General features: G+C 71.0%; 99 protein-coding genes and 4 pseudogenes (1 of these 103 running past the window's edge). 46 read left to right on the top strand and 57 right to left on the bottom strand.

The features are described from left to right. Positions 1 to 556 precede the first annotated feature (556 nt). Positions 557 to 2,965, top strand: a complete 2,409-nt coding sequence (locus AB0I82_RS00005) for a Helicase associated domain protein (RefSeq protein WP_363256018.1) — start codon at positions 557 to 559, stop codon at positions 2,963 to 2,965. Positions 2,966 to 3,070: 105 nt separating this feature from the next. On the opposite strand, the gene AB0I82_RS00010 is transcribed toward AB0I82_RS00005, so the two are convergent. The 3 genes from AB0I82_RS00010 to AB0I82_RS00020 all read right to left on the bottom strand — a co-directional run bounded on the left by AB0I82_RS00010 (position 3,071) and on the right by AB0I82_RS00020 (position 4,345). After that, complete coding sequence (locus AB0I82_RS00010; RefSeq protein WP_363254706.1) at positions 3,071 to 3,364, bottom strand: hypothetical protein; 294 nt, start codon at positions 3,362 to 3,364, stop codon at positions 3,071 to 3,073. 272 nt (positions 3,365 to 3,636) lie between these two features. Next, entirely contained in the window at positions 3,637 to 4,074 is a 438-nt protein-coding gene (locus tag AB0I82_RS00015) for a phage tail protein (RefSeq protein WP_363254707.1), read from the bottom strand. A 136-nt stretch (positions 4,075 to 4,210) separates the two neighbouring features. After that, positions 4,211 to 4,345: a hypothetical protein gene (locus tag AB0I82_RS00020; RefSeq protein ID WP_363254708.1), complete on the bottom strand. Its 135-nt coding sequence runs from the start codon at positions 4,343 to 4,345 to the stop codon at positions 4,211 to 4,213. A gap of 465 nt (positions 4,346 to 4,810) precedes the next feature. On the opposite strand from AB0I82_RS00020, the pseudogene AB0I82_RS00025 reads away from it, so the two are divergent. Together AB0I82_RS00025 and AB0I82_RS00030 are read left to right on the top strand one after the other, a co-directional pair. Continuing rightward, a pseudogene (locus tag AB0I82_RS00025) lies at positions 4,811 to 5,059 on the top strand (hypothetical protein); the annotation flags it as partial. Positions 5,060 to 5,260: 201 nt separating this feature from the next. Continuing rightward, the gene (locus tag AB0I82_RS00030; RefSeq protein WP_363256105.1) at positions 5,261 to 5,464 is read left to right on the top strand and encodes a terminal protein Tpg-like protein; all 204 of its coding nucleotides are present in this window, start codon (positions 5,261 to 5,263) and stop codon (positions 5,462 to 5,464) included. 32 nt (positions 5,465 to 5,496) lie between these two features. Here the strand turns inward: AB0I82_RS00030 and AB0I82_RS00035 are convergent, their stop codons facing one another. From AB0I82_RS00035 to AB0I82_RS00060, 6 genes and pseudogenes are all read right to left on the bottom strand, one after another. Continuing rightward, positions 5,497 to 6,609: a hypothetical protein gene (locus tag AB0I82_RS00035; protein ID WP_363254709.1), complete on the bottom strand. Its 1,113-nt coding sequence runs from the start codon at positions 6,607 to 6,609 to the stop codon at positions 5,497 to 5,499. Between the two features lie 14 nt (positions 6,610 to 6,623). Next, complete coding sequence (locus tag AB0I82_RS00040; RefSeq protein ID WP_363254710.1) at positions 6,624 to 7,367, bottom strand: ATP-binding protein; 744 nt, start codon at positions 7,365 to 7,367, stop codon at positions 6,624 to 6,626. After that, a complete protein-coding gene (locus tag AB0I82_RS00045) occupies positions 7,364 to 8,977 on the bottom strand; it encodes a Mu transposase C-terminal domain-containing protein (RefSeq protein ID WP_363254711.1) in 1,614 nt (537 codons plus the stop codon). The genes AB0I82_RS00040 and AB0I82_RS00045 overlap by 4 nt, the downstream gene beginning before the upstream one ends. Positions 8,978 to 9,287: 310 nt before the next feature. Further along, positions 9,288 to 9,809: pseudogene (locus tag AB0I82_RS00050) on the bottom strand (aminoglycoside phosphotransferase family protein); the annotation flags it as partial. A gap of 415 nt (positions 9,810 to 10,224) precedes the next feature. Continuing rightward, a pseudogene (locus AB0I82_RS00055) lies at positions 10,225 to 10,371 on the bottom strand (DUF4235 domain-containing protein); the annotation flags it as partial. Between the two features lie 184 nt (positions 10,372 to 10,555). Continuing rightward, complete coding sequence (locus tag AB0I82_RS00060; protein WP_363254712.1) at positions 10,556 to 11,113, bottom strand: DM13 domain-containing protein; 558 nt, start codon at positions 11,111 to 11,113, stop codon at positions 10,556 to 10,558. 230 nt (positions 11,114 to 11,343) lie between these two features. Here AB0I82_RS00060 and AB0I82_RS00065 point away from each other — a divergent pair, with 230 nt between their 5' ends. After that, positions 11,344 to 12,345: an NAD-dependent epimerase/dehydratase family protein gene (locus AB0I82_RS00065; protein ID WP_363254713.1), complete on the top strand. Its 1,002-nt coding sequence runs from the start codon at positions 11,344 to 11,346 to the stop codon at positions 12,343 to 12,345. 18 nt (positions 12,346 to 12,363) lie between these two features. Here AB0I82_RS00065 and AB0I82_RS00070 read toward each other — a convergent pair whose 3' ends face one another. Together AB0I82_RS00070 and AB0I82_RS00075 are read right to left on the bottom strand one after the other, a co-directional pair. Next, a complete protein-coding gene (locus tag AB0I82_RS00070; RefSeq protein ID WP_363254714.1) occupies positions 12,364 to 13,476 on the bottom strand; it encodes a HAMP domain-containing sensor histidine kinase in 1,113 nt (370 codons plus the stop codon). After that, the gene (locus AB0I82_RS00075; RefSeq protein WP_363254715.1) at positions 13,458 to 14,231 is read right to left on the bottom strand and encodes a response regulator transcription factor; all 774 of its coding nucleotides are present in this window, start codon (positions 14,229 to 14,231) and stop codon (positions 13,458 to 13,460) included. The genes AB0I82_RS00070 and AB0I82_RS00075 overlap by 19 nt, the downstream gene beginning before the upstream one ends. A 114-nt stretch (positions 14,232 to 14,345) precedes the next feature. Here AB0I82_RS00075 and AB0I82_RS00080 point away from each other — a divergent pair, with 114 nt between their 5' ends. The 3 genes and pseudogenes from AB0I82_RS00080 to AB0I82_RS00090 all read left to right on the top strand — a co-directional run. Beyond that, complete coding sequence (locus AB0I82_RS00080) at positions 14,346 to 15,065, top strand: glycosyltransferase family 2 protein (protein ID WP_363254716.1); 720 nt, start codon at positions 14,346 to 14,348, stop codon at positions 15,063 to 15,065. After that, positions 15,062 to 15,679 carry a DUF2064 domain-containing protein gene (locus AB0I82_RS00085; RefSeq protein WP_363254717.1) on the top strand — a complete coding sequence of 206 codons (618 nt, stop codon included), beginning with the start codon at positions 15,062 to 15,064 and terminating at the stop codon, positions 15,677 to 15,679. The genes AB0I82_RS00080 and AB0I82_RS00085 overlap by 4 nt, the downstream gene beginning before the upstream one ends. Continuing rightward, positions 15,676 to 16,430: pseudogene (locus AB0I82_RS00090) on the top strand (class I SAM-dependent methyltransferase); the annotation flags it as partial. The gene AB0I82_RS00085 and the pseudogene AB0I82_RS00090, both read left to right, overlap by 4 nt. Here AB0I82_RS00090 and AB0I82_RS00095 read toward each other — a convergent pair. Together AB0I82_RS00095 and AB0I82_RS00100 are read right to left on the bottom strand one after the other, a co-directional pair. Then, on the bottom strand, positions 16,316 to 16,777 hold the full coding sequence (locus AB0I82_RS00095) for a hypothetical protein (RefSeq protein WP_363254718.1): 462 nt from the start codon (positions 16,775 to 16,777) through the stop codon (positions 16,316 to 16,318). The pseudogene AB0I82_RS00090 and the gene AB0I82_RS00095 overlap by 115 nt on opposite strands. Next, complete coding sequence (locus AB0I82_RS00100) at positions 16,777 to 18,054, bottom strand: molybdopterin-dependent oxidoreductase (RefSeq protein ID WP_363254719.1); 1,278 nt, start codon at positions 18,052 to 18,054, stop codon at positions 16,777 to 16,779. Before AB0I82_RS00100 ends, AB0I82_RS00095 begins: the two co-directional genes overlap by 1 nt. 115 nt (positions 18,055 to 18,169) lie before the next feature. Here AB0I82_RS00100 and AB0I82_RS00105 point away from each other — a divergent pair, with 115 nt between their 5' ends. Together AB0I82_RS00105 and AB0I82_RS00110 are read left to right on the top strand one after the other, a co-directional pair. Next, positions 18,170 to 19,492 carry a hypothetical protein gene (locus AB0I82_RS00105; protein WP_363254720.1) on the top strand — a complete coding sequence of 441 codons (1,323 nt, stop codon included), beginning with the start codon at positions 18,170 to 18,172 and terminating at the stop codon, positions 19,490 to 19,492. 438 nt (positions 19,493 to 19,930) lie between these two features. Beyond that, positions 19,931 to 20,248, top strand: a complete 318-nt coding sequence (locus AB0I82_RS00110) for a hypothetical protein (protein WP_363254721.1) — start codon at positions 19,931 to 19,933, stop codon at positions 20,246 to 20,248. 509 nt (positions 20,249 to 20,757) lie between these two features. Here the strand turns inward: AB0I82_RS00110 and AB0I82_RS00115 are convergent. Together AB0I82_RS00115 and AB0I82_RS00120 are read right to left on the bottom strand one after the other, a co-directional pair. After that, positions 20,758 to 22,389, bottom strand: a complete 1,632-nt coding sequence (locus AB0I82_RS00115; RefSeq protein WP_363254722.1) for an MFS transporter — start codon at positions 22,387 to 22,389, stop codon at positions 20,758 to 20,760. Positions 22,390 to 22,483: 94 nt separating this feature from the next. Then, positions 22,484 to 23,500, bottom strand: a complete 1,017-nt coding sequence (locus AB0I82_RS00120; protein ID WP_363256019.1) for an NAD(P)/FAD-dependent oxidoreductase — start codon at positions 23,498 to 23,500, stop codon at positions 22,484 to 22,486. A gap of 418 nt (positions 23,501 to 23,918) precedes the next feature. Between AB0I82_RS00120 and AB0I82_RS00125 the strand changes: the two genes are divergently transcribed. After that, positions 23,919 to 24,542, top strand: a complete 624-nt coding sequence (locus tag AB0I82_RS00125) for a TetR/AcrR family transcriptional regulator (RefSeq protein WP_363254723.1) — start codon at positions 23,919 to 23,921, stop codon at positions 24,540 to 24,542. Positions 24,543 to 24,585: 43 nt separating this feature from the next. Beyond that, positions 24,586 to 24,852 (top strand): hypothetical protein, encoded by a 267-nt coding sequence (locus AB0I82_RS00130; RefSeq protein ID WP_363254724.1) that lies wholly within the window; start codon positions 24,586 to 24,588, stop codon positions 24,850 to 24,852. A gap of 166 nt (positions 24,853 to 25,018) precedes the next feature. On the opposite strand, the gene AB0I82_RS00135 is transcribed toward AB0I82_RS00130, so the two are convergent. The 3 genes from AB0I82_RS00135 to AB0I82_RS00145 form a co-directional block, all read right to left on the bottom strand. Further along, the gene (locus tag AB0I82_RS00135) at positions 25,019 to 25,366 is read right to left on the bottom strand and encodes a hypothetical protein (protein WP_363254725.1); all 348 of its coding nucleotides are present in this window, start codon (positions 25,364 to 25,366) and stop codon (positions 25,019 to 25,021) included. Between the two features lie 119 nt (positions 25,367 to 25,485). Continuing rightward, on the bottom strand, positions 25,486 to 26,130 hold the full coding sequence (locus tag AB0I82_RS00140) for a LysE family translocator (RefSeq protein ID WP_363254726.1): 645 nt from the start codon (positions 26,128 to 26,130) through the stop codon (positions 25,486 to 25,488). Between the two features lie 624 nt (positions 26,131 to 26,754). Further along, positions 26,755 to 27,510: a DeoR/GlpR family DNA-binding transcription regulator gene (locus AB0I82_RS00145; RefSeq protein WP_363254727.1), complete on the bottom strand. Its 756-nt coding sequence runs from the start codon at positions 27,508 to 27,510 to the stop codon at positions 26,755 to 26,757. Between the two features lie 295 nt (positions 27,511 to 27,805). On the opposite strand from AB0I82_RS00145, the gene AB0I82_RS00150 reads away from it, so the two are divergent. From AB0I82_RS00150 to AB0I82_RS00165, 4 genes are all read left to right on the top strand, one after another. After that, positions 27,806 to 28,963 carry a 2-keto-3-deoxygluconate permease gene (locus AB0I82_RS00150; protein WP_363254728.1) on the top strand — a complete coding sequence of 386 codons (1,158 nt, stop codon included), beginning with the start codon at positions 27,806 to 27,808 and terminating at the stop codon, positions 28,961 to 28,963. 65 nt (positions 28,964 to 29,028) lie between these two features. Continuing rightward, positions 29,029 to 30,294 (top strand): RuBisCO large subunit C-terminal-like domain-containing protein, encoded by a 1,266-nt coding sequence (locus tag AB0I82_RS00155; protein ID WP_363254729.1) that lies wholly within the window; start codon positions 29,029 to 29,031, stop codon positions 30,292 to 30,294. A gap of 1 nt (position 30,295) precedes the next feature. Continuing rightward, positions 30,296 to 31,600, top strand: a complete 1,305-nt coding sequence (locus AB0I82_RS00160) for a four-carbon acid sugar kinase family protein (RefSeq protein ID WP_363254730.1) — start codon at positions 30,296 to 30,298, stop codon at positions 31,598 to 31,600. A gap of 71 nt (positions 31,601 to 31,671) precedes the next feature. Beyond that, positions 31,672 to 32,715, top strand: coding sequence for an alcohol dehydrogenase catalytic domain-containing protein (locus AB0I82_RS00165; protein ID WP_363254731.1), 1,044 nt, complete (start codon positions 31,672 to 31,674; stop codon positions 32,713 to 32,715). An 80-nt stretch (positions 32,716 to 32,795) separates the two neighbouring features. On the opposite strand, the gene AB0I82_RS00170 is transcribed toward AB0I82_RS00165, so the two are convergent. The 5 genes from AB0I82_RS00170 to AB0I82_RS00190 form a co-directional block, all read right to left on the bottom strand. Further along, on the bottom strand, positions 32,796 to 33,242 hold the full coding sequence (locus AB0I82_RS00170; RefSeq protein WP_363254733.1) for a DUF6223 family protein: 447 nt from the start codon (positions 33,240 to 33,242) through the stop codon (positions 32,796 to 32,798). 94 nt (positions 33,243 to 33,336) lie between these two features. Next, a complete protein-coding gene (locus AB0I82_RS00175; protein ID WP_363256020.1) occupies positions 33,337 to 33,732 on the bottom strand; it encodes a hypothetical protein in 396 nt (131 codons plus the stop codon). A gap of 76 nt (positions 33,733 to 33,808) precedes the next feature. After that, positions 33,809 to 34,759 (bottom strand): RNA polymerase sigma-70 factor, encoded by a 951-nt coding sequence (locus AB0I82_RS00180; protein ID WP_363254734.1) that lies wholly within the window; start codon positions 34,757 to 34,759, stop codon positions 33,809 to 33,811. A gap of 22 nt (positions 34,760 to 34,781) precedes the next feature. Next, on the bottom strand, positions 34,782 to 36,011 hold the full coding sequence (locus tag AB0I82_RS00185; protein ID WP_363254735.1) for an FAD-dependent oxidoreductase: 1,230 nt from the start codon (positions 36,009 to 36,011) through the stop codon (positions 34,782 to 34,784). Between the two features lie 649 nt (positions 36,012 to 36,660). Beyond that, on the bottom strand, positions 36,661 to 37,428 hold the full coding sequence (locus AB0I82_RS00190) for a DeoR/GlpR family DNA-binding transcription regulator (RefSeq protein ID WP_363254736.1): 768 nt from the start codon (positions 37,426 to 37,428) through the stop codon (positions 36,661 to 36,663). A gap of 72 nt (positions 37,429 to 37,500) precedes the next feature. Between AB0I82_RS00190 and AB0I82_RS00195 the strand changes: the two genes are divergently transcribed. Further along, complete coding sequence (locus tag AB0I82_RS00195; protein ID WP_363254737.1) at positions 37,501 to 38,703, top strand: MFS transporter; 1,203 nt, start codon at positions 37,501 to 37,503, stop codon at positions 38,701 to 38,703. A 136-nt stretch (positions 38,704 to 38,839) separates the two neighbouring features. Here the strand turns inward: AB0I82_RS00195 and AB0I82_RS00200 are convergent, their stop codons facing one another. Then, positions 38,840 to 39,247: a DUF5997 family protein gene (locus AB0I82_RS00200; RefSeq protein WP_223731412.1), complete on the bottom strand. Its 408-nt coding sequence runs from the start codon at positions 39,245 to 39,247 to the stop codon at positions 38,840 to 38,842. Positions 39,248 to 39,331: 84 nt separating this feature from the next. Between AB0I82_RS00200 and AB0I82_RS00205 the strand changes: the two genes are divergently transcribed. After that, positions 39,332 to 40,153 carry a LysR family transcriptional regulator substrate-binding protein gene (locus AB0I82_RS00205; protein WP_363254738.1) on the top strand — a complete coding sequence of 274 codons (822 nt, stop codon included), beginning with the start codon at positions 39,332 to 39,334 and terminating at the stop codon, positions 40,151 to 40,153. 32 nt (positions 40,154 to 40,185) lie between these two features. Here AB0I82_RS00205 and AB0I82_RS00210 read toward each other — a convergent pair whose 3' ends face one another. Beyond that, on the bottom strand, positions 40,186 to 40,773 hold the full coding sequence (locus AB0I82_RS00210) for a dihydrofolate reductase family protein (RefSeq protein WP_363254739.1): 588 nt from the start codon (positions 40,771 to 40,773) through the stop codon (positions 40,186 to 40,188). A 209-nt stretch (positions 40,774 to 40,982) separates the two neighbouring features. Further along, positions 40,983 to 42,020, bottom strand: coding sequence for a SigB/SigF/SigG family RNA polymerase sigma factor (locus tag AB0I82_RS00215; RefSeq protein ID WP_363254740.1), 1,038 nt, complete (start codon positions 42,018 to 42,020; stop codon positions 40,983 to 40,985). Between the two features lie 384 nt (positions 42,021 to 42,404). Here AB0I82_RS00215 and AB0I82_RS00220 point away from each other — a divergent pair, with 384 nt between their 5' ends. Further along, positions 42,405 to 43,124 carry a L,D-transpeptidase family protein gene (locus tag AB0I82_RS00220; RefSeq protein WP_363254741.1) on the top strand — a complete coding sequence of 240 codons (720 nt, stop codon included), beginning with the start codon at positions 42,405 to 42,407 and terminating at the stop codon, positions 43,122 to 43,124. A 106-nt stretch (positions 43,125 to 43,230) separates the two neighbouring features. Here the strand turns inward: AB0I82_RS00220 and AB0I82_RS00225 are convergent, their stop codons facing one another. Next, complete coding sequence (locus AB0I82_RS00225; protein ID WP_363256021.1) at positions 43,231 to 44,184, bottom strand: MerR family transcriptional regulator; 954 nt, start codon at positions 44,182 to 44,184, stop codon at positions 43,231 to 43,233. Between the two features lie 135 nt (positions 44,185 to 44,319). On the opposite strand from AB0I82_RS00225, the gene AB0I82_RS00230 reads away from it, so the two are divergent. From AB0I82_RS00230 to AB0I82_RS00245, 4 genes are all read left to right on the top strand, one after another. Then, entirely contained in the window at positions 44,320 to 44,982 is a 663-nt protein-coding gene (locus AB0I82_RS00230; protein WP_363254742.1) for a sigma-70 family RNA polymerase sigma factor, read from the top strand. A 147-nt stretch (positions 44,983 to 45,129) separates the two neighbouring features. Further along, positions 45,130 to 45,792: a DUF1524 domain-containing protein gene (locus AB0I82_RS00235; RefSeq protein ID WP_363254743.1), complete on the top strand. Its 663-nt coding sequence runs from the start codon at positions 45,130 to 45,132 to the stop codon at positions 45,790 to 45,792. Between the two features lie 93 nt (positions 45,793 to 45,885). Beyond that, on the top strand, positions 45,886 to 46,230 hold the full coding sequence (locus AB0I82_RS00240) for an MmcQ/YjbR family DNA-binding protein (RefSeq protein WP_363254744.1): 345 nt from the start codon (positions 45,886 to 45,888) through the stop codon (positions 46,228 to 46,230). 133 nt (positions 46,231 to 46,363) lie between these two features. Then, positions 46,364 to 47,368, top strand: a complete 1,005-nt coding sequence (locus AB0I82_RS00245) for an alpha/beta hydrolase (RefSeq protein ID WP_363254745.1) — start codon at positions 46,364 to 46,366, stop codon at positions 47,366 to 47,368. A gap of 103 nt (positions 47,369 to 47,471) precedes the next feature. Here the strand turns inward: AB0I82_RS00245 and sbnA are convergent, their stop codons facing one another. From sbnA to AB0I82_RS00270, 5 genes are all read right to left on the bottom strand, one after another. Then, positions 47,472 to 48,461 carry a 2,3-diaminopropionate biosynthesis protein SbnA gene (sbnA, locus tag AB0I82_RS00250; protein ID WP_363254746.1) on the bottom strand — a complete coding sequence of 330 codons (990 nt, stop codon included), beginning with the start codon at positions 48,459 to 48,461 and terminating at the stop codon, positions 47,472 to 47,474. A gap of 52 nt (positions 48,462 to 48,513) precedes the next feature. Then, a complete protein-coding gene (gene sbnB, locus AB0I82_RS00255; RefSeq protein WP_363254747.1) occupies positions 48,514 to 49,584 on the bottom strand; it encodes a 2,3-diaminopropionate biosynthesis protein SbnB in 1,071 nt (356 codons plus the stop codon). Then, the gene (locus AB0I82_RS00260; RefSeq protein ID WP_363254748.1) at positions 49,581 to 50,585 is read right to left on the bottom strand and encodes a TauD/TfdA family dioxygenase; all 1,005 of its coding nucleotides are present in this window, start codon (positions 50,583 to 50,585) and stop codon (positions 49,581 to 49,583) included. The genes sbnB and AB0I82_RS00260 overlap by 4 nt, the downstream gene beginning before the upstream one ends. A 23-nt stretch (positions 50,586 to 50,608) precedes the next feature. Beyond that, on the bottom strand, positions 50,609 to 53,866 hold the full coding sequence (locus AB0I82_RS00265; RefSeq protein ID WP_363254749.1) for an amino acid adenylation domain-containing protein: 3,258 nt from the start codon (positions 53,864 to 53,866) through the stop codon (positions 50,609 to 50,611). 143 nt (positions 53,867 to 54,009) lie between these two features. Beyond that, entirely contained in the window at positions 54,010 to 56,472 is a 2,463-nt protein-coding gene (locus AB0I82_RS00270; RefSeq protein WP_363256022.1) for a Pls/PosA family non-ribosomal peptide synthetase, read from the bottom strand. Positions 56,473 to 57,924: 1,452 nt separating this feature from the next. Between AB0I82_RS00270 and AB0I82_RS00275 the strand changes: the two genes are divergently transcribed. The 6 genes from AB0I82_RS00275 to AB0I82_RS00300 all read left to right on the top strand — a co-directional run bounded on the left by AB0I82_RS00275 (position 57,925) and on the right by AB0I82_RS00300 (position 66,785). Continuing rightward, positions 57,925 to 59,322 (top strand): tetratricopeptide repeat protein, encoded by a 1,398-nt coding sequence (locus AB0I82_RS00275; protein ID WP_363254750.1) that lies wholly within the window; start codon positions 57,925 to 57,927, stop codon positions 59,320 to 59,322. 750 nt (positions 59,323 to 60,072) lie between these two features. After that, positions 60,073 to 60,969, top strand: a complete 897-nt coding sequence (locus AB0I82_RS00280; RefSeq protein ID WP_363254751.1) for a hypothetical protein — start codon at positions 60,073 to 60,075, stop codon at positions 60,967 to 60,969. Between the two features lie 79 nt (positions 60,970 to 61,048). After that, positions 61,049 to 62,281, top strand: coding sequence for a glycosyltransferase (locus tag AB0I82_RS00285; protein WP_363254752.1), 1,233 nt, complete (start codon positions 61,049 to 61,051; stop codon positions 62,279 to 62,281). After that, entirely contained in the window at positions 62,278 to 64,086 is a 1,809-nt protein-coding gene (locus AB0I82_RS00290) for a right-handed parallel beta-helix repeat-containing protein (RefSeq protein WP_363254753.1), read from the top strand. The genes AB0I82_RS00285 and AB0I82_RS00290 overlap by 4 nt, the downstream gene beginning before the upstream one ends. A gap of 78 nt (positions 64,087 to 64,164) precedes the next feature. Next, positions 64,165 to 65,850: a right-handed parallel beta-helix repeat-containing protein gene (locus tag AB0I82_RS00295; RefSeq protein WP_363254754.1), complete on the top strand. Its 1,686-nt coding sequence runs from the start codon at positions 64,165 to 64,167 to the stop codon at positions 65,848 to 65,850. A gap of 71 nt (positions 65,851 to 65,921) precedes the next feature. Beyond that, a complete protein-coding gene (locus AB0I82_RS00300; RefSeq protein ID WP_363254755.1) occupies positions 65,922 to 66,785 on the top strand; it encodes a polysaccharide lyase in 864 nt (287 codons plus the stop codon). A 7-nt stretch (positions 66,786 to 66,792) separates the two neighbouring features. On the opposite strand, the gene AB0I82_RS00305 is transcribed toward AB0I82_RS00300, so the two are convergent. Then, complete coding sequence (locus AB0I82_RS00305; RefSeq protein WP_363254756.1) at positions 66,793 to 67,809, bottom strand: LacI family DNA-binding transcriptional regulator; 1,017 nt, start codon at positions 67,807 to 67,809, stop codon at positions 66,793 to 66,795. A gap of 265 nt (positions 67,810 to 68,074) precedes the next feature. On the opposite strand from AB0I82_RS00305, the gene AB0I82_RS00310 reads away from it, so the two are divergent. Genes AB0I82_RS00310 through AB0I82_RS00325 form a run of 4 tightly spaced genes read left to right on the top strand, consistent with a single transcriptional unit; the run spans position 68,075 to position 72,698 of the window. Then, on the top strand, positions 68,075 to 69,367 hold the full coding sequence (locus AB0I82_RS00310; protein ID WP_363254757.1) for an extracellular solute-binding protein: 1,293 nt from the start codon (positions 68,075 to 68,077) through the stop codon (positions 69,365 to 69,367). Positions 69,368 to 69,401: 34 nt separating this feature from the next. Next, positions 69,402 to 70,364: a sugar ABC transporter permease gene (locus AB0I82_RS00315; RefSeq protein WP_363254758.1), complete on the top strand. Its 963-nt coding sequence runs from the start codon at positions 69,402 to 69,404 to the stop codon at positions 70,362 to 70,364. Next, entirely contained in the window at positions 70,361 to 71,227 is an 867-nt protein-coding gene (locus AB0I82_RS00320; RefSeq protein ID WP_363254759.1) for a carbohydrate ABC transporter permease, read from the top strand. Before AB0I82_RS00315 ends, AB0I82_RS00320 begins: the two co-directional genes overlap by 4 nt. A 37-nt stretch (positions 71,228 to 71,264) precedes the next feature. Continuing rightward, positions 71,265 to 72,698: a GH1 family beta-glucosidase gene (locus AB0I82_RS00325; RefSeq protein ID WP_363254760.1), complete on the top strand. Its 1,434-nt coding sequence runs from the start codon at positions 71,265 to 71,267 to the stop codon at positions 72,696 to 72,698. On the opposite strand, the gene AB0I82_RS00330 is transcribed toward AB0I82_RS00325, so the two are convergent. From AB0I82_RS00330 to AB0I82_RS00345, 4 genes are all read right to left on the bottom strand, one after another. Beyond that, positions 72,691 to 72,924 (bottom strand): hypothetical protein, encoded by a 234-nt coding sequence (locus AB0I82_RS00330; RefSeq protein ID WP_363254761.1) that lies wholly within the window; start codon positions 72,922 to 72,924, stop codon positions 72,691 to 72,693. The two genes, AB0I82_RS00325 and AB0I82_RS00330, sit on opposite strands and share 8 nt — an antisense overlap. A 20-nt stretch (positions 72,925 to 72,944) precedes the next feature. After that, a complete protein-coding gene (locus tag AB0I82_RS00335; RefSeq protein ID WP_363254762.1) occupies positions 72,945 to 73,628 on the bottom strand; it encodes a TNT domain-containing protein in 684 nt (227 codons plus the stop codon). Between the two features lie 219 nt (positions 73,629 to 73,847). Next, entirely contained in the window at positions 73,848 to 74,174 is a 327-nt protein-coding gene (locus tag AB0I82_RS00340) for a hypothetical protein (protein WP_363254763.1), read from the bottom strand. A 512-nt stretch (positions 74,175 to 74,686) separates the two neighbouring features. Next, complete coding sequence (locus AB0I82_RS00345; protein WP_363254764.1) at positions 74,687 to 75,094, bottom strand: DUF3224 domain-containing protein; 408 nt, start codon at positions 75,092 to 75,094, stop codon at positions 74,687 to 74,689. 110 nt (positions 75,095 to 75,204) lie between these two features. On the opposite strand from AB0I82_RS00345, the gene AB0I82_RS00350 reads away from it, so the two are divergent. Beyond that, entirely contained in the window at positions 75,205 to 76,173 is a 969-nt protein-coding gene (locus AB0I82_RS00350; protein ID WP_363254765.1) for a WYL domain-containing protein, read from the top strand. Between the two features lie 100 nt (positions 76,174 to 76,273). Here AB0I82_RS00350 and AB0I82_RS00355 read toward each other — a convergent pair whose 3' ends face one another. Both AB0I82_RS00355 and AB0I82_RS00360 read right to left on the bottom strand, forming a co-directional pair. Further along, positions 76,274 to 76,504 (bottom strand): hypothetical protein, encoded by a 231-nt coding sequence (locus tag AB0I82_RS00355; protein ID WP_363254767.1) that lies wholly within the window; start codon positions 76,502 to 76,504, stop codon positions 76,274 to 76,276. A 114-nt stretch (positions 76,505 to 76,618) separates the two neighbouring features. Next, positions 76,619 to 77,521 carry an AraC family transcriptional regulator gene (locus tag AB0I82_RS00360; RefSeq protein ID WP_363254768.1) on the bottom strand — a complete coding sequence of 301 codons (903 nt, stop codon included), beginning with the start codon at positions 77,519 to 77,521 and terminating at the stop codon, positions 76,619 to 76,621. 98 nt (positions 77,522 to 77,619) lie between these two features. Here AB0I82_RS00360 and AB0I82_RS00365 point away from each other — a divergent pair, with 98 nt between their 5' ends. Genes AB0I82_RS00365 through AB0I82_RS00375 form a run of 3 tightly spaced genes read left to right on the top strand, consistent with a single transcriptional unit; the run spans position 77,620 to position 79,909 of the window. Next, the gene (locus AB0I82_RS00365) at positions 77,620 to 78,252 is read left to right on the top strand and encodes a non-oxidative hydroxyarylic acid decarboxylases subunit B (protein ID WP_363254769.1); all 633 of its coding nucleotides are present in this window, start codon (positions 77,620 to 77,622) and stop codon (positions 78,250 to 78,252) included. After that, positions 78,222 to 79,646 carry a non-oxidative hydroxyarylic acid decarboxylases subunit C gene (locus AB0I82_RS00370; RefSeq protein ID WP_363254770.1) on the top strand — a complete coding sequence of 475 codons (1,425 nt, stop codon included), beginning with the start codon at positions 78,222 to 78,224 and terminating at the stop codon, positions 79,644 to 79,646. The genes AB0I82_RS00365 and AB0I82_RS00370 overlap by 31 nt, the downstream gene beginning before the upstream one ends. A gap of 35 nt (positions 79,647 to 79,681) precedes the next feature. After that, on the top strand, positions 79,682 to 79,909 hold the full coding sequence (locus AB0I82_RS00375) for a non-oxidative hydroxyarylic acid decarboxylases subunit D (protein ID WP_363254771.1): 228 nt from the start codon (positions 79,682 to 79,684) through the stop codon (positions 79,907 to 79,909). 28 nt (positions 79,910 to 79,937) lie between these two features. On the opposite strand, the gene AB0I82_RS00380 is transcribed toward AB0I82_RS00375, so the two are convergent. Then, positions 79,938 to 80,186 (bottom strand): hypothetical protein, encoded by a 249-nt coding sequence (locus AB0I82_RS00380; RefSeq protein ID WP_363254772.1) that lies wholly within the window; start codon positions 80,184 to 80,186, stop codon positions 79,938 to 79,940. A gap of 339 nt (positions 80,187 to 80,525) precedes the next feature. On the opposite strand from AB0I82_RS00380, the gene AB0I82_RS00385 reads away from it, so the two are divergent. From AB0I82_RS00385 to AB0I82_RS00395, 3 genes are all read left to right on the top strand, one after another. Beyond that, positions 80,526 to 81,335, top strand: coding sequence for an SDR family NAD(P)-dependent oxidoreductase (locus tag AB0I82_RS00385; protein ID WP_363254773.1), 810 nt, complete (start codon positions 80,526 to 80,528; stop codon positions 81,333 to 81,335). Between the two features lie 129 nt (positions 81,336 to 81,464). Next, a complete protein-coding gene (locus tag AB0I82_RS00390; protein WP_363254774.1) occupies positions 81,465 to 81,869 on the top strand; it encodes a nitroreductase family deazaflavin-dependent oxidoreductase in 405 nt (134 codons plus the stop codon). 102 nt (positions 81,870 to 81,971) lie between these two features. Then, positions 81,972 to 82,304, top strand: coding sequence for a DUF3140 domain-containing protein (locus AB0I82_RS00395; protein WP_363254775.1), 333 nt, complete (start codon positions 81,972 to 81,974; stop codon positions 82,302 to 82,304). An 8-nt stretch (positions 82,305 to 82,312) separates the two neighbouring features. On the opposite strand, the gene AB0I82_RS00400 is transcribed toward AB0I82_RS00395, so the two are convergent. Next, a complete protein-coding gene (locus AB0I82_RS00400) occupies positions 82,313 to 83,260 on the bottom strand; it encodes a LysR family transcriptional regulator (RefSeq protein WP_363254776.1) in 948 nt (315 codons plus the stop codon). A gap of 175 nt (positions 83,261 to 83,435) precedes the next feature. Between AB0I82_RS00400 and AB0I82_RS00405 the strand changes: the two genes are divergently transcribed. From AB0I82_RS00405 to AB0I82_RS00415, 3 genes are all read left to right on the top strand, one after another. Further along, a complete protein-coding gene (locus tag AB0I82_RS00405) occupies positions 83,436 to 84,152 on the top strand; it encodes a CatB-related O-acetyltransferase (RefSeq protein WP_363254777.1) in 717 nt (238 codons plus the stop codon). 227 nt (positions 84,153 to 84,379) lie between these two features. Continuing rightward, a complete protein-coding gene (locus AB0I82_RS00410) occupies positions 84,380 to 85,804 on the top strand; it encodes an amino acid permease (RefSeq protein WP_363254778.1) in 1,425 nt (474 codons plus the stop codon). Between the two features lie 66 nt (positions 85,805 to 85,870). Further along, the gene (locus AB0I82_RS00415) at positions 85,871 to 87,583 is read left to right on the top strand and encodes a DUF885 domain-containing protein (protein WP_363254779.1); all 1,713 of its coding nucleotides are present in this window, start codon (positions 85,871 to 85,873) and stop codon (positions 87,581 to 87,583) included. A 61-nt stretch (positions 87,584 to 87,644) separates the two neighbouring features. Here the strand turns inward: AB0I82_RS00415 and AB0I82_RS00420 are convergent, their stop codons facing one another. The 4 genes from AB0I82_RS00420 to AB0I82_RS00435 all read right to left on the bottom strand — a co-directional run bounded on the left by AB0I82_RS00420 (position 87,645) and on the right by AB0I82_RS00435 (position 91,464). After that, the gene (locus AB0I82_RS00420) at positions 87,645 to 88,502 is read right to left on the bottom strand and encodes a geranyl diphosphate 2-C-methyltransferase (RefSeq protein WP_363254780.1); all 858 of its coding nucleotides are present in this window, start codon (positions 88,500 to 88,502) and stop codon (positions 87,645 to 87,647) included. A gap of 63 nt (positions 88,503 to 88,565) precedes the next feature. Further along, positions 88,566 to 89,723 carry a family 2 encapsulin nanocompartment cargo protein terpene cyclase gene (locus AB0I82_RS00425; RefSeq protein ID WP_363254781.1) on the bottom strand — a complete coding sequence of 386 codons (1,158 nt, stop codon included), beginning with the start codon at positions 89,721 to 89,723 and terminating at the stop codon, positions 88,566 to 88,568. Between the two features lie 248 nt (positions 89,724 to 89,971). Next, a complete protein-coding gene (locus tag AB0I82_RS00430; RefSeq protein WP_363254782.1) occupies positions 89,972 to 90,886 on the bottom strand; it encodes an SDR family oxidoreductase in 915 nt (304 codons plus the stop codon). A gap of 68 nt (positions 90,887 to 90,954) precedes the next feature. Beyond that, complete coding sequence (locus AB0I82_RS00435; protein WP_363254783.1) at positions 90,955 to 91,464, bottom strand: rhodanese-like domain-containing protein; 510 nt, start codon at positions 91,462 to 91,464, stop codon at positions 90,955 to 90,957. Between the two features lie 93 nt (positions 91,465 to 91,557). Between AB0I82_RS00435 and AB0I82_RS00440 the strand changes: the two genes are divergently transcribed. After that, a complete protein-coding gene (locus AB0I82_RS00440) occupies positions 91,558 to 92,013 on the top strand; it encodes an Lrp/AsnC family transcriptional regulator (protein ID WP_363254784.1) in 456 nt (151 codons plus the stop codon). A 30-nt stretch (positions 92,014 to 92,043) separates the two neighbouring features. Here the strand turns inward: AB0I82_RS00440 and AB0I82_RS00445 are convergent, their stop codons facing one another. From AB0I82_RS00445 to AB0I82_RS00470, 6 genes are all read right to left on the bottom strand, one after another. After that, positions 92,044 to 95,184: an SMC family ATPase gene (locus AB0I82_RS00445; protein WP_363254785.1), complete on the bottom strand. Its 3,141-nt coding sequence runs from the start codon at positions 95,182 to 95,184 to the stop codon at positions 92,044 to 92,046. After that, on the bottom strand, positions 95,181 to 96,344 hold the full coding sequence (locus AB0I82_RS00450; protein ID WP_363254786.1) for an exonuclease SbcCD subunit D: 1,164 nt from the start codon (positions 96,342 to 96,344) through the stop codon (positions 95,181 to 95,183). The genes AB0I82_RS00445 and AB0I82_RS00450 overlap by 4 nt, the downstream gene beginning before the upstream one ends. 135 nt (positions 96,345 to 96,479) lie before the next feature. After that, positions 96,480 to 97,853 (bottom strand): FAD-linked oxidase C-terminal domain-containing protein, encoded by a 1,374-nt coding sequence (locus tag AB0I82_RS00455; protein WP_363256023.1) that lies wholly within the window; start codon positions 97,851 to 97,853, stop codon positions 96,480 to 96,482. Between the two features lie 70 nt (positions 97,854 to 97,923). Then, positions 97,924 to 98,496, bottom strand: coding sequence for a GNAT family protein (locus AB0I82_RS00460; RefSeq protein WP_363254787.1), 573 nt, complete (start codon positions 98,494 to 98,496; stop codon positions 97,924 to 97,926). A 25-nt stretch (positions 98,497 to 98,521) separates the two neighbouring features. Next, complete coding sequence (locus tag AB0I82_RS00465; RefSeq protein ID WP_363254788.1) at positions 98,522 to 99,664, bottom strand: acyl-CoA dehydrogenase family protein; 1,143 nt, start codon at positions 99,662 to 99,664, stop codon at positions 98,522 to 98,524. Next, complete coding sequence (locus AB0I82_RS00470) at positions 99,661 to 103,167, bottom strand: indolepyruvate ferredoxin oxidoreductase family protein (RefSeq protein WP_363254789.1); 3,507 nt, start codon at positions 103,165 to 103,167, stop codon at positions 99,661 to 99,663. Before AB0I82_RS00470 ends, AB0I82_RS00465 begins: the two co-directional genes overlap by 4 nt. Positions 103,168 to 103,339: 172 nt before the next feature. Between AB0I82_RS00470 and AB0I82_RS00475 the strand changes: the two genes are divergently transcribed. Continuing rightward, a complete protein-coding gene (locus AB0I82_RS00475; protein ID WP_030255899.1) occupies positions 103,340 to 103,777 on the top strand; it encodes an Lrp/AsnC family transcriptional regulator in 438 nt (145 codons plus the stop codon). A 7-nt stretch (positions 103,778 to 103,784) separates the two neighbouring features. On the opposite strand, the gene AB0I82_RS00480 is transcribed toward AB0I82_RS00475, so the two are convergent. Next, entirely contained in the window at positions 103,785 to 104,282 is a 498-nt protein-coding gene (locus AB0I82_RS00480) for a hypothetical protein (protein WP_363254790.1), read from the bottom strand. 127 nt (positions 104,283 to 104,409) lie between these two features. On the opposite strand from AB0I82_RS00480, the gene AB0I82_RS00485 reads away from it, so the two are divergent. Beyond that, positions 104,410 to 105,891 carry an ornithine decarboxylase gene (locus tag AB0I82_RS00485; protein WP_363254791.1) on the top strand — a complete coding sequence of 494 codons (1,482 nt, stop codon included), beginning with the start codon at positions 104,410 to 104,412 and terminating at the stop codon, positions 105,889 to 105,891. A gap of 48 nt (positions 105,892 to 105,939) precedes the next feature. On the opposite strand, the gene AB0I82_RS00490 is transcribed toward AB0I82_RS00485, so the two are convergent. The 5 genes from AB0I82_RS00490 to AB0I82_RS00510 all read right to left on the bottom strand — a co-directional run bounded on the left by AB0I82_RS00490 (position 105,940) and on the right by AB0I82_RS00510 (position 112,655). Further along, on the bottom strand, positions 105,940 to 106,716 hold the full coding sequence (locus AB0I82_RS00490; RefSeq protein ID WP_363254792.1) for a VOC family protein: 777 nt from the start codon (positions 106,714 to 106,716) through the stop codon (positions 105,940 to 105,942). Positions 106,717 to 106,930: 214 nt separating this feature from the next. Beyond that, the gene (locus AB0I82_RS00495; RefSeq protein WP_363254793.1) at positions 106,931 to 108,994 is read right to left on the bottom strand and encodes an ABC transporter ATP-binding protein; all 2,064 of its coding nucleotides are present in this window, start codon (positions 108,992 to 108,994) and stop codon (positions 106,931 to 106,933) included. Between the two features lie 9 nt (positions 108,995 to 109,003). Continuing rightward, the gene (locus AB0I82_RS00500) at positions 109,004 to 109,906 is read right to left on the bottom strand and encodes an ABC transporter permease (RefSeq protein ID WP_363254794.1); all 903 of its coding nucleotides are present in this window, start codon (positions 109,904 to 109,906) and stop codon (positions 109,004 to 109,006) included. Further along, positions 109,903 to 110,853 carry an ABC transporter permease gene (locus AB0I82_RS00505; protein ID WP_363254795.1) on the bottom strand — a complete coding sequence of 317 codons (951 nt, stop codon included), beginning with the start codon at positions 110,851 to 110,853 and terminating at the stop codon, positions 109,903 to 109,905. Before AB0I82_RS00505 ends, AB0I82_RS00500 begins: the two co-directional genes overlap by 4 nt. Continuing rightward, on the bottom strand, positions 110,850 to 112,655 hold the full coding sequence (locus tag AB0I82_RS00510; protein ID WP_363254796.1) for a peptide ABC transporter substrate-binding protein: 1,806 nt from the start codon (positions 112,653 to 112,655) through the stop codon (positions 110,850 to 110,852). Before AB0I82_RS00510 ends, AB0I82_RS00505 begins: the two co-directional genes overlap by 4 nt. Before the next feature lie 171 nt (positions 112,656 to 112,826). Here AB0I82_RS00510 and AB0I82_RS00515 point away from each other — a divergent pair, with 171 nt between their 5' ends. Then, a protein-coding gene (locus tag AB0I82_RS00515) for an ROK family transcriptional regulator (protein WP_363254797.1) crosses the window boundary here: on the top strand, positions 112,827 to 113,216 show its beginning. The gene runs 762 nt beyond the window's last position; the window shows 390 of its 1,152 coding nt (coding positions 1-390); the start codon lies at positions 112,827 to 112,829; its stop codon lies off the right edge, out of view.

The following is a 113,216-nucleotide window of genomic DNA, read 5'->3' on the forward strand; positions in this document are numbered from 1 at the left end:
GGGGTACCCGCTCCGCGGGTACCCCAGCGCTGACGCGCTGGGCAGAGAAACGACTCCGCTAGCGCTCCGTCAAATTCCCGCGCAAGCGCGGGAATTGAATTCCGCAAGCGGAATTCTGAAAGCGAATTAATTCGCGCAAGCGCGAATTGCAGAACCCCCGCTTCGCGGGGGTTCAAAGCTGGCTACGAGGGGAGGTGCATCGCGCCCGGGTCCGTGTAAAGCCTGGAATCCTGGACCATACCCCTACCGTGGACCGAGCCCCGGACCGATGCCGGCACCACCGAAGAGAACGGGCTCCGCTGCGCTCCACCCGAACCACCACCCCCCGAGCCAAGCCACGAAGGCACCCCACAGCGTACACCACAACACCCCGTTACCAGACTCGAGCTGACCAACCATCACACTCGCAGTGCCGACATGCTCAACACGGATGCACCATTATGATGCAGTGTGTAGAGTCTGGTACTGCACCGCACCACCACCCTGCGTTCCGCTTCGCTCCGGTTCCTCTCACCTTCACTGCGTGCCGCATTCCATGAAAAGGAGAGCACGGGGAATGTCCATCAAGCTGCGTGACCATCAAATTGAGGCCGTGGATGCCATTGTGCGCGGCCTCGATATCCCGCCCGGCGGGATCCCCGCGGATGGTTTGCGCGGGCAGGTCCATGCCGCGTGCGGGACGGGGAAGACCATCATGGCCGCCGCGGCTGCGCGCCGGCTCGTGCCGCATGGGCGTGTACTGGTGTTGGTGCCGACGCTGGATCTGCTCACGCAGACGGTGAGGGCGTGGCACGCCGCCGGGCACACGGGGTCGGCGGTGGCGGTGTGTTCCCTTGAGGATGATCCGGAGCTGTGGAATCTGCGGGTGCGGTGCACCACGAACCCCATGCGGCTGGCGCTGTGGCACGGCCAGGGGCCGGTGACGATCTATGCGACGTACGCCAGCCTCGGTGTGCTCGCTGAGGCCTTTGAGGGGGCGTACGGGCAGCAGCTTGCGCCGTTGGACCTGGCCGTGGTCGATGAGGCGCACCGGACAAGTGGATCTTTGGGGAAGGCGTGGGCGGACATCCACGAGCAGAGCATCATCCCGGCGGCACGTCGGCTGTACATGACCGCGACGCCGCGGATCTGGCAGGAGCGGCCGCCGGCATGGAAGGAGCGGGAAGGGCTGCGGGATCGGCTGCCAGCGGAGATGGCAGCGTCCATGGATGACGAGCGGCTGTTCGGGCCGGTCCTGTACAAGCTCTCCCTCGCCTCCGCAGTGTCCCGCGGCCTGCTCGCCCGGTACCAGATCATCGTGGTCGAGCTGCGGGACCAGGAGATCACCCCCGAGCGGCTCTACGGCCCTGAGCGGCGCGAGGAGGAGGTGCGCGGACAGCGGCTCGGCGCACTGCACGCGGCCCTTCTGCGCACCATGGCCGAGCACGACCTGCAGACCACGATCACCTTCCACCACCGGACGATAGAGGCGCAGGCGTTTGCGGAGGGCCTGCAGCAGGTGGCGGCGAAGCTGCACGCCGACCAGCCCGAGAAATACCCGGCCAAGGTGTGGGCGAATTGGCTGTGCGGGGAGCACGCTCCTGAACGTCGGCAGGAGGTCCTCGCGGGCTTTGCGACGACGGCGCGGCGCGCGGTGCTCTCCAACTGCCGCATCCTGGGCGAAGGCGTCGACATTCGCGCGGTGGACTCGGTGGCGCTCCTGGACCCCAAGGGTGCGCCGCACGACATCGTGCAGGCGATCGGCCGGGCGCTGCGGCAGAAGCCGGGCGAGGGGAAGCTGGCGTCGCTGATCGTGCCGGTTTTCCTCAAGCCGGGTGAGCAGCCGGAGGACATGTTCACCTCCGGGAGTTACAAGCCGTTGATCAAGGTTCTTCAGGGGCTGCGGGCTCACGATGAGGAAGCCGTGGAACTGCTTGCCATTCCGCAGGAGCCGCAGAAGAACGTTGTGGAACCTTCGCGGAATATCGGTGCCGAGCCGGAGGAGGGGGAGGAGGAATCGCGGCTGCTGCTGCGGTTTGCTGCTCCGCGGGATCCGGTGATGGTCGCGGAATGGGTGTCCTTCAATGTCATCGACACCGAGCGGCAGGACTGGGGGCGCGGATATGCGGCCGCGCGCCGGTACCGCGAGCGGGAGGCGCACCTGCGGGTGCCGTACGACCACCGTGAGGGCGCGTACCCGCTGGGGCAGTGGATCGCCGAGCAGCGCCGGGCGTATGGGGCCGGGCAGATGCCGGGCAAGCGCGCCGAGCGGCTGGAGGGCCTGGGCATGGTCTGGGACGCCGCCGATGCGGCGTTCGAGGAGAATCTCGCCGCCGCGCGGGCGTATTTCGAGCAGCACCGCACGCTCGCTGCCCCCCGGCCGGCCACCGCCCTGGACAAGCCGGTGGGGCAATGGCTGTCCAACCTGCGCCGGCCCGGCGCGCTGGACGGGCACCCCGAGCGGGCGGAGGCATTGGCGGCGATCGACCCGGACTGGAACCCGGACTGGCCGATCGACTGGCAGCGGCACTACGCCGCGGTGCGGGCGTGCCTGACCGGCGGGGCCGCGGTCGCCGATCTGCTGCCCGGGGTCACGGTCGACGGAGCCGACATCGGGCGGTGGCTGGCCCGGCAGCGCGAACACACCGCCTGGACCAAGCTGTCGGCCGGGCAGCGCGAGCGCCTGGAGCAGCTCGGCATCGAACCGCTCCCCGCCCCCAAGACAGCCGCCAAGGGCCTCAGCGGCGGTTCTGGGGCATTCGAGCGGGGCGTAGCGGCCCTGCGACAGTACAAGGCCCGAACCGGCTCCGTGAGCCCCATCAGCCGCTCCCATGTTGAGGTTTTGGAGGAAGGCTGGGACGGCGCCGGCGGGGCGACCGCCGAGATCCGGCTCGGCGTATTTATCTCCAACACCAAATCGAGGCTCGCCAAGCTCACCGACGACCAGCTCGCCCAGCTCGCCGAGCTCGGGCTGGACTGGGCGTAGGCGAAGCCGAGAACCGTGACACATGTGTCACGGTTCTCGGACCACGGGGGGAAGCGCAGCAGTGGCCGGGCAGAGGATGCTGCCCGGCCACTGCTGTCTCTGTGGTCAGTTGGGCGGCCGCCAACGCGCGATGAAGTCTGTCAGTTGGCGGCGTTGCCGTCGTTCGTCATCGAGGACGGCCGCGAGCGCCTGGCGGTCGAGGTACGGGTCGATGGCTTCGAGGACCAGGCGCTGGAGTTCGTTCAGATCCAGGGCTTCGACTTCCCACTGGACGGGTCGGTCGACGTCGAAGCCGTGCTCGCGGGCGAAGCCGGGCCAGCGCGGATCGTTTTTCTTGCCTTCCGCTGCCGGCAGCCCGTACGCGAGGACCTGCTCGCCGGTCAGCGCGATCCGCTCCACGCGTGCCCAGAGCATCCGGTGCGCTGCACCCAGTCCCGTTCGTTGTCGGCCCCGGAGCAGTCGAAGTCGCCGGCGTTTCTCCGGGGCATCGCGAGTGTGCGGCTGGAGTTTCCGCAGTTCAGAAGCTGTCTGCAGGACTCTAGCTCATGCAACACGTGTGGCGCATGAGTCCTAGCGCGTCCCCGCCCCTGGGGCCCAGCGAAGTCGCTAAGAACGGTCCGGCCGATCACGCATTGCGTGTCGGCCGGACCGATGGACGTGGTTCTCCGGAGTCAGATCGGCTCAGTGGTGACGTATTTGACTTCGAGCGTCTCGTCGACCTGGCCGGTTTCACCTGCAGCCAGATCCGCCGCGGACCCGGAAGTAGGACACGCGTCGGTGACGTGAAACTTCTTCACCGCGTTGTTCTGTGCGTTCACGTACACCAGCACGAGGTCTTGGGCACTCTCTTCGATCTTGGTCGGATCGCGGGAGTCCAGGATCCACTGGGTGAACGCGTCGCTCTTGTCCATGCCACGCGTGAGAGTCATGGTCCCGAAGAACGCTGGCGCCCCCTCGACCAGGTCGGGCACCGGCTTCCCGTCCGGCGAGGTCTGCGACAGCTCGACGTACTCCTCTTCGATCGTCGCGCCGGAAACGCTCTTCAGCGTCTCCACCCGGCGCCCATCCAGCTCGACCTGCCACTGATGCTTGACGGCCTTGTCTTCCACGCGCGCTCCATCTCGCTCTAGGTAGCCCGATAGCACTGCGATTATGACTTGTCACGATCGGTAATGCTGGCAATCTTCTCGGCGCATCCCCCCGTCCGGTGTCCTGCCGTGTAGTGGCCGGGCGCCGGGTACCCGGTCAGTCGGCGTGACGATTCAGCTGGGCCATCAGTTCGCGGTTGGCGCCTCGGGCGGCGGCAAGCTCGTCGCCCTGCTCGCGTGCGGTGCGCTGGAGTTCGCGGGCGCGCTGCTGCTCAGTAGTGCGTTGGGTCATGGACGGGTCCTCTCGGCACCGGGTCCTCGCCCCCACACGGCAACCCCGGCTCGATGGATCCTCAAGGTGCTCGTCAAACTGTCCGTTGATCCCGGAAGACCTTCCACCAGTGTTCCGGGCAGTGTGGGTGTCCGGGTGCGGTGTGGGCGTCGGCGAAGCCCAGGGCGTCAGCCCTGCGGGCAGGATACCGGCTCGGCCGTCGGCTCTCCCCTTCGTCAGCGAAGGCGGTGGCGTTGTCCTCGTACGGGTCGTTCGGCTCATGTGCGTGCCGGACGGCGTCGCGGACGAGGCGTAGTCGAAGGGCCATGCCAGTTCCGGCGCTCTCCCGCCTCACCTTTTTGGGGGCTCGATATCAGAAGGACAACACCGGGATGCCGGCGACGTCCGTCGTGACCCGCGCCGCCAGTTTGTCGCTGGTGCTCGCCCAAGGGCTCGTAGCCTGCGTCAGCCAGCGCTGTCCCGAGAATGCAGAAACTGGCAGGCGGGGGCAGATGCCGTGGCAGAACTGACGCTACGGACTGCTGGGGTGCTGGCCCTGCCGGCTGGCCGCTTGGAGAGACGGACGTGGGACAGATCGAGCAGGGACTGGGGCGCGCGTTGCGCACCCGACCCATTCCTTCGAGCACCGAGGCACGCCTGCGATTTTTGCTAGCAGCGCACCGGGGTTCAACCCGGAGGGTAGCCGCCGTGCTGGGGGTGTCGCAGCGCACTGTGCAGCGGTGGGTGACGAAGAAGCCCGGAGCGCGTCGTCCGCCGGGTCCGATGCAGGTCCGGGCGATCGAGGAAGCGGTCCTGGCTCGGTGGCAGCCCCGGATACGGGCCCGTCGGCGTGCTCAGGCCGAAGCTAACGGGTTCGTCTTCCACACGACACGATTCGGGTTCGCCGCGTCAGCGGGGTCTTCTGACGATCCGCGGGTGCGACGGATCACCCAGAACCTGCCGGGAGAGGTGGCCCGGGAGCTGTTCGCCGCTCGGGATGCCGGCGCGGGCGAGCAGCAGCAGACGGTGATACTCGCCCGTGCGCTGGGGCATGCCTACTTTCGCGAATGGGGCCGCCGGGCTCACGGTCTGCATATCTCTTTCAGCGACGTCGAGTTCGCCGACTTCTCGATCGTTTGAGTCTGCCCTGTCGAGCGAACGCGTCAGGGTGTTCAGCGTCGCGAGGGCCTGACGCGACTGGCCGGCATCGCTTTGTACCTCTCAGCTTCCTGCCGCTCGCGCCAGTCCCACTCCACACGGCCGACCGCGCCTTGGCGGCGGGCCGCGGGCGGCTGGGGCGGGCGCAGTCTGGCCGTCTCCGCAACACGCAGCAAGTGCCCACGGTCACCTGACGCGACGAGCAGTTCCTGGTCCTCGCCGGAGATGAGCCGGGTGAAGCAGGCTGCGGCCCGCAGAAAGATGCCCGCCCAGGGTGGTACGGGGTGGGCGGCGCAGCCGTCGGTGTAGCGGGCGCGGTCGTGCAGGGCGAGCGTGGCCGCGGCGTCGTCATAGTCGCGGGGGCGGGCGGTGGCGAGTTGCTGGAGGGAGGCGCCGGTGAAGAGCGCGGTGGCGACGGCCGCGGCTAAGCGAGGGTGTGCGGTCGCCGCGTGCAGCCGGTGGGCGATGCGCTGCGCGGTGGGCGCGGTGAGAGGCGCGGGCGGTGGGCGGTGCCGCCAGGCGATCGGCGGTGGCGTGCACGGGACGGCGCAGGGGCGGGGGCTGTCGTAGGAGACGAGGCGGTCCAGTGCGGGCAGGGTGAGCCACCGGCTGGCCGGCCAGGCGGGCTCGTCTGCGGCCGGGGATTCGGTGATAGGCGTGCCGTGGTAGTGGCGACGGGCAACCTCGAAGTCGGCGGTGAGGGAGTAGTCGGCCGTCCGCAGGGCCTGGTGCAGAGCGGCGGGAAGGTGCGGGCGGTGGCAGACCAGGGTCAGGTGGATACCGGTGAGGGCATGGAGCTGCAGGAGGCGCATCGCGCGACGGGCAGTGAGGCGGTGGGCGCGCAAGACGGTCAGCCGGGTCACGGGCAGGGCGGTCATCCAGGCGGCAGCGGCTTCCCAGGCGGGCTGACGGCCGGCAGGGAAGCGGCCCGGAAGCAGGGGCGGTTTCCCCAGAGCGGCGAGAAGGTCGTGGGCAAGGCCGGTCTCGCTGGTGGTGCCCGGGCCAGGGTGCAGGGTGATCCGGCCGGACGGTGGATGGTGGGCGGCCAGGGCGGTGTGCGTGTGCAGCGCGTCGTCGTGACGGTCGAAAACCACGGTGACGGGCGGCAGCGGCGGGGCGGGAGGCATGGGTAGTGGGGTGGTCAGGCGAGGCGGCTGAAGGCCCAGCGCAGCAGCTCTTGGTCGATGCGGGGGCGGCCGGTGCGGGCCAGGGCGGTGCGGGTGTGGGCGGTCAGCTGGGCCCAGGCGCGGAAGTTGCCGTGGGCGGCGTGGCTGTCGGCGAAGGTGATGTCGTCGGGGTCGGCGTCGGCCCAGACGGGGTGGAACAGGGGGATGACGTCGAGGACCTCGTCGGGGTTGAGGCGGGTGAAGTGCTGCCAGATGAAGATGCGGGAGGAGAGCATCGGTTCGCGGCGCAGCACGGTGTGGCAGCCCTCGCCGCCGACGAAGATGATGGCGAGCTGGGTGGAGGGTTCGTCCCATAGGTAGCGGAAGTATTCGAAGGCCTCTCCGTTGAGCCACTGGGCCTCGTCGACGAGGAAGGTGCGGGGGCGTTCGGCCAGGGCGGTCTTCAGCAGGCGGTCGAATTCGCTGGGGTGGCGCGGTGGTTCACCGGCCAGGTCGAGGGCGGTGAACAGTTCGTAGCGCACCGCGCGGGCGGTGGGCCGGGCCCGGAAGGTGATCTTGCGGACGTCCTCGCCGGGTTCGAGTGCGCGCAGGCAGGTGTTGACCGCGAGGGTCTTGCCGTGGCCGGCGCCGCCGTGGATGCACATCATGGCGCGTGCGGCGACGGTGTCGGTGATGTTGTCCCGGGCGGTGAGCAGGGCCCGGGTGGTGACGACGGCTGCGTCGGGCAGGTCGACGTACTGGTAGGTGGCCGCGGTCACGAGGGGTCTCCGTCTTCGTCGGTGGTGGGACGTGCGGCTCGCCCGTCCGGGCCGTCCGGGGCTGCGGGGGCGGAGTCACGGCCGGACGGGAGCGGGGCGGGGCGGCCTGGCGTGGTGAGCGCGGCCAGGGAAGCTGGGGTGCGCCAGTCGGCCGGGGGTGCGGCGGGCGGGATGACGTCCGGCAGCGCGAGCTGCGACAGGCCGGTGCCGGCACTATGGGCGAGTTCGGCGTCGGCCTGCGCACCGGTCAGCGCGCCGAGCCGCCGAGGGGGCTCGGCCCGGGTGGCGGCGGCGTAGCGCTCCCGCTGGCCAGCTTCGAGGTCCTTCTTCAGACGGCGGCTGCGGGCGGCCCGTGCCCGCCGTACGGCGCTGACCTGTTCCTCGGTGGCCTGATCGGCCAGATCCGCCGACCCCAGGTAGCGGCCGGTGGCCGCGTGGTAGACCTCGATCCGGTGATCGTGGTGAGGCATGAAACGGATACGGACCCGGATCCCGGCCTGACCGGTCATCCACGCACCCACATAGTCACGTCTACGGAAGCGGACTCCGCGAGTGGTCAGCGTGCGGGTACCGGCGTCCTCCAGGGTGAACGTCCACAGATCCGCGGCCGGCACGTCCCGCAGCGGGGTGGGATCGTCCTGCCACGCCTGAAGCGGGGTCCGGCCCCGCAGCGGTACGGGATGGTGCTCGGTGTTCCACCACCGTGTCCAGTCCAGCAGCCGGGCAGTGAAGTCCTCGAAGCTGAGCAGCACTTCGTCTTTCGGCCGGGAAGGGCGTTTGCCGGGGCGCGGCTGGCGGGCGTAGCCGGGCAGCGCGGCCAGCAGCATCGGCTCCACCGCCCGGTTCAGGCCCTCAACCGTGCCCTTGAGGTGCGGGGTGTAGGCGGGCAGGTCCTCCACCCTCACGTCCAGAATGTCGAACGCGGCGGTCACCGTCCGGGACAGGAAGTCCTTGCCGCGGTCCACCCGTACCTTTTCCGGCAGGCCGCCGAACGGGCCGTAAGGCTCCTCGCGCAGGACCGCGGAGCGCAACGCGGCCAGCACCGACTCCCGCGACGGATGCACCGGCGTGACCGCAACACCCGTGATCGCATTGGTGGCGCAGTCCGTGAACCAGGTGATCCACGGCCTGCGGGGCCTGCCGTCGACATCGACCAGCACCGGAACCTGCATGTGGTCGGTCTCCCATGCCTGGTTGCGCCAGCCCCGCGGCCGGGCCAGGAACACATCATGCTTGCGCGCCGCCCGCTCGCCACCCGCGAGCCCGGCCCGCTCCCCCGGCGTCAGATCCCGCTGGATCGCCCGGTGCAGCGTCGGGATCGACGGAGGCGGCTGCCCCTCGCCCCTGGCCGCACGAGCGGTCAGCTCACGATGTACCGCCGCGACGTTCCCCTTCCACAGCCCCAGCAGAGCCCGGACCTCATCAGTAACCGTGAACCGCCCGGGATACGCGGCCCGCTCCCCCGGTGCCCGGGCCGCAGCCTCGTCCCGCTCGGCGGCCGCCAGCCACCGCCACACCGCACGCTCCCGCACCCCCAGCACATCCGCCGCCGACCTCACCTGCCCAGTGGTGAGCTTTCCCTCCCGCCGCAGGGCCAGCAGACGGCGCACCGCCGGTCCCCGCAACGCCCGAACCGACACAGCCGGCAAAGCCCCACTCGAATCACCACCCGCCCCTTCCGGGGCCCGGTCCTGCTCTCCCTGATCCACACCTCCGAGCACACCAACACCCACCGGCCAGCGGATCAGAACTCACGAAACTGAGACAGCGTCATCCCTCATGCAATAACACCCCGAACAGCGACACCCCCACGGAAATCTCGCGTCCAGAACAGTGACCCCAACCCCCTGAACCACCACTGACCAGCAGCAACACACTCAGGCCCACTGTCACTCACCCACTGTCCCGAAACCGAGAGATCGCACTGACTGCGGCGCTCACGCCACTGAGTGTGTTGCTGAGGAATTCCCGGTCAGAATCGGGCAGCTCAGGGGACTGCTCGCGGTCGTTCACCTCGCTCAGCGCTCCAGCGACTCGATCGGTGAAATGCGGTGCGTCCAGATCGCTCTGGCGCAGAGCGGCGTGGTGCTGCATGAGTACGTCTGCGTAGTCGGCCGGCGCGATCTGTGATCTCACAGGCTCGTAGTAGGTCCAGAGCGAGATGACGAAGGCATCACGCACATGGACTCGGGGCTCGACCCGAGGCTCAAGCTCAGCCACCGGAGCGTCGACGTCGGCGAGGCGGCGAGCGACCTCTGCTTCGAACTCAGAAGCAGCCAGATGCTCCGAAGGTGCGACCCGAGCCAGAACACCGCACGGGACCAGGCGCAGCACGACGCGGTCCGAGTTATGAATGACGATCACATCGTCGACCTGGAAGCCCAGCTCCGAAGCGGTTGCCCGACCTGCCTCAACTGCGCGACGGAGTTCCAATGGCTCCATACCGTCCTCCCTCATTCCCAGGCCCGTGAAGGGCCCGGGTCGAGGGTAGTTGAGCGCATCATCGGTCATAACCGGGCTTCGTAAGGGCCAGGGATGGCGCCGAGACCGGGTTCAGCGCCTCGGCACTGGCATCCAGGGTCTGGGGATGCCGTTGGGTTGCGCCGTTGAACCGGTCGGCGGCTGAGACGGGTCGGGGCCGGGGCGATGCGACGGCAGGGTCAGCGAGCGGATGCGAGGGCTGAACCGCTCGCGGGGGGGGGCGACCACCAGCGCGCCGCCAGAACGACGACCGTGACGACGGCCGCGGTCGTGGCAAGAGGGGGGTGCGCGGTCACCATGTGTCCTTCCTCCAGGACGGCTCAACCGGCCGTCGACGTCCGTCCAGGTCGGGGTGGGGCGCACGTCGGCGGGTCGGTCAGCCGGGCCAGGTGCCGGTCGGCTGGCGGGTGGCAGTGGTGCCGCCGCGGTCGGTGGCGGCCTTGGCGCCGGCGGAGATCGCTCCCTGCGGGACGGCCGCCGACAGGGCCTCGCGCCAGGTGTGCTATTCGTCGGTGGCGTCAGGCACCGCCCCTCGCACGGTCCGTTTCGCCGAGCTCTGGTGCACCGGGCGTGAACGCATCGCCCGCGGCGGCCGGCGTGCCTTCGGCGCTGGCTGCTTCGGTCGGCGTGCTGGGCGGTGGGTGTCGAAGGGGTACGGGTCGTGGGAGGAAGGTGGTACTGCGATGACGGTCGGATGTGGCGTTCGGTCAGGCGCGGGCGAGTTGGGCGGCGCCGAAGGAGACGTCGAAGCGGTCGCACCAGATGCTGACGCTGGTGTACCGGGAGGGGTCGGCGTCCTCGGGCAGGGTGTAGTTCTGACTTCCCTTGTTGCCCTTGAGCTTGCCGAGGCTGAGGTACTTTCCGTCGTCAAAGACATGCCAGCCCGCCTTCCCCTCCTTCACCGGTGCGTCGGTCAGCCAGACACGCAGGTCCGGTCCGTTGCTGGTGTCGAGTTGCTCCAGCCGGAGCACGTGGGAGCCGTCGGCGAGCCGTAGGAGTTTCACCGTGCCCGTTGTCGTGTGTTCGTGGCTGATCAGCTCGCCGCTCGCCACTGTCACAGGTCCGGTCGGCACCGATGGGGAGGAGGACGTCCCGGGCTCCGCATCTGGGGTCCTGGAGGGCTCCACGACGCCGGGCAGGGCCTGCGTCACCGTGTCGTCCTGCCAGAGCTTCCACGGCTGGAACCAGTACAGCCCGCCGCCCACCCCTGCGACCACCGCCACCAGCATCCCGATGATCAACGGCCTCACCCATGCGCGCCTCATGCCCACCCTCTTCTCGTTCCACGAGTTTGCGTCGCCCCCATTCAACGGAAGAGACGGCCGTCTTGGCAGCGGCGGCCGATGACGAAATCCTTACGTCGCGGCGCCGATGTCCGCGTCCGGACTCGGGGACGGCCCGGCCGGCGGGTCGGCTGCCTCGTTCCCCTTACGGAGTCGTGACGGCCGGGCGCGGCCCCGGGGTGCGGGAGGTTCGCGGCCTTAGCGTGGGCCGTATGCGTGTACTGGTCACCGGCGGTGCCGGGTTCATCGGGTCCCATGTCGTTAAGGCGCTGGCGGAGCACGGGCACGAGCCTGTCGTGTTCGACGTGGCGGCGGACGTGGGCGCGGAGGTGCGGGATCGGGAGGCGGTTGCTGGCGCGTTGGCCGGTGTGGACGCCGTGTGTCATCAGGCGGCGATGGTCGGCCTCGGTGCGGGCTTCTCGGACGCGCCGGAGTACGTCTCCCGCAACGACCTGGGGACGGCGGTGCTGCTGGCCGCCATGGCGGAGGCGGGCGTGCGGCGGCTGGTGCTGGCGGGGTCGATGGTCGTGTACGGGGAGGGGCGGTACGCGTGCGGAAGGCACGGGGTGGTGCGGCCGGGGCCACGGGAGGTCGCCGATCTCGCGGCGGGCCGCTTCGAGCCGCTGTGCCCGGCGTGCGGCGCGGAGCTGTCGCCGGGGCTGGTGGGCGAGGACGCCCCGGTCGATCCGCGCAATGTGTATGCGACGACCAAGCTCGCTCAGGAGCATCTGGCGGCGGCGTGGGCACGGGCGACGGGCGGGGCGGCGGTGTCGCTGCGGTACCACAACGTGTACGGGCCGCGGATGCCCAAAGACACCCCGTACGCCGGGGTGGCCTCCTTCTTCCGTTCGGCGCTCGCGCGCGGGCAGGCCCCTCGGGTGTTCGAGGACGGCCGTCAGCGGCGGGATTTCGTGCACGTCCGGGATGTGGCGGCGGCCAACGTGGCGGCGTTGGAGGCGGGTTCGGCGGGGGGCGCGTTGCGCGCGTACAACACGGGCAGCGGTGAGCCGCACACGGTCGGACAGATGGCGCGGGCGCTGGCCGCCGCGTTCGGCGGGCCCGAGCCCCGGGTCACCGGGGAGTACCGGCTGGGGGACGTCCGGCACATCACGGCGGACTCCTCACGGCTGCGGGCCGAGCTGGGCTGGAAGCCGGAGGTCGCCTTCGCAGAGGGGATGCGGGAGTTCGCGCGGGCCCGGTTGCGCGGGGAGTGAGCCCGCACCATACGACGGTCACACCTGGACTGCGGGGAGGGTGACCTCGAAGCGGCAGCCGCCGGGGATGTTGCGTACGGTGGCACAGCCCTGGTGAGCTTCCACGATTCCCCGGACGATGGCCAGGCCCAGGCCTGCGCCGGCCGGGGGTGTGCGGGCGTGGGTGCCGCGCCAGCCGGTGTCGAAGACGCGTGGCAGGTCCTCCTCGGGGATGCCGCCGCAGCCGTCGGTGACGGACAGGACCACGCCGCCCGGGGACCGTTCGGCCGCCACGGCGACCGTGCCGTCGGCCGGCGTCCTGCGGATCGCGTTGACGAGCAGGTTGCCGAGGACCCGGCTCATCTCCTTGCCGTCCACCTCGACCGGCACGGGTTCGACGCGGTCGCCCACCAGCCGTACCCCGTGTTCGCGGGCGAGCGGGTCGGCGCCTGCCAGAGCGTCGCCGACCAGGTCGTACAGGGACATGCGGGAGGGCGTGAGGGCGAGGGCGCCCGCGTGGATGCGGGAGAGCTCGAACAGGTCGCCGACCATACCGTTGAGGCGTTCGACCTCGGTGCGGATCTGGCGGAGGTAGCGGTCGGGGTCGGCGGCCACCTTGTCCTCCAGTGCCTCGGCCATCGCGCGGAGGCCGGCGAGCGGGGTGCGCAGGTCGTGGGAGATCCAGGCGAGGAGTTCGCGGCGGGAAGATTCCAGCGCGCGTTCGCGTTCCCGTGATGCGGCGAGTTTCGCGCTCGTGGTGGCCAACTCGGCGCTGAGCGCGGTCAGTTCGGCGGTGGCCGGGCCGTCGGGCGCCGCGAAGTCGCCGCCGTCGCCGAGGGAACGGGCGGCGAGCTGGAGGGCGCGGCTGCGGGCGACGACCCAGCGGCCGAGCAGCAGCGCGGTGGCCAGCGAGACGACAGCGGCCATCGCGACGACCATGGTGATGACACTCAGGTCGTGCGGGGACAGGAACATCGCCCACGCCACGGCGAGGGTGCCCGCGAGCATCGCGGTCACCGCGACGGCGGCCACGACGGTCAGCGACGCGGTGAGCGAGCGGCGGCGCAGCAGCCACAGCGCGGCCGCGCCGAGCAGGCCGGCCGCGCCGGCGCCGAGGAAGGCGAACAGGGCTATCAGCAGGGTGTCGCGCACTGTCCGTCCTCCTTGCCGTCGGCATCGGTGGGAGTGGGGGTGGGGTCGAAGCGGTAGCCGACGCCCCACACCGTCTGGATCAGCTGCGGCCGGGCCGGGTCGTCCTCGACCTTGCCGCGCAGCCGGCGGATGTGGACGGTGATCGTGGACAGGTCGCCGAAGTCCCAGCCCCACACCTCACGCATCAGGTCCTCGCGGCTGCAGGCGCGGCCCGGGTGGCGCAGGAAGAAGGCCAGGAGGTCGAACTCGCGCAGGGTGAGGGAGAGTTCGGCACCGTTCCTGGTGGCGCGGCGGGCGGCCGGGTCGAGGGTGAGGTGGGCCGAACGCAGGGGGCTCGTACCCGCGCGGGGCCGTGCGCGGCGCAGGACGGACTCCACGCGCAGCACCAGTTCGCGGGGGCTGAACGGCTTGGTGACGTAGTCGTCGGCGCCGACCTCCAGTCCCAGGATGCGGTCGTCCTCATCACCGCGGGCGGTGAGCATGATGACCGGCACCGGCCCGTGTTGGCGCATCCGGCGGCAGACCTCCAGGCCGTCCATGCCCGGCAGCATCAGGTCCAGCACCACCAGGTCCGGCCAGTGCGCGGCGGCCCGGGCGAGCGCGCCCGGGCCGTCCCCGGCGCGGTCCACGGTGTATCCGGCCCGGTCGAGGTAGCCGGCGACGACCTCGGCGACCGTGGGGTCGTCGTCGACGACGAGGACCCGGGCCGCCCCGGCGCCACCGGCCGCCCTGGGTTCATCTGGCTGCTGTTCCATGCCGCCAGCCTCGCACCGCACCGCCGCTTGTGACGTCCCACCGGCGCGTACCGCCTCCGACGTCCGCGTTTCGTAAGGAGCCGGAGCCCGATATGCCCTTTTCGCGCTCGTAGGGTGAGAGCCGTGACGACCTCTCCCCCCTCGCCTGACGTCGATGTCGTGCTGCCCTGTCTCGACGAGGCCGGGGCACTGCCCTGGGTGCTGGCCCGTATCCCGCCCGGCTGGCGCGCCCTGGTCGTGGACAACGGCTCCACCGACGGCTCGGCCAACCTCGCCCGCGCACTGGGGGCGACCGTGGTCCACGAGCCGCGCCGGGGCTTCGGCGCCGCCTGCCACGCGGGCCTGATTGCCGCCACGGCCGACATCGTGTGCTTCTGCGACTGCGACGCCTCCCTTAACCCCTCGCTCCTTCTCCCCTTCGTCCGCGAAGTGGCCGACGGGCACGCCGACCTGGTGCTCGGCAGGCGCCGCCCGCAGGGCCGGGGCGCCTGGCCCGCACACGCCCGGGCCGGCAACCTGGCGCTCGCCCGGATGCTGCGCCGCCGCACCAAAGTGCGCCTGCACGACCTCGGCCCGCTGCGCGCCGCCCGCCGTGAGCCGCTCCTCACCCTCGCTCTCACCGACCGGCGCAGCGGCTATCCCCTGCAGATGGTCGTGCGCGCCGCCGACGCGGGCTGGCGGATCACCGAGCACGACGTGCCGTACCTGCCGCGCACCGGCGCCTCCAAGGTGACCGGCACCTGGCGGGGCACCTGGCAGGCGGTACGGGACATGAGCCGCGTGCTGAACGAACCGCCCGCCGCCACCGCCGCGGCACAAGGATCCCGCCGATGACCACGCTCCTGGTCATCGCCAAGGAGCCGCGCCCGGGCCGGGTCAAGACCCGGCTCAGCCCGCCCTTCACCCCCGCTCAGGCGGCGGCGCTCGCCGAGGCGGCCCTATTCGACACCCTGCACGCCGTCGCCGCGACGCCCGCACGCCGTCGCGTCCTGGTGCTGGCCGGAGAGCCCGGCCCCTGGCTGCCGCCCGGCTTCGACGTCGTACCGCAGTGCGCGGGCGGACTGGACGAACGGCTCGCCGCCGCCTTCGCCGGCTGCGACGGCCCGGCCCTGCTCATCGGCATGGACACCCCGCAGGTCACGCCGGACCTGCTGACCGTGGACTTCGCCGGATGCGACGCGTACTTCGGCCAGGCCGAGGACGGCGGCTTCTGGGCCCTGGGGCTGGCCGAGCCCAACCCCGCACTCCTGCGCGGGATCCCCATGTCAACGCCCGCCACCGGCGCCGTACAGCGCGGCCGGCTCGTCACCGCCGGCCTGCGGGTGCGCGATCTGCCGTTGCTGCGGGACGTGGATACGGCCGCCGACGCCAAGGCGGTCGCCGCGCAGGCACCGTACGGCGCCTTCGCCGCGGAACTGGCCCGGCTGACGGCGGCCGGCCGCCGATGAGCACCGCAAGGCAGTGGACCCAGGAACACCCCTGGTCCGCGGGCCCGTACGCCGACGCCCTGCGCACCGGCCGCGGGCCGCTCTTCCTGCGCCGCGGCGACGGCTGGCTGCTGCCCCTGCCAGGTGGAGCGGTGGTGCGCCCGCGCCGACACCGTGGACCAGGAGGTCCTGGGGCGGTGCGAGGGAGCCGTGCTGGACGTGGGATGCGGGCCGGGGCGGCTGGTCGCCGCACTCGCCGCACAGGCTCGCCCCGCCCTCAGCATCGACCGTCCTCGGCATCGACGTCAGCGAGGCCGCCGTCGCCCACACCGCAGGGCTCGGCGGGCAGGCGCTGCGGCGCTCGGTCTTCGCACCGCTGCCCGGCGAGGGCCGCTGGACCACCGCCCTGCTCCTGGACGGGAACCTCGGCATCGGCGGCGACCCACATGCCCTGCTCCGCCGGCTCGAGGAACTGCTCCGCCCGGGCGGTGGTGTTGCTCGCCGAGACGGTCCCGGCAGACGTGAACGAGCGCGTCGAGGTCCGCCTCGTGGGGCCGCCGAGCGCTGTGGTGCCGGCGACGCCCCGTTCCCCTGGGCCCGGCTCGGGACACCGGCGCTGCTGCGGTGCGCCCGCCCGCTGGGCCGGCGCGCCGCCGGTCAGTGGACGGCGGGCGGCCGGTCCTTCGTCGCCCTGCGCAGCCGCAGGGCCAGCAGCAGCGCCGAGCCGCCGAACAGCAGGGCCGTCATCAGCAGCCAGCGGGCGAGGAAACCGCCCAGCGACAGGCCGGTGGCCACCTCGTAGTGGTCCGCCACCTTCCCGCTGATCAGCGGGAACCACACCAGCAGGAGCAGCCCGGACAGGGCAGCGGGCACCCGCACGTACACGGCCCACGCACGGTGGCCGGCCGCGCCAAACGCCGCTGCGACCGCACGATCCGCGCTCGCGTACAACGGCAGCAGGACCAGATCGTGCACCACCGCCGCACCCACGAACCACAGCGCGACCCGGAACCAGTCATCCGCCAACAGCCTCACCCCCGCATACCCGGCCAGTGCCAACGAGCAGGCCAAAAGCAGCAGATGGAACGGGCTGCCCAGCGGTAGGCGAAACTTCCCCATCACAGGTCTCCGAACGTCATCCGGGCCACCCACTTGGTGTTGAGCACACCGGGCGCGGCGGGCACGATGATCCGCGCCGGGTAGCCGTGGTCGGGCGTCAGCGGCTCGCCGTTGACATCGAGCGCGAGCAAGGAACGGGCATCGCGCACCTGATTGGCACGCAGGGCAGAGTTGCGGAAGGCGCCGCGCCGCTGGAGGGACTCCACCAGGACATCGGGCGCGGCCCCCGCCTCGTACCCGACAAGAGCCGCAAGATCACGCAACCGTACGCCACGCCACCACTGGTCGGAGGTCGACCACCCCTCCACACACGCGATGGGCAACGCGGCGCTGTGCAGGGGCAGCCGGAGCAGCTCCCCCCGGCCGAGCCGGACAATTCCGCCTGGCCCGGCCACGGTCAGCCGCCACGCCTCCTCGTCCGTCTCCGCCGCGCCGATCCCCCGGGACGTGGCCGTCTTGTTGATCTGGAAGCCGCCGGGGCCGCTGCCCGGCTCGGCACCGCCGTGCGGGGCGAGGACGGCCGTGGCCCGCAGCGGCCCGTCCACGTTCTGCCCCGCCGTGGTGGCCAACAGCAGCAGCGAGCCGCCCCCGACCAGCCCCAGCGCCCCGCGCCGGGAAACGGTGGGCTCGGCCGGGGCCGGGGACACCAGCGACGGCTCGGCGGCGGACACCGGTGGCAAAACCGGCGCGGGAACCGCGTCCTGGCCGCCCTCCTCCCGCAGCCGACGCAGGTTGCGTACGGCCGCCGGCGCCCTCAGCACCACGTGCGCGACGAACGCGGCGAAGAACACCCAGGCGCCGTAGAAGTGCAGCGGGTAGAAGGAGCCGGGAAAGACGTAGTCGAGCTGGACGTTGAGCACACCGGTGACGAACTCCAAGAGGGCACCGCCGACCAGCAGGAGCAGCGAAAGACGCTCCAGCGCGTGGGCGAGCGACCGGGCCGGCGGCAACTGGAACAATCTCGGCACCACCGACCACAGCTTGGCCAGCAGGACGGGGATAAGGGTGATGCCGAGCGTGACGTGGACGCCCTGGCTCAGGCGGTACAGCCAGGGCGGGTCGGTCGGCCAGGCGAAGAGGTAGAAACCGAGGACGCCCTTGTCGGGGGTCTTGTCGTTGACCGGCGACAGCCCCGGGTTGTACGCCGCGTACGACAGCAGCCCCGTCACGAACAGCACCGTGATCCCGGCGAGCAGCACCACCCCGAGCACGGACGTGAACCAGGGACCGCGCAGCGGACTGCGCCACAACGCAAGGGAAGAAGGAGACCGTGCCATGCCCCGACGTTAGATCCACAACACCCTGTGAGAGAGCGTGCGACTCATGACAAAAGGCTGACGTCCGCGCCTGTCGACGGTCCGCCGGCCACCGTCCGGCCTAACGTGGCCGAGCGTGAACCGTGATCTTCGCCGTGACCTCTACACCGTCGGGGCCGCCGTCCTGCTCGTGGTGGCGGCCGCGCTGGCCGGCACCGCCATCAAGCGTGCCAAGGACGTCCTGCACGTCGGCTGGCCGCCCCTGTACGCCACCTGGCTGCCCCACACCGGCCCCGGCACCCCCGCCGCGATCACCCTCGCCCTCGCCGTCGTGGCGCATGGCCCCACGCTGGCCACCCGGCTGCCCTGGCGCCCACTGCTGTGGGCCTCCTGGGCCACCGCCACGGCCTGGACCTTCTCCCTGGCCCTCGTCGACGGCCCGCACCGCGGGATCACCCGCCGACTGACGACCAAGTACGAGTACCTCCAGGCCATCGACCGCTTCCACGACATCCCCGGCACCGTGCGGGACTTCACCCGCCACATCCTGCTCGACTCCCCCGCCCACTGGCCCCCGCACGTCGCCGGACACCCCCCGGGTGCCACCCTCACCTTCGTCCTCCTGGACCGGATCGGCCTGGGCGGCGGAGCCTGGGCGGGCACTTTTGTCATCACCGTCGGGGCGACCACAGCAATCGCAGTCCTCATCACCGTACGGGCACTCGCGGGCGAGACCCTCGCCCGGCACGCCGCGCCCTTCCTCATCCTGGCCCCGGCAGCGGTATGGGCGGGCACGTCGGCGGACGGGTACTTCGCGGCGGTCGCCGCCTGGGCAGTGGCCTTCCTCGCTCTCGCGGTGACCGACCGCCACCCACAAGCGACCGGCTTCGCCGCCGGGCTCCTCCTCGGCCTCACCGCCTACCTCTCCTACGGCCTCACACTCTTCGCCGCAATAGCCGCCACCACCTGGCTGCTCGGCTCCCGCCGGCTGCAGATCCTCCCCTACGCGATCGCCGGACTCACCGTCGTCCCGGCAGCATTCACCGCGGCGGGCTTCAACTGGTGGGAGGCATACCACCTGCTGATCGAGCGCTACCACCAGGGCGCCGGCGGCTTCCGCCCCTACAGCTACTGGGTATGGGCCAACCTCGCCTGCACAGCGCTCGTAGTGGGCCCGGCCACCGTGGCCGGCCTCCGCCGCACCGCCGCCCTCCTCACCCAGCGGCACGCGTCGCCCCCCGCCGACCGCCGCATGGGGCTACTGCTGTGCACGGCCCTGCTCATACTGCTCACCGCCAACCTGTCCGGAATGAGCAAAGCAGAAACAGAACGAATCTGGCTGCCCTTCACCATATGGCTGCTCGCCGCCGGAACACTCCTTCCCCACCCCCGCATCTGGCTCACCGCCCAGGCAACCCTGAGCCTGCTCCTCAACCACCTACTACTCACCGGCTGGTAAGCGGCTGGTGAGCGGTCCCTACCACCCCGCCCAGTTGCCGACACCGACCGGACCCAGCACCTCCCGGTACCGGTCAAGGACATCGAGCAGGCGGCACAGGGACCTCACGCCAGGTACCCAAGCGACCCCTGCAGGAGAGCCGCCTGACTCCGCACACCTCAAACCCGGACAAAGGCAACAGAACCCGCGGACGCGTGAGCCCGCACACGCGGACGATGCTTACCGCCAGCTCCAGCTCCGAGCCAACATCGACGTCGAGGACCGCTCCACAGCGCGCGGCGAGCCAGAGGAACTTTCGGATCCATGGGCCACTCGCCATGATCCGCACTCCCGCAAACCCGAACCCGCACGCGTGCCGCAGCCCACACAGCGACGCGGCATCGAGCGGGCCGCGCCCGGCATGGTCAACCGACGCACGAGGCGCTGGAACGGTTCGCCTTGCGCGAGGCCGGCGTCCCCCGCAACGCACTCACCCAACGCCACCTGGATTTGAAAAACCACTTCTACGAAGCGGTACGCGCCCGGGGCCAGCTGCCCGACAGCGAGCGGCGACTACGTCAGCAGATCACCAGACTCAAGGAACTACGGGCACGCGACGCCGAGGAGATCGCCCAGCTACGCACCGATGTCGAACACCTCGTCCACGCCCTTGACCAACTCACCACGGAGAACCACCTCCTGCGCAGCGAGGCAAGCGCCCCGCGCGCCCACGTTCTCGCGCTCCCCAACCCACGTCCATCTCATGCCGGGACCTGAACAACCCGCACAGACCAGCCGACCGAAGTACTGACTTGGGCAGCTGAGGGTGACGGCGGCAAAGGGGTGCCGGCGCGAGTGGCGCCGTGGGGCGCGAGACTCAGAGGGCGAGGGCGCGAGCAGGGCCGCAGGACGGTGGCACGACGCCGCCGCGTGGGTGCGCAGCGGCAGGTGCGGCATAGCGCAGTGCGGCGTAGCGGCGGTCGCCTGTCGGCGCAGGGTGGCGTCTGCAGCGACCGCCGCTGTCACCTCACGGCCCTCGGGCTCCGGGCCGCTCCGGAGGAGAGCCCCGGGGCGGCCCGGAGGCCAAGGACGGCGAGGTGTTCCGGCAGAGGATCCGCGTGGCCGTAGACCGTGGACCGCTGGACCACGCCCGCGCCCTGCGCGTCTCGCGCCGACGGGCTCCTGCCCGGCGCTCCGGCGGGCGCGTCCCCGGCGATCCAGCGGATGCCCCGCCGGCGATCCAGCGGATGCCCCGCCGGCGATCCAGCGGATGCCCCGCCGGCGATCTAGCAGGTGGCCCCGGTGTGCTCCCGCACAGTCGCCGCCTCGCTCGCCGTCGTCCCGGCCCCCGGCTCGGCGCTCTGCTTCGCGAAGCCGCGCCGGCCCGGCAGGACCGCGAGGACGATCAGTGTTCCGGCGGCCATGATGATCCCGCCGATGAGGCTGGTCTGGGCGACGCCGTGGGCGAAGGCCTGGTGGACGGCGTCCACGGCGGCCTGGGCCTGCTGGGGCCCGGCGGAGGGATCCTGCGCGACCCGCTCCGCGACGGCCAGGCCGGCGCCGACCGAGTCCTTGGCGGTCTCCATCGCCTTCGCCGGGAGGCGGTTGCCCACCAGGTCGGTCAGCTCGTCCCGGTAGGCCGTGCCCAGCAGCGAGCCCAGCACCGCGATGCCCAGCGCCCCGCCCAGCTCCAGCGCGGTGTCGTTGACACCGCCGCCGACGCCCAGCTCGGACTCGGGGAAGGAGCCCATGATCGTGTCGGTCGCCGGGGAGATGCTCAGTCCGAGCGCGAGGCCCAGCATCATCAGCGGCGCCAGGAAGTCCCCGTACGTCGACCCCTTGTCGATCTGGGTGAGCAGGAACATGCCCGCCGTGCCGACGGCCATGCCGGTCACGGCCATGACCCTCACCCCCAGCTTCGGGGCGAGCACCCCGGTCACCGCGGACCCGAGGAACACCGCACCGCCCAGCGGCAGCAGCCGTACACCCGTGTCCAGGGCGCCGTAGCCGAGGACGAACTGCAGGAACTGCGTCGCGTAGTAGATCACGGCGAACATGCCGAAGAAGAAGAACATCACCGCGAGCATCGAGCCGCTGAAGGGCCGCAGCGCGAACTTTCGGACGTCCAGCATCGGGTGCGGGTGCCGCAGCTCCCAGGCGACGAAGGTGACCAGACCGACACCGGCGACCACGGCGGCGGTGACGGGGCCGACGCCCCAGCCGGAGTGCGGGCCCTCGATGGCGGCGTAGATCAGGGAGCCGACGGTGACGATCGACAGCAGACCACCGACGTAGTCGATCCGGCCCATGCCCTCCGCTTTGGACGGCGGTACCAGGGCGAGCGCGCCGAACACGGCGAGGACGGCGATCGGCACGTTGATCAGGAAGGTCGAGCCCCAGGCGTGGTCCTCAAGCAGCCAGCCGGACACCAGCGGGCCGACGGCTACCGCCACCCCGGAGGTCGCGGCCCAAGCGGTGATGGCCTTGCCCCGCTCGCTCCTGGGGAAGGTCGCGACCACCAGGGACAGCGTGGCCGGCATCACGACCGCGGCACCCACACCCATGATCGCGCGGGCCACGATGACCAGCGAGGTCTCGTCGACCATGCTCCCCATCACCGAACCGCCGGCGAAGATCAGCAGACCCAGCACGAGCGCGCCGCGCCGGCTGTACTTGTCGCCGATCGCGCCCAGCACCAGCATCAGCGCCGCGTACGGAACGGTGTAGCTGTCGACGACCCACTGCAGATCACTGCTGGTCAGGCCCAGGTCGGTGGTCATGTCGGGGGCGGCGACGATCAGCGACGTATTCGCCATCACCGTGATCAGCAGGCTCAGGCACAGCACGAGGAGCACCCACCAGCGCCGCGCGTACGGCCCGGCTATTTTCTCCACGGGGGTGTTCGCAAGGAAGGGCATCAGTAGCTCCTGAGGGGGGCGGGGCGGACGAGCGGAATCACTTGATTGCTCGTGAGGGGAGCGGGCGACGGGCTGAGATCTCAGGGCTTCGAGATCATCCTGTGGCCCCTTTTGGGCTTCCCTCGGCGATCCTCTGGAGGGCCGCGTCGGTGTCCGCGGTGGCCAGCGTGCTGTTGATGTCGGCGCCGGCCAGTGCGCCGGCCGCTGCGGAGGCCCCGACCTGGGCGACCAGATCGGTGGCGTTGCCGGCCACCCACACACCCGGCACCTCGGTGGTGCCGGCCGTGCCGGAGGCGAAACCGCGGCCCTTCGGCAGGTCCTGCACCGGCAGGCCCAGACCTTCCAGGCCCTGGGTGCGGGTCTGCATCGGCGCGGCGACCGCGACGACGCGGCGGGCCACGACCTGGCCGTCGGCCAGGCGCACCCCGGCGAGGGCACCGTCCTCGTCGTTGACGACCTCGGTGACCGGGGTGTCGATGACGCGGATGCCGCGGGCGGCGAAGCGGGCGCGGCTGTCCTCGTCCAGGTCGGTGCCGTGGGTGAAGTAGGTCAGGTCCTCGGTCAGCTGACGGAACAAAAACGCGTGGCCGATGGAGGCCGGGCCGGTGGCGAGGACGCCGATGGGCTCATCGCGCACCTCCCAGCCGTGGCAGTAGGGGCAGTGCACCACACTGTGTCCCCAGTGCTCGGCGAGCCCGGGCACCTGTGGCAGCACATCCGTGAGGCCGGTGGCCACCAGGATGCGGCGAGCGGTGATGCCGCGGCCGTCGGCCAGGGTGACGGTGAACCGCAGGTCCCCGTCCGCCGACGGGGCGGCGGACTCGGCCGAGACCACCTCGCCGGACACGACGCGTCCGCCGTACTGGCGCACCTGCTCCCGGCCCCGTCGAAGGATCTCGGATGGCGGGGTGCCGTCCAGGACGATGAAGCCGTGCATGGCCTCCGCGGGCGCGTTGCGCGGGGAGCCGCTGTCGATCACGACGACCGAGCGGCGGGAGCGGGCGAGCATCAGCGCACCGTTCAGCCCCGCGGCGCCCCCGCCGATCACCACCGCGTCGACGGTCCCCTCGGCCAGTGCGTCGCTCTCGTACGGAGGAGTCGCCACAGCCATGGCCTCCTGCCTTTCCTTGTCAGTCATGGTTCGGTCAACCCTTCGAGTTCTGGGTGGTTGGAGGGGGCAGCTGTTCAAGAAGCCGAGGATGTGGTCGGCGACCGTCTTGGGCTGTTGTGGAGAGTCCGGCCCCGGTTTGCTTGGGACGTTGGTGATGTACAGATCCAGTTCGGCGATGAAACTCGCCGTCGCCAGGACCGCCAGGACCGCCAGGATCAGACCGTGCCCTGCCGGCCTGGAAGGCGTCGCAACGCCGGGCGGCGCGGAGGAGTTCAAAGGCATGGGTTGCCCTCGATCGCGCCAGGCGTGCACGCAGCCTGTCCGGTGAGCCCAGGACAGTTATGTACTGAACAGTCAGAAACCTAGGCGGTTCTGTACTGAGTTGTCAAGAACGGCGGGTCGGCCCTACCTTTTGTGTATGGCGAGACCACGAAGCTTCGACCGCGACCACGTCCTCCATGCCGCCGAGCGACAGTTCCGCACCTCGGGCTACAACGGCACGAGCGTCGACGACATAAGCGCCGCCACCGGCCTGGGCCGCGGCAGCCTCTATGCCGCGTTCGACGGGAAGCACGGCGTGCTGCTGCAGGCGATGGCCAGCTACTTCGCACGGCTGGGGCAGTTTGCGCCGAAGGCGCTCGCCGGACCGGACGAGAGCGCCCTGGAACGACTGCACCAGTACTTGCTCCGCGCCGTCCACGGAGTGCCACTCGCCGCAGACGTCCCCCCCGCCCCTGACCGGGCGGCGGCGGCCTGCTTCGCCGCCAAGATGGCCCTGGAGATCGGCGCCTCCGACGCCGAGGTGGAACGCCTGGCCAACGACTGCTTCTCCGTGGTCGCCACGGCAGTGGCCGAGTGTGTGCGAGCGGCGCAGCGCAACGGCGACATCGACCCCGACGCGGATCCCGACGACCTTGCGTACCTTCTGCTGACCGTCATCCGCGGAATCGATGTCGTAGGCGCGGTCGGCCACAGTCCCGCCCGGCTGACCTCGATCGCGGAGAGCGCGTTCGCCTTGCTGCCTCGCCCGCACCACCACTGAGAAGGGCACGGCCGGCCTCGTTGCACAGGAATACCTTCTCCTCGTGGGCCGCGTGTACGCGGTGGTCGCCAGGCCGGCCCCCGCGAGCGCAAAGGGCCGCTACCTGGCTGTGTACGGCACCAGTTGGGGTATCGCAGGGATCGCAGCCCCTCTCCTGTGGACGCAACTGCTCGAGCATGCCGGGCCCGCCGGGCTCTGGAGTGCGATGGCACTCGCATGCCTGCTGCTCGCGGTCCTGCAGCCAGCTCTGGTCCGCTACGTCACCTTCCGTGGTATGACGACCAACGCCGTTCAACACCTGTCGAGTTGAGCTGAAGAACGACGGCGCGCGGGGCATACCGCAGGGTTCGAATACGTACCGGAACCCACCTACGAGATGGGCTCTGCGCGATCTACCTGGCACTGTGCCAAGTCGAGAACTCAGCCGCCGAAGCCATCACCGGGTTCCGGCCCACGCGTCAGGCGGGCCTCCGTGCTCACGGTGCCCCAAGGACGGTTCCATACCGACTGTGGCCGGACTGCTTGCGTAGTTCAAAGAGCCGAGGCGATCCGTAGTCCTTCAACATGTAGGACTTGACAGAGAAGACGAAGTGCGCCGGATGCTGCTCGGCCAGGCGCGCGGCGGCGGCCGGGCGACGGCTCAGGCGGCGGGTGCGGTACTCGAAGGCGAGGCGGCCGTCGGCCCAGATGATGACCTCGCCGTCCAGGACGACGTCGTTCGGCAGCTCGGCAGCCGCGGCGACCAACTCGGGGAAGGCGGCCGTGAGGTCGGTGCCGTGCCCAGAGCGCAGCAGCGTCCGCTCCTGGTCATGGACGAGCAACACGCGGAAACCGTCCTTCTCCGGACTTTGTTGTGCCTCATGAGACACGCGGCCACCGGCAAGACGGCTCCGGGGAGCGAGTGACTGGTCCTGGTCTGGCGTCACCGTGACGCGGGCCTGGTTCAGGTGGAGACAGGGGTGCGGGACAGGGCGGTGCGCAGCGCGAAGATGCCGAGCAGGCCGCCTGCCGTGAACCGTTGGGCGGTCATGACGCGGGGCCGGGCGGCCAGGAACCCCGACACCCGTGCCGCGGCCAGCATGATCAGAGCGTTCACACAGATCCCCACGATGATCTGCACACCACCGAGCTGCAGCAGTTGCCCCCAGGCCGGACCTGCCTGCGGGTCCAGGAACTGGGGCAGCAGGGCGGCATACATCAGGGCGATCTTGGGGTTGAGCAGGTTGGTCAGCAGCCCCATCGAGAACAGCCGGGCGTCGGAGACCGGAGGCAAGTCCTTAGCCGGGGTGAAGGGCGAGCGGCCGCCGGGCTTGAGCATGCCCCAGGCGAGGTAGGCCAGGTAAGCGGCCCCGGCAAGCTTGACCACCGTAAATGCCACCGGTACGGCCGCGAACAGTGCGGACAGGCCCGCGGCCGCGGCCAGCAGATAGCACAGGAATCCCACCGCAGTCCCGCCGAGGCTGACCAGACCCGCCCTGCGGCCTTGGGTGATCGCGCGGGAGGCGAGGTGGATCATGTTCGGTCCCGGGGTCAGGGCCATGCCCAGTTCGATCAGGGCCACTCCCCCCGCCGCGGCCAGCGTGATCACCGGTCAGCCTCCTGGTCGTTCGTCGGGCAGTTGATACGAGCTGGGCCGTCCACGTGCAACGGACAGCTACGCCGCATCAGCAGCGCCTGTCTTGCCGTCTGCAGAGTACGGCCTTGCTGCTTGCTGTCTTCGCCCGCCCCCGACCCCGTTCCTGGTGCGTCGACGACATCAAGTGCTGAGGCGGCAGTTGAAGCGGGCAGGGGTTGGCAGGCTGCCCCAGCCGCACCTGCGTCGAGACATCTCAAGGTGTCTGGAGAACGGTCCTACTTCGGCTCCGCCGTCCAGCCCTCTGCTGCGCCCGGATCCGGTCCGGCGATCCGCGTTGCCTTGGCTCCGCGGCGCAGCGTTGCACCACCGTCTGGGTGATGGCTTCTCAGCCCTGGGCGTGCTCGTACTCGGTGCGCTGTTGTCCGCGGCCGGCTGCCATGTCTTGCGGTGTCTTCACCTCCTCCCGGTGCGCGGCCGGCTCCCCTCGCCGCTTGGTGGGCGCCCAGTCGGCGGCGTAGGTGCAGCGGGCATCGGCCGGCGGCAGCCACTGGGCCGGGCCGCGGTAGACCGTGCGAGAGGCGACAAGGCCGGGCGGTGCAGCGGCTGTTCAGGGAGCGACGGCGGTGCAGCGGCTGTTCAGGGGGCGACGATGGTCTGTGAGAAGGCGGTGGCCAGTTCGGCGGGCGGTGTTTGGTCGGTGACCAGGATGTCCGCGGCGGACAGGGGGCCCAGTGCCATCGCCTTCTTGCGGTTGAACTTGGTGTGGTCGGCGGCGAGGACGACGCGGTCGGCGAGGGCGGCGAGGGTGCGCCGCACCTCGACTTCGGCAGGGTCGAAGTAGGTGATGCCCCGCTCGGCGGAGAGCCCGCCGCAGCCCAGGACCAGCACATCGAGGTGGACCTGCGGCCGTTCCTGGGCGGCGGTGGAGGCGACCAGGCTCAGCTCCGGCGTCATCAGCCCGCCCAGGACCAGGACCCGGCTTCCGGTGTCCCTCAGCTCGAACGCCGCATGCAGCGAGTTGGTGATCACTGTCAGGTCGCTGCGGTGCGCGAGCGCCGCGGCAACCGCCGTGCAGGTCGTCCCGGTGTCGATGCCGACCGCGGCCCCCGGTCCGACCAGGTCGGCAACGGCGGTGGCGATCCTCGCCTTCTCGGGCATCATCGTCGATGACCGCGAGCCGTACGCGGGAGCCCGGCGGGGCACGGCGCCGCCGTGGACGCGGTGCAAGAGTCCCGCCTGGTCGAGTTCGGCAAGGTCACGGCGGATGGTCATGCCGGTCACCCCAAAACGCTCCGCGAGCGCTTTGACGTCCACCTGGCCCGCCTCTTGCAGCGCCTTGAGGATGTCCCTCTGCCGGGAGCTGCGTACCGTTTCCACCTCGTCCTGAGCCACGTTCCTCACGCTATCCGGCTCCCCCTCCACTCCCCCGGGCGGGGCGGCCGAGTGATCACGGCTCCCCACCGCACCGCAGTATCGATGTTCATGTGAACAGTACACCTCTCGGTGACGCCGTCAGTGCATCCGTCAGTGCATCCGTCAGTTCAGCCCATCGCGGCCGCACATCAAGAGAGGGACGTACCTAAGGACGAGCGTCATCGAGGTGCAGGATCTATTGACCTGCACTCTCCCCGAGGCTACGGTCCCACCCATTCAATGTTCATTCGAACATAACCGTTCGGAGGTTCCCGTGGCTGTGCCCATCAAAGCCCGTATCGAGAAGGTGCCCGGCGGGCTGATGCTTGTCCCGATGCTGGTCGGAGCCCTGGTCCACACGACAGCGCCCGGCACCGGAGAGTTCTTCGGCTCCTTCACCGGGGCGTTGTTCACGGGACTGCCGGCGATCCTGGCCGTCTTCTACGTGTGCCTGGGGGCGACCCTGGACGTCAAGGCAACGCCGTACATCGCGAAGAAGGGCGGCGTGCTGCTGGGTACCAAGGTCGTGTTCGCGTTGCTCATCGGCGTTGTGATGGGTCACCTCCTGGGCGAGGCCCCGGTCAGCGGGGGCGCGTTCGCGGGGCTGTCCACCCTGGCCGTCGTGGCGGCGCTCAACGACACCAACGGCGGTCTGTACATGTCGCTGATGGCGCAGTTCGGCCGCAAGCGCGACGTGGGTGCCTACAGCGTCATGAGCCTGGAGTCCGGCCCGTTCCTGACCATGGTCACCCTCGGCGTCGCCGGACTGTCCGCCTTCCCCTGGCAAACCCTGGTGGGCGCCATCCTCCCGCTGGCACTGGGGATGCTGCTGGGCAATCTCGACCCCGAGATACGCCGGTTCCTGGCGCCTGCGGTACCCGCGCTCGTACCTTTCCTCGGACTGTCGCTGGGACTCACCCTCAACCTGACCGCCGTCTGGAAGGCCGGGCTGCTGGGGGTCGCACTGGGCCTGTTCGTGGTGCTGGCGGGCGGCGCGGCGCTGCTGCTGGCCGACAAGCTCAGCGGCGGCGACGGCATCGCGGGCCTGGCCGCGGCCACCACCGCCGGCAACGCCGCCGTCGTCCCCTCCATCGTGGCGGCCGCCAACCCCATCTACGCACCGGCCGCCCAGTCCGCCACCGTACTCATCGCCTCCTCCGTCGTGGTCACCTCCATCCTGTGTCCCCTGATCACCGCCCTGTGGGCACGCCGCATCCTGCGCCGGCCCCTGGCAGCGCAAGGGGCCGAGGAGCCGATACCCGACGGACCCGGATCACCACTCACTGCCCACGACGGCCCCGGTTCACCACTCACTGTCGACGACGGACCCGGTTCGCCGACCACTGTCCACGACGGTCCCGGTTCGCCGATCGCTGGCCACGGTGTCTCCCGGGCAGGCTCTGCCCCCACCGGGCAGCACGACCGCGAGTAACAGCAAGTGGCCGTAAGCGGCAGCAAGTAACCGCACAGCAAGACCTACTCACCTCGGAGAAGCACATGCGTGACCCGCGAGTCGTGCGTTGCACGTACTACCTGGAATCGGAGATCGACCCGGAGCAGGCCGCCGCGGCCATGGCCGGCGAGCAGTCCAGCGGCACGTTCGTGGCGGTGCCCGGCGAGTCCCCCCGCCTCCGCGAACGCCATGCCGCACAGGTGATCAGCGTCCAGGAGCTGGGCCTTCGCAGCCCATCGCTGCCCTCGCGCACCCCTGCCAAGGACGTACGGGCCGCGTTGGCAGTGGTGGAGTTCCCGATGGAGAACATCGGGACCGACCTGGCCACACTGCAGACCACCGTCGCGGGCAACCTCTTCGAACTCGGCGAGCTGTTCGCCTGCCGTCTGCAGGACATCGAACTGCCAAAGGAGTTCCTGGCGGCACACCACGGCCCGGCGTTCGGCATACCGGGCACCCGCACGCTGCTGGGCAATGCCGACGGCGTCATGATCGGCACGATTATCAAGCCCAACGTGGGCCTGGCCGAGGACGAATTCCGCCTGGTCGTCCGCGAGCTGGCCAGGTCCTCGATCGACCTGATCAAGGACGACGAGCTGATGACCGACCCCGCCTATCTGCCGCTGGAGCGCCGGGTGGCCATCGCCACCGAAGAGATCCGCGAGGCCGAACAGCACACCGGCCACCCCGTGATGTACGCCTTCAACATCACCGGAGACCTCGCCGGACTGCAGCAACGCCACGACCTCGTGGTCCAGGCCGGCGGCCGGTGTGTGATGCTCAACGTGCCGATCATGGGGCTGCCCGCGCTGGCCTGGCTGCGGGAATTCTCCGCAGTGCCCATCCACGGACACCGCGCCGGGCTGGCCGGGTCGATGCGCGCGCCGGGACTGGGGATGTCCTACCGGGTCTGGCAGCAGCTCGCCCGCCTGGCAGGCGCCGACCACCTGCACGTCAGCGGGCTCGGCAGCAAGTTCTACGAGAGCGATACGGAGGTTGCCGCCAACGTGCGCAGCCTGCTGGAGCCGCTGGGGGACTTTCCGAGTCCGGTGCCGACGCTGTCGTCGGGGCAGAACGTCACCACTCCGGGGCCGACCTACGCCGCGGTCGGCACCACGGATCTGCTGATGCTCGCCGGCGGCGCAGTGGCCGCCCATCCCGACGGCCCGGCCGCCGGCGTGCGCAGCCTGCGAGCCGCCTGGGCCGCGGCCGTCGACGGCGTGCCGCTGGAAGCAGCCGCCCACACCGCCGCACAGGCCGGAGATCCGGCGCTGCTGCACGCCGGGCGCACCTTCGGGGGCCTGGCCTGACATGACGTACGTCAGTTTTGTCGCCGACGACCTCACCGGAGCCAGCGATGTCCTCGCCCAGGCACACCAATACGGCCTGAACGCCGTGCTCGTCGTCGGAGACGGCAGAGCGCCTCTTCCCACCGACTGCGACGTCGTGGGCATCGCCGGACCCTCCCGCTCACTCGGCGCAGCCGCCTTCGACACACTGGTCCGCGCCCAGCTGGCCCGGATCGCGACGGCCGATGCCGAGGTAGTGCTGTACAAAGTCTGCTCCACCTTCGACAGTTCACCCGCCCGCGGCAGCATCGGCAGAGGCATCGAACTGCTCCACACGCACTTCCCCGGCCACGGACCCATCCCCGTCGCGCCGGCGCAACCGGGCTTCGGCCGGTACACCGCCTTCAGCCACCACTTCGCCGCCCACTCGAGCCATGTGCACCGCCTGGATCGCCATCCGGTGATGGCACAGCATCCCTCGACGCCGATGGACGAGGCCGACCTGCGGCACGTGCTCGCCACGCAGTGGCACAGTGATGAGGTGCCCGGAGCCATTCATCTGCCGGCACACGCCGATGGTTCCTTCCGCGAGCAGTGGGAAGCCCACCGCCGCGGCAAGGGCGCCGCCTTCGTTGTGGACGCGGTCGACGACGCCCACCTGGACGCCGTCGCCCGTGCGCTGCGGGCGCAGTCCTCCCGGCAGGGGCCTGCCCTCGTGGTGGGTTCCGGAGGCATCATGGCGGCCCTGGCCCGTACCGCCACCGGACACTCCCCGCAGGCCGAGACCGTGCAGCCCGCCTCCGGGCCCGTCCTGGCCCTCAGCGCCTCGGCCTCCAGCACCACCGCCGCACAGATCGCCGACGCCACCGCACACGGCTGGGCCGAGATCGCCGTACCCACCCAACTGCTCACCGGCGAAGATCCCTCCCTGGCGGAGGAGTTGGAGCAGCGGGCGGCGGCCTGGCTCGCCGCCGGCCGGCACGTCATCGTGCACACCACCCGCGGCACCCAGGACCCCCGCTACACCCAAGCCGGGCCCCTGGACGCCGCCTACATCGGGACGCTCCTCGGCACCCTGGCCGCCGGCACAGCCGCCAAGGGCCTCACCCACGACATCGCGGTACTCGGCGGCGACACCTCCAGCCACGCGCTACTGGCCATGGGAGTGCGCGAGCTGCGCGTGTCCTCCCAATTCGTCACCGCGGCACCGATCTGCCACCCCGACAGCGACGCAGCAGTGGCCGGCTGCCGACTGCTGCTCAAAGGCGGCCAGGCCGGCCCCACCGATGTCCTCCGGCGCTTCGCCCAGCCGGCCCCCGCGGCCTGACCAACCCGGTCGTCACCACCGGCACCGGCATCCCCGGCACACCCTCCCCGACACGAAGGAGCACGACGCTCATGAGGGCCATCATCAAGGCAGCCGCAGGCCGCGGCGTCCAGTACGTCACCGACGCACCCGAACCGAAGGCGGGGGACGGCACCGTCGTCATCGACATCGCCGCGGCCTCCCTGTGCGGCACCGACCGTGAATGCTACGAATGGTCACCGGCGGCTCAGGCGTTCCACCTGGACCTCCCGGTCGTCCTTGGCCACGAAGGAGCGGGGACGGTCGTCGAGGTCGGCCCCGGGGTGGAGAACCTGCGGGTCGGCGACCGGGTCGCGCTGGAGAGCCACCTGCCCTGCGGGCAGTGCTTCGCCTGCCGCACCGGACACGCGCACACCTGCGAGCGCACCCAGATCCTTGGCATGCACTTCGACGGGGTCTTCGCCGAGCGAGTCGCCGTACCGCAGAACATCTGCGTACCGCTCCCGGACGCCGTATCGCTGGAAACCGGCGCCCTGCTGGAATCCGCGGGCGTCGCCGTACACGCCATACAACGCGCCGGATACTCCGTCGCCGGCCAAGGCGTCCTGATCAGCGGCGCAGGCCCCGTGGGCATGGTCCTCGCCCGGCTCGCCTCCCTCATGGGCGCCGCCTACGTCATCGTGATCGAACCCAACCCGTACCGCCGCGCCGCAGCCGAACAACTCGGCGTCATCGCCATGGAACCCGGCGAAGCAGCCATCGAACGCAGCCACCAACTCAGCGGCCACCGCGGCGGCGCCGACGTCGCCTTCGAATGCTCCGGAGCAGCCGCCGCCCTGCCGCCCCTCCTCGGCGCCCTGCGCAGGGAAGGCACGATCATCACCGTCGGACACCCGGGCCGACCCGTGGAAATCGACATCGCCACCCACATCAACAAACGCGGCATCACACTGCGCGGCATCTTCGGCCGCCGCCTGTGGGACACCTGGGAACAGACCCTGCTCCTGCTCGACTCCGGCCGCCTCGACCTCGACTGGCTCATCACCCACCGACTGCCACTGCACCAGACCAACCAGGCCGTCGACCTCCTCACCGGCGACGCCTGCAAGGTCCTGCTGGTGCCGAACCTCGACTGACTTCGCACACAGGCGCTGCCTGGCCTGCCACAACGAGCTCTACGGAAGTGGCCCTGACTGGGCAGCGCAATCGTGTGGGATCAGCGGGTTCGGCGGGAACGGGAGCGGGCCAGCCCACCGAGGGTGACGGCGATCAAGCCCAGGAACATGGCGACGTAGGCGCCGCCGAGCCCGTTGCCGGTCCCCAGACCGCCATCGGCGGTGGCCGCGACCGTCCCGCCGACGGCCACGGCAATCAGACCCGCCGCCAGAGCCGTGACAGCTCCGTTCCGCCGGGCCCAGGAGACAGTGCGTCCCTGCCTGGCGGGGCGGGCCAGGGCCAGGCCACCGCCCACCGCGCCGAGGAAGCCGACCAATGCCGACAGGGAGGCCCCGACCCGGCCGACGCTCACGGTGTACACGCTCGCGGCGACCGGCTGGGCCAAGACATCCGGAGCGGCCGGTTCAGCGAACACGAAACCACCGACCAGGACGGCAACGACAACAGCAACGGCAGCAGCAACAGTGAGCACGGAGCGAACGGACATGAGTTGTCCTGCCTTTCTCATAGGGTCGGAACTCGTCATTTGCTAGATCGCGGGCCCCAACGGGCATGGCATGGCTGCGGATTGCGAGCGGCGGCTACGACCTAGCAGCGGGGCGCAGCAGCCAGCGCGGGGACAGTGTCTGGACCAGGGCCAGGATGCTGAGGGCGAACATCACCACGCCCAAGGGAACATGCAACGAGGGCACGCGCGCGATACCCAACGCGACCTGCGCCGAGGCGAGAAGGAGGAAGCCAGTGGCGTACAGGACGGGGCGAGCGGAGCCGCCGCCCCGGCGCCAGGCCAGGATCGCGGCGAGCACGTACAACATGGCGGATCCGTACATCACCTTCGACCCGACGTCATGCATCACATAGCCATGCGACGAAGTCAGCAGCATGCCCGCGGTGACCGCCTGGAAGAAGAGGGCCAGAGTCTGCAGGGCTAACGCGGCCTTGAGGAAGGTGAGGCCACGCGGCGCGGCGGCCGTCATCTGTCTGGTCACGGTGTGTCCCTCTTGTCTCTCTTGTGGTGGGCGGAGACAGACAGTTAGTTCCGAGCCGTTGGCGTCAGCGCAGGGTGAGCGGGGTCTCGGAGGTGACGTGGGTCAGTTTCTCGGGGTTGCGGACGAAGTAGAGGCCGGTGATGCGGGCGGCCTCGACGCGGACGGCCATGACGCCGTCGAGCTCGCCGCCCACGTATACGGCGAGTGCGGGGCTGCCGTTGACCACGGTGGGCTCCCAGGCGATGGTGGCCTGCACCTTGGCGGAACCGCCGAGGTAGAAGCGGACGATCTTCTCGGCGCCGATGACCGGATGCAGCGCGGCCCTCTTGACGCCACCACCATCACTGAGCAGCACAACATCGGGAGCAAGTACGTCGAGGAGGTCCTGCGGGTTCCCGGTCTGGAGGGCGCGCTGAAAGGACTCCAGGGCCGCCCGCGTCTCACCCAGCGAAGCCGACCTACGCGGGCGGCGAGCACCGACATACCGACGGGCACGACACGCAATCTGACGCACAGCACCAGAACTCTTACCGACGGCCTCGGCGATCTCCTCGTAACCGACCTCGAAAACCTCACGCAGCACGAACACCGCCCGCTCGGTGGGGGAAAGGCTTTCCAGGACGAGCATCATCGCCATCGACATGCTCTCGGCGAGTTCGACGTCCTCGGCCACGTCCGGCGCGGTGATCAGCGGTTCGGGCAGCCACTGGCCGACATACGCCTCACGGCGGCGCTTCACGGTACGCAGCCGGTTCAGCGCCTGCCGGGTCGCAATCCGCACCAGGTACGCCCGCCGGTCGCTCACCAGCCCCAAGTCCACCTTGACCCAACGCAGCCAGGTCTCCTGAAGGACATCCTCGGCGTCGGCCGCCGATCCCAGCATCTCGTACGCGACCGTGAACAGCACCTTACGGTGAGCGACAAACACCTCGGTCGCCAGGTCAGCGGCGCCGTCAGTGTCAGTGGTGCGGTCAGTGTCAGTGGTGTGATCGGTGTCGGTGGTGCGGTCGGTCATCTCTCGGTCCCTCTCCCTGTTCTCAGCCATGAGTGGCTGCTCCGTTTTCCACGGGCCGCACCGTCTTCCCGGCGGACAAATCCGGCGCGGCAGCCAGGCGGTACCTGCGCCTGGGCAGCCCGAAAGTCGGATGCGAGGCGGTCCACAGCGACACCTTGAGGACGCCCGCCTTGATCCGCGCCGCCTTCCGGCCGCCCACATACCCCCGCCTCGCCTGCGCTTCGCGGTCGACCAGCTGCAGGATCCCGTCCCGCCGCCCGAGGCTGATGTGATTGCCGTGGTAATCCAGCTTGGACTCCGGGACCTTACGGCCCGTCAGGCGGGCCACGATCGCGGTCACGGCCTGCATGCCAGTGCAACCGGCCGAAGCACACGACATCGGCAACGGCCGACCGTTGTCACCAACGGCGTAGGCACTGTCGCCAACCGCATACACGCTGGGATGCGAGACCGACCGCATGGTGCGGTCGACGACGATCCGACCGTTCTCGGTGACCTTCAGCCCGCCGGCGGCGGCGATGGGGCTGACCGCGAACCCGGCCGTCCACACAGTCGCCTCCGACGCCAGGGCGGTGCCGTCGGTACACAACACCCGCGTCGCTTCGACGGCTTCGACGGTGGTGTGCTCCAGGACGGTGATGCCCAGCCGGTCGCAGGCCCGGCGCAGGTGGCCGCGGGCTCCGGCGGACAGCGGGGCGCCCAGCTCGCCGCGGGCGACCAGCGTCACCGGCAGGCCGGGCCGGGATTCGGCGATCTCGGTGGCGGTCTCGATACCGGTCAACCCGTCGCCGACGACCAGCACACTCCCGCCGTCACCCCGCCGACTCAGACTGTCCAGGCGCTCGCGCAGGCGCAGCGCCGAGGCCCGGCCGGTGACGTCGAAGGCGTACTCGGCCACGCCGGGGACGCCGTGGTCGGCGACGTGACTGCCGAGCGCGTAGAGAAGTGTGTCGTAGCCGAGCTCGCCGTCGCCGTCGGCGTCGGCCACGGCGACGACCCGGCGTTCGGGGTCGACGGCGGTGACACGGGCCAGGCGCAGCCGTATCCCCGTGCCCGCGAAGACGTCGGCGAGCCGTGGAGCCTCGATCTCCTGACCGGCCGCGAGCTGGTGCAGCCGCAACCGCTGGACGAAGTCCGGCTCGGCGTTGACCACGGTGATCTCGGTGTCCGCCGGGGACAGCCGGCGGGCCAGGGTCCCGGCCGCGTAGGCCCCGGCATAGCCGGCACCCAGGACGACGATGCGGTGCTTCATGAGTTGCTCCCATCGGCTCGCTTGTTCCCGGTGAGTTGAGCGGAACGGCGCCCTGAGTGCCGACGGGAACTCACGTCCGCGTAACCGCTGCCGACCGCGACCGCCTCGGCCTTCTCGGTCATGCTGCCTCCTCTGTCTCAAGGGGTTCGGTCTCAAGACACCGCGCGGCGGACCGTTGTGACATCGTGTGAGGCAGATCACTCCATGGGGGTGGGCTCGGCACGCGAAGTCCTCAGGCACCTCCCCGCCGGCCGAAGTCCGGTCGGCAGGCGTCGGCCGTGTCCGGGACACGGTCCGGGCACCGCTGTGACCAGCAGGGACAGCTGACGGGCTGTCCCGGACAGGCGGTTTCCGTTCCCTCCGGCAGGTCCCGGCGGCACGCTCCGATCAGTCCGGCCGGTGACGTCGGCGAATGGTTCGCCGTCCGCGACAAGGCCGGCAACAACCTGCCGGTCGCCATTCAGTGGGAGTTCTACCTCTGGGGCATCCCGGAGCGACAAGGCGTCATCTACTCCACCGCCGGCGTCAGCGCCGGCTGGCAGTACAAGAACAAGTCCTTCCCCGAGGCCGCGGACACCAACGGAGACACGCTCGGGACCACACCCCGCCCCCGCCCCCAGTTCTCGCACCCAACGCGTGCCCGGTCCGCTCACACCCTCCGCACGCTCACCCCGGTCGCACTCAACGCATCGGTCTCCTCCTCCGCCGCACCCTCGTCCGTGACGACAACATGCACCGAAGCAGCCGGAGCAACCACCGCCAGCGCCGTACGGGCCAGCTTTGCCCCCTCCGCCACCGCGATGATGCGGCGCGAGGAGGCGATCGCCGCGCGCTTGACCGCCGCGTCGTCCAAGTCGTACGCGGTCAAGCCGTGCGCCGCATTCAGCCCGCAACAGCCCAGCACCGCCGTATCGAAACGCAACGCCGCAACCGACGCCTCAGTCAAGGGTCCGGTCAACGCCAACTCCCCCGCCCTGGGGCGGCCGCCGGGGACCAGCAGGGTCAGTTGCGGCGCCCCGGTCAGGGCATTCACCGCGTGCAGGGACAGGGGCATCACCGTCAGCCGGCGGCCCGCCAGCGCACGGGCCACCTCAAGGCACGTCGTACCACTGTCCAGGAGGACGGACTCCCCGTCGGCGAGGAGGCCGGCGACCTCGGTGGCGATGCGCCGCTTGGCGGTGGTGCCCTCCTGCGCCCGCAGCGCGAACGGGGGCTCCTCGCCACGCAGCAGGAGACTGCGCGCTCCACCCCGGTAACGCTCCAGTACTCCCTGGCCCGCCAGTACCTCCAGGTCGCGGCGCACCGTCATCTCCGACGCGCCGGTCAGGGCGGCCAGCTCCGCGACGCCGATGTTCCCGGCCTCGCGTACCGCGTCAGTGATCCGCCTCAGGCGGTCTGTACTCGCTGTTGTTGCCACGACTCGATAGAACAGGAATCGTGTGCGTAAATCAATCTTACAAACACCGGATCTGTTCGCTATGTTCGCGGGATGGAGAGATCTCTGCGACACGGCCGCGTGGCCACGTTTGCCTACTTCGCGCTCAACGGCTTCGTCCTGGGCATGTGGGTGGTCCACATCCCCGCCGTCGAACACCGCGCCGGCATCAGCCACGCCGTACTGGGCTGGCTCCTGCTCCTGCTCGGACTCGGCGCCTTCGCCGGCATGCAGATCGCCGGCCCGCTCACCGACCGCATCGGCGCCCGCACGATCGTCCCGCTCAGCGCGGCGCTGTGCAGCGCGGCCGTCGTCCTGCCGGGCCTCGCCACGAATGTCTGGGCGCTCGGCGCGGCCCTGTTGCTGCTCGGATTCGGCAACGGCTGCCTGGATGTGAGCATGAACGCCCACGCCGTCCAGGTCGAGCGCGGTTACGGACGTCCCGTCATGTCCGCCTTCCACGCCACCTTCTCCATCGGCGGGGTCCTTGCGGCGCTGGTCGGGGCCCGTACGCTCAGCTGGGGCTGGAGCCCCGCGGCGACCCTCGGCGCGGTGGCACTCCTCGGGCTCGCCGTCGCCGCACCGGCCGCGCGCGGACTTTTGCGATCCGCACGTACCACCCCTGATACGAAGAAGACCTCCAGCCGTACGGGGGCAGCGCCCCGCAGCCGTACCCCCCGGCGTATCTGGCTCCTGGCCGCACTCGCCCTGATGCTCATGCTCTGCGAAGGGGTGGCCAACGACTGGAGCGTGCTGCATCTCAGGGACGTACTGGACGCCCCGCCTGCCACCGCCGCGCTCGCCTACGGCGCCTTCTCCACCACCATGACCATCGGCCGACTGCTCGCCGACCGCGTGGCGGGCCGGTTCGGCGCGGTGGCCGTACTGCGTTACGGAGCCGCGCTGGCCGCGCTCGGCATGACGGTCGCGGCGCTCTCCCCCTGGATCCCGCTCGCCCTGGCGGGCTGGGCCGTCTTCGGCGCCGGCCTCTCCGGCTGCATCCCCCAGCTGTTCAGCGCCGCGGGCCACGCCGACCAGGAAGCGGCCGGCGTCAACGTCTCGCGCGTCGCCGGCCTCGGCTACCTCGGTATGCTCGCCGGCCCCGCGGTCATCGGACCGCTGACCCACCTCGCGCCGCTCAACCTCACGTTTTTCCTGCCCGTGGCCCTGTGCGCCATCGCCGCCTGCACCGCAGCCGTACTGCGTAGTCCCAGGCCGGTCACACCACGAGCAGCGGCCGAGGCCGAAACCGTATGACCAGAGCCGTGTGACCAGGCCGTGTGACCAGGCCGTGTGACCAGGCCGTGTGACCAGGCCGTATGGCCGAAGCCCCCGCCTGAGCGTGAGCCGTCCCGCCGATCACCGACCGGTGGGGCGACTCACACGTCCCCGGTCAGCGGGACTCCGGCTTCGGCTCAGCGGCCGCCCGCTCCGCGTTCTTCTCCTTGATCCGGGCCGCTTCCTTGCGCACCTCCGCCTGCGTGGCGCGCTCCTTCTGCAGCCACTCCGGAAGCTCCTGCTTCAGCGCGTCGATCTGCTCCGTGGTCAGCGCCTCGGTGATCCCGCCTCGCGCGAGACCCGAGATGGAGATGCCCAGCTTCGCCGCGACCACGGGCCGGGGGTGCGGGCCGTTGCGCCGCAGGTCCTGGAGCCACGCGGGCGGATCGGCCTGCAACGCGTTCAGCTCGGCGCGCGAAACAACACCCTCCTGGAACTCGGCGGGGGTGGCGGGGAGGTACACACCCAGCTTCTTTGCCGCGGTGGCAGGCTTCATCGTCTGGGTGGTCTGGTGCGACGTCATGTGTCAAGGGTATCGATCGTGTGCACTGCCTTTGACCACGCCATCGTGTGCACTGCCTTTGACCACGCCCGGTAGCCTGGCCAGGTGACAGGCTCGGATGCATCCCCTTCGTTCCGGCTCGCGTACGTACCAGGAGTGACACCCGCCAAATGGGTGCGGATCTGGAACGAGCGGCTGCCGGACACCCCGCTGAATCTGCTCCAGGTGCCCGCCGCCGAGGCGTACGACGTACTGCGGAGCGGCGACGCGGACGCGGGTTTCGTACGGCTGCCGGCCGACCGTACGTACTTCAGCGCGATCCCCCTCTACACCGAGACCACGGTGGTCGTGATCCCCAAGGATCACCTGATCGCGGCGGCGGACGAGGTGTCCGTCGAGGAGCTCGCCGACGAGGTCGTACTGCATCCCCTCGACGACACCCTCGACTGGGAGAGCCTGCCGGGGCAGCCCGCGTTCGAGCGCCCCGCCACGACGGCGGACGCCATTGAGCTGGTGGCGGCGGGGATCGGCGTCCTCGTCGTCCCGCAGTCGCTCGCCCGCCTCCACCATCGCCGGGACCTCACATACCGGCCGGTCACGGACGCCCCCGTGTCGGACGTGGCGCTGTCGTGGCCGGAGGAGCGGACCACCGACCAGGTGGAGGACTTCATCGGGATCGTCCGCGGGCGCACGGTCAACAGCACGCGAGGGCGTACCACCGCCCCGGCCGCGGCCCCTGCCGATGCGCGGCGGAAGCCGACGGCCGGCAAGTCGACCGGTAAGCCGTCCGGTAAGGCGACAGGCAAGAGCCCCCGAAGTGGCTCCGGCCGCCCCCAGGGCGCCAGCGGCACGAAGCGGGCCGGCGGCGCCAAGGGAGGCAGTGGCACCAAGGGGGCCAAGCGCGGTAAGCCGCGCCGTCGGTCGTAACCTCGCGCAGCCCCGTAGGACACGCCGCAGCCTTATGCCGGGCGGAAGACGCAGATTTGGGTGCCGGTCGCAGCGGTTGTGGAGGAGATCAGCTCCAGGGGGCGGGCCTGCCCGTCTTCCGGGAAGAGCCGCTTGCCGCCGCCGAGGAGTACCGGCACGATCATCAGCCGGTACTCGTCGACCAGGTCGTGCTCGATCAGGGTGTGGGCGAGGCTCGGGCTGCCCATGACCTGCACGTCGCCGCCCTGCTTGGCGCGCAGACCGGCGACGGTGTCGAGCAGGTCGCCGGGCTGCACCAGATTCGAGTTGTGCCACGAGAGGTCCGACGGCGCCAGGGTCCCCGAGACGACGTACTTGGTGATCTCGTTCATGCGGTCGGCGAAGGGGTCCCCGGCCCGTTCGGGCCAGGCGGCGGCCATGACCTGCCAGGTGCGCCGCCCGAACAGCAGCGCCTCGGTGGCCGACATTGCCTCGTCGATCGCACTGCCCATGACCTCCGGGTCGAAGTACGGCATGGACCACCCGCCGTGCGCGAAACCGCCGTCGGTGTCCTCCTTTTCCCCGCCGGGGGCCTGGACGACGCCGTCGAGGCTCATGAAGTGACTCAGTACGATTCGCATTTCCCTGGCTCCTCGCAACTCCGCAGTGGAGGGCGGGCGTCCGGTCGGCAAGCCGCCCGGTGCGCCCGCCGCCGGCCGTCCGGGCCGGCTCCGAACCGACGGAATCCGCCGGCTCGGTGCACGCATGGGAAATACGCTAGCGGCGACCACTGACAACGCCCGGTCGGCCGGGCCGTACCCCTGCTCTCAGCTGCCCTTTTCCTCTTCTCTCACTGAGGCGCGTGGGCGCCGACTCGTGTGGCGAGGCGGCGGCAGGCGCGGCTGATCAGGCGGGAGACGTGCATCTGGGACATGCCGAACTGTTCGGCTATGCGGCTCTGGGTCATGTCGCGGAAGAACCGCATGTAGAGGATCTGCCGGTCGCGCTCCGGCAGGGCCTCCAGTTCGGGCTTGACCGTCTGGCGGTCGATAACCAGGTCGAACCCGGACTCGGTCTCGCCGAGCGTGTCCTGGAGGGAGTAACCGTCGTCCGCGCCGGTCAGTTCGGCGTCCAGGGACAGCGTGGTGAAGCTCTCCAGTGCCTGGCTGCCCAGCCGGACCTCTTCCTCGGTCATCCCGGTGTGCTCGGCGATCTCCTGGTCGGAGGGCCCGTGGTCGTCCACGCTGCGGGTGAGCTCCTGCCGGGCGGTGCGCACACGGTTACGCAGCTCCTGTACGCGGCGCGGGACGTGCACTCCCCACAGGTTGTCGCGGAAGTGCCGTTTGATCTCGCCGGTGATGGTGGGAATGGCGTAGCTCTCGAAGGCGGTGCCGTGGTCCGGGTCGTAACCGTTGACGGCCTTCACCAGGCCCAATGCCGCGATTTGCTGCAGGTCCTCGACGGCTTCGCCGCGGTTGCGGAAGCGCAGCGCGAGGCGCTCGGCCATCGGCATCCAGGCGCAGACCAGCCGCTGGGAGAGGTCCTCGCGCTCCGGGCCGTCGGGCAGGGTGGCCAGGCGGCGGAAGTCGGCTTCCGTGTCGGGGGCGTCATGGTGCGGGTGCCGTCCACGGCGGCGGGGGGCGGGGGTGTTCTCGCGCTGCCGGCGGGTCCGGCGGGCGGGCTTGCCCGGCGGGCGAGTACGCGCCGCTTCCCCGCGACGACGGGCGGCAGCGCGCCGCGCCACGGTGGTCTCGGCCGCCGCCGGCTCCTGCGCGGGACGCGTGTCCTCGCTCCGGATGTCATTCCGGCTTTCGGCCTGAGTCTCGCTCTGGGGCTCGTTCTCGGTGCTCGCGGTCTTGGCCGTGGTCATAGGAGACGTGCTGAGCATGGTCCTGGCTCTCCCTGGTCCTCGACACTCTTCTTGCCGGGTCCGTGGGCGGAGCAGCGACCAGCAAGACGCGCCCGCCGGGAAGCCACTTCTCCCACGGGGCGTGCCTACAAGTCCGAAGCACGTGCTTTTCTGCCTGCCCGACCGTGCGGGCGGTAAACACATCCACCCGCGGGGGTTCCCAGCGGCCACGCAACCGCGCCAGGTCCCACAGCTGATACGGCGTCAGCAGGGCTTTCGTTGTTCGGGAATCGGGGGTTTTGGTGGGTGATTGGCGACTAATCTGAGGAAGTGAGGGGCTCATGAGGTGCTCATGGCCTCATGCGGCGCAAATCACCCATTGGCGGACGCCCTGGACGGGCGTCGAGACGAAAGCGGTGGTCCATGACGAGTACGCGAATATCTCGCGGGAGACGCGGGGCTGTTTACGCGGCGGCGGCCGGATTGCTGTCGCCGCTCTTAGTGGTCGGGCTGCAGTCGGCGCCCGCGTACGCCGCCTCCGGCTCCTGGTGCGGCGGCTTGCAGGGTCCGTACCAGAAGGCGGCGGAGAGATTCCTCGGGCGGAAGGCCGATGGCAGGCAGTCGGTCGGCGACTGTCGCGCGATCCGCGATTTTCAGCGTGCGCACGGTATCCATCCGCAGTACGGATACGCGGGGCCGGTCACCTGGAACGTGATGAAGGTCGTGAAGCAGCAGCGAGCCGCGGGGAAGAACCCCAATCGGGCGGGCAAGTGCCCCGTGAACAAGGGCCGTATCGCGTGCGTGGACCTGACACGGCAGATCAGCTGGATCCAGGACGGCCGCAAGCTCGTCAAGGGGCCGGTGCCGGTACGTACGGGGCGGAACAAGCACGAGACGCGTACGGGACTGCACCAGGTCTACTGGCGCCACAAGGATCACGTCTCCTCACTGTATGACGTGCCGATGCCGTACAGCCAGTTCTTCGACGGGGGCGAGGCGTTCCATGCCATCGATGGCAGCGTGTGGTCGGCACCGGGCTCGCACGGTTGCGTCAACATGCGGCCCGCGGACGCGAAGAGCTACTGGAAACTGCTGAAGACCGGCGACGAGGTGTACGTCTACGGGCGCAAGGCCGGCACCTGACGCATCTGACGCACCTCGTTGTTCATCGCCGTCCCCGTCCTGGTATTGCTGGGCGGGGACGGCGCACGATGCCGTACGACCGGATCATCGCCACCGGGTGGCGTGACTAGTTCGTCGGTGTGACACTGCTGGCCTCGCATACGTGCGTGAGGGTCGAGAGTGCGTCGTGCAGGGTGAGGGGGCGGCGCATTCCTGCTGGTGGGGGGCCTGCTGGCCAGCCGGGGCCGCAGAGCAGTACGGCGGGGTGGCGGCGGGCGCCTCTCATGCCCCAGCGGGTGGCGGCCACCTGCTTGGCGAGGGGTGCGCCGGCGGTGGCGCGTACCTGGGACCAGAGGACGATCGCCGGGGGGCCGGTGCGTCGTACGGCCGCGGCGAGCGCATCGATGGGCACTGCCGCGCCGAACATACGGGTGGGCAGGCCGCGTTCCAAGAGTGCGGCGTTGAGCGCTTCGAGGGGCAGCGTGTGCTGCTCCTCCGGTACGCAGGCCAGGAGCAGCGGCGTACTACCGTCCGGTATCAGGGGCGCGGTGACCCGGCGGAGCGCGGTGGAGACGTGCCAGGACAGCAGGTGTTCCGCCTCTACGTAGCGGTCGCTGGACGTGGTTTCCCACTTGCGGCCGACAGCGTGCAGGGTCGGCACCAGCACCTGGTCCCAGGCCGTGACCAACCCGTGTGCGTCGACGAGGGACGTCAACTGGTGGGACATCGCCGGGGCGTCGAGTCGTGTGGTGGCGCGGATGAGACCTCGGCACTCGAGGCGTGCGTCTCCGGGGCGCAGAGCGGTGCGTGAGGAGGCAGGGGGCGCGGGCTGCTCCTCCTTGTGCTCGACTCGCCGACTCGCCGCTGTGGCCCAGCCTTTGGCGGTACGGGCCGCCTCGGCCGGGGGCACGCCGGCGGACGTGAGGCGGCACATCTCCTCCAGTAGGGCGATGTCCTGCGGCGTCCAGCGCCGGTGCTGCCCCTCGGGGCGGACGGCGGGGCCGAGACCGTAACGCCGGTCCCAGGAGCGCAGGGTGGTGGGCGCGACGCCGAGGCGCCTGGCGAGGTCGCCCGTCGTCATCGAGGTACCGGTACCGGGATCGCGTTCCACGGGCCGAGCATACGACGCACAAACGACGCGAGTTGCCCGGACGGAGGAAGCATTTTCAGGATGGTGCCGCCGTTCCGCCAGGCCCTGCCAGGAGGCGCCGTCGTCATGCCCGCAGACCGTACCGCCGCGCCCCGACCGGCACCGCAGCCCCGACTCGATCCGCAGCCCACGGACGTTTCAACGCGGGATCCGCTCACGGACGAGGAGCTCGTGCGCCGGCTCGCCGCGGGCAGTGAGGCGTACCTGGCCATCGCGTACCACCGCTGGCAGCCGCTGGTGCTCGCCCTGGCCCGGAGGGCGCTGGGCGACTCGCAGGAGGCCGAGGACGTCACCCAGCAGGTCTTCCTCGCCGTGTGGCGGAACCGGCACCGGTACCGGGCGAGCCGCGGGCCGGTCACCGGGTGGCTGACCGGGATCACCCGGCACAAGATCGCGGATGCCTTGGCGGCACGCACGCGCCGGGACCGGCTGGTCGTTGCGGCGGGCTCGGCCCTGTTGGCCGGCGGCGCGGCGCATATCGACGAGGCGATCGGCCGGCCGGACGAGGCACTCGACCGCGTACTGGTGAGCCAGGAGCTCGCCCGGCTGCCGGAGCCGCAACAACAGGTGCTGCGCATGGCCTTCTACGAGGACCTCACCCAGGCGCAGATCGCCGAACGCACCGGCTGGCCCCTCGGCACGGTCAAGAGCCACGCCCGTCGGGGCCTGCACCAACTCCGCCGCGGCCTGGAGCCGGATCGGAGCAGCGCCGCCGAACCGAGGAATTGACCAGGACCGCGGACCGCCGTGCAGTCACGCAGAATTCACCTCCGGCGTCTACCCGCATAGACGGAAGCGGAGCACCATGAACACGCCACTCCCCCGCAGTTGTTCTGCTCGGAACACCGTCGTCCGTCCCGGAACGTGGAGCGTGTCATGCACATATCCGTTCGTCGTCGTGTATCCGTTCGCCGTCGTGGCGTCGCCACGAGTGTGGTGGCCGCGGCCACCGCCGCCCTGAGTCTCTTCAGCAGCGTCCCCGCACAGGCCGCGTTGCCCACTCCTGTAAGCGCCGCCACCGCCCGTTCGTATCTGGCTTCGCTCAGCGTCGGTGCCGAGCATTCGCGGGACGGGTACAGCCGGGACCTGTTCCCGCACTGGATCACCATCAACGGGGCGTGCAACACCCGCGAGACGGTGCTCAAGCGCGATGGCACGAATGTCGTCACCGACTCTTCCTGTGCCGCGACCAGCGGCAGCTGGTACTCGCCCTACGACGGCGCCACGTGGTCGGCCGCCTCCGATGTCGACATCGATCACCTCGTGCCGCTCGCCGAGGCGTGGGACTCCGGTGCGTACGCCTGGACCACCACCAAGCGGCAGAACCTGGCGAACGACCTCACGCGGCCACAACTGCTCGCCGTCACCGACAACGTCAACCAGTCCAAGGGCGACCAGGACCCCGCCACCTGGTGGCCCTCCCGTACCACCTACAAGTGCACCTACGCGCGGGCCTGGGTCCAGGTGAAGTACTACTACGGGATGAGCGTCGACTCCGCCGAGAAGAGTGCGCTGTCGTCGGTGCTCAACGGCTGCTGACGGGCCGCTTGACCAGGGCTGTTCCGGCTGCGTGTACCGGCCGGGCGGGCGTTCCGGCGGGCCGATGTCAGTGGTGCGGCTTACGGTGATCCCATGCCCGATTCCGATGACGTACGCCGGATCGCCCTCTCCCTGCCGGAGACGGTGGAGAAGGAAGCCTGGAGCATGCCCACCTTCCGGGTCGCCGGGAAGATGTACCTCACGCTCCCCGACGATGAGACCTCGTTCGCCGTGCGGTGCCCCATTCTGGAGCGGGGGGAGCTGATCGCGGCGGAGCCGGAGAAATTCTGGGTGCCGCCGCACGAGGCGAGTTCCGCCTGGGTGCGGGTGCGGCTGGCCGCGCTGGAGGACCTGGACGAGCTCCGGGACATCGTCGTGGACTCCTGGCGGCAGGCCGCACCGAGCCGCCTGCTGGACACGTTCACGGGGATCGACTGACATGACGGTGCCTCAACTCCCCTACCAACTCACCCGATCGTGAAGGCGGAACGCGGAACAAGGCCGTCTGCCGAACCGTTCGTCAAGAGTGACCGTGACCCGAGGTCACGTACACACGAGCGCTGGAGGACAGGTGTCACCTTCCGTCGAGGCCCCTTCCGTCGAGCACCGGTTCGTCGAGGTCAACGGCGTCCGGCTGCACATCGCCGAGCAGGGGCAGGGGCCGCTGGTCCTGCTGCTGCACGGCTTCCCGGAGTCGTGGTACTCCTGGCGGCACCAGTTCGGGCCGCTGGCCGCGGCCGGGTACCGGGTCGTGGCCCCCGATCAGCGCGGCTACGCCCGCAGCGAGCAGCCGGCGGACATCTCCGCGTACAGCATGCTGCATCTCACCGGCGACGTGATCGGGCTGATACGGGCCCTCGGTGAGGATCAGGCGGTCGTGGTCGGGCACGACTGGGGCGCGCCGGTCGCCTGGACGACCGCCATGCTCCGGCCGGATGTGGTGCGCGGCGTCGCCGGGCTGAGTGTGCCGCCGGTGCCGCGCGGTACGGCCGCGCCGCTGCCGGCGCTGGTCGCCGAGCTCGGCGAGGGCTTCTACCAGCAGTACTTCCAGGAGCCCGGGGTCGCGGACGCCGAGCTGGCCCGGGACGTGCGGTCGACGTTCCGCCGGTTGCTGTACGGCGGTTCCGGGGACAGCCCGCTCACCGACCCGCCGGTGCCGTGGGTGATCCCCGAGGGCGCTTCGGTGCTGGACACCATGCCGGAGCCGAAGGAGCTGCCCGGCTGGCTCACGGACGCCGACATCGACGCGTTCGCGCGCGATTACGCCGAGCACGGCGACCGGGCGTTCACCGGCGGCCTCAACTGGTATCGGAACATCGATCGGAACTGGGAGCTGCTCGCGCCCTTCCACGGCCGGGGCATCGACATACCCGCGCTGTACGTCGCCGGGGACCGGGACCTGGTCCGGGCGTTCCCCGGCATGGACCGGCTGCTGCCGGTCCTGGACCAGGTGCTGCCGCGGCTGCACGCCAATGTCACGCTGCCCGGCTGCGGCCACTGGACGCAGCAGGAGCGCCCGGACGAGGTGAACGCGGCGCTGCTGGACTTCCTCGCGCAGCTGCCCGTACGCGACTGAGAGGAAAGCGGGACGCAGCCAGGATCAAACGCCGCGCCCACCGGCCCGTCGGAACCGGTGGGCGCGGCGCCAGCGCCTCAGGCGCAGGCGTCAGGCGTACGCGTCAGGCCGATCGGGTGCCGGCCGTCAGCTCGTCGTCGGCGCTGAGGATCTCCTCTCCGTACAGGTCCTGCAGCCAGTTGGTCTGGTAGATGGTGTCGAGGTAGCGCTCGCCGAGGTCAGGGGCGATGGCCACCGCTGTCACGTCGCGGTCCTCGTGGCGCGCCAGCCAGTCGGTCGCGCCGCTGACCACCGTGCCCGTGGAACCGCCGAACAGGAATCCGCTGCGGGCCAGGCGGTGGCAGGCGCGGACGGTGTCGGCCTCCTCCACCTGGATCACCTCGTCCACGTAGGACTCGTCCAGCAGCGCCGGGCGGACGCTGGTGCCCAGGCCCGGGATCATCCGGCGGCCGGGCGGGCCGCCGAAGGTGACCGAGCCGACGCTGTCGACAGCGATCACCCGGACCCTGCGGTGGTACTCCCAGAAGTAGCGCGCGCAGCCCATCAGCGTGCCGGTGGTGCCGGCGCCGACGAACAGCACGTCCAGGTCCGGGAATTGGCGGGCGATGGCCGGCGCGGTGGTGCGGTAGTGCGCCTTCCAGTTGCCCGGGTTGGTGTACTGGTTCAGCCAGACGTACCGGTCGTCGGAGGCGCACAGGGCGCGCACGTAGTCGATGCGCGCGCCCAGCCAGCCGCCGTGGGTGTCCGGCTCGGCGATGATGTGCACCTGGCTGCCCAGGGCCTCCATCATCCGCCGGGACGACAGATTGCAGCGCGGGTCGGTCACGCAGACGAACCCGTAGCCCTTGCTTGCCGCGATCATGCTGAGTGCCACGCCCAGGTTCCCGGACGAGGACTCCACCAGGATCGATCCCGGCATCAGCGCACCCTCGCGCTCCGCGGCCTCGACCATCTCCGCCGCCGCCTTCAGCTTGATCGACCCGGCGAAGTTGAAGCCCTCGCACTTCAGGAACAGTGGCTGCCCGAAGGTGGATCGCAGGTCGACGTAGAGCTCTTCCTCATTGAAATCCAGGGGAACGGATATGACTGGCACGATGACCCCCTCATTTGATGACCCCCCATGTGCGGCCGTAGGTCCCGGCCGCTCATCCGTACCGGCGCAGCTCGTGGAAGAAGCCGTCGATGACGTGCAGCTCCCCCGAGCGAACCACCTCGTCGTAGACGTACTTGCCTACCGCCAGGTCCAGGACCCCCAGTCCGAACGGCGAGAAGACCAGCGGACGGTCCTCCGGCGGCCGCACCTTCCCCGCCATCACCTCGGCCAGCGTCCCGTGCAGGAAGTCCCTGCTGCCGGAGAGCTGTTCGGCCAGGTGGGGTGAGGTGTCGGCCTTCAGGCAGTGTTCGACGTCGTCGACGATGTTGGACGAGGCGAGCACGATCTGCGGCGCGAGGTCGCGCAGCGAGACGTGCAGCACCAGTGGATGGTGTGCGAACCACGACACGTCGCTGACGTGCGGCCGGCCCGCGACGGTGGCGAAGATCACCAGGTCGCTGTGGCGGATCAGCTGCTCGGCGCTGTCGTGGACGGTGATCCGGCCGTCGGTGCCGGACTGTTCGAGGTACGTGCGGAAGCCCGCTGCGCTGTCGGCGGACACGTCGTGCACGCCGATCTCCTCGAACGCCCAGCCGGTGGCGGCCAGGAACGTGTGGATGTAGCGGGCGATGAGGCCCGTACCGAAGAAGCCGACGCGCACGGGCCGCGGCCGGCCGCGGCTGAGCCAGTCGGCCGCCGACGCCGCCGAGGCGGCCGTGCGGGTGGCGGAGATGATCGAGCTCTCCAGGCAGGCGAACGGGTAGCCGGTGTCGTGGTCGTTGAGGATCAGGACCGCCGACGCCCGGGGAATGCCGGCCGCGACGTTCTCGGGAAAGCTGGATATCCATTTCAGGCCGTCGACCGGTTCCTCGCCGCCCACCGACGCGGGCAGCGCGATGATCCGGGAGGACGGCCGGTCGGGGAACCGCAGGAAGTACGAGGGCGGGTTGACCGTGTCGCCGGCGCCGTGCAGCCGGTAGGTGGCCTCGACCAGGTCGACGAGCTGCCGCTCGCGGCCCTGCAGGGCGCGCTGGACCTGGGAGCCGGAGACCACCGCGAACGGCGGTACGCGCTTCGGTCCCTGGCCGGTGGTGTCGGCGGCGGTGGGGTGGATGGTCGTCACCGGCCCGTCACCTCGATCGTCGGCTCGCAGTCTTCCAGCGGCACCCCGTCGGCCATCGCCACCAGCACCTCGCGCGGTCCTTCGAAGGGCTCCCTGCTGTGCGCGGTACGGATGTTGTCCACCAGGAGCAGATCGCCGGCCTGCCAGGGCTCGCGGGCCGTGTGCTTCTCGTAGACCTCGTTGAGCAGTAGCACGATGTCCTCTCCGATGGGATCGCCGCCGCCGAAGCGCGTGTTGAACGGCAGCCCGTCGGCGCCGTAGACGTCCACCAGGTACTCACGCACCTCGGGCGCCATGGTGTATTCGTTCAGGAAGGCGATCTGGTTGAACCAGCAGCGCCGGCCGGTGACCGGGTGGCGTACCACGGCGCTGCGGAGCTGGCGGGTGCGCAGGCCGCCGTCGTCCTGCCAGGCGAAGTCGATGGCGTTCGCGTTGCAGTACTGCTCGACGGCGCCGCGGTCCTCGGTGCCGAACGCCTCCTCCCAGGACGCGCCGATCTCGTCGTTGTAACTGCGGGTGAGCAGCCAGCCCTCCCGTTCGAAGCGGTCCACCAGATCGGCGGGCAGCGCGTCGAGCACGCTGGGCGCGTCGGCGACGGCGGTCGCGCCGCCCTCGGCCGGTGCGGTCAGGCAGGCGAACATCATCAGGCCCGGGAAGGTGAGGGTGTAACTCAGCTCGTGATGCATGCACATCGGCTGGTTCGTCGGCCATTTGGTGGAGGAGTACACCCCCTTCTCGGGATAGCTGCGCCGGGGCGCGAACGCCTCCTGCTCGCTCATCAGGCCGGTGGCCAGCTCCCGGAAGACGGCCCCGGTACCGGCCGGATCCCGTAAGCCCAGCCCGCGGACGAGCAGGGCACCGTGTTCGGCAACGGCGGCGCGCAGCGCGTCCCGGTGCTCGGCGACCCAGCGCGGCGCGTCACCGGTGGTCTCGACCCGCAGCATCGGGGGCCTGCCTGGCTGGCGTTCCACGTCGAGCAGGGACGCCGGGAATGACGACATTTCCGATCTTCCTTTCGTTGTTATCAAGAAGAAGCCAACAAAGCGGCGGCGGCCTGTACGGCCTGTGCCGCCCGGTCGGGGCGGGTGCGCAGGAAGTAGTGGCCGCCGTCGGGCAGTTCGTGCAGCGCCACGTCCTCGGCGAGCAGCTGCCAGTCCTGGTGGCGGAGGCCGGCGTCGGCCGTGGCCGGGTCGTCGGCGGCGACGACCACGGTGACCGGTGCGGACAGCTTCTCCGCCGGCGGGTCCTGCAGCAGGCCGGCGAAGTACTGGTGGGCTGCGAGGCAGTCGTGGCGGTAGGCCGCGCCGACGTGCTCGGCGCGCTGGGCGTCCAGCTCCTCCAGTTCGGTGTAGCCGCCCTCCGCCGACAGCTGCGCGGCGATCGTCGCATTGTCGCGGCCGGCGAGTACGGTCATGGCGGCGCGCCGGGCGGCGGCGTCACCGGGCAGCTGCGCGGCGAGGAAGAGGCGCTGCACGGTCACGCCGCGCTGTTCCAGGCGGCGGGCCGTCTCGGCCGCCAGGGCGGTGCCCGAGGAGTGGCCCCACAGCAGTACGTCGTCCAGGCCGCGCCGGACGATCTCGGCGACGGCCTGCTCGGCGACGTCCTCCAGGGGTGCGAACGGCTCGCTGTGCGCTGCGAGGTCGTGTCCGGGCAGTTCCACGGCGTAGACCGCGCGCCCGGTGCCGCGCAGGGCGCGGGCCAGCGGCTGGAAGTTGACCGCGTTGCCGCCGGCGTACGGGAAGCACACCAGCGCCCCGGCGGTCTCGCCGCCCGGCTCCGGCTCCGCGAGGGCGTGCAGCAGCCCTTCGCGGCGTACGGAGCGGCCGTCGACCACGTCGGCCAGGTCGGCGAGGACCGGGTGGCGGGTGACGTCCTTCAGGGAGACGGCGCGATTCAGGGTGACGGCGAGCTTCACCGCCGACAGGGAGTTGCCGCCGCGGTCGAAGAAGTGGTCGCGCCGGCCGATGCGTTCCTGCGGGATGCCGAGCACGGTGGACCAGGCGGCGGCCAGCCGCCGTTCGGTGTCCGTGCGCGGTGCGTGGTAGTCCTCCTCGGCCATCCCCAGCCGCCCGGCCAGCGCGGTCAGCGCCTTGCGGTCGATCTTGCTGTTGGCGGTCAGCGGCAGGCTGTCCAGGTGGTGGAAGGCGGCGGGCACCATGTAGCCGGGCAGCGACTCCCCCAGCCCCGCGCGCAGTGTGGTGACCTCCAGTTCGCGTCCGGAGTAGAAGGCGATCAGGTGCTTGCTGCGGTCGGCGCGCTCGGCGACCACGACGGCGCCGTCCCGTACTCCTGCCATCCGCAGCAGCGCGTTCTCGATCTCACCGATCTCGATGCGGAAGCCGCGGATCTTGACCTGGGTGTCCCGGCGGCCGAGGAACTCCAGCTTGCCCTCCGCCTGCCAGCGGCCGCGGTCGCCGCTGCGGTACAGCCGGGCGCCGGGGTGGTGCGGGTCGGGCAGGAACGCCTGCCGGGTGCGCTCCGGGTCGTTGACGTAGCCGCGGCCGACGCAGACGCCGGAGAAGACGATCTCGCCGGGGGCGCCGAGCGGTACCGGGGCGAGGTGGTCGTCGACGACATGGACGTGCACGTTGCGTACGGCCGGGCCGAGCGGTACCCGGTCGCCCTCGGGCGCGCGGACCATCACCTCGTGGTTGGTGTCGTCCGAGGTCTCGGTGAGGCCGTAGGCGTTGACCAGCTTCAGGCCCGGCAGGACCGTGAAGAACCGCTGGGCCAGCTCCAGTTTCAGTGCCTCGCCGGTGACGGACACGCAGTGCAGGTCGGGCAGTTCGCGCGGGGCGGCCTCCAGCGCGGACAGTACGACTTCGAGGTAGGACGGGACGACCTGGACGACACTGGCCCGGCCCTCGACGACCGTGTCGACGAACCGCTGGACGTCCAGTATCGCGTCCTGCCCGACCAGCAGCGTCCGGCCGCCGACCAGCAGTGCGGAGACCAGCTGCCACAGCGAGATGTCGAAGCACTGGGGCGCGGTCTGGGCGACCACCTGGCCCTCGCCGATGCCCAGGTCCTCGATCTTGGCGTAGAGGTGGTTGAGCATCCCGGCGTGCTCGCACATCGCGCCCTTGGGCTCGCCGGTGGAGCCGGAGGTGAAGTAGATGTACGCAAGCCGGTCCGGCTCGATGAGGATGCCGAGGTCGTCCTCGGTGTGCCCCTCCTCGTACGCGGTGCCGATGAGGATCTTGCGGGCGCCGGGGACGGCGGTCAGCGCCTCGTCCAGGGTGGCGGTGCTGCCGGGTTCGGTCAGCACGAGGCCGCACTCCGCGCGGGAGAGCGTGGTGGCGATGCGGTCGGCCGGGAAGTGCGGCTCGATCGGGAGGTAGACGCCACCGGCCTTGAAGACCGCCAGTACGGAGGCCATCCAGTCCAGGTTGCGTTCGGTGACCACGGCGACGACGCCTTCCCGGCGCAGGCCCCTGGCCAGCAGGGCGCGGCCCAGCCGGTTGGCGCGGGCGTTGAGCTCGCGGTACGTCCACTGCCGGGTGCCCTGTACGGCGGCGACGGCGTCCGGGTGGGCGCGTACTCGCTGCTCGAACAGCTCGTGGAAGCGGGCGTCCGGCAGCTCGCGCCGCGGACCGGCCAACTCTTCGAGCTGGTAGCGGAGTTCACCGGCAGACAGCAGGCTCTGCCGCGCGTGGTCGGCGTCGGGCCCGGCGGCCAGCAGTGCCAGCGCGCGGCGGTGGTAGCCGGCGATCCGGTCCACGCACGCCGCGTCCAGCGCCTCGGTGCGGTACCGCAGCCGCAGTACCAGTTCCTCGCCGCGTGCCGTGACGCCCAGCCAGAGCACGGTGTCGCCGGTCGGCTCGCCCTCGCCGCCGGTCGGGTCCCACACGGTTTCGTACTCGGGTCCGGTCACGCCCAGTTCGCGCCGGAGGTCCTCGACCGGAAACTCACGGTGCGTCAGGAGTCCGGAGACGGCTCGGTTCACGTCGTGCACCAGCGTCCGCCAGGTCGCGGCGCCGGTCGTCAGCGGGCAGGGCAGCGGTCGGCCGCCTCGTACGGCGACATGACCGGTCACCACGTCCCGCTCGCCCGCCAGCGCCGCAAGGACCTTGGCGTGTGCCGCCAGCAGCAGGGAGTCGAACGGCACCGCCAGCTCCTCCGCCAGCCGGCGTACCGCCGTGACCACCTCGGCCGGGACGCTCGCCACCTGTTCGGCGACGCCCGGTACCGGATGCCGGGTCCACCGCGGGAGCGCGGTGGACCCGCCTCCCACGAGCACACCCCGCCAGAATTCCCGACCGCTCTCAGCCGGCTTTGCCATGGTTCTTCCCCCTCCATGCACCGCTGTCACGGTGCCGCGCGCCGCTGTCCGGAGCGGCGCGGTCGTTGTGATCGGTTGCTTCGCCGACGCGTCGTCCGGCGCGCGCCGGTGCGCGTCGTCCGGCGAGTGCGGTGGTCGCTGGGTCATGCGGTCCGCTGGGGCGCCCGGTGGGTTTCGGCGGCCGGGTTTCCCGCCCACCGTGCGTGCTGCGGGATCTCCTCGCCCTTCATCAGGAAGGAGTCGGCGGCCAGCACCGCGCCGTCGCCCATCGTCACGCCGTAGTGGACCAGGGCGCCGATGCCCAGGGTGCAGCCGGCGCCGATCGTGCTGTGGTCGGATTTGAAGGTGCCGTCCTCCTGCGAGTGGCACTGGATCTTGCTTCCCATGTTGAGCGTGGCGTCGTCCCCGATGGCGGTGAGCGTCCGCTCGGTGATGTAGCAGCCGTCGTCGAAGACCCGCCGGCCGAGCCGGACGCCCAGCATCCGCCACAGCAGGTTCTTGAACGGGGTGCCGTTGAACGCGTTGAAGTGGGTGTCGGGCACCTTCCACAGGCGTTCGTGCCACCAGAAGTACGGCTCGTAGATGGAGCACAGCTGCGGCCGCAGCGAACGGAACCGCAGGATGACCCGCTCCGTCATGCTGTAGTACACGGCGGTGAAGATCATGCTGAGCATCGCGTATGCCGCGATCAGCAACTGCTCGGCCACGCCGTACAGTTCGATCGCCGCGACGGCCAGCACGGTGAGCACGAAGACATGCACCCACCGCAGGAACAGATGGAGCGCCATCGTGACGGTGTTGTGCCGGTTCTTCGCCGCGAGGCGCCTGCGGAACTCCGCACCCGTACGGAAGTGGTCGAAGCGGGTGTCGCGCTCCACGGTGCGGGGGATCTCGAAGCTCGGCGAGCCGAGCAGCCCCACCCCTTCGCGGATCTCGCCGTCCAGCGGCACCATCACCTTCGTCGCTAGCAGGCAGTTCTCTCCGGTCCTGCCACCGGAGGGGTACGCGATGAAGTTGCCGAGGAAGTTGCGCGCGCCGATCTCCGCCCTGGAGACGCGGAAGGAGGTGCTGGAGAAGTCGGCGTTGATGATCGACAGTCCGTCGGCGACCATCGTGCCGCTGCCGACGGTGGCCAGGAACGGGGTCTCGTGCCCCACGTCCGTGCCGAAGTTCGACCCGGTCTGCTCGATCCGGGACATGTTGTATCCGAGGTAACGCAGGTAGTGGACGATGTAGGAGCTGTCGCCGAAGAGCCACTTGAAGAACTTGTTGTTGGTCGTCCGGGCGATGGCGCGGTGCACCGAGTAGTGGAAGCCGTACAGCGGATACACCTTGTCCGGCTGGATCATCAGGTTCAGCAGCCGCGGCACGGTGAACAGCCAGACCATGCCCAGCAGGGTGAAGCCGAAGAACACCACCACGGAGATGACCAGCGCGTCGAGGTAGAGCGCCGCCGAGGTGAGCCCCTCGGTGCCGGGCCCCAGCCACCTGCCGAGTGCGGGGACCTCCGTCAGCAGGAGATACATGATCCCGACGCCCAGCGGCACGTACACAACGCACACCTGTACCAGGGTGAGGAAGCCGTATCCGAAGCGGCGCAGGGTGCTGCAACGGGTCGGCGCGACGCGTACGTAGTCCACGTCCGTCCGCCGTGCGGGTGAGCCGTGCCACCGCTGCCCGGCCGGCACGGCCTCGCCGGTCTGCAGCGCGGAGGCGTGGCCGAGCTGGGCGCCGTCGCCCATCGACGTCTTGATGTCCAGCACGGTCCGCTCGCCGATGAAGACGTCCCGGCCGAGGGTGACGGGGCCGGTCTGGATCCGCCCGGCGTGCGCCCGGTAGCAGAGGAAGTACGCCTCCTTGCGGATCACCGTGCCGGCGCCGATGGTGAGCAGGTCGGTGCAGACGGGCACGGCGGGCGAGAGGATCGTGACGTTCTTGCCGATGCGCGCGCCGAGGGCCCGGAGGTACAGCACGTAGACCGGATTGCCGATGAAGAGCCGCATCGGGTTCGCGTGGATCAGTACCCGGACCGTCCAGAAACGCAGATAGGCCAGGCTCCACACCGGGAATTCCATGGTCCGCCAGCGGCCGACGAGAATCCATTTGGCCGCGATCGGAAAGAGGCACATGCCGAGGAATCCGGCGCTGCCGAACAGGGCCGACCGCACATAGATGTCGGCCAGTCCGGAGCCGGCGGAGACCCAGAGGAAGCCGCGGATGGTGACCATTCCGGCGAGGTAGGAGTAGCCGAGGAAGATCAGCAGCTGGGCCGCGCCGCACAGCACGAAGCGCGACGTGCTGCCGGGCGGCACCGGGTCTTCGGGGACCGCCGGCGCCCGTTCTTCGGCGGCGGGCGGGACGGCCGGCAGGGACCTGGCGAGGCTGCGGATGGTCGGGTGGCGGTAGACGTCCTTCATGGAGACCGACGGCAGGTCGCCGCGCTTCCTGACGCGGGCACAGAACTGCGCCATGAGAAGGGAGTTGGCGCCGAGGTCGTCGAAGAAGTGGCTGTCGACCGAGATCTGTTCGGACTTGACCACACCGGCCAGCACCTCGGCGAATATCCGCTCGGTGCCGGTCGTCGGTGCGATATCCCCATTTTGAATAGTTGAAGTTTCAACCAGATCCGCTGTCGAGACCTCGACAGGCTTTCCCACCACGTGAGCTCCTTGTAGTCAAAGTCGATAGCTGTGCGCGAATTCAACGCATTCGGTCTGCGCGGTGGGGGGACTGGTGCGACGCCCTCGGTGGTCGCCTCCCGGGGCAGGGAGGGACGGCGCCGCGAGGCACGAGAAGAAGGGGCTCACTACAGACACGCACTGCGCGACCCGCCACAAGGGCAGGCGCGGTCCGCGGCTCGATGCGGTCGTACTGATCGCTCTCGCCGTCGTCCTCGGCGTGGCCCGGGTCCTCTGTGGGGCGAGGATCCTCGGTGCGGTGACTGCGGCCCGGCACGGCGTCCAGGCTCTGTACTGCGTCCGGGTCGACGGCCCGGCCGGTCGAGTCGGCCCTCAGGGCGGCCCGGTCAGGGTATCGGCACATCGTCAGGCGTCTGCTGCGCGCCAGGTCCGACCGGCGTGCGCGGTGGCTCTCCGCGGCCCGCCCGATGGGCGCGGAACAGGTGACCCGGTGCGACGGCACACGGTGCGGCGGCACGGTCGCCATGCACGCCCCCGCGGCGCGCACGGCCCGAGCCGGCCGGTCGTACGGCGAGCGATCCAGAAATTCCCCCCGTTTTCCGTGAGCGCCTGGGCCCCCCGACCCGGACGCTTCCCCCCTACCAACCAGGCTGTCGTAACCCTGCATCGACGTCATGAGCACGGCTCCCCCTCGAGACGCGCATCGGTGGTGACAGCAGGTTAAGCACGCTCAGACTCGGGAACCATCCGGTGGCCGAACTCGGCGAGAAGCGGTTCACCCACAGGTTTAATTGCAGGTAGCAGGACTGCACAACGGAACCGGGCGGTCTCACGCGCAACGGCTCGGAGGGCGTGGGGGCGCACGCAACGAGCACGCGCCCGCGCGCGCCGTCCGCTGTCAACACCGGAGTGCGCCCCGCCGCTCTCCGCCGTGAGTGCCACGAGGGACGCCAGCCGCTTCCCGGTGCTGGAGCCCGCTGGTCGGCGCCCTCAGCACGGTGTGTGATTTAGCCGACTCTCGCGGCCGGGGGAAGGAGTCGGTCGCGGAGGAGCCGATTCACCTCGTCGGCGCGCCCCTGAATGCGGTACCCGGTTCCGGCCGCTTCCGGGGCGGTGCGGGCCCGCGGCTCGCCCCGGATGTGCGGTGACTGTCGCGGCGGTTGGGCTGCGTGGGTACAGGCGTGTGCCGCGCGGCGGTCCGGGGCCCCGTTTTCCGGCCCCGGCTCCGCTGACCGAATCGCCCGGTCCCGTATCGCGTACGGCCCGGTCGGCGGGCGGCCGGTGTCCGGATCGTGTCCGAGGAGGGGCGGTGGTCGTTGGCCTGGTACGGGCGGTGGCCCCCGGGGACCGGATTCCGCTCCCGGCGGCCGCCGGTCGTCCACCATCGCTGAGGGCGGATCGGCTACGCAGGAGGGACCTATGACAGCGGACCGGCACGGGCACCGGATGAGCCACACCGGCGCCGATGCGCTCGTCCACTACGAACGGGCCCTGGATCACCTGCTGTTCTTCCGGCCCGAGGTGGCCGAAGCGGCCGGCTCGGCGCTGGCGGCGTCGCCGCGGTCGGTGATGGGCCAGGTGCTGGCCGCTTACCTCGGTGTGCTGGGTACGGAGGAGAAGGACGCGGCCGCGGCCCGCGACGCCTTCCGCCGCTTCCGCTCCGGTCTGGACGAGGCGGCCCTGACCTCCCGGGAGCGGATGCATCTCGCCGCTGCCGGCGCCTGGCTGGACGGGGATCTGCACCGCGCCGGCCGGCTGCTCGGTGACCTCACCGTCGCCCATCCCCGCGATGTGCTGGCGCTCTTCGCCGGGCATCAGCACGACTTCCTCACCGGGGACGCCCAGCGCCTGCGCGACCGCATCGGCGGGGCGCTGGGCGCCTGGGAGGCGGACGACCCGCACCGCGGCCCGCTGCTGGGCATGTACGCCTTCGGCCTGGAGGAGTCGGGCCACTACGAGCGCGCCGAGGAGGCGGGCCTCGAAGCGCTCGCGCGCCATCCGCGCGACGTGTGGGCGATCCACGGCGTGGTGCACACGTACGAGATGCGAGGCCGCTTCACCGACGGCATCCGCTTCCTCGACGCGCGCACCGACGACTGGTCGGACGGCACCCTGCTCACGGTGCACAACTGGTGGCACTACGCCCTGTACACCCTGGAGTTGGGCGACGCGGCGCGGGTGCTGGAGATCTACGACGCGGCGCTGCACCACGAGGAGTCGGCGGGCGTCGCCATGCAACTGCTGGACGCCGCCGCCCTGTTGTGGCGGCTGTACCTCGCGGGCGAGGAGCAGGGCGGGCGGTGGACGCGGCTCGCCGACGCCTGGGAGCGCCGCGACGACGGCGCGCACTACGCCTTCAACGACGCGCACGCGGTCATGGCATACGTGGGCGCGGGCCGGATCGGCCGGGCCGAGCGGCTGGTCGCGGACCGGCAGCGGTGGCTGACAGAGGCGGCGCCGACCGTGTCCAACCGCGCGATGACCGCCGACATCGGGCTGCCGGTGTGCCGGGCGCTGATCGCGTACGGGCGGCAGGAGTACGACCGCGCCGCCGATCTGCTGCTGCCGGTCCGGCACCGGCTGCACACCTTCGGCGGCAGTCACGCGCAGCGGGACGCCGTGCAGCGCACGCTGGTCGAGGCGGCGCTGCGCGCGGGCCGTACGGAGCTGGCGCGCACGCTGCTGAGCGAGCGCATCCAACTGCGCCCCGTCTGCCCGTACAACTGGTCCGCGCAGGCCCGGTTGGAGGAGCAGCTCGGCGATCCGGCGCGGGCCGCGGCGGCGCGCAAGAAGGCCGCGGCCCAGGCGGCGCAGTGAACGCACGACCCACAGTGACTGTTCAGGCCAGCGGCACGCGCTCCAACGCCACGCACCGCGCTTTCACCGCCGCGCGCCGGGCTTGCCCAGGTCAGCGCGGTGCGGCCGGTCTCCGCCGCGTGCTGCCGAGGAGGCGGCAGGGACGTGCGTGACGAACGCTCTTATTGACGCCACGGAATAGGGATTCCGCGCGTCTGATTACCGGTCCCGGCACTCTCGTCGATTCGGACAACCTGCTGAATTCGATGGCCCCGGCACGCAGCCCACGAAAACGCTTGTCATGACCCGGTGCCCGCGCCACGGAGACGGCGTACGCCCGGCTCACCGGCCGGAGTTCCGGCCTGCCGGTTTCCCGCTCCGAGCAGCGCTTTTCCGCAGGAAATCGATGCCTTCCGGCCCGTACCGGAGCCGGGCATACGGAATTCAGGATTCACGGCAATTTCCTGCCCTCTCAGTAAGTCGGCTTCTGTACTGTCCGTCCCGATGAGTGCAGAGTGCGACTCAGCGCTCACATCGTCACGCAGTCGTACAGGCGCCGTCCGGCGGAGGATGCATACATGCTGATCAGGCAGGGGGGCCTGACGCACCCGGCAGCACTGTCCCGTCCGAGCTCACCGGAACGCGCGGGCCCGTCCCGTGCGCCATCGCTCCGACGGCCGTGACATCGGATCGGTTCCCTCCGGCCCGCACCTTTTTCGTTACCACTGTCGCGTCGCGTCGAGCGAGCACATCCACCAGGAGGACAGCACCATGGCACGTATTTTCATCGTGGGTTCCGGCGTCGTCGGCACGGCCACCGGTAAGGGCTTTTTACACGCGGGCCACGAAGTGACCTTCATCGACATCTCGCACCAGCGGCTCGAATACCTGCGCTCGCAGGAGCTGGACGCGCGCGACGTGCTCGATCTGCGTAATGAACCGGACGCCTTCATTTTCCTCACGCTGCCCACGCCCAACGTCGGACACCGCTACGACCTGACCGCCTTCGAGGACGGTACCGCCTCGGTGGGCGCGGCCCTGGCCGACGCCACCGGCCACCACACCGTGGTCGTCCGCTCCACCGTGCCGCCGGGCACCACCGAGGGCCTCGTCCAGACGCTGCTGGAGAAGCACTCGGGGAAGTCCGTCGGCGAGGGCTTCGCGCTGGCCGGCAACCCCGAATTCCTGCGCGCCGCCACGGCGTTGGAGGACTTCCGGCACCCGTGGATGACGGTGATCGCCTCCCGCAGCAACCGGACGGTGGAGCGGCTGACCGCGCTGCTGGCGCCGTTCGGCGGGGAGCTGCGTACCTTCTCCAACCCGGCCGCGGCCGAGCTGGTCAAGTGCGCCCACAACATCTACAACGCCACGAAGATCAGCTTCTGGAACGAGATGTGGCTGGTCAGTCAGACCCTCGGGCTGGACCTCGACCCCATCGCGCAGACCGTGGCCCGGTCCGCCGAGGGCTCCTACAACCCGCTCTACGGCATCCGCGGGGGAGCGCCGTACGGCGGGGTGTGCCTGCCCAAGGACACGCAGGGTTTCCTCGGCCTCGCCGCGTCGCTGAGCCTGGACATGCCGCTGCTCAAGGCCGTGGTCGAGGTCAACGACAGGCTGATCGAGCGGGCTGACCGCGAAGCGGACGAACTGGCCGCCGAACTGGCCTGACCCGCGCGGACACCCCCCTCCCGAGCCCCCCACTCCCCCCTTGCCCGGCCTCGGCTCACCCGTCATCGAGAACGGAACCATGAGTGCCCTACTAGACACCACGCTCTACGACTTCCGGTACTACCTGGTCTACCTGCCGCTGGGCATCCTGGGCCTGGTCCGCTGGAGCTGCTGGCTCGTGCGCCGCGCGCCGGCCGCTCTGTACCGCCCGGTGCGCAACGACTTCCGGCTGCCGCTGAGCATCGTCGTCCCGGTGTACCAGGAAGACCCCGAAATCTTCGCGCACGCCATCGAATCGTGGCTGGCCAATGACGTGGAGGAGATCGTCCTCGTCATCGACGTCACCGACGACGCGTGCCAGAAGGTCGCCGCCCGCTATCCCGTGACCGTCGTCATCACCGATGTGCCCGGCAAGCGCGACGCGCTGCGCCGCGGCTGGGAAGCGTGCCGCACCGACCTGGTCGCGCTGGTGGACTCCGACACCATCTGGGCGGACGACGTGGCCGCCGAGGTGTGCAAGCCGTTCGCCGACCCGAAGGTCGGCGGCGTCGGCACCCGGCAGAACGTCTACAACCCGCGGGGGTTCCTGCAGCGGGTCAACGACATGTACCTGGACTACCGGTACTTCGACGAGAACGCGGCCCAGACCGCCGTGGGCCGGGCCGTCTCCTGCCTCTCCGGCCGGACCGCGGTCTACCGCCGGGAGCTGCTGCTGGAGATATCCGACGAGTTCATGCACGAGACGTTCATGGGCGTGCCGTGCATGTCCGGCGACGACAAGCGGCTGACCACGCTGACGCTGGCGCGCGGCCACCGTACGTACATGCAGCGCTCGGCGCGGGTCTGGTCGACCTTCCCCGGCACCTGGCGGATCTTCATGAAGCAGCGGCTGCGCTGGTCCCGCAACACCTGGAGATCAGATCTCAGAGCGCTGTCGTCCCGTTGGATCCGGCGCCATCCGTTCCTCGCCTTCACCATGGCCGACAAGGCCGTGAGCAGCTTCACGCTGCTGATCGCGCCGTTCTTCATGGTCTGGGCGATCATCCGGGAGGACTGGTTCTTCGTGGCCTGCCTGGCCGCCTGGTGGTGGATCAGCCGGGCGATGAAGATGCTGCCGCACCTCGTGCGCAGGCCGTCGTCGTTCTTCCTGGTCCCCGGCTTCGTGCTGGTGTCGTTCCTGATGGCCGGGGTGAAGATCTGTGCCCTGCTGACCATCCGCAGGCAGCGCTGGCTGACCCGGCAGGTGTCCGTCGTCAACGGTGTCGCGGTGCGGACCTCGCCGCAGGCCGCAGGTTCGGAGGCAGGCGCATGAAAACCGTACACCGTTTCGGGGCGGCCGCGGCCGCCCTCTCGGCCGTCCTGGCCGCCGGCGTCCAGGGCAGCGCGCCGGCGGCGGCCGTCGGCCTGCCCGAGGACGTCGCCGCCTGGCAGCGCACCGGGCAGCCCGACAAGCTGATGGTGCTGCGGCCGCGCAGTGTGAGCCTGCTCAGCCACGGCGTCGTCGTACGTCAGCTGTATCCGGGGACGCCGTCCGTCTCGCTGGGCTGGCTGGCCGCCAACGCCGGGCGGGAGTGGATCGGTTCCGAGCCCGGCCGGCCGTCCACCGTCCGCATCCGTACCGCCGTGCTGCTCGCCCCCGACACCATCCTGCGCATCGACGACCGGACGAAGAAAGTCCTGCTCACCGCGGGGAAGACGGCCAAGTCGGGCACCTGGATCAGTGGCAGCCGGGCCGCCCTGGACGTCGACAGCACCACGCTGGCCTCGGTCACCGAGGACGGCTCCAGCCCCGCGCCCGCCAGTGCGCCCGGGCGCCCGTATCTCTCGATGGGCGCGGGCGGTCGGATGGACTTCCGCAACGCCACCGTCAGTGGGTTCGGCCGGATCGGCTCGTCCGCGACCGCCGACCAGTCGGGCGTCACCTGGGCACGGGGCAGCACGGGTTCGGCGACCCGTACGACGTTCCAGGACAACCACACCGGGCTGCGACTGGCCGGCTCCCAGAACGTCAGCCTGAAGAACGTCACGGCCACCGGCGCCGTCGAGGACGGCATCGTGCTCAAGGGCGACCGCGGCACCAAGGCGAGCGGCCTCACGGCCGAATCCAACGGCCGTACGGGCATCGCCCTCGGCGGTACCGACCACCGCACCCTGAACGGGTTGAGCACCCGCGACAACGACGGCGCGGGGATCAAGGCCACGCTCCAGCGCGGTCTGCGGCTGAACAACCCCGCCTCCCACTTCGACATGGGCGGCGGCATCGACCTGGCGTCCTGCCGGCAGTGCGTCGTGCACAAGGCCGCGGTGGAGAGCTCGTCGCGCGCCGCGGTGCGCGTCTCCGGCAGCGACAGCACGGTCTCGGTGCGGGAACCCGAGCTGACCGGGCACAACGGCAGCGAGCCCGGCATCCTGCTGGCCGAGGGCATCGGGGGTGCCACGGTCTCCGGTGGTTCCCTCAGTGGCTTCGACCGCGGCATCGGCATCACCGGTTCCCGTGTCCGTATCGAACGCACCTCGTTGTCCGCCAACCGCACCGGCATCGCCATCGGTGGCGGGGCCGACCGGGTCGCGTTGCGTGATGTCCGGGTGGACGGCGGTGAGACCGGTGTACTCGTCTCCGGGGCGACCCGGCACATCACGCTGAACGGCGTCCGGGTCAGCGAGGCCAGCCGCAAGGGCCTGGCCTCCAGCTCCCCGGGGCTGAAGGTCACCGGCGGCGCCCTGTCCGGCGGCACCACGGCCGTCGATCTCGGTGCCTCGGCCCGCCTGGAGAACGTGTCGATCGGCAGCTCCCACCGCGGTATGCACCTCGCGGAGGGCGTCCGGGCGTCGGGTAAGTCCCTGGACGTCCTGGCCGAGCGGCAGGGCATCGACGCGGACGCCCGGTCCCTGCTGGACCTCACCGACTCCCGCGTCCGGGCCCCGGTGGCCCTGGACGGGGACGGCGAGGTCAAACGGCACGGCAAGACCGAGGTCTCGCTGCCGCCGTTCCCCTGGCTGGGCTTCGCGGCCCTGGTGGCGCTGGCCCTGGCCGTCGTCCTGCAGACCCTCCATCACGTCCGGCACCGCGGCACCCCACGGCCCAAGGTCGCCGGACATGTGGAGAACACGGCCTGACGCAACGTCAGCCGTATCAAAACCGGCCGCCGCCCCACCGGGACGGCGGCCGGCGAACCGGAGAAGGAGTCGCACACCATGACCGACCGCTCATCCGGCATCAGATCCCTGCGCGCGGGCCTCGTCCTGCTCTCGGCGGGCACCCTGGTCACCGGCCTGACCGGCGTGCTCGCCCCGCCCGCACAGGCCGCGGCCTGTTCCGGGCAGGTGCGGTACGCCTCCAGTACCAACACCCTCTACCTCACGTCCGGCACATCGACGCCGTCCGGCATCACCACACTGTGCCCGAGCGCTCCCCTGCGCCAGGTCGACGGCTCGCCCGGCACCTGGCAGCTGGACGCCAACCTGGTGATCCAGAACGGCGCCACCCTGCAGCTGCACGGCTCCGCCGCGGGCGGTGAGGTGGACACCCTGCGGCTCAACAGCCCGGCGGGCGGCGGGCCCACCGAGGTCGCCTCGATCACCGCGCAGTACGGCACGATCGACATCGACCGCGTCGAGATCACGTCCTGGGACAAGCAGAAGAACGGCCCGGACACCGACATCTCCGCCGCCTCCGGGGAGCGCGGACGGCCCTTCATACGGGCGCTGTCCTACCTCGACGCCGACGGCACGCCCCGCCAGTCGACGATGAACATCTACCACAGCGACATCGGCTACCTCGGCTACTACGCGGCCGAGAGCTACGGCGTGGCGTACAAGGCCCGCGGCTGCGACATCAACCACCAGGACGTCTGCGACAAGCTGGACGTGCTCGGCGACCAGATCGGCAGCCGCTTCCACCACAACTACATGGGCACCTACACCTTCGGCGCCTACGGGATGACGTTCGACCGCAACGAGTACGACCACAACGTGGCGTACGGGCTCGACCCGCACGACGACTCGGACTACCTGACGATCACCAACAACCACGCGCACCACAACGGCAATCACGGGATCATCTGCTCCCAGCGGTGCGACCACCTGGAGATCGTCGGCAACGAGAGCGACCACAACGGCATCCCGCCCTATCTGCCGCCGGGCGACGACGACCCGACCGACAACCAGGTGCACGGCATCATGCTGCACCGCGGCGTCACCGACTCCGTCGTGCGCGACAACAACGTCCACGACCAGCCGAACGGCGCGGGCATCGCGGTCTTCGACAGCAGCGACGACGTCATCGCGAACAACACCGTCACGCGGGCGAAGTTCGGGCTGCGCTACAGCGTCGGTTCGCAGGACATCACCTCGGCCGACAACACCGTGACGGACAGCGGGAGTTACGCCGTGTACACGTACCAGGGCACGGACAGGCCCGCGTACACCAACGACACCGGCAGGCCGGCCCGGCTGACGTTCACCGGCAACACCTTCGACGGCAGCGGGAGCAACGTCCTGAAGATCGGGCAGAGCGACGACCTGGCGTTCAAGGGGAACACCTTCACCGGTACGTTCGCCTCCGGGGCGCTGACCCAGCAGACCACCGGGACGTACTTCGACCGGAACACCGCGCCGTCCGGACTGACGTACTCCGTCAAGGGTGACTCCGGTACGCCCGGGTCGATCGCCTTCCGCGACCAGAACCCGGTCAACGTGCAGCTGGACTCGGCCAGTTCCGCGGCGTTCACGGTAACTGGCCTGAATCCGGGCGCTTCGTACAAACTCACCGCCGACGGCCGTACGGTGGCCACCGGAAAGGCGGACTCGGTGGGCACCGTGACGCTGCGCGCCAAGCAGGCGAGCAGCTCGGCGGTGTCCTACCGCGTCGCCGCCGCCTGACAGCAGGCCGCCCCGCCGCTCGTGCGGCGGGGCGGCCGATGCCCCCGAGCCAGGACAGGAGCACCCGGCCCATGGACCGTCGGAAGTTCGTCGCCGCGGGAGCGGCCTCGCTGGCCGCCCTCCTCGCCTCGTGTTCCGGCTCGGACGAGAAACCCCCGCCGCGGGAAACGGACGATCCCTCCCCCGATTCGTCCCTCGACTGGGACACCGCGGCGGTCGCCCGGTTCTTCGGGCCCCGGCTCAGGCCGCGCGAGGAGGGCTCCTTCGGCCTGTCCCGCGCCGCGCTGCGGCACCATCCGGTGTACGGGCCGGTGCTGCGGGTGCGCTATCCGGCCGACTCGGCGAGCCCCACCGTCGCCCGCCGCTACGGCCGCCCGGAAGGCGGCGCGCAGTTGTACCTGCCGCTCCGCTCCGGCCCGACCGACTCCCTCCACCTGCGGTACTACCTGCGTTTCCCCAAGGGCTTCGACTTCGTCAAGGGCGGCAAGCTGCCCGGCCTGTACGGCGGCTCGGTCACCGGCGGCCGGCACATCCCCGACGGCGAGAACGGCCTGTCCACGCGGTACATGTGGCGGCGCAAGGGGCGCGGCGAGGTGTACGCGTACCTGCCGACCTCCGTGGAGCACGGCACCTCGCTCGGCCGCGGCAAGTGGAAGTGGCCGACCGGCCGCTGGACCTGCGTGGAACAGTCCGTACGGCTCAACACACCGGGCAAGGACAACGGTTCGGTGGAGGTGTTCCTCGACGGCCGCCGGGTGCTGCGCGAGGACGAGCTGGAGTTCCGGACCTCGGAGAAGCTGCAGATCGAGGGTGTGTTCTTCTCGACCTTCTTCGGCGGCTCCGACCCGAGCTGGGCGACGCCGGACGCGGACTACGCGGACTTCGCGGCGTTCGCCGTCTCGCACAAGCGCATCGGTCCGGTACGGCGCGACTGACCCGCTGTCAGGAGGACTCGCGGACCACCAGCTCCGTGGGCAGCGCGATCTGCTGCCGCGGGGCGGTGGGGTCGGCGATCTCGCGCAGCAGGACCCGGGCGATGGTGGTGCCGAGCTCTTCGACGGGCTGCCGCACGGTCGTCAGGGGCGGGTGGCTGTGCCGGGCGAGGAAGGAGTCGTCGAAGCCGACCACGGCCACGTCCTCGGGGACGCGCCGCCCTCGGGCGCGCAGTTCGCTCAGGGCGCCCACCGCCATCACGTCGGAGGCCACGAAGAGGGCGTCCAGGTCCGGGACGCGGTCCAGGAGCGTGCGCACGGCGGCCCGGCCGCCCTCCTCGGTGAAGTCGGCGCGGGCCACGAGGCGTTCCTCCGGCCGCGCACCGGCCGCGCGCAAGGCGTCCTGCCAGCCCTGGAGCCGGCCGCGGCCGACGTCCATGTCCATCGGCCCGGTGACCGTCGCGATGGTGGTGCGGCCGCGCTCCAGGAGGTGCCGTACGGCCGCGTGGGCGCCGCCCACGTTGTCGGCGTGGGCGTGGCTGAGCGACTCCTCGGGTGAGCGGCGGCCGGCGAGCACGGTGGGCAGGCCCATGTCCTCCAGCAGCGCGGGCAGCGGGTCGTGTTCGTGCACCGAGGCCAGCAGGACGCCGTCCACCCTCCGCTCCGCGACGGACGCGGTGAGCCGGTCGCGTTCGCCCTGGTCACGGACGAGGATCAGCTGGAGCTGGGTCCGGGTGTCGGCGAGCCCGATGCTCACACCGCGGATCACGGCGGCGAAGTACGGCTCGGCGCCGAGCCGGGACTCCGATTCGGGGATGACCAGGGCGATGGAATTGGTCCTGCTGGTGACGAGGCCGCGAGCGACCGAATTCGGTACATAGTTCAGCTCGGCTATGGCGGCCAGGACGGCGGCCCGGGCCTCGTCGCTGACGAGCGTCGAACCGTTGATGACGCGTGAGACCGTCGTGCGGCCGACGCCGGCGCGTGCCGCCACGGTTTTTATCGTCGGCCGCTGTCCGCCCGGCATCGCGCCACCCCCGCCGTGTCCCGTCCCCGCCCCGTTCACCAGCGCATTGTGCCAGACCTCCGGCGCGTTCCCGACCGTCTTCGAGCAGTGTGCCGAGCGGAGCGTCAACTCCCGTCTGTGTTCAAGTCATTGACACACACGGCGGCTGCCGTCACTCTTCCGGAACATCGGTGGGCACGTGCCCAGTCGCCGCTGTCGGCGAATGGGAACGTGCCCAGTCCGGCATGGCTCCGGGAGGGGAATCGCGATGCGCGTTCGGAAAACGATGACGAGAAGAGCTCTGGCGGTGGTGGCGGCCGCTGCCGCGCTCGGCCTGGTCGCCGGCTGCGGCGGTGACGGCGCGGCGGACACCGGCGGCGGGATCAAGGACGGCAAGGTCACGATCACCATGGGCCTGTACGGCGTGATGGGCTTCAAGGAGGCCGGCCTGCTGGAGCGTTACGAGAAGGCGCACCCGAACGTCACCATCAAGGCGGAGATCGCCGGGGACGAGCAGACGTACTACACCGCGCTGCAGACCCATCTCGCCGCCGGCAGTGGCCTCAAGGACATCCAGGGCATCGAGGTCGGGCGCGCCAAGGAGCTCGTGGACACCCGGGCCGCAACCTTCGCCGACCTGTCGAAGGTCCCCGGAACCGGACATTTCCTTCCCTGGAAGCGGAACCAGGTCACCACGGCGGACAAGAAAGTCATCGGCCTGGGCACCGACATCGGCCCGATGGCCGTCTGCTACCGCAAGGACCTGTTCGCGCAGGCCGGGCTGCCCACCGACCGCGAGAAGGTCGCGGAGCTGTGGGCGGGCGACTGGTCGAAGTACGTCGATGCGGGGCGGAAGTTCAAGTCCGGCTTCAAGGGCGACGGCGTGGCGTTCATGGACAGTGCCAGCGGTCTGTTCAACGCCATGATCTACGGCAGCTCCCAGCAGTTCTACGACGCCAAGGGCGAGCTGATCTACCGGGACAACCCGGTCGTCACCGGCGCCTGGGACCTGGCGGCCGAGGCCGCTTCCGCGGATCTGACCGCCAAGCTCCGCCAGTTCCAGCCCGGCTGGGACCCGGGACTGGCCAACGGTACGTTCGCCACGACGGTGTGCCCGGCGTGGATGCTCGCCCACATCAGCGAGAAGGCGGGCCCGAAGAACAAGGGCAAGTGGGACGTGGCCAAGGCACCGAAGGGCGCCAACTGGGGCGGCTCCTTCCTCGGCGTCATGGAGCGGAGCCCGGTCAGGGACGAGGCGAAGAAGCTGGTCGCGTGGCTCACCGCGCCCGAGCAGCAGGCGTATCTCTTCGAGAAGCTCGGCAACTTCCCCTCCTCGCAGCAGGCGTTGAAGGCGCCCGAGGTGGCGGACGCGAAGTCGGCGTACTTCAGTGACGCGCCCATCGGCGCGATCTTCGGCGCCGCCGCCCGGGAGATCCCCGACAAGCAGGTGCTCGGCCGCAAGGACGGCACGATCAAGGACATCTTCCAGCAGGGCCTGACGCTCATCGAAGCGCAGGGCAAGGGCAAGGAAGCGGCCTGGAAGACCACCGACGACCGCATCAAGAAGGCCACCGGCTGACCGCCCCGGAACCGACCGATACAGGAGGTCCCCGGTGGCCCTGCAGACCTATCGGCGGCGTACGTTCTGGCACCGGCTGGACGTGCGCGGCGCCCCGTACGCCTTCGTCGCCCCGTTCTTCGTCGTCTTCGCCGCATTCAGTTTCTATCCGCTGCTCTACACCGCGTGGATCTCGCTGCACCGGGTCGAGCTGTCCTCCATGGACCTCATGGAGTGGGTCGGGCTGGACAACTACACGGCACTGTGGGGCGACGAACGCTTCTGGAACGCGCTCGCCAACACCTTCACGCTCGGCGTGGTCTCCACCGTCCCGCAGCTGCTGATGGCGTTGGGCCTGGCGCATCTGCTCCACTACCGGCTGCGCGGCTCGGCCTTCTTCCGGGTCGCGGCGCTGACGCCGTACGCGACGTCCGTGGGCGCCGCCGCGCTGGTCTTCACGATGCTCTTCGAGCGCGACTTCGGCATGATCAACTGGCTGCTGGGACTGGTCGGCATGGACCCGGTGAACTGGGAGAACGACAAGTGGGCCGCCCAGCTCGCCATCTCCTCGATCGTCATCTGGCGGTGGACCGGTTACAACGCACTGCTCTACCTGGCGGCGATGCAGGCCGTGCCGGACGAGCGGTACGAGGCCGCCGCGCTGGACGGCGCCTCGCGCTGGCAGCAGTTCCGCATGGTCACCATCCCCGGCATCCGGTCCACGGTCGTCTTCACGATCGTGCTGTCCACGATCGGCGCAACCCAGCTCTTCGGCGAACCACTCATCTTCGGCCAAGGTCCGAACGGCATCACCGGCGGCGCCGACAACCAGTACCAGACCCTGGGCCTGCTGCTTTACGAGGAGGGCTGGAAGAACTACCAGATGGGGCGCGCCGCGACCATCGCCTGGGCGATGTTCCTGCTGCTGATCCTCGTCTTCGTCGTGCAGCGCGTGGTGAAGCGCCTCGCCTCCCGCGCGGCCGGCCCCCGGCACGTCCAGTCCAGGAGCAGCCAGTGAAGACCACCCACCGTCTCCGGCTGTCCCTGCGCCCCGGCGCCGGACGCCAGCACCACGCAGGCCCACTCGCCTACGTCCTGCTCGCCATCGCCACACTCGCGTCACTGTTCCCGCTGTACTGGACGATGGTGGCGGCCTCCAGTGACAACACCCGGGTGTCGCAGACGCCACCGCCGTTCCTGCCGGGCCCGCATCTCTTCGAGAACCTGGGAAAGGCGTGGCAGGACGCGGCGCTGGGCAAGGCCATGACGAACAGCCTGATCGTGGCCGGTGTCATCGCCCTGTCGACCGTACTGTTCGCCACCCTCGCCGGCTTCGCCTTCGCCAAGCTCCGCTTCCGCGGGCGCAACATCCTGCTCATGCTGGTCATCGGCACGATGATGGTGCCGCCGCAGCTGGGTGTCGTGCCGCTGTTCATGATGATGAGCGAGCTGGGCTGGGGCCAGCGGCTGCCGTCGGTCATCTTTCCCACCCTGGTCAGCGCGGTGGGTGTGTTCTTCATGCGGCAGTACCTGGCCGAGGCGCTGCCCGATGAGCTGGTCGAGGCGGGCCGGGTGGACGGCGCGCATTCGCTCCGCATCTTCTGGAGCATCGTGCTGCCGGTCGCCCGCCCGGCCATGGCGGTCCTCTTCATGATCACGTTCGTGCACGCGTGGAACGACTTCTTCTGGCCGTTCATCGCGCTGGACATGACCAACCCGACGGTCCCCGTCGCGCTGACCCAGCTCAGTGCGGGTTACGTCCGCGACCAGTCGCTCATCATGGCGGGCGCGCTGCTCGGCACGCTGCCCCTGCTGGCCATGTTCGTCGTCTTCGGCCGCCAGATCGTGGGCGGGATCATGCAGGGCGCGGTGAAGGGATGACCGCCCGGCCCGTATCCCCTCTGTCGAAAGGAACCCCTTGACCACCGCATCGCAACACAACGCCGCCCGTTCGTTCCCGCCGGGCTTCCTCTGGGGCACCGCCACCGCCGCGTACCAGGTCGAGGGCGCGGCCGCCGAGGACGGCCGTACGCCCTCCATCTGGGACACCTTCGCGCGCACGCCGGGCAAGGTACGCAACGGCGACAACGGCGACATCGCCACCGACCACTACCACCGCTGGCGCGAGGACGTCGCCCTGATGGCCGAGCTGGGCGTGGGCGCATACCGCTTCTCGCTGTCCTGGCCGCGGATCCAGCCGACCGGGCGCGGTCCCGCCGTCCAGAAGGGCCTGGACTTCTACCGCCGGCTGGCCGACGAGCTGCTGGCGAAGGGCATCCGGCCGGTGGTCACGCTGTACCACTGGGACCTGCCGCAGGAGCTGGAGGACGCGGGCGGCTGGCCGGAGCGGGCGACCGCCGCCCGGTTCGCCGAGTACGCCGCGCTGGCCGCCGAGGCGCTGGGCGACCGGGTCGGTACCTGGATCACACTCAACGAGCCGTGGTGCAGCGCCTTCCTCGGCCACGCCTCCGGGGTGCATGCGCCGGGTCGTACCGAACCGGTCGCCGCGCTGCGCGCCGCACACCATCTCAACCTCGCGCACGGCAAGGCGGTCCAGGCACTGCGCGCTGCCCTGCCGTCCGCGGCCGAGGTCGCGATCACACTCAACATCCACCAGGTACGTGCCCGTACCGAGAGCCCCCAGGACACCGACGCTGCGCGGCGCATCGACGCCCTGGCCAACCGGGTGTTCACCGGCCCGCTGCTGCACGGCGGCTACCCGGACGATCTGCTGGCCGACACCGCGCGGCTGACCGACTGGTCCTTCGTGCGGGACGGCGACACCGCGACGATCCAACAGCCGCTGGACTTCCTGGGCGTCAACTACTACACGCCGACACTGGTGTCCGCGGCGGACGGTACGGAGGCCGACCACTCCTTCGACGGCCACGGCGAAAGCGGCCACAGCCCCTGGCCGGGCGCCGACGAGGTGGTCTTCCACCGTCCGCCGGGCCGGACCACGGCGATGGGCTGGGCGGTCGATCCCAGCGGCCTGTACGACCTGTTGCTGCGGCTGAAGGGTGAGGTACCGGACCTGCCGCTGATGATCACCGAGAACGGCGTGGCGTGCGACGACTACGCCGACCCGAGCGGCGCGGTGCACGACCCGGACCGGATCGCGTATCTGCACGGCCACCTGACGGCCGTGCACCGCGCCATCGAGGCGGGCGTGGACGTGCGCGGCTACTTCCTGTGGTCACTGCTGGACAACTTCGAGTGGGGCCACGGCTACAGCAAGCGCTTCGGCGCGGTGTACGTGGACTACCCGACCGGGCGCCGCATCCCGAAGGCGAGCGCCCAGTGGTACGCGAAGGTGTCCCGCACGAATGCCTTGCCGGAGGCCCTCAGGTGAGCAGGTCCAGCAGGTGGGTGCAGGCCGTCGTCTCGTCCGGGTGGCGGGCGATGACCTCGTAACAGCCGCGTTCGTACGCACCGGTCTCCCACGCCCCGTCCGGCGTCCTGCACAGGTACAGGAAGTCGGGGGGCGTGGGGGCCGGCTCGTACACGCCCTCGATGCGGTAGTGGCCGTCGGCCACCCCGGCCGCGCGCAGCGCGGACCGCAGCTGCTGCCGGTCCATGGCCTCGTCCGCCCTCCGGTCTATGCGTCCACCCGCGTGAGGTACCCGTGGTCCAGCAGCCACTTCACATTGAGCCGCTGCCCCTCCCCCGGGTTCAGGAACACCGCGTCCAGCTTGATCTGCTGGCCGCCGCCGGGCTGCTCGAACCAGGGGGCTATGCTGCCCTGCCACACCCAGAACGGCTTGATCACCTTGTACGTGTGGTAGTCGCACTGCGAAGCGGCTTCGCGGGTGTTGAGGTTCTGCGGGGGCAGCGCGCGCTCGGCGTACGGGTCGCCGGCCGGCGCGAGGTACCCGCCGAACTCGGAGCCGAAGCGGTCCAGCCGCTGGCCGGTGCGCAGCTTCGCGGGCTCCTTGTCTATTTCGCCGTTGACCTCGGCGAACCCGTCGTTGGGCGGGTACTTCCAGCTGCCCGAGTCGGCCGGTCCCTCCCAGTACTTCTTCAGGAAGGCGGCGGGCGACAGCGTGCCCGTCCGGTGGTACCCCTTCAGCAGCGGGCCCACCGGCGCCAGCCGCTTGTTCGGCAGCCACTTCGGGCCGAGCCGCGCGTCACCGTTGAACTTGCCGGTGCAGGGCTCGTGCCGGGCGGCGGCCGCGGCCGCGGGACGCTTCTCCTGCTGCTGCGGCGCGGCGCTCGCGGCAGGGGCGGCCGCCAGCCCGGCGGCCAGGCCGAGCGCGGCGAGCAGGGTACGGAGTCGGTTCACTCGGGGCTCTCCTTGTGCGGATGTGCAGACCGGCTGCGTGGGACGGTTCCGCAAGGTAACCGGTGACTCACGCAGGGCGGTAGCACGCTTGGCCGATTTCCGGCCACCTGCCGGGGGCCGGACGGGGCGCCGCACAGCAACGCAGTAGGGGCCGCCCGCGCGGGCGGCCCCTACTGCGTGTGCTCTTTCAGAGATTCGGTTGTTCAGAGACCCCGTTGTTCAGAGGCCCAGCAGCCCCAGGCCCAGCAGGCCGCCCTTGCCGCCACCGCCGAGCAGGCCACTGTTGCCCTGCTGGTTCGGCCGCTCGCCGGGCTGCGCCTCGCCTGGCATCGCGTTCTGCTCCTGCCCCGGCACTGCACCCGGCGGCTCGGCCATCGTGTCGCCCGCCATGCCGGTCGGGCCGTTGATGGGGTCTTCGTCGCCGGGGTCGGCGACCTGCACTGCGCCGGCGGCGGACGCCGGTGCGTAGGCGGCTGCCACGGGGGCGCCGAGAAGGACGATCATGGAGGCGGCGGCTGCCGCACCTGCCGCGAGTCGGGTACGCACGGTGCTCTCTCCCTCGCATCATGGATGTGACGTGTCCGTCCTTCCGCGCGGTGGCGCATGGCTAACGGAACTTCACCCGACTACCGGCGCGGAAATCACTGGATCGCACGGTGCCCCAGGCGGGCGCCGGTCGTTGCACCGTGAGGTGGTTGCCGCTGCACCGTGAGGTGGTTCACGCGAATGAGGTGGCGTTGCGCGTGCAGGGCTGGGTACGGGCCCCCGAGATCGCCGAGCGGGATACCGGTATGAAAGGGTGGAAACTCGGCGAAAGCAACGCGAGAAAGGAGCCGTCATGTCGTCCAAGCGCCGCCGCAAGAAGAAGGCACGTCGCAAGAACGGTGCCAACCACGGCAGCCGTCCGCAGTCCTGAAGGACTAAGGACGCCGCAGAGCAGGAGGCCGGTGGGCCATGCCCACCGGCCTCCTGCTGCGCTTCAGCCGATCCCGCCGGTCCCCCCGCCGCGCGGGGTCGTCGTCCGCCGCTGCCGGATCCGCCGTACGAGTGAAGAGACGTCAGTCCAGTACGTACTCGAAGGTGTAAGGGACGGACGGTGCACCGTGCACGGCGGTGAAGGTGCCGGTGCCGCGCAGCCCGGTCAGCTCGCCGGTGCCCGTTCCCGGCACCACCTCGAAGGCGCACCGCACGGTGCCGTCGGGCTCGAAGGAGCCGCGTTCCTCGACGACGAAGGTGCCCGCGCGCCCGTCGAGGCTGCCGGTCAGCCGCTCCATGCCGGTGAACGTGCCGGTCTTCTCGGTGGCGTAGACGATCGTGTACTCGCACGTCGTGCGGGCGGCCTCGATGCCCCCGGTGAAGGAGTTGGTGACGGAGGCGTGCGCGAGCTTCGGGAGCGCCTCGTCCGGACCGACGGTGCGCTCCTGCCAGTCGGCGTAGGTGAAGTGGCCGGTGGTCTGTGCGGGCATGGCCGCCCTTTCGATCGGTCGCACGGCCCGTGCCGCGCGGTGCCTGACCAGCCTGTCCGCCGTACCTGACACCTTCTGTCAGGTACGCGATACGCCGCACAATGACTGCCATGCGTGCCGACCGACTTCTCTCCCTCCTTCTCCTGCTCCAGAACCGCGGGCGGATGACGGCGCCCGAACTCGCCGCCGAGCTGGAGGTGTCAGTCCGCACCGTGTACCGGGACATCGAGGCGCTCGGCGCGTCGGGCGTCCCGGTGTGCGCCGACCGCGGCCCCGCCGGCGGGTACCGCCTGATGGACGGGTACCGCACCCGGCTCACCGGCCTCACCGACGCGGAGGCCGACGCACTCTTCCTCGCCGGGGCGCCGGGCGCCGCGGGCGAGTTGGGCCTCGGCGCCGTACTGACCACCGCACAGCTGAAGCTGCGGGCAGCGCTGCCGGCCGGAGTGGCGGACCGGTCGCGGCGCATCGAGGAACGGTTCCATCTGGACGCGCCCGCGTGGTTCCGGGACGCCGATCCCGTGCCGCATCTCGCCGCGGTCGCCCGCGCCGTGTGGGAGCAGCGCGTGCTGCATGTGCGCTACCGGCGGTGGGGCGGCGAAGGGCATCGGGTGCTGCACCCGCTCGGCCTCGTACTCAAGAGCGGGATCTGGTACTTGGTGGCGCTCGCGGACGACTCGCCGCGCACCTACCGGATATCGCGCCTCCTGGCCGTGGACCCGACCGACCGGCCCTTCGAGCGGCCCGCGGGATTCGACCTGGCCGCCTACTGGGCGGAGTCCACCCGCCGTCTGGAGTCCGCGATGTACCAGGGCGTCGCCCGGCTGCGGCTCTCGCCCCGCGCCCAGCGGCTGCTCCCCATGCACTTCGGCGCGGCGGGCAGCCGTGCCCTCGAAACGGCCGGGCCGCCCGACGCCGAGGGGTGGGTACAAGCGGAGATGGCGGTCGAGACCGAGGCCGTCGCGGTGGCCGACCTGCTCCGGCTCGGCACGGAGGCGGAGGTGCTCGGCCCACCCGCACTGCGCGCGGCTGTCGCCCGGACGGTGGCGGAGCTGATGCAACGTTACGAAGCTTCCTGACGTTGCGTCATGCCCCAGTGAGCACAGTGGCGGTGCCGCCCCGACCATGGGGCAACACCGCCACCGGACGGCACGACAGCTCAGCCGTCGCCCGGACCGGTCAGTGCATGCCCGCGTGGACGAAGCCCATCCAGTAGGCAGCGGCCCGCGCGTCGCCCACGGTCACGACGCCGTCGTGCCCGCCGACGCTGGTCATGCTGCTCGCCGAGCCGCTCATTCCCCCGCCGGCGCTGTCGTTGTCATTGTGCGCGGAGGCGACACCGCTCATCGGGACGATGGCGGCCGAGGCCAGGGCGAGTGACGCAGCGGTACGAGCGAAGATCTTGCGCATGTCATACCTCTTCAGGTAGGTGGGTTGATCGCCCCCATGCTTCTCCGCCCCGCCCGTTCCCGAAGCGCGGCGCTCGGGCAATTGACCCTGATGGACGCGCCCGGGTCCGCCTGGTCACCGAGTCGTGGGATTTTCATCGGATACGACCGACCCCGTCGACCCACGCGCCACCGACCGGAACTGTTGCGGCGTGCGGCCGTCGCGCTTGCGGAAGAACTTGGAGAAGTCGCCCGGTTCGCGGAAGCCGAGCCGGCGGGAGACCTCGGCCGCGGTGGCGTCGGTGTGCACCAGGAGCCGCTTGGCCTCCAGGAGGATGCGGGCGTCGAGGTACTGCTTGGCGGTCAGGCCGGTGGCGGCCAGCGTGGCGCGGGTGAGGGTGCGGACGTTGTAGCCGAGCGCGGTGGCGTAGTCGGCGACGCGGTGCGTGTCGGCGAAGTCGCGTTCCACGGCGGCGTGGTAGTGCGCGAAGGCACCGTCGGGCCGGTGCGCGGCGGGGGTCTCGGGGCGCGCGTGGGCGAGCCGCAGCAGCAGTACGGCCAGCAGCAGACGCAACGCCTCGATGTGCGACTGGAGGGGGATGGAGGCCAGGTCGGCGTACTCGTGCGTGAGGTGGCGCAGGGCGAGCTGGGTGGCGCGGGCGTGCGGCCCGTCCGGCAGCAGCGGGGCCTGCTCGAAGGGGGCCTCGGCGTCGGCGAAGCCGGGCTGCCAGATCACGATGGTGCCGCGCGCGGCCGCCAGGTCCTCGGGGGCGTACTGGTGCACCTGGCCCGGCTGGATCCACAGCCAGCTGCCGGCGTGCAGCACGTGCTCGGAGAAGTCCACGGTGTGCCGCAGGGTGCCGGAGCGGACGTGGATGAGGTGGTGGAAGCCGGGGCGCTGCGGGGATCCGAGATCGATGCCGCGGCGGTGTCCGCGGGCCCGTAGTTCGGCGAAGTCCAGGACGTCCATGCCAATGGGCGCCCCGAGAGACGGCCGGTAGGCGACGTCCGTGATCGAGAGCTGTCCGTTTTTTCCCATGCTGAGTCCGTAGCGTACCGCTGTCGTCCCCGTACCCCCTCCTACGGTCGCACAAGAGGCAGCGCGGAGCCGGAGGCTGCCGGAGAGCGAGGTGCGACGTGCGGCTGATCGTGGGAATGACCGGGGCAACCGGGGCCGTCTTCGGGATCCGGGTGCTGGAGCACCTGGCCGAGCTGCCGGAGGTGGAGACCCATCTCGTCCTGAGCCGCTGGGCCCGGTCCACGATCGAGCTGGAGACCGGCCGGAGCGCCCGCGAGGTCGCCGGGCTGGCCGATGTCGTGCACAGCCCCGAGGACCAGGGCGCGGCCATCTCGTCCGGGTCGTTCCGGACGGACGGCATGATCATCGTGCCCTGCTCGATGAAGACGCTCGCCGGGATCCGGGCCGGTTACGCCGACGGCCTGGTCGGCCGCGCCGCCGACGTCGTACTGAAGGAGCGGCGCAGGCTGGTGGTCGTCCCGCGGGAGACGCCGCTCAGCGAGATCCATCTGGAGAACATGCTGGCGCTGGCGCGGATGGGCGTGCAGATCGTGCCGCCGATGCCCGCTTTCTACAACCACCCCGCCTCGGTCGACGACATCGTCGACCACATCACCGCCCGCATCGTCGACCAGTTCGACCTGCCGGCGCCCGCCGCCAAGCGGTGGCAGGGCATGCGCGCGGCCCGTGACAACAGCAAGAACAGCAAGGAAAAGACGACATGGCCTACGACGACCTCCGCAGCTTTCTGACCGCCCTGGAGGGCGAGGGTCAGCTGCTGCGCATCACCGACGAGGTACTGCCCGAGCCGGATCTGGCGGCGGCCGCCAACGCGGCGGGCCGGATCGGCGAGGGTGCCCCCGCCCTGTACTTCGACAACGTCAAGGGCTTCACCGACGCCCGGATCGCGCTGAACGTGCACGGTTCCTGGCGCAACCACGCCCTCGCGCTCGGCCTGCCCGCGGCCACCTCGGTCAAGGACCAGGTCGAGGAGTTCGCGCGGCGCTGGGACGACTTCCCCGTCGCGCCCGAGCGCCGCGAGGACGCGCCCTGGCGCGAGAACACGCAGGAGGGCGCGGACGTCGACCTCTTCAAGGTCCTCCCGCTCTTCCGCCTCAACGACGGGGACGGCGGCTTCTACCTCGACAAGGCCGCGGTCGTCTCCCGCGACCCCGACGACCCGGACCACTTCGGCAAGCAGAACGTCGGCACGTACCGCCTGGAGGTCATCGGCCGCGACCGGCTCGCCATCCAGCCGGTCCCGGTGCACGACGTGGCGCTGCACCTGAAGGCGGCCGAGAGCCGCGACGAGGACCTGCCCATCGCGATCACACTGGGCAACGAGCCGGTGATCTCGATCGTGGCCGGTATGCCGATGGGGTACGACCGTTCCGAGTACGAGATGGCCGGCGCGCTGCGCGGCGCGCCCGCGCCGATCGCCACCGCGCCGCTGACCGGCTTCGATGTGCCCTGGGGCTCGGAGGTCGTCATCGAGGGTGTGATCGAGGGCCGCAAGCGGCAGATCGAGGGGCCGTTCGGCGAGTTCACCGGGCATTACTCGGGCGGCCGGCGGATGCCGGTGGTCCGCATCGACCGCATCTCGTACCGCACGAACCCGGTCTTCGAGTCGCTCTACCTGGGCATGCCGTGGACCGAGGTGGACTACCTCGTCGGGCCCAACACCTGCGTACCGCTGCTGAAGCAGCTGCGCGCGGAGTTCCCCGAGGTGCAGGCGGTCAACGCGATGTACACGCACGGCCTGGCCGTGATCATCTCGACGGCGAAGCGGTACGGCGGCTTCGCCAAGGCGGTCGGGATGCGCGCGATGACCACGCGGCACGGGCTGGGGTACGTCGCGCAGGTGATCCTCGTCGACGAGGACGTGGACCCGTTCAACCTGCCGCAGGTGATGTGGGCGATGTCCTCGAAGGTCAACCCGGCGGACGACGTGGTGATCATCCCGAATCTGTCGGTGGTGGAACTGGCGCCGTCCGCCTCCCCCGCTGGCATCACCAGCAAGATGATCATCGACGCCACGACCCCGGTTTCGCCCGACAACCGCGGCAACTTCAGTACGCCGGTGCGCGATCTGCCCGAGACCAAGGAGTGGATCGGCCGGCTGAACGCGCTGATCGCCGCCCGCTGACCGCACCCACCCCCATCCCCCTACCGGAGACCCGCATGATCTGCCCCCGTTGCGCGCACGACGCGCTCGACACCCTCGCCCACTCCCCCGTCCCCGACGTCTGGGACGTGCTCCAGTGCGCCCGCTGCCTGTACACCTGGCGCACCACCGAGCCGGACCGCCGCACCCGGCGCGACGCGTACCCCGCGCAGTTCCGCCTCACCCAGGAGGACATGGACAACGCCATCGAGGTCCCGGCGGTGCCGCCGCTGCACGCCGGCTGACACCGGCTCTCAGTGGTCGTACCGGATCTCAGTCGTCGTAGAGGTCGAGGTCACCGTCCCTGCCGGTCTCGATGGAGGCCGAGTACGACCACGCGCCGCAGCCGTGCGCTCCGTGCGGCCCGGCGCCGCCGCAGTGGTGGTACGTCTTGGTGACGACGATCCTGCTCTTCAGGAAGTCCTCGTCGTCATCGTGCGCGGACGCCGTACCACCAGCGGTCAGGACGAGTGCCGTCACGGGCAGTGCGACCGCGGCCAGGCGCAGAGCGGAGCGCTTCATCGATACCTCCATCGGTTTCCCTCGGTTGCCACAGGAGGAGGCGGCGTTTCCGTGCCGCCTCATCGGTCGATCAGTAGCCAAGTCGCTGAATCGACACACGTACCGCCACCCGAACGGCAGGTGCCGGTGTCGCAGGACAAGGCAGGCGGGACGGCGAGCGCGGCCACCATGACGGCGGCGGCCACGGCGGCCTTCATCCGTGTGGAGGTCGGCTTCATGGTCTCTCCTGGGCGTTCTCGGGCGGGGCTGCAATTGCTCCCACCCGCCCGGGCAGGGAAAACCAGGGAGATCATGACGTTGAGTGAAAGCGAAGGAGTGGGTGAAGGAGTGGGTGCGGGCATGGAGACGACCGGAGCCGGAAGCCCGGGTACGGCCGTGGTGACCGGGGCCTCGTCGGGGATCGGCACGCAGTATGCCGAGCGGCTTGCCGAGGCGGGCTGGGACCTGGTGCTCGTGGCGCGGCGGGCGCAGCGGCTGGAGGAGCTCGCCGGCCGGCTGCGGGAGACGGCCGGCGTCGCCGTCGAGACGCTCGTCGCCGATCTGGCCGTACCGGAGGATCTGACGCGGACGGCCGAGCGGGTCGCGGCCGAGGACGTGGCGCTGCTGGTCAACAACGCGGGCATCAACGGCTACGGATACTTCACCGAGGTCGACCCGGTGCTGCTGACGCGGGTGCTGAACGTCAACGTCACGGCGCTGACGGTGCTGACCCGGGCCGCCGTGCCGGGGATGCTGAAGCGCGGCCGGGGCGCGGTGGTCAACGTCGCCTCCCGCCTCGCGTTCGCCGGCTCGCTGCCCCCGGACCCGCTCCCCCGGCGCGCCGTCTACGGCGGCACGAAGGGGTACGTCGTCACCTTCACCCGGACCCTCGCGGCCGAGCTGGCGGACACTCCGCTGCGCATCCAGGTGCTGTGCCCGGGGCTCACCGCGACCGAGTTCCATCTGACGACGGGTGAGGAGTCGGTGGCGGGGACGGAGCAGCGGGTTCACGCGGAGGGAGGAATGCCGGTGGACGAGGTGGTGGCGGCCTCGCTGGCGGCGCTGGAGCGGGGCGAGGTGGTGTGCGTACCGGGTCTGGCGGACGCCGACGAGGCGTTGGACCGGCTGATCGCGGCCGAGGTGGGGATGCGGGGCATCCCGCAGCGGTGAGCGCCGGGCGGTGCGGCCCCCGCCGCCGGAGTGGTGCGAACGCGGAACGGCGTGGAATGGAGGTGTACGGGGCACTCCACGATGGCAGGTTTGCCCTGTCCCCGTTCGTCCGTACGAAGGAGTCGGCCGATGCTGTTCGGCAAGGAGCACGTGAAGCGGTATGTCGAGACCGATGGCGCGGAAGGGCACGACTGGCAGGGCACCACGACGCTCATCCTCACCACCACCGGCCGCAAGAGCGGCGAGCAGCGCAGCACGCCGCTGATCTACCAGCGCTTCGGTGACGATCTGCTGGTCGTCGCCTCCAAGGGCGGCTCGGACGTGCCGCCCCTGTGGTACTTGAACCTGCAGGCGAACCCGGAGGTGCGGGTGCAGGTGAAGGGCGACCGGTTCACCGCGCGCGCCCGCACGGCGACGGCGGAGGAGAAGCCGGCGATGTGGCGGACGATGGCGGCGACCTGGCCGCAGTACGACGAGTACCAGCAGAAGACCGACCGGGACATCCCGGTGGTGGTGCTGGAACGTACCGGCTGACGGGCCGGGTGGCCCTGGGGTTTGCCCAGGTGGGTCGCGGGATACCTGTGCGGCGTACATTCCTGGTGAAGCCGGGCGATTGCGAGCCCGAGGAGGCATGTCGTGAGCGCACAGGTCAGCACCGAGTTGTGGGACACCTTCCACTCCGTCGTCAATATGACGTCGCGTGAGCTGCAGGAGTGGCTGAGCGTCCAGGCCGCTGGCCAGGAGTCGGAGGTGGTCCCCGACCAGGCCGGTGCGCCGCTCGGGCGGCACGTACTGCAGGTCCTCGGCAAGCGTCGTACGGACCTCACGGAGGATGACGTGCAGGTCATGCGGCGGGTGTGCGAGATCGTGGAGAGTCAGCGCGCCGAGCACCGCGACCCGCAGGCAGGTGGCGCCGACTGGCGTCACGGCCTGATGAACATCGGCCACGACCCGCTCAAGCCGGCCTGACCGTCAGGTCAGCGGATCCGCTCCAGGACCGTGCGCGTCGCCCGGCGCAGCGCGGTCACTATCGGCCGGTCGCGGTCGCGGGTCCGCCAGGCGAGGGCCGTGTGGCACGGCGGCAGGTCGGTGACCTCGGCGTACGCGACGCCGTGCCGCTGGTAGAGCCAACGGGCGGGCTCCGGCGGGAACTGCACGCCCTCGCCCAGTGCGATGGCCGTGAGCGCGGGCTCGAACTCGGCGATCTGATGGGCGGTGTAGCGGGCCGGGCTGCCGTCGGGGCGAGGGTCGACCCCCCAGAAGTCCCGCCAGACCTTGGGGATTTCCGGCGACCACCCGATGTTCCGTCGCCCGCTGAGCCGGCTCAGCGTCAGCGGGCCCGCGTCCGCGAGCGGGTCGGAGGCGGCCAGGCACACAACGCGGCGCAGGTCGGCGAGGTGCTGGGTCTGGATCCCGGGCGGCACGGGCGGGAAGAGGAACGCCGCGTCCACACCGCCCGCGAGGACGGTGGCCGCCGAGTCGGCGAAGCCCATCCGGGCGATCTCCACCTCGATCCCCGGATGCCGCGCCTTCAGCTCCTCCAGGATCTCCGGGATCGGGTGGATGGAGGTGATGGCCTCGAAGGAGCCGATGACCACCCGGCCGGAGAGCGTACGGATACGCTCGCCCGCGACCCGCCGCAGCCGGTCGGCCGCCTGCACCATCGCCCGGATCTCGGGGAGCAGTTCCTGACCCGAGGGGGTCAGCCCCGCCGTACGCGTGGTGCGGTCGACCAGGGTCAGTCCGAGGCGCCGCTCCAGCGAACGGATCTGCTGTGAGAAGGCGGGCTGCGTCATGAACACCCGCTTGGCCGCCCGGCCGAAGTGCATCTCCTCGGCCAGCAGCAGAAACAGCCTCAGCTGGTGCGTACTCGGATCCGTCGGTGCATTGCTTTCCTGGCCGGTCGGGCCGGCGTCCCCCGCCATGGCCGCATCGTAACAACGCGCACCCTGCCCGTTACCGCGGAAAGGCAACCTCCCGCGGCGGCGGGCACAAAAGCCTCACACCCCTTTACCGGCAGCACACCGGCGGCACACAACCAGCGGCGCGCGTGAGAAATCCAGGAGACCCCGCGCGGCCGCGCTGTTAGCGTCCGCGCCCATGACCGATATCTTCAAGGATTTCACCGAAGTGCAGCGGATCGACACCGATCCCGAGGTGGCGGCGCATCCGCTGATCGCGCTGGAGGAGGGCCGGCACAGCTGGTACAGCGGCTATCACCACCAGGAGTCGTTCGCCGCGCGGCTGCGCTACGCCTTCGACGACCGCACGGAGTACGGCAGTACGGGCATCCCCCTGGACCGGCTGCGGATCGGGAACTTCTGCCAGTTCGCCTCGGGCACCACCTTCCTGCTGGGCGGCAATCACGGGCACGACACGCACCCCGACGCGGTGACGCCGTACGGCTTCAACTTCTTCGCGCACGAGCACGACGCCTGGGCGCCGGCCGGTGACACCGTCATCGGGCACGAGGTGTGGATCGGATACGAGGCGGTCGTGCTGCCAGGCGTGCGCATCGGGACCGGCGCGATCATCGGGGCGCGCGCCGTCGTCTCCAAGGACGTCGCCCCCTACTCCGTCGTGGTGGGCAACAACAGGATGGCCCGGCACCGCTTCGACCCGCTGCGCCGGAAGCTGCTCTGGCGGATCGGCTGGTGGAACTGGAGCGACGAGCGGATCGCGGAAGCGCTCCCACTCCTCCAGGGGCGGGACGTCGCGGACCTGGCGCGGTATGCGGGCATCGCGCCCGAGGACGTCGCCGACGACCCCGACCCCATCACGCTGACCGGCGACAGCGCCCTGCCGCACCACCGCTGACCTGCGCGTTTGTGCACATGTCGAAAGGTCCGGCAGGGAGGGTGTGACATCTGTACATGGTGAGCGGAGCGAATTCTTCCTAGCGTCTGCGTAACGCAAGATCGAACCTCCGTGGCCGCCGGCTCTCCGCCTCCCACGCGACACCCCTCATCGCTGCCCGCCGTCCCCACGGCGCGCCGCGCCCTGCCCCGCGCAGGGATGGAATCCCACCGAATGCCGAGGACCGTATGAGCACGCAACCGACGACCGACGTGGCGCCGCCACCGTCCCCCTCTGGCGACGGCCCGTCGGACGGCCTGCAGGCCGGTCTCAAGAACCGCCATTTGTCCATGATCGCGATCGGCGGGGTGATCGGCGCCGGCCTGTTCGTCGGCTCCGCCTCCGGCATCGCCGCCGCCGGGCCCGCCATCCTCCTGTCGTACGCCCTGGTCGGCGCGCTGGTCGTCTTCGTGATGCGGATGCTGGGCGAGATGGCGGCGGCCTATCCCAGCTCCGGGTCGTTCTCCGCGTACGCGGACCGGGCGCTCGGCCGCTGGGCGGGCTTCTCGATCGGCTGGCTGTACTGGTTCTTCTGGGTCGTGGTGCTGGCCGTCGAGGCGACGGCGGGTGCCAAGATCCTGGAGGGCTGGATACCGGCCGTGCCGCAGTGGGGCTGGGCGCTGATCGTGATGGTGGTGCTCACCGCGACGAACCTGGCGTCGGTCGCCTCGTACGGTGAATTCGAGTTCTGGTTCGCCGGGATCAAGGTCGTCGCGATCGCCGCCTTCGTGGCGATCGGCCTGCTGGCCGTCTTCGGCGTGCTCCCCGGCGCGCACAGCGAGACCGCGGGCATCGCGAACCTCACCGAACACGGCGGCTTCATGCCGAACGGTCCGGGGTCGATCCTGACCGGCGTGCTCATGGTGGTCTTCTCCTTCATGGGCAGTGAGATCGTCACGCTCGCCGCCGGCGAGTCGGAGAACCCGCAGCGCGCCGTCACCAAGGCGACCAACAGCGTCATCTGGCGCATCGCGGTCTTCTACCTCGGCTCGATCTTCGTCGTGGTCAGCCTGCTGCCGTGGAACGACAAGTCGATCACCGAGGACGGCAGTTACGTCGCGGCCCTCAACGCGATCGGCATTCCGCACGCCGGTGAGGTCATGAACGTCATCGTGCTGACGGCGGTGCTCTCCTGTCTCAACTCCGGGCTCTACACCGCCTCCCGCATGGCCTTCTCGCTCGGTCAGCGCGGTGACGCGCCCAAGGCGTTCGCGCGGACCACCGCCCGCGGCGTGCCGCGCGCCGCGATCCTCTCCTCCGTCGCCTTCGGCTTCGTCGCGGTGTTCTTCAACTACGAGTGGCCGGACACCGTCTTCGCCTTCCTGCTGAACTCCTCCGGCGCCGTCGCGCTGTTCGTGTGGCTGGTCATCTGTTTCGCGCAGCTGCGGATGCGCGGGATGATCCTGCGGGACGACCCGTCGAAGCTGGTCGTGAAGATGTGGCTGTTCCCGTATCTGACCTGGGCGACGATCGGCCTGATCTCGTTCGTGCTGGTCTACATGCTGACCGACCCCGCCGGACGGCAGCAGGTCACACTGTCGCTGCTGGCCGCGGTGCTCGTGGTGGCGGTGGCGCTGGTACGGGACCGGGTCCGCGGTTCGCGGACGGCGTAGCCCCGGACAGCCACCTCACCAGTATTGCTGGTGACGCGGTGGGCCCATCCGTACCAGGATGGGCCCATGTCCGAACCCAACGCTTCCACCGGTCGGGCCGGCTCCGCCGCCGAGCCGCTGCCCCGCCAGGTCGCCGACGCCTATGTCGACGCCCTGATCGACCTCGACCCCATCACCGGCACGTTCCTCGGCGTACCGGAGAGCTCCGGCAAGCTGCCCGACTTCTCGCCCACCGGGCAGGAGGCACTGGCCCAGCTGGCCCGCACGACGCTCGACCGGCTCGCCGCCGCCGAGGCGCGTCCCGGCGGCGACAGTGCCGGCGAGCGGCGCTGCGCCCGGCTGCTGCGCGAGCGGCTGACCGCCGAACTCGCGGTCCACGATGCGGGCGAGGGCCTGCGCGCCGTCAGCAACCTCAGCTCGCCGCTGCACTCCGTACGCGACATCTTCACCCTCACGCCGACCGCGACGGACGAGGACTGGGCGGCCGTCGTGCAGCGGCTGCGCGCGGTGCCCGCGGCGCTGGAGGGATACCGCGCCTCGCTCGGCGAGGGCCTGAAGCGGGGGCTGCCGGCCGGGCCGCGGCAGGTGCGGACGGTGCTCGGGCAGCTGGGCGAGTGGATCGGTACGGACCGCAGCTGGTTCGCCGACTTCGCCGCGACCGGGCCCGAGAGCCTGCGCGCCGACCTGGACGCCGCGGCCGGCTTCGCCACCGGCGCGCTGATCGAGCTGCGCGACTGGCTGCGCGACACGTACGCGCCGGCCATCGAGGGCTCCCCCGACGTGGTGGGCCGCGAGCGGTACGCGCGCCTGGCCCGCTACTACAACGGCAGCGACCTGGATCTGGACGAGGCGTACGCGTACGGCTGGTCCGAATTCCACCGGCTGCTCGCCGAGATGGAGAAGGAGGCCGCGAAGGTCCTCCCGGGCGCGAAGACGCCGTGGGAGGCGCTGGCCTGGCTGGACGAGCACGGCGAGATGGTCGAGGGCGTCGAGGAGACCCGCGAGTGGCTCCAGTCGCTGATGGACGAGGCCATCGAGAAGCTGGACGGCACGCACTTCGAACTGGCCGAGCGGGTCAAGCGCGTGGAGTCGCGGATCGCGCCCGCGGGCACCGCGGCCGCGCCGTACTACACCAGCCCCTCGCTGGACTTCACACGCCCGGGCCGCACCTGGCTGCCGACCATGGGCGAGACCCGCTTCCAGGTCTACGACCTGGTCTCCACCTGGTACCACGAGGGCGTGCCCGGCCACCACCTCCAGCTCGCGCAGTGGGCACACGTCAGCGACGAGCTCTCGCGCTACCAGACCACGGTCGGCATGGTCAGTGCCAACGCCGAGGGCTGGGCGCTGTACGCCGAGCGGCTGATGGACGAGCTGGGCTTCCTGAACAACGCCGAGCGGCGGCTGGGCTACCTGGACGCCCAGATGATGCGTGCGATCCGCGTGATCATCGACATCGGCATGCACCTGGAGCTGGAGATCCCGGCGGACTCGCCGTTCCGGCCGGGCGAGCGCTGGACCCCGGAGCTGGCGCAGGAGTTCATGGACGCGCACTGCAGTCGCTCGTCCGACTTCGTGGAGAGCGAGATCATCCGGTACCAGGGGATGCCGGGCCAGGCGATCGGCTACAAGCTGGGCGAGCGCGCCTGGCTGAACGGCCGCGAGGCCGCCCGCCGCCGGCACGGCGCCGCCTTCGACCCGAAGAAGTGGCACATGGCGGCGCTCTCCCAGGGCTCGCTGGGCCTGGACGACCTGGAGAGCGAACTCTCGGCGCTGTAGCCGTACGGGCAGCAGGGGCGGCGGCCCACGGACGGCCGCCGCCCCTCCCCTCTTCGCGCCATCAGACGAGGTCGGCGGCGATCAGCAAGTACTGGAAGCTGCCGTCCTTGTACGCGGTGAGGAATGCGTCCTCGATGCCGGTGGCCAGCGGCGACCGGGCCCGCAGCTCCCAGTACGGGATGGTGTCCCGGGTGAGGTCCACCACGGAGACCGGGACGAGCCGGTTGGCCGACATCTCCTTGAAGTAGCTGCTGCGCGAGTGGATGTCGCAGATGTAGTGGGCGTTGATCTCACTGACGGCCCGGGACGGCAGGCCGTAGGCGTTGTTGTAGCAGCCGGTGATGGTGACGTACCGGCCGCCGCGCTTGAGCAGCCGGGCGTACTCGGGGAAGAGCACGGACAGGTCCACGTACATGGTGCTCTCGTTGTTCCAGATGGCCTGGAAGCCGCCCGTCTCGAAGCCGGTGTCCAGCATGTTCTTCAGGTGGAATTGCACCTTGCCGGTGACCCCGCGCTGCTCCGCCTGCTCGTTGGCGAAGGCGACCTGGCGCTCGGAGATGGAGATGCCGTCGACCTGGCAGCCGGTCCGCTCGTGGACGAGGAAGCTGCTGCCGCCGCGGCCGCAGCCGGAGTCCAGCACCCGGTCGCCGGGGCCGAGCGGGCCGAGGTGGTCGACGAGCAGGTCCGCCTGGGCGCACTCCAGGCGGTGCAGCTCGGCGACGATCCGCTCCTCCCGGGTCTCCTCCGGCCCTTCGAGGACGGACCAGTCCACCTCACCGATCCCGTAGTGGTGGTGGTAGAAGCCGTCCACCGCGCCCAGGCGCAGATTGACCGGGTTCTTCTCCTGGTTCCAGTACTCGGCGACGGACTTCTGATATGCGCTCGCGGCGGCCGGAGCGGCCGTTTCGTGCAGGGTCATGCATGTCCTCCTGTGTGACGACGGAATTCGTTGAGATGACGGGATGCACCGCGGGGGCGGGATTCACTGGGACGGTGCGGGGTCGTGGTAGCGGGCGCTGGTGGCGTGCCACTCCTTGCTGCCGCCCATCCAGGCCCACAACCCTTCGAGGTAGCGGCCCAGTTGGGGCGAGCCGAGCCCGCTCAGGGCGATGCACTCGGCCTCCACGGTGTGCATCAGCTCGTCATGGATGGCCGCCGCCCGGTCGACCGCTTCCTGCAGTGAGCAGTCGTCCTCGGCGGCGATGAGGTTGGGCAGATTGGTGTCGGTGGGGTCCTCCTTGGCCATCGAGTAGATGTCGTTGAGGAGGACGTTGGCGGTGCCCGCGTAGAGGTAGGTGCGGCGCACCCGGGGGTCGGCGAACTCGTGGGCGGGCAGCTCGTAGCCGCCCACCGGGTCGATGAGCACCATGCACGGATAGAAGGCGTTCTCGTAGCGGTGCAGCAGGTACTCCCAGACCGCTGGCCGCCGCTCGGAGCTGCGCCACTCCGCTTCCTGTCCGTATCCCACGAACATCACGGCCAGTTCGTGCCGGAGCCGGGCGACCTGGACCGGGCTGGCGATCTGCGCGAGGTGGTCCAGGCAGGACCGGAAGGCACGCAGTACGGGCTCCTGCTGGACGCGCTCCTCGAACCGTGCGTAGTAGCGGCTCGGGATCCGCACCGGGTCGATCACGGCATGGGCCATGGCCATCCGGGTGCCGAGCAGTTCCGGCGTGGTGTCCTCGCCTTCGTCGACCCAGTGGTCGTCCACGGACCACTCGGCCAGTCCGCAGCGGGCCGCGGTCAGCAGGACGTCGGGGTCGTCGCAGTCGGGGTGGGCGAGCATGAACAGCCGCCCGAACTGGTGCGACCGGAGCCGTTCGAGACGGCCCTCGAAGATGCCGATCTCCGCGGCCCAGGCGACCAGGCGCTCATTGACCTCCTCGCCCAGTGCCGGGTCGTCGCGCACGGCATCGGGGCAGTACAGCTGCGGGATACGGACGGCGGAACCGGCGGACTCGCCGTCCTCGGCGGGCGCCGATTCGGGTTCCGATGCGGATGCGGAGCCGCGTGCGGAGTCGTACGTCGAGTCGCGTGTGGAGTCGCGGAATGCGCGCACCGCCGACGTCCCCAGGCCCGTGGGGCCGTCGAGCAGCCCGCGCAGCACCTCCGTCGGATCCGTCGCGGGGGGTTGGGGCATGCGAAAACCTGCCTCTCAGGGAGGATTGCCTACATACGGGAAGGAGCGGATCGATCCGGCAGCAGGCTGTCCAGTCCCGGCGGCGGGCATCCCAAGATCGTATTTTTTCCTCCGTTCGGAGGCGCCTTACGGCCATATCTGCGGACGCATATACGAATGACACCGCTGAGGCAGGTGGTGATCGACCAGGCGTACGGGGCGGCGCGCCCGGCCGACGACACGGCCGGGGCGCTCGCCCCCGGAGCCGCTCAGTGCTGGAAGCCGCCCTCCGAGTTGATGACCTCGCCGGTGATCCAGCACGCCTCGTCCGTCGCCAGCCAGGCGATGAGCCGGGCCGGGTCGTCGGGCGCGCCCCACGCGCCGCCGGGGAAGCGCCGGGCGACCCACTCGCGGAGCTCGCCGACGGCGTAACCGGTGTCGACGGGGCCGGGGTTGACGGTGTTCACGGTGACGCCGAGCGGTGCGAGGGTGGTGGCGAGCGTACGCGTGGCCGACGCCAGCGCGCCCTTGGCCAGGCCGTACGCCACCTCTTCCGGCATCCCGCCGCCCTGGTCCTGACCGGACGTCATCATGACGATGCGGCCGCCGGGCTGCTCCGGGGTGCGGTGCCGGGCGTACGCCTGGGCCAGCAGGATCACCGACCGGGTGTCGATCGCCCAGTGCGCGTCCAGCATGGCCGCGTCGATGGTGTCGAGCGTGCCGTCGCCGCCGCTGAGCGCGTGGTTGGCGACGAGGATGTCCACCCGGCCGCCGAGCGCGTCGGCGGCGGTGCGGAGGAGACGTGCCGGTGCTTCGGGGTCGGCGAGGTCGGCCGGTCCGTGCGTCACCACCGCGCCTGGGACGGCCACTTCCCGTACGCCCGCCGCGACTGCTTCGGGCCCGCCCGGGTCGGCGCCCCACGGCTGCCGCGCGTCGTGCGGGACGTGGTGGTGCAGATACACACTCGCGCCGTACGCGGCCAGCCGGCGGGCGACGGCATAGCCGATACCGCCGCGCCGGCTCGCGCCGGTGACCAACGCGGTGCGGCCGCGCAGCGGGTACGGCGCGCGGCGCAGCGCGTCGGCGGAGGGGGACGGGGGCGGAGACGGTTCGGTCGCTTCCGTTCCGGTCGCTTCTCGTTCGGTCGTTTCCGGTTCCGTGTTCCGGTCATGCGTCATGGCCATGGTCGATCACCCTGGCCGCCGAGCCGGGCCCCTGTCATCCCGTTTTCCGCGTTTCAGCAACCCGCGTTTCAGCAGCCGCAGGAGACCGGTGCGTCCGCGTCCGCCGGTGCCGGGACCGGCGCCGTGAGCGGGTCCGCCGGGCGGCGCTCCGTGCCGTCCGCGGTGTTCACTGGGTAGCCCTCGCGGATCCAGTACTCGATCCCGCCGAGCATTTCCTTGACCCGGTAGCCGAGGCGGGCGAGGGCGAGTGCCGCGCGGGTGGCGCCGTCGCAGCCGGGGCCCCAGCAGTGGACGACGACGGGGACGGCGGGGTCGAGGAGACCGGCGGCCTCCTCGGGGATGCGGGCGGTGGGCAGGTGGACGGCGCCGGGGATGTGGCCCTGGCGCCAGGACTCCTGGCTGCGGGAGTCCAGCAGTACAAAGCCGGGGTCCTCGTCGCGGGCGAGCGCGGCGTGGACGTCGGCGACGTCGGTGTGGAAGGCGAGGCGGGCGGCGAAGTAGGCGGCGGCCTCGGCGGGCGCTGCCGGGGGTACGGTCAGCGGGGAGTTACCGGCGTGCTGTGTGGTAATTGCGTTCATGGCAGAAAACTACGGGCGGGCGATCCGCGCCGGAATGGATCTTCCCCGGTAAAACCCTTGATCTGCCGGGGATTCCACTGCTAAACAGCGGTCATGACGAGCTCTCCCCGGTACTCCCCCGACGCCACCGACTGGCGCATACTCGACGCCCTGCAGCAGGACGGACGCGCGGGCTACGCCGTGCTGGCGCGGGCGGTGAACATGTCGGCCAGTGCCGTCACCGAACGGGTGCGGCGGCTGGAGGAGGCCGGGGTGATCCGCGGGTACGCGGCCGTGGTGGACCCCGAGCGGATCGGGCTGCCGGTGCTGGCCTTCGTACGGCTGCGGTATCCGAACGGCAACTACAAGCCGTTCCACGACCTGCTGGAGAACACGCCGGAGATCCTGGAGGCGCATCACGTCACCGGCGACGACTGCTTCGTCATCAAGGTCGCGGCGCGCTCGATGCGGCATCTGGAGGAGGTGGCGGGGCGGATCGGCGCGCTCGGCGCGGTGACGACCAATGTGGTGTACTCGTCGCCGCTGCCGGGCCGGCCGATCCGGCCGTGATGCCCTGATGCCCTGATGCCCTGACGACTGTCAGCCGGCGCTCTCGGGGGTGCGGAGGCGGACCGACGAGCCCGCGCGGTTCTTGACGACCTCCAGCTGGGCCGGGATGCGCTGGCGGAGGTCGGCCACATGACTGACGATGCCGACGCTGCGGTCCCGTTCGCGCAGCGAATCCAGTACGTCCAGGACCTCGTCGAGGGTCTGTTCGTCGAGGCTGCCGAAGCCCTCGTCGATGAAGAGGGTGTCCAGGCGGGTGCCACCGGCCTCGTCGGTGACCACATCGGCGAGGCCGAGGGCGAGGGACAGCGAGGCGAAGAAGGTCTCGCCGCCGGAGAGCCCGGCCGTGTCGCGTTCCTGACCGGTCCAGGCGTCGATGACGTGCAGGCCGAGGCCGGAGCGGCGGGCGCCGCCGGCCCGCTCGTCGGAGTGCACGAGCGTGTAGCGGCCACCCGACATCCGGGTGAGGCGAGCGCTGGCGGCGGCCGCGACCTGTTCGAGGCGCGCGGCGAGGACGTACGACTCCAGGCGCATCTTGCGTTCGTTGTCGGCCGAGGTGCCCGCCGTGAGAGACGCCAGGCGGGCGACGCGGTCGTACTCGGCGCGGAGCGGGGCCAGTTCGCGGGCGTCGTGCTCGGCGCGGGCCGACAGCCGGTCGAGTTCGGCGCAACGGTCGCGGGCTGTGGCGTGCGCGGTGGCGGCCTCACGCAGCCGACGGGCAGTCAGTTCGCTTACCGCACGGGCCTGTTCGGTGTCGGCGGGCGGCAGTGCCGCGGCGTCGGCGGTGCGCGGGTCGGCGAGCTCCGCGGCGACCGCGGCCTCCTCGGCCTGCCAGGCGTCCAACTGCCCCTGGACACGGCGCCATTCGTCGTCGCTCAGCATGGCCGCGGCGGCATCGCGCGGGGTGTCGAAGCCCGCCTTGTACGCGGCGTCGGCGAGGGCCGCGTCGGCTTCCTTCAGGCGCTCGGCGGTGGTCTCGGCGTCCCGTACCGCGGTCACCGCCTCGGCGAGCAGCGCGGTCTGCCGTTCCAGCCGGTGGGCGCGGTCGGCGACGCTCGCGCTGTCGCCGCGGGCCCGGCGCAACCCTTCGGCCAGCGCGTTCTCCTCGCGGTCCAGGGCCTCGCGGCGGGAGTCGCGGGCCGCGGTGCGCTGCTGCGCGGCCTGCTGTTCCGCGCGGCGCTGCTCGTACTCGCGCTCGGCGCGGGCGAGGGCTTCGCGGGCGGCGTGCAGCCCGGCGCCGGTGGCGTGCGCGGCGTTGTGTTCCGTACGAAGCTCTTCGAGTTCCTGGGCGAGCGCGGCGACCGACGCGTTGCCTGCGCCCGCGGTGGCGGCGGCCAGCTCCTCCTTCACGGACTGCCCGGCCCGCTCGGCCTCCTCGCGGGCGGACACAGCACGCTCGTACGCGGCGAACGCGGCCTCCTCCCGGTCGCGGTCCACATGATCCGCTTCGGTACGGGCGGGCGCCGGGTGTTCGGTCGCGCCGCAGACGGCGCACGGCGCACCGGCTTCCAGGTTCTTGGCCAGTTCGGCGGCGATGCCGTGCAGCCGCGCCTCCCTGAGCTTCAGCCACTCCTCGTGGGCCGCGGTCGCGGCTTCCCTGGCGCGCAGCAACTCCCGCTCTGCGTCGGCCAGTTGGGCGGTGGCGCGGTCGCGGCGGCGGGCGGCGGCCAGCCGGGCTTCGGCCGGTTCGAGGCGGGCGCCGAGCTGTTCGGCGCGGGCCGCCGCTTCCTGGGCGGTTTCGATGCGGTGCTGGTGCGCAGTGCGGGTGGCTTCCCAGCCGGTCAGCCAGTCGGCGGCGTCCAGGAGGGCCTGTTCGTCGGCGCGGGCCTCGCGGTCCAGTGAAGCACGTTCGGTGGCGATGTCGGCGGCCCGGCGCTCGTCGCGGCGGGCCGCGTCGAGCGAGCCGAGCTCGCCTCTCAACCGGTGTTCCAGCACGGCGAGTTGGTCGCTGCCCGCGTCCACGAGGTCGGGGCGCAGTCGCTCGCGGGAGCGGCGTTCGGCGGCCTGCGCCGCTTCGTGGTCGCGCCAGGCGGCGTCGCGCAGGGCGAGCCCGGGGGCGACGCGCTGGGCCTTGCGTGCCTGGTCCAGCCGCTGCCGGGCGCGGTCGCGGTCGGCGGCCTGCGCTTCGAGCGCGGCGGCACGGCGGCGGGCCTCGGCGTGCCGCTGCTGGAGCCGGGCGCGTTCGAGGGTGTCTTCGAGGGCACGGGCCGCCTCGGCCGCCGCGGTCTCGGCCGTGCCGGCCGCCGCCTCGGCGATCTCCAGCCGTTCACGCGCGCCCGCCCGGGCGACTGCCGCCCAGGCCAGGACGGTGGCGGCGAAGCCGGGCTCGCCGGGCGCGGGCGCGGCGTCCATCCGTACTGCAGGCTTCACGGCCGGCTTCTTCGTCCGCGTACGGGAGCCACGACCAGTACCGGTGGCGGTGCCACGACCGCTCCCCGTGGCGGGCTCCTCCTCCGCGCTCCCCGGCGCCGGCACCGACGCATCGCGCAGATCCGGCGTGTCACCCGCCGCCTGCGCCATCCGATGGGCGAGCGCGAGCAGCCGGTCGTCGGCGGCGGTGACCCGGTCGGCCGCCGTCTTCCGCAGCCCGGCGAGCCGCTCCTCCAGGGCCGCGAACCGGCGGGTGTCGAAGAGCCGGCCGAGCAGCTTGGCACGGGCCTCCGCGTCGGCCCGCAGGAACTTCGCGAACTCCCCCTGCGGCAACAGCACGACCTGGCAGAACTGCTCCTTGCTCATGCCGAGCAGCTGCTGGATCTCCTCGCCGATCTCCTGATGGGAGCGGCTGAGCGCCTTCCACTCCCCCGCCGCCGGGTCGTACTCGCGCAGCGCGCTGTACGCCTTCTCCATCGTCGTGCCCGTGCCGCGCTTCTTCAGGCGGGGCTGTTCGGGCCGCCGGGTGATCTCCAGCCGGCGGTCGGCGACGGTCAGGTCGAGGACGACCTCGGTGGCCGTGCCGGGGGCCGCGAGGGCGCTGCGCAGGGACTGGCCGCCGGGGCGGGCCCCGGGCACGGAGCCGTACAGCGCGAAGCAGACGGCGTCCAGGACGGAGGTCTTGCCCGCGCCGGTCGGGCCGTGCAGCAGGAAGAGCCCGGCGCCGGAGAGCCGGTCGAAGTCGACGGTCTGGGCGGCACCGAACGGCCCGAAGGCGGTGAGGGTCAACCGGTGCAGCTTCACGCCGACTCCTTCGCCGCCTGGTCGGTCCGTACTTCGTCGAGCGCGGCGCCCAGCAGGGCGCGTTCCGCCGCGTCGGCGGCGCGGCCCGGGCGCACGTGGGCCACGAAGTCCTCGGCGATCTCCTGGTCGCTGCGGCCGCGCAGCCGCTGGGCGTACGAGACGTCCGGCCCGCCGTCGCGTGCTTCGGGCTCGAAGGCGAGGGCGAGGGTGTGCGGGAAGCGCTCGGTGAGCCGCGCCATCGGCTCATGCGGGCGCGCGGGGTCGGTGAGGGTGGCCTCGATCCAGCATTCTTCGTGCTCGGCGAGGCCCGGGTCGGCGAGCAGGTCCTCCAGCCGGCCGCGGAGCCGGGCGAGCGGCCGCGGCACGGGGCACGGCAGCCGCTCTGCCTCCAGCGCACCGTCCGCGCCCAGGTCGACGAGCCACATCGACTTGCGGTGCTGCACCTCGGAGAAGGAGTACGCGAGCGGGGAGCCGGAGTACCGCACCCGCTCGGTGATCGTCTGGCAGCCGTGCAGGTGCCCGAGGGCCGCGTAGTCCACGCCGTCGAACACCTCGGCCGGTACGGAGGCGACGCCGCCGATGGTGATGTCGCGCTCACTGTCACTGGGCGCGCCGCCGGTGACGAAGGCGTGCGCGAGAACGACGGAGCGGGTGCCGGCGGGCCGGGTGGCGAGATCGGCCCGTACCCGGTCCATGGCCGCGCCCAGCACCTGGGTATGCCGGGCCTTCTCGGCACCGAGGGTGTCCCGGACCAGCGCCGGCTCCAGATACGGCAGTCCGTAGAAGGCCACATCTCCGTGATCGTCGGCGAGCACGACAGGCGTACCGCAACCGGCCGGGTCGGTACGCAGATGGATACCGGCCTTCGCCATGAGGCGGGCGCCGACACCGAGCCGACGGGCCGAGTCATGGTTCCCGGAGATCATCACGGTAGGCACGCCGAGATCGGCGAGCCGGTGCAGCGCATCGTCGAACAGCTCGACGGCGGCGAGCGGCGGCACGGCCCGGTCGTACACATCACCCGCGACGAGCACGGCGTCGACCTCGTGCGTCCGGACGGTCTCGATGAGGTGATCGAGGAAGGCGCGCTGATGGCCGAGCATGTTCACGCGGTGGAACGAGCGCCCGAGGTGCCAGTCGGAGGTGTGCAAGATTCTCAAAGATCCGCTCCGGCCTGCACGTCGTCCCCTTCACGAGCCCCTGGGCCACCCCGCCCCTCACCGGCCTCATTCTTGCATCAGGGGAAGGGGTGGGGAGACGGGGGCGGAGGATTCGTACAGCGAAGCTCGGCGGGCTCAGCGCTGTGGGAAGACCTTGCCGGGGTTGAGGATGCCCTGCGGGTCCAGCGCGGTCTTGATCGCGTGGTGCATGTCCAGGACAGGGGCGGAGATCTCCTGGGCCAGGCCGTCGCGCTTGAGAAGGCCGACGCCGTGCTCGCCGGTGACCGTGCCGCCGAGGTCGATCGCGTCCGCGATGATCTCGTGGAAGGCGGCCTGGGCGCGCTCCCGCGCCGCGGTGTCGCCGGACGGAGTGATCAGCAGTGGGTGGAGGTTGCCGTCGCCGGCGTGCGCGATGTTGGCGATGAGGGTGTCGTGGCGGGCGGCGGCCCGCTCGATGCGGGCGAGCATCTCCGGTACGGCGGCCTTGGGCACGCACACGTCCTCGGTGAGGACCGGGCCGAGGCGTTCCAGCGCCGGGTAGGCGAGCCGCCTGGCGGCGAACAGCGCGTCGGCCTCCTCCTGGTCGGTGGACTGCGCGGCCCAGGTGGCGCCCGCCTCCTCGAAGCAGGCCAGCATGTGCGCGGCCTCCTGCTCGCCGGCCGGCCCCGGCGCGTCCGTACGGCCGAGCAGGACCACGTCCGCGTCGACCGACAGGCCCATGTTCTTCCACTTGTCGACGGCGGCCAGGCAGTGCCGGTCGATCAGCTCCAGCGCCGAGGGGGTGAGCCCGGCGGCGCCGACCGCGGCGACGGCGCGGCCCGCGTCCACGACGGAGGAGAAGTACCCGGCGACCGTGCGCTCCGGCTCGCGCTGCGGGCGCAGCCGTACGGTGATCTCGGTGATCACTCCGAGCGTGCCTTCGGAGCCGACGAGGAGTCCGGCGAGGTCGTATCCGGCGACGCCCTTGGCGGTCCGCCGCCCCAGCCGTACCAGCTCGCCGGTGCCGGTCACGGCCTCCAGCCCGAGGACGTAGTCCCGCGTGACGCCGTACTTCACGCAGCACAGGCCGCCCGCGTTGGTCGCGACGTTGCCGCCGATGGTGGACCAGGGGGCGCTGGCCGGGTCCGGTGGGTACCACAGGCCGTGCTCGGCGCAGGCGGCGCGCAGGTCGTCGTTGACGACGCCGGGGCCGACGACCGCGAGCCGTTCGACCGGGTCGATCTCGTGGATGGTGTTCATGTGCTCGGTGGAGAGCACGACGCAGCCCTCGATGGCGTTGGCGCCGCCGGAGAGGCCGGTGCCGGCGCCGCGGGTGACGAGCGGGACGCCGTGCCGCAGGCAGGCGCGGACCACGGTGCGTACTTCCTCTGCCGTGCGCGGCCGGACGACGACGCGGGGCGTGCCGTGCGGCGCCCACTCGGCCTCGTCGTGCACGAACCCGGCGGCGACCTCCGGGTCCTCGACCAGCCGCCCGTCCGGCAGTTCCTGCCGCAGCTCATCGATCAGCACGCCGGACCGCCCGTCTTCCTCGAACACATCAGCCATGTCCGCACGTTATCCGCAGGCCGAGGGGCGGTGATCAACACCCCTCGCGCAGCTTCTCCTTGGCGGCGCGCCACTCCGGCGCGAGTACCGACCAGACCTCCATGTCGTGCCGCTTGCCGCGGTAGGGGTAGCTTTCGCGGAGGACGCCGTCCTTGGTCATGCCGAGGCGGCGGGCGACGGCGATGCTGGGGGCGTTCTCGGAGGAGACCAGCCATTCCACGCGGTGGATGCCGCGCTCCTCCACCGCCCAGTCGATGAGTACGCGCGCGGCCCGGGTCACCAGGCCCCGGCCGGCCGCCGACGGCTCCAGCCAGCAGCCCGCCTCGGCGGTGCCGGTCGCGAGGTCCATCGTCCGCAGGAGGACGCCGCCGACCAGCTTGCCGTCCGTCCAGATGCCGTGGATGCGCCCGGTGTCGGCCGCGGCCTTCTCCGCGTACGAGCGGAGGTACGCGCGGCTCGACTCCAGGTCCGTGACGGCGTCCGGCAGGCCGATGTACTGGCCTATGAACTCCCGCCCCCGCTCGATGTTGGCGAGGAACTCCCCGGCCTGCCACGGTTCGAGCGGGCGCAGCTCGGCACCGTCGTCCCCCAGGGACCTCGCGTACATCGTCACCCTCCCCGTTGCCCGCGGCTCAGGGCCGGGACAGCTGTCTGCTGATCACCAGCCGCTGGATCTGGTTCGTTCCCTCGAAGATCTGCATGATCTTGGCTTCGCGCATGTAGCGCTCGACCGGGAAGTCCCGGGTGTAACCGTATCCGCCGTAGACCTGCACCGCGTCGGTGGTGACCTTCATCGCGGCGTCGGTGGCGATGAGCTTGGCGACGCTGGCCTGGCGGCTGTACGGGCGGCCTGCATCGCGGCGGCGGGCGGCGTCGAGGTACGTGGCGCGTGCCGAGTCGACGGCGGCGGCCATGTCGGCGAGGACGAAGCCGAGGCCCTGGTGGTCGATGATCTTCCGGCCGAAGGCGGTGCGCTCGTTGGCGTACGTGACGGCCGCGTCCAGGGCCGCCTGTGCGACGCCGGTGGCGCAGGCGGCGATGCCCAGCCGCCCGGAATCCAGCGCGGACAGGGCGATCTGCAGACCCTGGCCCTCGCTGCCGATCAGCCGGTCCGCCTCGATGAGCGCGCCGTCCCAGTGCGCCGCGGTGGTCGGGATCGCGTGCAGGCCCATCTTCTCCTCGGGCCGGCCGAAGGTCAGCCCTTCGGTGGCGCCGGGCGCGAGGAAGCAGGAGATGCCGCGGCTGCCGACGGCGGTGCGGGCGAAGAGGGTGTAGAAGTCGGCCTTGCCGCCGTGGGTGATCCACGCCTTGCTGCCGGTGATCCGGTAGCCGCCCGTCTCCCGCACGGCCTTGCAGGTCAGCGCGGCGGCGTCGGAGCCGGCCTGCGGCTCGGAGAGGCTGTAGCCGCCGACCATGTCCCCGCCGAGTATGCCGGGCGCCCAGCGTTGCCGCTGCTCCTCGGTGCCGTACGTCATCAAGGCGTACGCCGACATGGTGTGCACGCTGGTGGCCACCGCGACGGCCGCCCAGCGGGCCGCCAGCTCCTCGATGACCTGGAGGTACACCTCGTACGGCTGGCCTCCGCCGTCGTACTCCTCCGGGTAGGGCAGGCCGAGCAGCCCGGCCGCGCCCAGGGTGGCGAACAGCCCTTCCGGGTACCGCTCTTCGCGCTCGTGCTTGTCGACGAGGGGCGCGAGCTCCTTGTCGGCGATGTCGCGGGTGAGGTCGAGCAGGTCCTCGGCCTCTTGAGTGGGCAGCAGCCGGTCGACGGTCATCGTGCCTCCGTGTGCGTGCCCGCTGCGGCGCGGGCGGGGGTGGTACCGAGAGCCGCGAGTGCGGCACGGGCCTGCTCGCGGAAGTCCGCGACGCGGGCGAGCTTGATGTCCTCGTACCCGCGGATGAGGTCCGGCAGCTCGGCGACGGCGCGTACGGCGTCGGTGTTCTCCGGGGTGAGGTGGGCGAGCGCGCCGCGCACCAGCCGGCGGTACTCGCCGATCAGGGCGCGCTCCACGCGGCGGACCTCGGCGTATCCGAAGAGGTCGAGCGAGGTGCCGCGCAGCACGCGGCCGGCGCGCAGGGCCCGGAAGACGGCCGGCGCGGTGCGGCGCAGCCGGATCTTGCGCTGCATACCGAGGGCGCGCAGGGCGGGCGGGTGGAGGAGGACGGAGACGGTCGATCCGGCGCCGAACTCGTCGCGCAGCTTGGCTTGTTCGGTGGCGTCGAGGTGCAGCCTGGCGACCTCGTACTCGTCCTTGTACGCCATGAGCTTGTGCAGGCCGCGGGCGTAGGCGAGGGCGAGGGAGGTACCGGCTTCGGCGCCGGCGCGCTCCTGGGCGAGGGCCGCGACGCGGGCGACGTCGTCGGCGTACCGGCGGGCGTACTGCTCGTTCTGGTACTCGATGAGGTCGGCGGTGCGGGTGGCGACGGCCTCGCGCAGCGCCTCGTCGGAGGCGTGCTCGGCGGCGATCGACGCGGCGGCCGGGGTGATCGCGACGACCGGGCGCTCGGGGGCGGCGAGCGCGGCCGTGACGGCTGCGCGGTCGAGTACCGCGGCGCGGCCCCAGCGGAAGGCGGCGAGGTTCTTCTCGACGGCGGCGCCGTTGAGGCGGATGGCGTCCTCGACGGCGTCGGCGGTCAGCGGGAGGCAGCCGTGCTGGTAGGCGGCGCCGATGAGCACCATGTTGGCGGGCATGTGGTCGGCGAAGAGGGCTTCGGACAGGCCCTGCGCGTCGAGGTAGAGGTTGTCCTCGCGGCGGGTGACCGACTCGATGCGTTCGAGGGCGTCGTCGGGCGAGCCGGGGAGGACGACGCGGCCGGTGACCATGGCGGCGGTCGGTACGACGGCGGTGTTGACGACGGCGACGGTGTGGCCGGCGCGTGCCACCGCCATGTTGCTGTCGGAGGCGGCGCCGAGCAGGTCGAAGCCGACCAGGACGTCGGTGGTGCCGCGGGAGGCGCGCAGCGCGCCGGTCACCGGCGTCTTGGCGATCCGCAGGTCGCTGAGGACGGGGCCGCCCTTCTGTGCGAGGCCTGTCTGCTCCAGCCCGGCGGCGTACAGGCCGTCCAGTCGGGCCGCCATCTGGAGGATCTGGGAGACGGTGACCACGCCGGTGCCGCCGACGCCGGGCATCCGCAGCAGGGTGCCGTCGGGGCCGACGCGGCGTTCCGGTTCGCGCAGTGCCACCGGCAGGTCCGGGATCTTCCGGGGCTCCTTGCGGCCCGGCTCGACGAGCAGGAAGGACGGGCAGTCGCCCTTGAGGCAGCTGAGGTCGGTGTTGCAGGACGCCTGGTGGATGCGGGTCTTGCGGCCGAACTCGGTCTCGACGGGCTGGACGGAGAGACAAGTCGACTTGTCTCCGCAGTCCCCGCATCCCTCGCACACCCGCTCATTGATGGCGACCTTCTCCACCGGGGTGGGCAGCTGGCCGCGCTTGCGCAGCCGCCGCTCCTCGGCGGCGCAGCGGTCGTCGTGCAGCAGGACGGTGACGCCCTCGGTGGCTGCCAACTCCCGCTCCACATCCGGGATTTCATCGCGGTGCCGTACGGTCGCGATCGGGTCCAGCCGCACGCCGCGGTAGCTGCCGGGCTCCGCGGTGGTGACGACGACCTTGCGTACGCCTTCGATGGCGAGCAGTCGGATGACGGCGGGGATGTCGAGGCGGCCTTCGGCGCGCTGGCCGCCGGTCATGGCGACGGCGTCGTTGTAGAGCAGCTTGTACGTCATGGTGACGCCGGCGGCGACGGCGGCGCGGACGGCGAGCGAGCCGGAGTGGTGGAACGTGCCGTCGCCGAGGTTCTGCACGAAGTGCGCGTCGTCGGTGAAGGGCGCGATGCCGATCCACTGGGCACCCTCGCCGCCCATCTGGGTCAGGCCGATCTGCGTGCCGCGCCCGGCGCCGTCCAGCGCGATCATCGCGTGGCAGCCGATGCCGACGCCGACGAGCGTGCCGTCGTCGGTGCGGGTGGAGGTGTTGTGCGGGCAGCCGGAGCAGAAGTACGGGGTGCGGGCCGCGACGGTGGGCAGGGTGATGCGAGTGGGGCGTGCCGGGGCGAGCGCCTCCAGGTGCGCACGGGCCCCGTCCGGCAGCCGGTCGGCGCCGATGCGGCGGGCCAGCGCCCGGGCCACGTCCTCGGCGCCGAGCGTGCCGCGCGCGGTGAGCAGCGGCCGCCCGTGCTCCTCCCGGCGCCCGACGACGACGGGCGCGTCCGCCGTCCGGTACAGCGCCTCCTTGAGCAGCCCTTCCAGGAAGGGCACCTTGTCCTCCACCACGAGGACCTGCTCCAGGTCGCCGGTCATGGCCACCAGATCCTCGTCCGCGACGGGGAACGGCATCCCCATCCGGATCAGCCGCAGGCCCAGCGCCTCCATGGCCGCCTCGTCCAGGCCCAGGTCGTCCAGGGCGCGCTGCACGACGGCGTACGAGGTGCCGGAGGCGAGTACGCCGAGGGTGGCGCGGCGGGCGCTGAAGGTGACCTTGTTGAGCCCTGCTGTACGGGCGTACGCGCGGGCCAGGTCGAGGCGGCGGGTGAGCATGTCGTGCTCGGCGTCGAGCGCGGCGGGGCCGACCAGGGCGGGTGCGGTGGCGCGCTCGGTGCGGTCCGGCTCGGGGATGCCCTGGCGCACCGCGTCGAAGTCGACGGTCGCCGAGGCGTCGGCGATGTCCGCGACGATCTTCAGCCCGGTCCACAGGCCGGTGGCGCGGGACAGCGCGACGGCGTGCAGCCCGAATTCGATGATCTCCGCGACGGACCCGGGCGCGAGGACGGGCATCGCCAGGCTCTGGCACATCCGCTCGCAGGAGCTGGGCACGGTGGAGGACTTGCTGCCCGGGTCGTCACCGATCCAGGCGACGGCGCCGCCGAGCGGCGCGGTGCCGGCGAGGGTGGCGTGCCGGATCGCGTCGGCCGCGCGGTCCAGGCCGGGGTTCTTGCCGTACCAGTAGCCGGTCACGCCGTCGTGCCGGCGGCCGGGCACCTGACCGAGCATCTGGGTGCCGGCCACCGCCGTGGCGGCCAGCTCCTCATTGACGCCTGCCTGGAAGACCACGCCCGCCTCGTCCAGGAAGCGGGCCGCGCGCCCCATCTCCAGGTCGACACCGCCCAGCGGCGATCCCTGGTACCCGCTGACGAAGCCCCGGGTGTCGAGGCCGCGGGCCTCGTCCAGCCGGCGCTGCTCCAGCGTCAGCCGTACCAGGGCCTGCACGCCCGAGATCAGCGCGCGGCCGTCGGTGGCCGTGTACTTGTCGTCGAGCGACACCGCAGCGGATGGGGTGCTCACGCAAGCCTCCTCGACATCGTTGTGAAGGGATCATGAAGGGACCGGAAATGAGGTGGTGACGAACGGCACACAGCACAGCAACGGGAAGCGGAACGCACAAGAGTCCAAACGGAACTCACCGCCGACGCGCAAACTATTTACGAATGATCAGCCGCGACCTACATTTCTTTGCATGACTGAGGTCGACGACATCGATCACCGCCTGCTGCGGCTGCTGCGCGAGGACGGCCGCCGGACCTTCTCCGAGATGTCCGCCGAGGTGGGTCTTTCGGTCGCCGCGGTCAAGCGGCGGGTGGACCGGCTCAAGGACATCGGGGTGATCACCGGCTTCGCCGCGCAGATCGACCAGAGCAAGCTCGGCTGGGGCATCGAGGCCTTCGTGGAGCTGCGGTACGCCGGCACGACGCGGGTCAACGAGATCGTGCGCTCGGCCTACAACGTCCCCGAAGTACAGGCCGTCTTCACCATCGCCGGCGATCCGGACGCCCTCATCCAGGTCCGGGTGCGCGACATCGCCCATCTGCAGCAGGTCATCGACGGCCTGCGCAGCGCGGGCCGGGTCACGGGCACGAAGACGCTGATGGTCCTGGGGTCGTGGAGCCGGACGTGAGAGCTGCCTAATCCTCGGTGAGCTCTTCGCCGTCGCCGTCCTCGGGGAGCCCTTCGGCGCGCTCGGCCGCGGCCCGTCGCTCGGTGGCCATGGACTCGCGGTCGACGGCTTTCTGGTCCCGGGCGTCGTGCGCGTCCGCGCGGCGCAACTCCGCCTGGTTCCGGTCGAGGCGGGCCACGGTCGCGTCGAGCAGTTCGCGGGACTGCTTCATCGTCTCGTAAGCCCGCTCCCGGCTACTGACCGGCGGCATCCCCTCTCGCCGGCCCCGGCGGTCCAGCCGGCCCTCCCGTTTGTCGAGGTGTTCCTGACGTTCGTCCGCGGCGCGGTCCCGCTCGTCGGCCCGGCGATCACGCTCGTCCGCGGCGCGATCCCGTTCATCGGCGCGGCGGTCGCGCTCGTCGGCGGCGCGGTCCCGCTCGTCGGCGAGGCGGTCGCGCCCCTGCTCGCGTCCGCCGCCCCGGCCGGCGTCCGATGTCTCTGGTGCGTCCGAGGGTTCGCTGCCCATACCGACAGTATGCGTCGCCCCACCGTCCGCCGGGTTTCCGTTCGGGCACATTCGAGGGCTGCGACTCGTCACTACTCGGGGCATTTGCCCGGATTGACGTCACCCGTCCGCGGGAAGCCGTGGGTACATGGCACACGATCACACGCAGGCCCCGGTCCTCGAAGCGCTCGCCGACTACCGCGAGCTCGGGCGGCTCTCCTTCGCGCCGCCCGGACACAAGCAGGCCCGCGGCGCCGATCCTCGGGTCCGCGAGGTGCTGGGCGACGCCGTCTTCCACGGTGACGTGCTGGCCAGCGGGGGTCTGGACGACCGGCGGACCTCGGGCCGGGTGCTGGAGCGCGCCGAGAACCTGATGGCCGACGCCGTGCACGCCTCGCACACCTTCTTCTCGACCTGCGGCAGTTCGCTGTCCGTCAAGGCGGCGATGCTGGCCGCCGCGGGGCCGCACGAGAAGCTGCTGATCGGCCGGGACGCGCACAAGTCCGTGGTGTCCGGGCTCATCCTCTCGGGTGTCAACCCGGTGTGGGTGGAACCCCAGTGGGACGCCGACCGGCACCTGGCGCACGCGCCCTCGGCGGAGGCGTACGAAGCCGCCTTCGACGCCTGCCCGGACGCCCGCGGCGCGCTGGTCACCAGCCCCACGCCGTACGGCAGCTGCGCCGACATCGCGGCCATCGCCAAGGCCTGCCACCGCCGCGGCCGGCCGCTGATCGTGGACGAGGCGTGGGGCGCGCATCTGCCCTTCCACCCCGACCTGCCCTCCTGGGCCATGGACGCGGGCGCCGATGTCTGCGTGACCAGCATCCACAAGATGGGCAGCGGCCTGGAGCAGGGGTCGGTGTTCCATCTGGGCGGCGATCTGATCGACCCGGCGCTACTGAAGTCCCGCGCCGACCTGCTGGGCACGACCAGTCCCTCGGTACTGCTGTACGCGGGCATGGACGGCTGGCGGCGGCAGATGATGCTGCACGGCGAGGCACTGCTCGGCCACGCGCTGGAGCTGGCGGCGGAGGTGCGGACCGCGATCGAGAAGATCGACGGGCTGCACGTCAACGACCGGGCGGACTTCTGCGGCCCCGGCCTCGGGCACGACTTCGACCCGCTGCCGGTGGTGATCGACGTCAGCGAGCTCGGGACGACGGGGTACGCCGCCGCCGACTGGCTGCGCGCCCATCGCCACATCGACGCCCACCTCTCCGACCACCGCCGGATCAATACGCAGCTCACGCACGCCGACGACCGCGGCACCGCCGACCGGCTGCTCGCCGCGCTGCACGACCTCGGCCGGGCGGCGCCCGAGCTGCGCCCGGCGCCGGAGATCGGGATCCCGCCGCCGGCCACGCTGCGGCTGGAGCAGGCGTGTCTGCCGCGGGACGGGTTCTTCGGGGCGACGGAGGACGTGCCGGTGGAGCGGGCGGCCGGGCGGATCGCGGCGGAGATGCTGACGCCGTACCCGCCGGGCATCCCCGCCGCGCTGCCCGGCGAACGGCTCACCGAGCCGGTACTGCACTATCTGCGGACCGGCATCGAGGCGGGCATGAACCTGCCGGATGCCACGGACACCACGCTCGGCACGGTCCGGGTACTGCTGGAGGCGACACACCCGTAGAGACGTACTGGTACCTGGGCGCGCCCCGCGTGCCATGGGACTGCTGTCTCAGATGCCTTCCGTGACCGTGAAGAGGCCGCCCTCCCGGTCGCGGAGGGTGGAGCGGTGGCCGCCGCCCTCGGTCTCCACCGGCGGGGAGACGACCGCGCCCCCGGTAGAGGCGGCGGCCTCGGCGGCCGCCTTCACGTCCGGTACGCAGAAGTGCACGTGCCAGCGGGGCCGGACGTGCGGGTCGGGCGCCGACTCGATCGCTCCCCCGCGCAGCTCGGCCACCGTGTGATCGCTTTCGCGCACGATCACCCGCTCCTCCTCGTACGCCACGTCGCAGCCCTTGCCCTCCTCGGCCGCCCACTGCAGGACCTCGGCGTAGAAGATGGCGGCGTCGAACGCGTCCCGCGTCCGCAGCTCCAGCCAGGCCGGCGCGCTGCCCTGGCCGACGGACCAGCCGGTGGGGACGCGCCCTTCCCAGATCCCGAAGGTGGCGCCGTCCCGGTCGGCGGAGATCGCGGCGCGGCCGGGCCCGAAGGACCGGGGGCCGACGGCGACCGTGCCGCCGCGCTCCCTGATCCGGGAGGCGCAGTCGTTCGCGTTCGCGACGGCGAAATAGGGAGTCCAGGCGACGGCGACGTGCAGGGCGCCGGCCAGCTCACCGAGGCCCGCGACCGGGTTGCCGTCCATGAAGGCCACGGAGAACTCCTCGCCCAGCGCCCCGGGCCGGAAGGTCCAGCCCAGTACCGCGCCGTAGAATTCCTCGGCCCCCTGCAGGTCGCGCGCGCTCAGGCTGACCCAGCACGGAACTCCTGGCACAGGTTCGGTCGACGCCATGCTGGACGTCACTCCTTTCGCTCCGGCCGGGCTGCCCCGCACCGGCCTCCCGCTCCGCGGCGCACGGGTCCCGGGCCCGGCCTGATCCGTTCGCCCCACAGTGTCATCCGTGGGCCGGGGACACGCGTGGACGACACCCCGGTACCTCCCGTCCGAAACCGCCGGAAGTACGGGCCGGGGGATGGACCGGGGTACGGATCCCGGGCTCGGGCGCTCAGCGCACCGGCACTCCCGAGGCTACGCCTGCGAGCGGAAAGTGGCAGGCCACGCAGTGTCCGGGCGTCGCCGGCTCGGCGGGCGGCGGCTCGGTCGTCGCGCAGAGCTCCCGCGCGGCCGGGCAGCGGGTGCGGAAGCGGCAGCCGGAGGGCGGCGCGGCGGCCGAGGGCGTCTCGCCGCCGAGCGGCGCGGCCGCGGGCCCGGCCTGCGGGTCGGGGACGTTGACCGTGTCGAGGAGGCCGCGCGTATATGGGTGCAGCGGCCGGCCGAGTACGGCCTCGGCGGGCCCGGTCTCCACGAGCTTGCCGAGGTACATCACGCCCACGGTGTCGGCGAGGTGGTGCACGACGGCCAGGTCGTGGGAGATGAAGAGGTAGCCGATGCCCTTCTCGCGCTGCAGGTCGCGCATGAGGTTGAGGATCTGGGCCTGTACGGACACGTCCAGCGCGGAGACCGGCTCGTCGGCGACGACGAGGGACGGGTCAAGCGCGAGCGCGCGGGCGAGGCCGAGGCGCTGCCGCTGGCCGCCGGAGAACTCGTGCGGATAGCGGTCGGCGGCGCCGCGCTCCAGCCCGACGTCGTCCAGCAGCCGGCCGACCCGGGCGCGCTGCCCGGCGCGGTCGCCGATGCCCTGGATGGCGAGCGGTTCGCGCAGGATGGCGCCGACGCGCATCCGCGGGTCCATCGAGGCGTAGGAGTCCTGGAACATCAGCTGGACGTTGCGGCGGTGGGCGCGCAGCTCCCGGCCGGTCAGCGTGGCGATGTCGCGCCCGGCGAAGCGGATGGTGCCGGAGGTGGGCGCCTCCAGGCCGACGACGAGCCGGCCGAGGGTGGACTTGCCGCAGCCGGACTCGCCGACGATCCCGTACGTCTCGCCGCGCCGTACGGTCAGCGAGATCCCGGCGACGGCGCTGACCTGCCGCGCCGCGGTGCCGCAGCGTCGCGCGAAGGGCCCGGCGCGCAGTGGGTAGTCCTTGACGACGTCGGTGAGGCGGAGCAGCGTCCCGTCGTCCTCGCGCGCCGAGGGCCGGGGCGCCGGCAGTGTGACGGCCGCGGCCGGGGCATCGTCGTCCGGCGCTGACCCGACGGGGTGGAAGCACGCGAAGACATGGCCCGGCGCCGCGCCGCCGTCCCCGCGGAGCCGCGGTTCGCGCGCCCCGCACTCCTCCGTCGCGAAGTCGCAGCGCGGGGCAAAACGGCAGCCCGCCGGGACGGTGTGGAGGGCGGGCGGCAGGCCGGGGATGGTGGCGAGCTGCTGCGCGGGGCCCGCGGCCCGTTCGGGGAGCGCGGCGAGCAGGGCCTCGGTGTAGCGGTGCCGGGGCGCCGCGAACAGGTCCTGGACGGGGGCCTGTTCGGCGACCTTGCCGCCGTACATCACGGCGACCCGGTCCACCCGCCGGGCGATCACGCCGAGGTCGTGGGTGACCAGGATCAGCGCCATGCCGAGGCGGGCCCGCAGTTCGTCGATGAGTTCGAGTATCTGGTGCTGGGTGGTGACGTCGAGCGCGGTGGTCGGCTCGTCGGCGATCAGCAGCCGGGGCTCGCAGATCAGCGCCATGGCGATGGCGACACGCTGCCGCATCCCGCCGCTGAGCTGGTGCGGGTAGTGCGTCATCCGCTCGGCGGGGTACGGCATGCCGACCAGCCGCAGCATCTCCTCGGCCTTCTCCCGTGCCTCCGCCCGGCTCGCTCCGGTGTGCAGCAGGAGCGGCTCGGCGACCTGGGCGCCGATGGTCATGGTCGGGTTGAGGGAGGTCAGCGGGTCCTGGAAGACCATGCCGACGGTATTGCCGCGGACCTCGCGGAGGACGGGCTCGGGGGCCGCCGCCAGGTCGGTGCCGTCGAAGCGGATGCGGCCGCCGGTGATCCGCCCGCCGCTGGGCAGCAGTCCCAGTACGGACAGCGCGGTCATGGTCTTGCCGCAGCCGGATTCGCCGACGATGCCGAGTGCCTCGCCGGGGGCGAGGTCGAGGCTGACCCGCTCCAGGGCCTGTACGGTGCGGCGGCCGCGGCCGGTGATCTCGACGCTGAGGTCCTCGATGCTGAGCAGCGGAGGTGTCATGACGGTGCCTCAGTTCTTCTGGAGTCGCACGTCGAAGGCGTCCCGCAGGCCGTCGCCGAGGAAGTTGAACGCGGCGACGACGAGGACGATGGCGATGCCCGGCGGGAAGATCAGCCACCAGTGGCCGACCTGGGTGTAGGTGATGCCGGCGGAGAGCATCGAGCCCCAGTCGGCGGCGGGCGGCGGGATGGACAGCCCGAGGAAGGACAGGTACGCGACGTAGAGGATGGCGTCGGCGATCTGGAAGGTGGCGTTGACGACGACGGTGCCGAGGGCGTTGGGGACGATGTGCCGGAAGACCGCCCGGCCGCCACCGCCGCCCATCAGGCGCATGGCGTGGACGTAGTCCCGGCTGCGCAGGGCCAGCGCCTCGCCGCGGATGAGCCGGGCCGGGGAGAGCCAGGCGACGGACGCGATGATGAGGATGAGGACGGGCTTGCTGGGCGTGATGATGGCGGCGACCACGACCAGCAGGAAGAGCGCGGGGATGGCGAGCGCGGCATCGGTGATCCGCATCATGGCGGCGTCCAGCCAGCCGCCGAAGTACCCCGCGACCGCTCCGTAGACGGTCCCGAAGAGGGTGGCGAGCAGCCCGGCGGCGAGGCCGACTTCGAGGGAGGTCCGGCCGCCGTACATCAGCCGGCCGAGCATGTCGTACCCCAGGTCGGTGGTGCCGAGGAGGTGGCCGTCGGTGCCGGGCGGCAGGCCGGCCTGCGAGAGGTCGGTGTGGACCTGGTCGGTGGGGTGGAGCAGCGGGCCGAGGAAGCAGAGCGCGCACAGCGCGGCGAGGATGATCAGTCCGGCGAGCGCGAGCCGGTTGCGGGCGAAGCCGGCGGCGGTGCGGCGGGCGAGTCCGGGCGTGGCGGCGGCCGGGCCGGTCCCGCCGGGCACGGGGAGTTCGGCGGCGGTCATGCGACGCTCCTGATGCGCGGGTCGAGCAGGGCATACGCGATGTCGGTGAGCAGCGAGCCGAGCACGGTCGCGCAGCCGACGACGAGGGTGACGCCGAGCAGCACCGGGAAGTCGCTGCCCTGTGCGGCGTTCCAGAACAGCAGCCCCATCCCCGGGTAGTTGAACATCGACTCGACGACGAGGGTGCCGCTGAAGAGCGTCGGGAGGTAGAGCCCGAGGAGCGTGGCGAGCGGGATGAGGGCGTTGCGCAGCACGTGCCGGGCCATGATCCGGGCGCCGGACTGGCCCTTGGCGCGTGCGGTCCGTACGTACTCCTCGCTCAGATTGTCCAGCACGGCCGAGCGCATGTAGCGGCTGAACGCGGCGACGATGCCGAGTGCCGTGGTCACCACGGGCAGCACGAGGGCGCGTGGCTCGGCGAGGATGCCGCCGAGGCTGTCCGCCTGCGGGGCCTGCGCGGGGAAGACGGGGAACTGCTGGCTGAACAGCAGAATCAGGACCAGGCCGAGGAAGAAGACGGGGGTGGCGTAGGCGAGGAAGGCCGCGCCGGTCAGCACGTGGTCGGCGGCCTTTCCGCGGCGCACGGCCTGCAGGATGCCCAGCGGTACGGCGAGGACGGCGGCGAGCGCGATGGCGAGGCCCGCGAGCAGTGCGGTACGGGGCAGCCGCTCCCCGAGCAGCGAGGCAACGGACTGGTTGAGCTTGTAGGACTCGCCGAGGTCGCCGCCGAACAGCCGCCCGAGGTAGAGGACGTACTGCTCGGGCAGCGAACGGTCGTACCCCTGCTGGTGGTTGAAGTGCGCGACGGCCTGCGGGGTGGCCTGGACGCCGAGGATGGCGCGGGCCGGGCCGCCGGGCAGCAGGTGCAGGAGAACGAAGACGATGACGGAGACGAGCAGGAGCACGACGGCGGCCTGCGCGAGCCGTGTGAGCAGGAAGCGGGTCATGTGTCCCGGCCCCCCTTCTTCACGAAGTACCAGTCCTGGGGTGCCAGGGAGAGGGTGGGGTTCTGGTCGATGCCGCGCAGGTCGTTGCGGATGACGGAGACCTGGTAGGCGGGGTTGGGCGTCCAGAGCACGGGCAGTTGCGCGGCGACCCGCCGCCCGTAGTCCCGCATGGCGCCGGGGTCGTCGGAGAACTCCGTCGCCTTGATCAGCCGGTCCGTCGTGGGGTCGGACCAGTTGCCCATGTTGGAGGGCGCGCCCGTGGCGAAGAGCTGCTCACCGCTGGGGTTCACCGGGAAGTACCAGCTGCCCTGAGTCCCGAAGAAGCCGATCTGCCAGGCCGAGCAGACGGGCTCGGTCGTCTTGCAGGGCACGGTGGTGCCGAGGACGGTGTTGAGCGGCTGCTGCCGGATGTCGAGCGCGACGCCCGCCCTGCCGAAGGAGGACTTGATCTCCTGCATGGTGTTGGAGGTCTCGGTGGAGCCGGACTGCGTGAGCAGTTCGAGCCGCAGCTCCCGGCCGCGTGCGATGCCCTTGCCGCACTCCCCCGGGCCTTCACCAGGGCGTACGCACCGCAGCGTGCCACCGTCGTGGCCCTGGCGCGCCCATCCGTGCCGGGCGAGGAGCCGCGCAGCCTTCTTCGGGTCGTAGGGGTACGGATTGCGGTCCATCAGGCTCGCGGGCACGGGTCCGAGGGTCGGTTCGGCGCTGCCGTGCCAGATGACGCGCGAGATGGATTCCTGGTCGATGAGGTGTTGCAGGGCCTGGCGGAGGTAGGTCTGGCGCAGCATCGGCCCGGCGGTGGGGTGCTGGAAGTTCAGTACGAGATAGGTGATCGCCCAGCCTTCCCACGGGTCGATCCGGTACCCCAGCTTCTTGAAGGTCGCGGCCTGCGCCATCACGGAGGGCGGGATGTAGCCGTAGTCGACGCCGCCCGCGCGCAGCACGTTGAATTCCGAGTCGGCGGTGGTGAAGGGCTTGAGGACGACGCGGTCGAGGTGCGGCTTGTCGGGGCCGCGGTATTTCTTGTTGGGCACCAGCGAGACCTGCCCGGAGGTGTTCCACTTCTCGATGGTCCAGGGCCCGTTGACGGTTTTCCACAGCGGGTCGGTGGCGAACGTCGACAGCTTCTTGGCGTGCCCCATCAGCCGCGCGAAGACCTTCTTCGGGCCTTCCTCCGCCGGATTCCAGGCGTGTTCGGGCAGCGCGGTGAAGTGCGGGAGTTCATTCGCGGTGAACCAGGCGGGGTTGTACGCGCGGCTCAGCCGGAGCCGGAAGGTGCGCTCGCCGGTGACTTCGAACCGCTCGACGTCGTCCGGCATCAGACCGGGCGAATACCCGGCCCACTCCTTCTTGTTGTGTTTGATGAGCTCGAACCAGAAGGCGACGTCGCGGGCGGTGACGGGCTTGCCGTCGGACCACTCGTACCCCGGCTTCAGGGTGATGGTCACCGTCTTGTTGCCGTCGCTGTAGCGGGGCTGGCGCGCGAGGTTGCGCGGGCTGTCCATGGTGAGCGCGTCGCCCTTGGGCTCGGGCGTGTAGAGCGGCAGGAACAGCAGGTCCTGGATGGCGCTGTTGTATGTGGCGAGGTAGCCGGGCGCGGCGATCGGGAAGATCCAGTGGGGGGTGGCGGCGGGCGGCAGCGCCATGGTCGCGGTGCCGCCCTCGACTCTGCTGCCGCCCGTGGCGCCGACATCGGTGACCCGGTCGCCTTTCGGGGCGCAGCCCGCGAGCACCACGAGGGTGAGCAGGACCGCGCCAACGGCCCTCAGCGGGCCGCGTATTCGGGTGGTACGCGGCCCCATGCTGCCTCCATTGTGGTCGACCGGCCGAAGATAGCGAGCAAAGTACGGACGCTCACGAAAAGAAGTCAAGGGTCTGGCGCAACAACCGCAACTACTGTTCACTAACCCGAAGTTGCTTCCCATACTTCCTTCGGACATCGAAGGAAGTCATCACCGAAAGGCCGCCTCACCATGACCGCCGCCGAGGAGCAGCCCGGATCCGCCGCGCACGTCCTCGAACTCGTCGCGAACGGCTCCGCCGCCTCCCGAGCCGACCTCGTACGGGAGCTGGGACTCGCCGCCTCGACCGTCTCGGCGCGCGTCCAGGAGCTGGTCGACGCCGGGCTGCTGACCGAGGACGGCGAGGGCGCCTCGCGCGGCGGCCGCCGCCCGCGCCTGCTGCGCGTCCGGGACAGCGGCGCCGTCGCGCTCGCCGCCGACCTGGGCAGCCGGCACATCCGTACCGGAGCCGTGGCCCTGACCGGCGCGGCCTTCGACGTCGAGGAGCAGGAGTACGACCTGACGGCCGGGCCCGGGCCCGCCGTCGAGCTGCTCGTCGAGCGGCTGGCCTCCCTCGCCGGC

Origin of the sequence: Streptomyces sp. NPDC050315, from assembly GCF_040655775.1 — a bacterium.
Taxonomy (GTDB): domain Bacteria; phylum Actinomycetota; class Actinomycetes; order Streptomycetales; family Streptomycetaceae; genus Streptomyces.

Coding starts and splice junctions, on each gene's coding strand:
- AB0I82_RS00005 (WP_363256018.1), top strand. CDS start 557: ATGTCCATCAAGCTGCGTGACCATCAAATTGAGGCCGTGGATGCCATT.
- AB0I82_RS00020 (WP_363254708.1), bottom strand. CDS start 4,345: ATGACCCAACGCACTACTGAGCAGCAGCGCGCCCGCGAACTCCAGCGC.
- AB0I82_RS00035 (WP_363254709.1), bottom strand. CDS start 6,609: ATGCCTCCCGCCCCGCCGCTGCCGCCCGTCACCGTGGTTTTCGACCGT.
- AB0I82_RS00060 (WP_363254712.1), bottom strand. CDS start 11,113: ATGAGGCGCGCATGGGTGAGGCCGTTGATCATCGGGATGCTGGTGGCG.
- AB0I82_RS00065 (WP_363254713.1), top strand. CDS start 11,344: ATGCGTGTACTGGTCACCGGCGGTGCCGGGTTCATCGGGTCCCATGTC.
- AB0I82_RS00075 (WP_363254715.1), bottom strand. CDS start 14,231: ATGGAACAGCAGCCAGATGAACCCAGGGCGGCCGGTGGCGCCGGGGCG.
- AB0I82_RS00085 (WP_363254717.1), top strand. CDS start 15,062: ATGACCACGCTCCTGGTCATCGCCAAGGAGCCGCGCCCGGGCCGGGTC.
- AB0I82_RS00095 (WP_363254718.1), bottom strand. CDS start 16,777: ATGGGGAAGTTTCGCCTACCGCTGGGCAGCCCGTTCCATCTGCTGCTT.
- AB0I82_RS00100 (WP_363254719.1), bottom strand. CDS start 18,054: ATGGCACGGTCTCCTTCTTCCCTTGCGTTGTGGCGCAGTCCGCTGCGC.
- AB0I82_RS00115 (WP_363254722.1), bottom strand. CDS start 22,389: ATGCCCTTCCTTGCGAACACCCCCGTGGAGAAAATAGCCGGGCCGTAC.
- AB0I82_RS00120 (WP_363256019.1), bottom strand. CDS start 23,500: ATGGCTGTGGCGACTCCTCCGTACGAGAGCGACGCACTGGCCGAGGGG.
- AB0I82_RS00125 (WP_363254723.1), top strand. CDS start 23,919: ATGGCGAGACCACGAAGCTTCGACCGCGACCACGTCCTCCATGCCGCC.
- AB0I82_RS00155 (WP_363254729.1), top strand. CDS start 29,029: ATGCGTGACCCGCGAGTCGTGCGTTGCACGTACTACCTGGAATCGGAG.
- AB0I82_RS00160 (WP_363254730.1), top strand. CDS start 30,296: ATGACGTACGTCAGTTTTGTCGCCGACGACCTCACCGGAGCCAGCGAT.
- AB0I82_RS00165 (WP_363254731.1), top strand. CDS start 31,672: ATGAGGGCCATCATCAAGGCAGCCGCAGGCCGCGGCGTCCAGTACGTC.
- AB0I82_RS00170 (WP_363254733.1), bottom strand. CDS start 33,242: ATGTCCGTTCGCTCCGTGCTCACTGTTGCTGCTGCCGTTGCTGTTGTC.
- AB0I82_RS00175 (WP_363256020.1), bottom strand. CDS start 33,732: ATGACGGCCGCCGCGCCGCGTGGCCTCACCTTCCTCAAGGCCGCGTTA.
- AB0I82_RS00180 (WP_363254734.1), bottom strand. CDS start 34,759: ATGACCGACCGCACCACCGACACCGATCACACCACTGACACTGACCGC.
- AB0I82_RS00185 (WP_363254735.1), bottom strand. CDS start 36,011: ATGAAGCACCGCATCGTCGTCCTGGGTGCCGGCTATGCCGGGGCCTAC.
- AB0I82_RS00195 (WP_363254737.1), top strand. CDS start 37,501: ATGGAGAGATCTCTGCGACACGGCCGCGTGGCCACGTTTGCCTACTTC.
- AB0I82_RS00200 (WP_223731412.1), bottom strand. CDS start 39,247: ATGACGTCGCACCAGACCACCCAGACGATGAAGCCTGCCACCGCGGCA.
- AB0I82_RS00210 (WP_363254739.1), bottom strand. CDS start 40,773: ATGCGAATCGTACTGAGTCACTTCATGAGCCTCGACGGCGTCGTCCAG.
- AB0I82_RS00215 (WP_363254740.1), bottom strand. CDS start 42,020: ATGCTCAGCACGTCTCCTATGACCACGGCCAAGACCGCGAGCACCGAG.
- AB0I82_RS00220 (WP_363254741.1), top strand. CDS start 42,405: ATGACGAGTACGCGAATATCTCGCGGGAGACGCGGGGCTGTTTACGCG.
- AB0I82_RS00225 (WP_363256021.1), bottom strand. CDS start 44,184: ATGACGACGGGCGACCTCGCCAGGCGCCTCGGCGTCGCGCCCACCACC.
- AB0I82_RS00230 (WP_363254742.1), top strand. CDS start 44,320: ATGCCCGCAGACCGTACCGCCGCGCCCCGACCGGCACCGCAGCCCCGA.
- AB0I82_RS00235 (WP_363254743.1), top strand. CDS start 45,130: ATGCACATATCCGTTCGTCGTCGTGTATCCGTTCGCCGTCGTGGCGTC.
- AB0I82_RS00240 (WP_363254744.1), top strand. CDS start 45,886: ATGCCCGATTCCGATGACGTACGCCGGATCGCCCTCTCCCTGCCGGAG.
- AB0I82_RS00260 (WP_363254748.1), bottom strand. CDS start 50,585: ATGTCGTCATTCCCGGCGTCCCTGCTCGACGTGGAACGCCAGCCAGGC.
- AB0I82_RS00265 (WP_363254749.1), bottom strand. CDS start 53,866: ATGGCAAAGCCGGCTGAGAGCGGTCGGGAATTCTGGCGGGGTGTGCTC.
- AB0I82_RS00275 (WP_363254750.1), top strand. CDS start 57,925: ATGACAGCGGACCGGCACGGGCACCGGATGAGCCACACCGGCGCCGAT.
- AB0I82_RS00280 (WP_363254751.1), top strand. CDS start 60,073: ATGGCACGTATTTTCATCGTGGGTTCCGGCGTCGTCGGCACGGCCACC.
- AB0I82_RS00285 (WP_363254752.1), top strand. CDS start 61,049: ATGAGTGCCCTACTAGACACCACGCTCTACGACTTCCGGTACTACCTG.
- AB0I82_RS00290 (WP_363254753.1), top strand. CDS start 62,278: ATGAAAACCGTACACCGTTTCGGGGCGGCCGCGGCCGCCCTCTCGGCC.
- AB0I82_RS00295 (WP_363254754.1), top strand. CDS start 64,165: ATGACCGACCGCTCATCCGGCATCAGATCCCTGCGCGCGGGCCTCGTC.
- AB0I82_RS00300 (WP_363254755.1), top strand. CDS start 65,922: ATGGACCGTCGGAAGTTCGTCGCCGCGGGAGCGGCCTCGCTGGCCGCC.
- AB0I82_RS00305 (WP_363254756.1), bottom strand. CDS start 67,809: ATGCCGGGCGGACAGCGGCCGACGATAAAAACCGTGGCGGCACGCGCC.
- AB0I82_RS00310 (WP_363254757.1), top strand. CDS start 68,075: ATGACGAGAAGAGCTCTGGCGGTGGTGGCGGCCGCTGCCGCGCTCGGC.
- AB0I82_RS00330 (WP_363254761.1), bottom strand. CDS start 72,924: ATGGACCGGCAGCAGCTGCGGTCCGCGCTGCGCGCGGCCGGGGTGGCC.
- AB0I82_RS00345 (WP_363254764.1), bottom strand. CDS start 75,094: ATGCCCGCACAGACCACCGGCCACTTCACCTACGCCGACTGGCAGGAG.
- AB0I82_RS00350 (WP_363254765.1), top strand. CDS start 75,205: ATGCGTGCCGACCGACTTCTCTCCCTCCTTCTCCTGCTCCAGAACCGC.
- AB0I82_RS00355 (WP_363254767.1), bottom strand. CDS start 76,504: ATGCGCAAGATCTTCGCTCGTACCGCTGCGTCACTCGCCCTGGCCTCG.
- AB0I82_RS00360 (WP_363254768.1), bottom strand. CDS start 77,521: ATGGGAAAAAACGGACAGCTCTCGATCACGGACGTCGCCTACCGGCCG.
- AB0I82_RS00370 (WP_363254770.1), top strand. CDS start 78,222: ATGGCCTACGACGACCTCCGCAGCTTTCTGACCGCCCTGGAGGGCGAG.
- AB0I82_RS00375 (WP_363254771.1), top strand. CDS start 79,682: ATGATCTGCCCCCGTTGCGCGCACGACGCGCTCGACACCCTCGCCCAC.
- AB0I82_RS00380 (WP_363254772.1), bottom strand. CDS start 80,186: ATGAAGCGCTCCGCTCTGCGCCTGGCCGCGGTCGCACTGCCCGTGACG.
- AB0I82_RS00385 (WP_363254773.1), top strand. CDS start 80,526: ATGGAGACGACCGGAGCCGGAAGCCCGGGTACGGCCGTGGTGACCGGG.
- AB0I82_RS00390 (WP_363254774.1), top strand. CDS start 81,465: ATGCTGTTCGGCAAGGAGCACGTGAAGCGGTATGTCGAGACCGATGGC.
- AB0I82_RS00400 (WP_363254776.1), bottom strand. CDS start 83,260: ATGGCGGGGGACGCCGGCCCGACCGGCCAGGAAAGCAATGCACCGACG.
- AB0I82_RS00405 (WP_363254777.1), top strand. CDS start 83,436: ATGACCGATATCTTCAAGGATTTCACCGAAGTGCAGCGGATCGACACC.
- AB0I82_RS00410 (WP_363254778.1), top strand. CDS start 84,380: ATGAGCACGCAACCGACGACCGACGTGGCGCCGCCACCGTCCCCCTCT.
- AB0I82_RS00415 (WP_363254779.1), top strand. CDS start 85,871: ATGTCCGAACCCAACGCTTCCACCGGTCGGGCCGGCTCCGCCGCCGAG.
- AB0I82_RS00420 (WP_363254780.1), bottom strand. CDS start 88,502: ATGACCCTGCACGAAACGGCCGCTCCGGCCGCCGCGAGCGCATATCAG.
- AB0I82_RS00425 (WP_363254781.1), bottom strand. CDS start 89,723: ATGCCCCAACCCCCCGCGACGGATCCGACGGAGGTGCTGCGCGGGCTG.
- AB0I82_RS00430 (WP_363254782.1), bottom strand. CDS start 90,886: ATGGCCATGACGCATGACCGGAACACGGAACCGGAAACGACCGAACGA.
- AB0I82_RS00435 (WP_363254783.1), bottom strand. CDS start 91,464: ATGAACGCAATTACCACACAGCACGCCGGTAACTCCCCGCTGACCGTA.
- AB0I82_RS00440 (WP_363254784.1), top strand. CDS start 91,558: ATGACGAGCTCTCCCCGGTACTCCCCCGACGCCACCGACTGGCGCATA.
- AB0I82_RS00460 (WP_363254787.1), bottom strand. CDS start 98,496: ATGTACGCGAGGTCCCTGGGGGACGACGGTGCCGAGCTGCGCCCGCTC.
- AB0I82_RS00465 (WP_363254788.1), bottom strand. CDS start 99,664: ATGACCGTCGACCGGCTGCTGCCCACTCAAGAGGCCGAGGACCTGCTC.
- AB0I82_RS00475 (WP_030255899.1), top strand. CDS start 103,340: ATGACTGAGGTCGACGACATCGATCACCGCCTGCTGCGGCTGCTGCGC.
- AB0I82_RS00480 (WP_363254790.1), bottom strand. CDS start 104,282: ATGGGCAGCGAACCCTCGGACGCACCAGAGACATCGGACGCCGGCCGG.
- AB0I82_RS00485 (WP_363254791.1), top strand. CDS start 104,410: ATGGCACACGATCACACGCAGGCCCCGGTCCTCGAAGCGCTCGCCGAC.
- AB0I82_RS00490 (WP_363254792.1), bottom strand. CDS start 106,716: ATGGCGTCGACCGAACCTGTGCCAGGAGTTCCGTGCTGGGTCAGCCTG.
- AB0I82_RS00495 (WP_363254793.1), bottom strand. CDS start 108,994: ATGACACCTCCGCTGCTCAGCATCGAGGACCTCAGCGTCGAGATCACC.
- AB0I82_RS00500 (WP_363254794.1), bottom strand. CDS start 109,906: ATGACCGCCGCCGAACTCCCCGTGCCCGGCGGGACCGGCCCGGCCGCC.
- AB0I82_RS00505 (WP_363254795.1), bottom strand. CDS start 110,853: ATGACCCGCTTCCTGCTCACACGGCTCGCGCAGGCCGCCGTCGTGCTC.
- AB0I82_RS00510 (WP_363254796.1), bottom strand. CDS start 112,655: ATGGGGCCGCGTACCACCCGAATACGCGGCCCGCTGAGGGCCGTTGGC.